This window comes from Povalibacter uvarum (genome assembly GCF_014202975.1).
Taxonomy (GTDB): Bacteria; Pseudomonadota; Gammaproteobacteria; order Steroidobacterales; family Steroidobacteraceae; genus Steroidobacter; species Steroidobacter uvarum.
In genome coordinates this window covers 1,209,292-1,322,906 of record NZ_JACHHZ010000001.1, presented here as the reverse complement: position 1 = coordinate 1,322,906, position 113,615 = coordinate 1,209,292, and the positions used below count along the sequence as shown (strand labels likewise).

Sequence of the window (113,615 nt, the reverse complement as noted above, 5' to 3'; positions counted from 1 at the left end):
CAACAGGTCATCGCCGCAATCGCGGCGACGCGCCATCCCAACGCACGCCCGGTGCTGAGTGCACTGCTCGAAGGCAATCTGCATACGCGCGATGCCGATCAACGGATCTTCATCGTTACGGAGGGGGAGGAGGGTCTCGCGCTGACAGATCCGCTGATGTTGCAAGCCGCCGGATCGGCTCCGGCCGATGAATTCACGAAGATCACGACGAACAATCAGCTTCGCAAGGCGCTCAGGGGACTGATCGCCGGGTTCGACCTGTCGGATCCGGACGCGGAGGTACGACTCGCGGCGGTGAGCGAGATGCTTCGGACCCTGGATGAGGATGGTGTCCTGATTCTGCGGCAGCGAGTCGCGGAAGAATCGGACAGCAAGGTGCGGAGTGCCATCGAGACGGGTCTCGCGCTGGCGGATCTCGACAATGAGGACGCGGCAGTTCGTCTTGCAGCGGCTGTGCGGCTCGAAGACAGCCTGAGTCCCGATGTCTACAACCGCCTGAAGGAACTCACCGGTCGCGGCGACGATGGGGCATTCAACGAACCCGACGACCAGGTGCGAGCAGCCGCCGCCGCGACCGTGCGCAATATCGACAACTGGCGAAGCATCTATGGCGGGGTCGAGACGCTGTTCTTCGGGCTGAGCCTGGGATCGGTGCTCGTCCTTGCCGCGATCGGACTCGCAATCACGTTCGGAGTGATGGGTGTCATCAACATGGCGCATGGCGAGCTGATCATGCTCGGCGCCTACACCACCTACGTCATGCAACTGCTGATGCCTTCGCACATCGGCGCTTCGGTGGTGGTCGCGATCCCGATGGCGTTTCTCGTGGCGGGTACGGTGGGGATACTCATCGAGCGCGGCGTCGTCCGGTTCCTTTATGGTCGGCCGCTCGAGACGCTCCTTGCAACGTTCGGCGTCAGCCTGATTCTCCAGCAGATCGTCCGCGACATCTTCACGGCCAACAATCGCCCGGTGGAGACGCCCGCATGGATGGCCGGTTCGTGGCAGATCAATGAAGCGCTTTCGATTACCTACAATCGCCTGTACGTGATCCTCTTCACCGCAGTCGTCTTCACAGTGCTGCTGATCGTGCTGAAGAAGACGACGCTTGGACTGAAGGTCCGCGCCGTGGCTCAGAACCGTGCGATGGCCAAATCCATGGGCGTTCGCACTGAGTGGGTCGATGCGCTGACGTTCGGTCTCGGCTCCGGCATCGCCGGCGTGGCGGGCGTCGCGCTGAGTCAATTGACGAACGTCGGTCCAAACCTCGGCCAGCAGTACATCATCGATTCCTTCATGGTCGTCGTCTTCGGCGGCGTCGCGAATCTCTGGGGCACGCTCATCGGCGGCATGTCGCTCGGCGTCATCAACAAGGTACTGGAACCGTTCGCCGGCGCAGTGCTTGCGAAGATCCTGGTTCTGATTGCATTGATCCTGTTCATTCAACGACGGCCGCGCGGACTGTTCCCGCAGAAGGGCCGCGCCGCCGAGGGATGATGAAGCCAAGTACACCACTGATGGAGTCGTTGCTGGGAGAGCGCGGAACCAGGATCTTCCTGTCGGTGCTGGTTGCGACGGCTGTTCTCGTTCCAGTGCTGCATCTGACATTCGACGCCGGCTCGCCGCTGCACCTGTCGTCGTACACGATGACGCTGATCGGCAAGTACATGACGTACGCGCTGCTCGCGGTGGCGGTCGATCTGGTCTGGGGCTACTGCGGCATCCTCAGTCTCGGTCATGCGGCGTTCTTCGCGCTCGGCGGCTACGCGATGGGCATGTACCTGATGCGTCAGATCGGCACGCGCGGTGTCTATGCCGATCCGATCCTGCCCGATTTCATGGTCTTCCTGAACTGGAAGGAACTGCCCTGGTTCTGGCAAGGCTTCGACATGTTCTGGTTCGCCGCGCTCATGGTGATTCTCGTGCCGGGCCTGCTTGCGTTGCTGTTCGGCTGGCTCGCCTTCCGCTCGCGCGTGACGGGTGTCTATCTCTCGATCATCACGCAGGCGCTGACGTATGCGCTGATGCTGGCGTTCTTCCGCAATGACATGGGCTTTGGCGGCAACAACGGGCTCACCGATTTCAAGGACATTCTCGGGTTCGGCATCAACCAGCCGGGGACACGCGTCGGACTGTTCGTTGCTTCGGCGATCGCTCTGGGCCTGGGCTATCTGGCCTGCCGCTACATCACGCTGTCGCGAGCGGGCCGGGTTGTGCAGGCGATTCGCGATGCGGAGAGCCGGACGCGCTTCATCGGCTATCGTGTGGAGTCGTACAAACTTTGGGTGTTCACCTTCTCCGCAGTGCTGGCGGGAATCGCCGGAGCGTTGTATGTGCCGCAAGTCGGCATCATCAATCCGAGCGAGTTCCAGCCGATCAACTCCATTGAAGTGGTGATCTGGGTGGCGGTAGGCGGTCGTGGGACGCTTTACGGCGCAGTCGCCGGCGCGGTCATCGTCAACTACGCGAAGAGCTACTTCACTGCCGCTGTGCCGGAGTTCTGGCTGTACGCGCTCGGAGCGCTGTTCGTGCTGGTCACGCTTTTCCTGCCGCGCGGAGTCGTCGGCCTTGCGGACCGCTTTACTCCCGGAAGCCGGGAACCCGTGCCGGAGGCGGCGAAAGCATGAACGCATCGACGGCATTGCGGCAGGGATGGCAGAAGGTCTTCGGAACGGGCGCACGCAGCGAGCGACCGATAGCACCTGATACGACGCACGGGACGATCCTCTATCTCGAGGACATCACCGTCAGCTTCGATGGCTTCAAGGCGCTGAACGCGTTGACGCTCTATGTCGACGCTGGAGAACTGCGCTGCATTATCGGCCCCAATGGCGCCGGCAAGACGACCATGATGGACGTGATCACCGGCAAGACGCGTCCTGACGCCGGATCGGCCTGGTTCGGCCAGACCATCGATCTGCTGACGCTCACGGAACCGCAGATCGCGGAAGCAGGCATCGGCCGCAAGTTTCAGAAGCCCACCGTCTTCGAGCAGCACACTGTGCTGGAGAATCTCGAGCTGGCGGCGGCCGGCAACAAGTCGATCTGGGCCACGCTGTTCAGTCCGCTGACGGCAGTGCAGCGCGATCGGATCGATCACGTTCTCGAGACAGTGCGGTTGCAGGACCGCCGTGACACACGCGCCGGTGTGTTGTCCCACGGCCAGAAGCAGTGGCTGGAGATCGGCATGCTCCTGATGCAGGACGCGCAGATGCTTCTCGTCGACGAACCTGTCGCGGGCATGACGCCGCAAGAAGTGGAGCGAACCGCCGAGCTGCTGCTGTCGCTGGAGGGTCAGCACTCCGTTGTCGTCGTCGAGCACGATATGAACTTCGTACGCTCGATCGCGCGCAAGGTCACCGTCCTGCACGAAGGTCACGTTCTCGCGGAGGGGACGATGGACCAGGTGCAGAACGACGCGAAGGTCGTCGAGGTCTACCTGGGCGAATGAGGAGCCATTGCACTAGCTGTCATGCTGACCATCAAATCTCTCAATCAGTTTTACGGCGGCAGCCACATCCTCTGGGATGTGGACATGACCGTGCCGACGGGTTCCTGCACATGCCTGATGGGACGCAATGGCATGGGGAAGACCACGCTGCTGAAATGCATCATGGGGCTGCTGCCGACGGTGTCGGGCGAGTTGCTGTACGACGACACGGACCTGCGAAAGATTTCGGCTGACCGGCGGGCGAGGCTGGGCGTCGGCTACGTTCCCCAGGGCCGCGAGATCTTTTCGCAGCTGACGGTCGAAGAGAACCTGCGCATCGGGTTGTCCGCGAGCCGCGGCAAGCTGAAGGAGATCCCGGAGCAGATCTTCACGATGTTTCCCGTACTGAAGAAGATGCTGCGGCGCCGTGGCGGCGACCTGTCGGGCGGCCAGCAGCAGCAACTGGCGATCGGGCGGGCGATGGTACTGGAGCCGAAGCTCCTCATTCTCGATGAACCCACCGAGGGCATTCAGCCCAACATCGTCCATGAGATCGGGGATATCATCCTGCGACTCAACAAGGAGGCGAACCTGACTGTGCTGCTCGTCGAACAGAAGCTGCCTTTCGCCCGTCGCGTCGCCAGCGAGTTCCGGATCATCGACAAGGGGCGCATCGTTGCCGCGGACCGCATCGCAGGGCTAACGGACGATCTCGTGCGGCATCATCTGACGGTCTAGCGCATGGCCAGCATCCCGGCAGCAACGGCGGCGCAAGGGTGGTGCGCGCATCTGAAGCTCCGGTTCACAGAGCGTGGCGGGCAGACGTATCTGTCCGAGCGACAGCATCATGGACCGCTCGTCGTGCAGCGCGCCTTCCATCCTGAAGGCGGCCCTTGCCACACCTATCTCGTGCATCCGCCGGGCGGCGTCGTTGGTGGCGATCACCTCGGACTCGAGATGAACGTTGAACGCGGAGCGCACTCGCTGATTACGACACCAGCCGCAACGAAGTTCTATCGCAGCGACGGTCGCTTCGCGATGCAGTCCCAGCACCTGGTGCTGAGTGCTTCGACGCTGGAGTGGCTGCCACAGGAGACCATCTTCTATCGCGGCGCCCGCGTGCGCAGCGAGACGCGTGTTCAGCTGGATGCCCAATCGCGATTCATTGGCTGGGAGATTCCATGTCTGGGATTGCCTGCCCGCCAGGAGGCATTCGATGCAGGCGAGCTGCGGCTGAATCTCGAGCTGTGGCGAGATGAGCTGCCGCTCTTCATCGATCGCATGCGTCTCGATGGAACGGGCCCCGAGCGAACTGCGCGCTGGGGATTGGCAGGCTTCGATGCCGTCGGGACATTGCTTGCGTATCCGGCCACTACATCGATGCGAGAGGCGGCACGCAGCGCCTCAGCGCACGACGTTGAAAGCGCCGTGACCCTGGTCGATGGAGTGCTAGTGTGTCGCGCGCTCGGCGCACAGGCTGAACCTGTGCGGCGCCTGTTCATTGCGATGTGGCGGATGCTGAGGCCGGAGCTGATCGGAAGGCCGGCGGTGTTGCCGCGGATATGGGCGACGTGAGAGGAAGCCGGTTAGCAGGCTGGCTACTAGCTGGTAGCCAGAGGAAGAGTGGGATGATCGAATTCTGGGGAGCATTGTGGATCTGACGCCGAGAGAGAAGGATAAGCTGCTCATCTTCACCGCGGCACTCGTCGCCGAGCGACGCAAGGCGCGTGGCTTGAAGCTCAACTACCCTGAAGCCGTGGCGTTGATTTCCGCAGCGATCATGGAAGGCGCCCGCGACGGCCGGTCAGTCGCCGAGCTCATGAGCTACGGCACGACAATCCTCAGCCGCGACGACGTAATGGAAGGCGTCCCCGAAATGATCCCCGACGTCCAGGTCGAAGCCACTTTCCCCGATGGCACGAAGCTCGTCACCGTTCACCACCCGATCCCATGACTCTATGCCCGTCTTCTCTCACTAACCGCCAACCGCTAACCGCTAACCGCTTCTCCTTATGATTCCAGGCGAATTCTTCACCGAGTCCGGCGACATCGAGATCAACGTCGGTCGCCCCACGGTTCGCGTCAAGGTCGCGAACACCGGCGATCGTCCGATCCAGGTCGGCTCGCATTACCACTTTCACGAAACGAACAGCGCACTGCAGTTCGACCGCGATGCCGCGCGTGGTTTCCGGCTGAACATCGCCGCAGGCACCGCCGTTCGCTTCGAGCCCGGACAGATTCGCGAAGTCGAACTCGTGGCTTATGGCGGTGACCGCGTCGTCTACGGGTTCAACCAGAGAATCATGGGGAAACTGTGAGCACCCGCATCGATCGACGCGCTTATGCAGAGATGTACGGCCCGACTGTCGGCGATCGCGTGCGACTGGCGGACACGGACCTCATCATTGAAGTCGAGCGTGATTTCACGATCCATGGCGAAGAGGTCAAGTTCGGCGGCGGCAAAGTCATTCGGGATGGAATGGGGCAGAGCCAGCGCGTCTCGGCCGAGGTCGTCGATACCATCATCACGAATGCGTTGATCGTCGACCACTGGGGCATCGTCAAAGCGGACATCGGCATCAAGGACGGGCGGATTGTCGGCATCGGCAAGGGCGGGAATCCCGATGTGCAACCGGGCGTCACGATCGTCGTTGGTGCCGGTACCGAAGTCATCGCGGGAGAAGGGTTGATCGCGACGCCGGGTGCGATCGACGCGCACATTCACTTCATCTGCCCTCAGCAGGTGGAAGAAGCGATGATGGCCGGGATCACGACGATGATCGGCGGTGGGACCGGGCCGGCCGCCGGTACGAGCGCAACTACCTGTACACCGGGTCCGTGGTTCATCGATCGCATGTACGAGGCGATCGAGGAATTGCCCATCAACTTCGGCTTGCTCGGAAAGGGCAACGCGAGCCTCGTTGCGCCGATTGCGGAACAGGTCGAAGCGGGTGTGATGGGGCTGAAGCTCCACGAGGACTGGGGCACGACACCCGCCGCGATCGACGCATGCCTGTCGGTTGCGGAGAAGTACGACGTTCAGGTCGCGATTCACACCGACACGCTGAACGAATCAGGTTTCGTGGAAGACACATTCGCCGCATTCAAGGGCCGCACGATTCACACGTATCACACGGAGGGCGCCGGCGGTGGCCATGCTCCGGACATCATTCGGGCCTGCGGCGAGCCGAACGTTCTTCCATCGTCCACCAACCCGACACGTCCGTACACCATCAACACCGTCGATGAGCATCTCGACATGCTGATGGTCTGTCACCACCTCGATCCGGGAATCGCGGAGGACGTCGCGTTTGCGGAATCGCGCATCCGTCGCGAGACCATTGCCGCGGAAGACATTCTTCACGACCTGGGCGCGTTCTCGATGATCTCGTCGGACTCGCAGGCCATGGGCCGCATCGGCGAGGTCATTACGCGAACCTGGCAGACAGCGCACAAGATGAAGATGCAGCGCGGTTCTCTGCCGCAGGACAATGCGCGGAACGACAATTTCCGTGTCCGTCGCTACATCGCGAAGTACGCGATCAATCCGGCGCTGACGCACGGCATCGCGCACGAAGTCGGGTCGATCGAAGTCGGCAAGCTTGCGGACATCGTGCTGTGGAAGCCGGCCTTCTTCGGCGCGAAGACTGCATTGATCATCAAGGGCGGGATGATTCTCGCAGCGCCGATGGGCGATCCGAACGCTTCGATTCCGACGCCGCAACCGGTGCACTACCGGCCGATGTTCGGTGCATTGGGCGGCGCTCGCGCTGCGACGTCGGTCAGCTTCGTGTCGCAAGCGGGTCTCGATCGCGGCATGGGCGAGCGGCTCAAGCTACGCAAGCGGCTGGTGGCGGTGAAGGGGACGCGCAGTCTCGGCAAGTCTGATCTCGTTCTCAATGACTACCAGCCGCGCATCGAAGTGGACTCGCAGACCTATCAGGTTCGTGCGGATGGACAGTTACTCACCTGCGAGCCGGCGACGAAACTGCCGCTGGCGCAGCGATACTTCCTCTTCTGATTGTCAGATCGGGTTCAATGCTCAACGTTTCCAGAAAACTTCCCGACCGGCCGCCGGCGACACTGCAGTTGATTCTCCCGTTCCAGGAACGCAGCAAGAGCCGATTGCGCGCGACGCTGTCGAGCGGTGAGGAAGCAGGCCTGTTCCTCGAACGCGGCTCGGTCTTGCGCGGCGGCGATCGGCTGCTGAGCGATGATGGCCGGGTCATCGAAGTCGTTGCGGCGGAAGAGGCCGTTTCGACAGTTCGTTCCTCAGACGCATTGCAGCTTGCGCGCGCGGCTTATCACCTGGGGAATCGTCACGTCGCATTGCAGATCGGGTTCGGATGGCTGCGTTATCAGCAAGACCATGTGCTCGATGAAATGGTCCGAGGTCTCGGGCTGGCGGTAGAGGCCGAACGAGCTCCATTCGAACCGGAGGGCGGCGCTTACGGCGGGCACTCGCACGGCCACGCGGACGACCATTCGATCATTCGCGGCGTCGGGATGAAGTAATTCAGCCGCCGCGGCGTCCATCCGATGCATCAACTTCTGCGCATCCTGCATCTGGCGAGCCCGGCACTGCCGATCGGCGCGTTTCATTTTTCTCAAGGGCTCGAGTACGCGATCGAAGCAGGCTGGGTGCGCGATGAAGCGACAGCTCATGACTGGATGGGCGGTCTCGCGCGAGGTGTGCTTGGAACGCTGGACCTGCCGATCCTGGCAAGGCTTCATGACGCGGCGGCGAAGGACGATCACACAGCAACGCAACGCTGGAATGCATTGCTGATCGCTTCGCGTGAGACGGAAGAACTGCGAGCGGAAGACAGGCATCTGGGACAGGCCCTCATCAGAGTTCTGCGGGAGCTTCATGCAGACATCGACCTTCGTAAGCCCGAGACGCTCGGCTATGCGGCTGTGTTTGCGAAAGCCTGCGTGCAGTCCGGCGTCGGCAAGGTCGAAACACTGCACGCATATTCGTGGGCGTGGACGGAGAACCAGGTGCTGGCGGCGGTGAAGCTCGTGCCCCTCGGGCAAAGCGCGGGACAGCGCATCCTCCACAAGCTCATTCCCTCATTGGAGGCTGCGGCGGCGAGTGCCCTGGAACTGGCGGATGAGGACATCGGTTACTGCTCGGTCATGCAGTCCGTCGCCAGCGCACGACATGAAACCCAGTACACGCGTCTGTTCCGCTCATGAGCTGAGGAAAACAGGTTCCCGGCCACAGCCGGCCGTCTGAAACCGACGGCGGTCAACCCGCTTTGTTATGATCGGCCGATGAATAGCGATCTCGAGAAGCTCCGCCGCCGTCCCTTCTTTTTCCCGCTGCTGTTTCCGGTCCTGGTCTTTATTGCCGTTGTTGCCGCGGCCGCGTGGCTGTTCGATGCGCGTGCGACGACAGTTGTCGTTGTAGTTCGGCATGCAGAGACGGAGGTCGGAACAGACCCGGATCCGGGTCTGAGCGTCGATGGCCGGGAGCGTGCTGCGCGTCTCGCAAAGATGCTGTCGCAAGCGCGGCCTGTCCGCGGCATCGACGCGATCTTCGCATCTGAGCTGAAGCGAACGCAGCAGACAGTCACGCCGCTGTCCGAGACGCTCGCATTGCCGTTGAACGTCATACCCGCGGCGACGTGGAACGATCTGCCGCGCAAGATCCTGCGTTCGCATCGCGGTGAGTACGTGCTCGTCTCGGGCAATTCGACGACCGTGCCCGCGCTCATCGAAGCGCTGAGCGGGGAGAAGGTCGAGTTGCGCGAGGATGAGTACGACGCCATGTTCATCCTGTTCCTGCCGCAGATCTCGAAGAAGAAGGTCATGCGACTGCGGTACTGAACGCCGATGGTGTTTCGCGAGCTCCTCCGGATCCAGACGCGCGGTCGCGGTTTCGAATCCCTGACCGAACGGGTCGCGAACGTCGTCAGCACCGCGCGCATCGACAACGGCTTGTGCAACGTCTTCGTACGTCACACCAGCGCGTCGCTGCTGATTTCAGAGAACGCCGACCCGGCGGTCGGCCGGGATCTCGAGAGTTTCATGCAGCGCATCGCCCCGGACGGCAGCCCGGACTACGAGCACGACGCCGAGGGTCCGGATGACATGCCGGCCCATATCCGCAGTGTCCTGACGAACACTACTTTGTCCGTCCCGATCGCCGATGGCCGCCTGATGCTGGGCACCTGGCAGGGGATCTATCTGTGGGAACACCGGCACCGCGGGCATTCCCGTGAGGTCATCGTGACGGTGGTAGGCGAGCGCTGAAACCAGGACCTGCGGGAGCCCCAGGCATTTCAGCGGGTTAGCGGGATTTCCCGGAATGGTGCCCCCGGCAGGAGTTGAACCTGCGACCTACCGCTTAGGAGGCGGTCGCTCTATCCACTGAGCTACGGGGGCAATCGGGAAGTGGGATAGCGGATGGTGACTGGTCAGGAAAGCCAAGAATCACGGGCGCGGCGCGATAGCACCTTGTTCGGCCCTAGTCACCATCCGCTATCCGCCATCCGCTTCTTTAAGAAGTTGGTGGAGCTGAGGGGGATCGAACCCCTGACCTCCTCATTGCGAACGAGGCGCTCTCCCAGCTGAGCTACAGCCCCACCGATGCTGAAGAGGGCGCAAATTGTAGCATCGGAGTATCGACTGACAAGCAGACGACCGACGGGCCGTGGAATCCGCTCAGGGATTGACGGTTTTGCGCAGGCAATGGTCGGCAACTGGTAGGCTTGCTCACGGGTCGATCAGGAGAAAATCTCAGCTACCCGCCAAGGCCGACCAAACCGTGAAGCTCACCAAACTGCTGGTTCTGCTGACCCTCATGGGTTCGTTGATCAGTTGCGGCAAGCCAGTCCCTCCCGACAAGGCGTCCTACGTCGGTGAATGGCAGTCGAAGACGATGTATCTGCTCATCACGCAGGATGGGTCCGTCAGGTACAAGCGACTGAAGGCCGGCGCCACTACATCCGTCGAAGGGCCGCTCAAGGGATTCACCGGCCACGACTTCGAAGTGGGAGTCGGCCCCATGGCAACGACGTTCGTCGTCGCAAAGCCACCCTATCAGGATGGCAACGACTGGAAGATGGTTGTCGACGAAGTGGAGCTCGTGAGAACCGCCAACTGAGCGACCAGGGCGCTCAATCCCGATCCGGCGCTCCCAACGGAAACAGCGGTCGATACTGCCGCGCTTCATCCACGGCACGAGCGAACGAGGGACGCGCGAGCAGGCGTGCCCGATAGGCTTGCAGCAATGGATACGTGTCCGAGATCCGGTGCGTCCAGTCGGCATAGAACAAAGACGGTGCGGCGGCACAGTCGGCGAGCGTGAAGCTCGCGCCGGTAGCCCAGGTCTTGTCGACCAGCTGAGTTTCGATCCATGCGTAGGCTCGTTCGAGTCTCTCGCGGGCCTGCGCCAATCCTTCCTCGGGCTTCAATGGAATTCGCTGCAGAACGCCGGCCACGGCAAACTGCACAGGGTCCATGATGTGGAGATCGAAGAAGCGATCGAAGAAACGCACGTCGAGTGCGGCCATCGGATCTGCCGGCAACAGGCGTACCGGGCCCGGGTGCTGCAGTTGCAGGTACTCGATGATGATACTGGTCTCGACCACGCTATGGCCGTCGTCCACCAGCAGAGGAAACTTCTGCAAGGGCCAGCGCTGCAGCCACTCCGCCGCATTCTGCGGCGTGTCGGGTCCGAGAGAGCGGAACTCGAAGGGCGTGCCGTTCTCGTACAGCGCGATGAGCACCTTCTGCGTGTACGACGAGAACGGATGGCCATAGAGGACTAGTGACACGGTGCGTGATCTCCCAACAAACTGGTCAGCGATTGGCGGCGGAAAGTAGCACATCGACAGGAGCCCGAATGCCGAAGGTCGATCTCAAGAAAGAGCTCAGGCACCTGTATCTGCCACCGTCCAAGGACGTGGTTCAGGTCGACGTTCCGACATTCCGATTCCTGATGATCGATGGCGAAGGCGATCCGAACACATCGCCGGCCTATTCGGCTGCGGTCGAGGCGCTGTTCTCCGTTTCTTACACCGCGAAATTCATGGTGAAGAAGAGCACCCAGGCGCTCGACTATGCCGTCATGCCTCTCGAAGGTCTCTGGTGGTCGGACGACATGTCCGCTTTCGTCGCGAACGACCGGTCGAAGTGGCAGTGGACGATGATGATCATGCAGCCCGACTTCGTGGAGGCGGCCGTGCTCCAGTCGGCCATGCTGGAAGTGAAGCGAAAGAAGGCACTCGCTGCCGTGGATGCGCTCAGGCTCGAGGATTTCACCGAAGGGTCATGTGCTCAGATACTGCATGTGGGCCCGTTCACTGAAGAAGGGCCCACGATTCAGCGGGTCCATGCCTTCATCGAGCAACGTTCCGGGCTGACCGGCAAGCACCATGAAATTTATCTGAGCGACATCCGCCGGGCGGATCCAGCGAAGTGGAAGACCGTCATACGGCAGCCGATGAAGTGACCCGCGTTCGCGGTGTGACGGAGGGCGGGGCGGAAGTTACAGGTCCATCGCGTCGTACACGACCACCTTCTGCCACAAGTGCGAGCACTGCTCGACGAACTTCTGGTGGATGGGATGCGACTGATAGGCGCTTTGCGCGGCTTCGTCGTCGAAGAACATCACTTCCGAGACGTCGAAGCTCGAGTCGACGACTTCCCGCTTTTCCGTGCTGGCGGGGACACCGATATGCAGGGCGCGGATGACTTCGATCTGTCGCAGCGTTTTCAGGCCCTCGATCAGGCGCGCCCGGTCTTTCTCCGAGCCCGGATTTTTCAGCCAGAACAGAGCGTGATGCACCAGGTAGCGCTTGCCGCTCGCTGCATTGCCGGTCGTTGCAGCGCCTGCAACTCCCGACGCGAGAAGGGCGGTGCTGGCAATCACGTTGCGTCGCGTCAGTTTGCTCATCTTCAGAACCGCTGGACCTGTTCAGTTGCGAAGGTCTTGCCATTGCCTGCTTCCTTCAGCGGCACGCAACCGCGGAACGGACCGGGCATCGGGTTGTATTGCAGGACCTGAGTTGCACCAGGCTGCGACAGGAAGAAGCCGAGGAGGGTCATCTCGCGCGTCATGAGCACAAATGGCCGTGGCAGGGCGGCAGGGCCAGTGTTTGCGGCCTCAGCAGCGAGAGCCGCTTCGGTTGCGCCTCGGACCAGCGCGACTCGCTGCTCGGGTTCCAGTTGCATGAAGCCACGGTTGTGCTGCTGGCGCGCCTGCGAGTCGAATGCTTCGAGCCCGGCAAGGTAGCGATCCTGATCGGCCTTCGGATAGACATCCTTGAGCATCAGGTCGATGAAGGCCGGTATGCCGACGTCCTTTGCGCCTGGTGTGTCGGTGCGCGGGATCGTAATCTCCGCGACCTCGCCAACCAGCGACAGCTGTTCGCCCGAGAGGAACAGCGACTTTGCTTCCGCTGCCTTCTTTGGAGTGCATCCGTTGAGGACGCCCAGAAGCGCGGGACCGGAGATCGCGCCGCCCATCAGCAAGGCGACGCGTTGGATTGCTTCGCGACGATTCATGCGGGTTGCGCCATCAGATGTTCATGCGTTTCAGTTCTTGGACCGCGTGATCGACAGCGCGCGCGGTCAAGGCCATGTAGGTCAGTGACGGGTTCTGGCACGCGGCCGAAGTCATGCACGAACCGTCGGTAACGTAGACGTTCGTACAGGCGTGCACCTGGTTCCACGAGTTGAGCACCGAGGTTTTTGGATCGCGGCCCATGCGCGCCGTGCCCATCTCGTGAATTCCCAGGCCCATGCTGTACCCGCGATCGAGTGCGCGGACGTTCTTGTAGCCCGCGGCTTCGAGCATCGTTGCGGCCTCGTTCGCCATGTCGATGCGCATCAGTCGTTCGTTCTCGCCGATTTCGCAGTCGAAGGTGAGCGTCGGCAGGCCGTGCTTGTCCTTGCGGTCGCGATTCAGCGTGACGCGATTGTGGTGATAGGGAAGGATCTCGCCGAAGCCGCCGAGGCCCATGGTCCACGGACCGGGCTCGGACGCTTTCTGCTTGAGTTCCTCGCCCAGCACCGGGTCATTCATCAGTCGTGTCCAGTTGCGTCGCGAAGCGCCGCCCTGATAACCGAAGCCGCGAATGTACGAACGCTTGTCTTTGCCGATGTTGACGAATCGCGGCACGTAGACGCCGTTGGGACGCGTGCCGACGTAGTACTGATCGTCGAAGCCCTCCACGAGAGCGGAGGCGCCGACCTGCAGATGATGATCCATGATGTTGCAGCCCAGCTCGCCGCTGTCGTTGCCGAAGCCGTTGGGGAAGCGACTGGACGTCGAGTTCATCAGGATGTGCGCGGTGCCGAACGTAGAAGCGCAGAGGAAGATCACGCGTGCTTTGAACTCGAGCTGCTCGCCGGTCTCCGCGTCGAGGACGCGCACGCCGCTGGCACGCCCGTTCGCTTCGTCGTAAATGAGCTCAGACACGACGCTGTTCGGACGCAGCGTCATGTTGCCTGTCTTCTCCGCAGCGGGCAGGGTGCTTGAGTTGCTGCTGAAGTAAGCGCCCAGCGGGCAGCCGCGAATGCACAAGTTGCGGGTCTGGCAAGTGCCGCGTTGCGGACTATGCGCATGGGTGAGCGGTGCGGTGAGATGCGCCGTGCGACCGATCGTCATCGTGCGACGGAAGTTCGTCGACATCGACTGCTTGAAGTGCTTTTCGACGCAGTTCATTTCCATCGGGGGCAGGAACGTACTGTCCGGCAGCTGGGCGAGCCCCTCGGACTGGCCGCTGACGCCGATGAAGCGTTCGACATGGTCATACCAGGGTTCGAGGTCGGCGTACCGGATCGGCCAGTCGACGGCGATGCCGTCTTTCGCGTTGGCCTCGAAATCCATCGGACTCCAGCGATACGACTGGCGTCCCCACAGCAGCGAACGACCGCCCACGTGATAGCCGCGGACCCAGTCGAAGCGCTTGGTTTCCCCGTAAGGATGTTCGTTGTCGTCGACCCACCAGTGCTTCGTGGCCTGCGTCACGACGTAGTTGGTGCGCGCCGCCGTTGCGTGGCGCTGCAGATCTTCCTGGGTGGCGCGACCGCCGTAGGGCAGTTCCCACACCTCTTTCGTGGCGGTGGGATATTCGCCATGACGCACCATCCGTCCGCGGTCGAGGACCAGCGTTTTCAGGCCTTTTTCAGTCAGTTCCTTGGCGGCCCATCCGCCGCTGATGCCGGTACCGACGACGATCGCGTCGTACGTGTCATTTTTGTCTGGCGCCACTGCCGGTGCTCGTTCTGACCCCTGAGAGCGGCGACTGTAACGCGAAGCGAATCCCACATTGAAGCCCCGCAAATTACGTCGGGCGCCGAACTATTGACGACGCAATTGAGGGGCGGGTGTTCCGGTGCGCAATGTTGGCTATGCTGTAGGAGCGCCAGCGTCGGCGTTCCGCGAGACAGCTCCAGTGATCGTTGCGCGAACCCTGCCCGCAGTCCTCGTCCTGTTATCCCTGTGCGTCGGCAGCGAAGCCGCCCCGAACGACGAAGAATGGATTCGGCTCTTCAACGGACGCGATCTGACCGGCTGGACGCCGAAACTCACCCATCACAAACTGGGCGACAACTACGCGAATACGTTTCGGGTCGCCGATGGCGCATTGCAGGTCAGCTATGACGGCTACAAGGCGTTCGAAGGTCAGTTCGGCCACCTGTTCTACGAGAAGCCGTTCAACTACTACCGCCTCGTCATCGAGTATCGGTTCATCGGCGAACAGGCACCGCAGGGTCCCGGCGCCTGGGCACTGCGCAACAGCGGAGTGATGGTGCATTCGCAGGATCCGAAAACCATGACGGTGGCGCAGAACTTCCCGATTTCGATCGAAGCCCAGTTCCTTGGCGGGCTCAGCGACGGCAAGGCGCGCCCGACGCTCAATGTCTGCACGCCGGGGACCGAAGTCATCCACAATGGCGCTCTCTTGCCGACGCACTGTTTGAACTCTGCTTCCGCGACGTACGATGGCGATCAGTGGGTGCGAGCCGAATTGCTGGTCCTCGGCAGCGAGCGAATCGCCCACATCATCGACGGCAAGACGGTGCTCGAGTATTCCAAGCCCCAGTATGGCGGCGGTGCCGTGAACGAGTTCGAGCCCGCGGCGAAGCCTGATGGTCAGCTGATCGAAGGCGGATACATCGCCCTGCAGAGCGAGTCGCACCCGATCGAGTTCCGCAAAGTCGAGCTGCTCAACCTCGCGGGCTGCATGGATCGCAAGGCGTCGAACTACAAGAGTTATTACGTGAAGTCAGTGCCGGCGCAGTGCGCGTACGCTGGGAAGTAACCGTCATTCCCGCGTAAGCGGGAATCCATGCTTCGATGCGAACCCATAAGGTGGATCCCCGCCTGCGCGGGGATGACGATCCCCTCTGCCTGCGTGGGGACGACGACTGCGTTCTCACTCCGTCGTCGGCATCATCGACCGCAATCCTTGCGGCGACAGCACATGCTCGACGCCGAGGACAACCGCACCGATGATGCCGGCGCGGTTGCCAAGCGTAGACAGTTCGACGGAAAGCTTGCGCGTCGCGAGCGGCAAGGCACGGCGATAGACAACGGACCGCACGCCGGCCAGCATCTCATCGCCGAATTGCGTCATCCGGCCACCGAGTACGATCACGGCCGGATTGAAGAAATGCACGAGCATCGCGATTACTTCGCCGATCTCACCTGCGGCGGTTCTCACCAGCGCTGAGAGTTGTGCTTCACCGGGATCGCCGCCGACATCGCCACCCACCTTACGCAGGATTGCGCCGTACGAGGCGAACGCCTCGATGCAGCCGTACGCGCCGCAACGACAGGGTTCTTCATGCCCTGGCACGCGAACGTGGCCGATATCACCTGCCGCGCCGTCGGCACCGCGATGCAATTGGCCATCGTGCGTCACGATGCCGCAGCCGATGCCGGTCGACGCTTTGACGTACAGCAGCGGACATTGTGTAGCGGGGCGGCAGCGCGCTTCGCCGAGCGCCATCAGGTTCACGTCGTTGTCGACGAGCACCGGCGCGGAGAATTCCTGTTGGAAAGAGGCGGGAACGGGATAGTTGTCCCAGCCCGGCATGATCGGCGGCCGGACTGGCATGCCGCTCGCGAAATCGACCGGGGCAGGAAGGCCGACTACGATCAGTCGCACATTGCGCGCATCGATCTGACGTTCTGCGAGCATTTGCAGGAATGCCGTGCGAACTTCGGCGAGCACCGTATCGGGACCGCGTGCCACGTCCGTCTGGATCGATCGCTCGACGATGAAGTGCTGACCGAAGTCCGCAATCGCGAGTCGCCCTTTTGCAGCGCCAATGTCGGCGGCCAGAATGACGCCTGCCTGAGGATTCAGCGTAAGGACTGAAGGCGGTCTGCCTCGTGCGCCGGCTTCGGCCTCGTGCTCGGCGATAAGGCCGATCCGCAGCAGGGGCAGCAGATGTTCGGAGACGGTGGAGCGGGCGAGACCGGTGACGCGGGCCAGCTCCGAACGGGACGTGGCCTGGCCCGAAGCGACCAGCCGCGCCAGGTAGCTGCTCAGATTGAGCGCATGATTGGTCTGCGCGGGCGACGTTGTCCGCGGCAGGCCCAGGTTGAGCCAGGGAAGCATGTCTGCCTCTTTTCGTCGATGTCCGAACTAAACGTGTCGATATACAGACCCGGCTGTACGGATTTATTCTGGCAGAAAGAACACCGATGAGTCCGACCGAGGGGGCGCTATGTGGACGCGACGCCGTTTTTTGCAGAGTTCTTCCATGGCAATGGCAGCGATGACCTGCCTGCCCGCGGGCGCTTCAGCGTCCAGTTCCGCCAAGGGCCCCCTGGGATTGCCCATCGGCCTGCAGATCTACACCGTACGCGAGGCCGCCGCTAAGGATTTTCCCGGCACGGTCAGAGCGATCGCGGACGCCGGGTATCGAGAGCTCGAGCTGGCAGGCCCGCCGCCGCTGTCGGCCGCCGAGATGCGCAAGCTGGCCGCTGAGTGCGGCATTGCCGTCCCCAGCATGCACACGAACATGCGCGACCTGCAGACGAAGGCGCAGGAGCGAATCGACTATGCGAAAGCGGTCGGCGCGGAGTACCTCGTCTGTTCCTTCCCGTCGACCGCGGATGCGCGATCGATCCCCACCGGATCGCTGGCTGCTGGCATGACGCTCGATGACTGGAAGTGGAACGCCGATCAGCTGAATCGCTTCGGCGAGCTCGCGCACAAGGCGGGACTGCGTTTCGGCTATCACAATCACAACATCGAATTCCGTTCGTACGACGGCGTCGTCGCAATGGACGAGATGATTCGCATCACCGATCCGAAGCTGGTCACGATCGAGCTCGACATCGCGTGGGTCGCAACCGCCGGCGTGGATCCGGTGAAGTATCTGAAGAAGCATTCGGACCGCATCTCGCTGCTGCACGTGAAAGACATCCGCAAGGACGCAAAGGAGACGATCGAGCTGAATGCGCAGACGACCGAAGTCGGCAGCGGCAGGATCGACTGGAAAGCATTCTTCGGCGCGGCGAAGCCGGGCCAGATCAAGCACTACTTCGTCGAGCAGGAGAACTTCGAGCGCAGCCCGCTCGAGGCCATCAAGCTCAGCTTCGACTATCTGAGCAAGCTCGCCTGATCCGGGGGCGCCACATGGCCATGATCAAAGGGCCGGGAATCTTCCTGGCGCAGTTCGCGGGTGCCGAACCTCCATTCAACGACCTGCGCAGCATCGGGCGCTGGGCGGCGGGGCTCGGCTACAAGGGCGTGCAGATTCCGACGTGGGAAGCTCGTCTGTTCGATCTGGATCGCGCGGCTGAAAGCGACACGTACTGCGATGAGATCAAAGGCACGCTCGCCGAGGAAGGACTTGCGATCACGGAGCTGTCGACGCATCTGCAAGGCCAGCTGGTCGCCGTACATCCGGCTTATGACGAAGCGTTCGGCGGTTTCGCGCCAGCGTCGCTTCGCGGCAATCCGCGCGGTCGGCAGGAATGGGCTGTCGGCCAGTTGCTCAAAGCAGCTCGCGCGTCGCAGCGACTCGGATTGAAGGCGCATGCGACTTTCTCAGGCGCATTGGCGTGGCCGTATCTGTATCCGTGGCCGCAGCGTCCGGCGGGACTGATCGAAGCTGCGTTCGAAGAGCTGGCGCGTCGCTGGCGACCGATTCTCGATGCCTTCGACACCGCGGGCGTCGATGTGTGTTACGAGATTCATCCGGGCGAGGACCTCTTCGACGGCGCCACGTTCGAGCGCTTCCTCGAGAACGTCGGCAATCACCCGCGCTGCCATCTTCTCTACGATCCGAGCCACTTCGTGCTGCAGCAGCTCGACTATCTCGGCTTCATCGATGTCTATCATCCGCACATCAAGATCTTCCATGTGAAGGACGCCGAGTTCCGGCCGAATGCGCGGCAGGGCGTGTATGGCGGTTATGAATCATGGATCGACCGCGCGGGCCGGTTCCGTTCACTGGGTGATGGGCAGGTCGATTTCACCGGCATCTTCTCGAAGCTCACGCAGTACGGCTATGACGGCTGGGCGGTGCTGGAATGGGAATGCTGCATCAAGCATCCGGAGCAGGGCGCGGCCGAAGGTGCGCCGTTCATTCAGCGCCATCTGATTCGCACGGCCGACAAAGCGTTCGACGACTTCGCAAGCGCCGGCACGGATGCGGCCGCAAACCGTCGGATGCTGGGGCTCGAGTAGTGGCTGCATCGAGATTGAGACTTGCGATGATCGGCGGTGGTCGCGGCGCCTTCATCGGTGCCGTGCATCGCATGGCTGCGCGCCTGGATGATCGCTACGAGCTGGTCGGGGGCGTGTTTTCGTCCGATCCTCAACGTTCACGCGACAGCGGTGCTGACCTGCGCCTCGCGCCAGAGCGTTGTTACGCGACGCTCGATGACATGTTGCGGACGGAGCGGAATCGCCCGGATCGCGTCGACGTCGTCGCTGTCGTAACGCCCAACCACCTGCACTACGACCCGGCGAAGCGCTGCCTTGAAGCCGGCTTTCACGTGATCTGCGACAAGCCGCTGACCACGACGCTTGCACATGCAGAAGAGCTTTCGCACCTCGTCGGGCAGACGAAGCGAGTATTCGCCGTGACGTACAACTACAGCGGCTATCCGCTGGTGCGCCAGGCGAAGGAGATGATCGCGAGCGGCGAGCTGGGCGATATCCGAGTCGTGCAGACAGAGTACGCGCAGGACTGGCTCGCGACGCCCGTCGAGGCTACCGGCAACAAGCAGGCAACTTGGCGCGTCGATCCCGAGCGCAGCGGCATGGCCGGTGCGATCGGCGATATCGGGACTCACGCGTTTCATCTGACAGAGTTCATGACGGGCATGCGTGTCACGCAACTGGCAGCGGATCTTTCGATCGCAGTGCCGGGGCGCCGGCTCGATGACAACGGCCAGATGCTGATGCGCTTCGCGAACGGCGCACGGGCTTCGCTCTGGGCCAGCCAGGTCGCGCCCGGCAACGAGAACGGCTTGCGCATTCGCGTGTACGGTGCGAAGGCGGGTCTCGAATGGTCACAGGAAACTCCGAACCAGTTGCGGTTCGCACCCGTCGGCGAACAGCCGAGAATTCTCACGCGCGGCGGCCCGGGTCTGGGCGCCTGGGCCAAGGCGGCGGTTCGTGTGCCGTCGGGCCATCCCGAGGGCTACATCGAAGCGTTCGCGCAGATTTATTCCGACGCAGCTGACCTCATCGTCGCGTCGAAGGAAGGCAGGGCCGCGAGCGGCGGTGCGTTGCTCGTGCCCACTGTCGCTGACGGTGTGCGCGGTGTTCAGTTCATTCAGGCAGCCGTTTCGTCCAGCCAGCGAAATGCGGCTTGGGTCTCTTTGTAGTTGCGCAAGGAGTTCGACTTGAACATGTTCCCGCGCTGCGCGTTGGTGGTTGTTCTCATCATGGGATCCGCCATGACTTCATCCGCACACGATACGGGCCAATGGCGCCCGCTCTTCAATGGCAAGGATCTCGAGGGCTGGACGCACGTGGGGCCGGGCCGCTTCGTCATCGAAGACGGCACGCTCCGGACCGAAGGCGGCATGGGGCTGCTTTGGTTCACGCGTGAGAAGTTCGGCGATACGACATTGCGCATCGTCTACCGTGCCCAGGCTCAGGGAGGCGGGAACGCGGGTGTGTTCATCCGCATCCCGACGGAACCGGGTGAGCCGTGGATGCCGGTGAACAAGGGTTACGAAGTCCAGATCGACGACAGCGAGGACGATTTCCACCGCACGGGCGTCCTGTACTCCTTCACCAAAGCGAAGGCGAAACCGCAAGTGCGTGAGTGGAACACGATGGAGATCAAGCTCGACGGCGATCGAACCGTCGTGACGGTCAACGGCGCGGTCGTGACGGATTTTCGCGAAGGCGATGCGGTACCGGAGCGCACCAAACCCTACGAGCCGGAGCGCGGTCCGCGTCAGAAGTCAGGGTACATCGGCCTGCAGAATCACGGCGACAAAGACGTCGTCTGGTTCAGGGAAGTCAGCGTACGGCGTTGATTCGGGAGAACGAGAACAATGAACGCGAATACACGGTTTCGCCTGTCGCTGATGATGTTCGTGCAGTACTTCGTCTGGGGCGCCTGGTGGGTGCCGCTGGGCACGCTGCTGGCGACCAACGGCTTCGACGACATCATCGGTCAGGTATATGCGACGCAGGGCTATGCCGCGATCCTCGCGCCCCTGTTCATCGGGGTGATCGCCGATCGCTATTTCTCGGCGGAGAAAGTCATGGGAGTGCTGCATCTCTGCGGCGCGGCCTGCCTCTTCTACGTGTCGACGCTGGGGCCAGGCTCGGATCCGCAGCAGGTCGTGCTCGCGGTGCTCGTCTACATGATCTTCTACATGCCGACGCTGCCGCTCTCGACGACGATCGCCTTCAACGCCTCCAGTGACACGACGAAGGAATTTCCGACGATTCGTGTCTTCGGCACCCTGGGCTGGATCGTGGCGGGTCTTGGCATTGGCTTCGCGCGGCTCGAACAGACCAATATCCCGATCCTGATCTCGGCGGGCGCGTCGCTGTTCTACGGGCTCTACAGTTTCACTCTGCCGAGCACTCCGCCGCGTGCGGTGTGGGAGCCGATCAATCCCGTCCGATTGCTCGGCCTCGACGCGCTGAAAGGCGGCGGCAGGCTGTTCGTGATCTTCATCGTCGCCTCGCTGATGACGACGATTCCGCTGTCGTTCTACTACGCGTACACCAACACCTACCTCGTCGAATCGGGTGTCGATCGTGCGGCAGCGATTCAGACGCTGGGCCAGATGTCAGAGATGGCATTCTTGCTCCTGCTGCCGCTCCTGCTTCTGCGCCTGGGCATCAAATGGGTGATGGTCATCGGTATGATCGCCTGGGCGGTTCGTTACGTGATGTTTGCGTACGGCGTGACGAGTCTCGGCCCGGTGATGCCCGTGCTGCTCGTCGGCATCCTGCTGCATGGCATCTGCTATGACTTCTTCTTCGTCGCCGGCCAGATCTATGTCGATCGTACGTTCGGACCGGAAACCAGGGCCCGGGCGCAATCGTTCCTGGCGCTGATCACGCTGGGAGTCGGCATGGCGATCGGCGCGCTGTTCGCGAATTCCGTTTACGTCGCGAACACGCTGGCCGCCGGTGCGCACGACTGGAAGACGATCTGGCTCATTCCTGCCGGGCTCGCTTTCGCGACTGCCGTCATCTTCGCGGTGGTGTTCAGGGAGAGGAAAGCCTCCCCGATCGAAGCGACTGCCCCGCTTTCGCGGGGATGACGGACGTGCAGGTGGGACGAGTGCTGTCACGCACCCGTCCCACTGACCAGGGACTACAGAGTCTTCATGTACTCGACGAGCGCCTTGCGCTCGTTGTCGGTGAGCACCGAATTGAAGGTGTGGCCACCGTTCCCCTGGCCGAACATGTAGCTGTTGTAGATCTTGCGGTTCTCGATGTCCGTATTCGTGATCGTCGGCGGGAACAGCACGTTCCAGGCAAGGATCACGTTGCCATAGAGATCCGTAAGCAGCCTGTCGTACCACGACAGCAGCAGATCGTCGTTCGGATCGCAGCGCAGGTACGGTGACGGCAGGGGATCCAGGAGCGAGGGGTTCCTGCACTGGATGACGTCATACTTCCAGCCCAGCTTTCCTGTGTCGTATGCCGCCATGCTCGTGTCGTATCCCATGATCGCCCGGCCGGTCTGATCCCAGCGCGGCGCTTTGGACTTGCGCTTCCACAGCGGCTTGCGATCCGACGGCTTCAGGATTTCCCACACGTTCGGCACCGAGCCGTTGTGCATGTACGGCGCAGTTGCCCATACACCATAGAGCGGCGGGGCGAGATAGCCCAGCTCGCGATTGCCGCGCAGATCCGCGCGATTCTGCGGGCCGCAATCGTTCGCGGTACCGGCGGTGGTCGGATATCCAAAGAAGTTGTTCGCACCAGCAATCTGCACTGCCTCGTTGTTCGTCCGCTGTCGCACGATGTCGGTCTGGATGATCCGCTGCGGAGTGATGTATGAGGCCATTCCCTCGAGCGCCGGTGATGCGAGGAACGTGGGATCATTCACGTATCGCGGTGCGTAGGCTCCGTGGCAGCTTGCGCACGAACCATTGCCTTCGTTCGGCTTGGGCACGGGATTGTTGCGGCCCGACGCCCAGAGATTGAGCGTATGGAACAGCACAGCTCCTTGTTCCGCGAGCGCCGTATCGATCGTTCCCGGATACACCGGCGACTTCAGAGACTCGACCCATGTATTCGCGTCCGGACCGTGCGCGCGCATCCAGTCCTGACCGGCTTCTGACAATGGCCCGCCGAGCGAGCCGAAGAGGCCGAACGCCGGTGTGTAGAAGACCATGTCGACGCGCGGCGCATCCATCGGAAAGACGCCATCGACGAACTTCACCGGACGATGGCCCATGTTCCACCAGGCTGGTGTGTCCATGGAGGCTGTCGAACCCGATGCGACCACGCCGAGCGCAACATCGAGCGGGATCAGGCCTTCGTCGGGAAACAGGAAAGCGAGGTTGATGTCGCTCGCGTTGTTCGTGCCGCGAGTGCGCGTCAGGTTCGCGAGTGACGCGAGCGATGGCAGATAGCCGAGCGGTACAGCATCGCGCAGGAGCATGTGAAGATCCTGGAGACTGCTGCCGCTGCCCGGGGTCTGCGTTCCGTTCGCCGCGCCGCTGTGACACGCGTGACAGGTAACGCCGATTCGCCCGCTCCACGATCCGTCAGGATTGCGAAGCTGAGTGAACATCTCCGGCAAGCGACCGGTGCCGCCGTTCGTACGGTTCGGATCTTCGAAGGGTTTGGGATACGGATTGCGTCCCGGTCCGAAGACGGAGCCGTACCGCTCCGCGACGAGATCATCGAAGTTGTCGGGACGAAGCAGGAAGCCGTCCCAGCTGCGCCACAACGAGTTGTACTGCGCGGCTGTCAGCGTAGCTGCGCCGAACAGTGAAGAGGCTGTCGTCGGATCGTTTCCTGTGAAGAGCGCGGCGACAGTGCGGGAACCCGTGTCGAGCAGGCCGTCACCGCGATAGAAGCGCTGACGTAGCTCGCCGCACGTCTTCGGGTGCCCCGCTTCCTGCACTGCCACCGGATCGGTGTGGCAATCCTTCCAGAACGCGTTGAAAGCGACCGCGCGGCCGGTGCTGATACCGGCCTTCACGAGCGTTCGCGGATCCGCGGGCAATACGGTGGCGTCGGTCTTACCTGCGCAGTAGTCCCAGAGTTGAGAGCCGCCACGGCTGCTCTTGATGAGGTCCGGTGCGCCCTGCGCACTGACCTCGAGACTGGCTGCAAGTCCCAGGACGATGAAAGCTGAAGCGCGTTGCAGTCTGTAACGCGCTCGATGGTCCTTCGAGCTCATCTGATACCCCCTTGGTTGTGCTTTGGTGATGAAACATTGTTGTTGTTGTTCGAAACGGTGCGGATCGCGAAGCTCGCGCTCACGCTTGCTGCAGTGCTGCCGCGGCACGCTTGATCGCGGCCCGGATGCGCACATAAGTGCCGCAGCGGCAGACGTTCTCGGACATGGCGGCGTCGATGTCCGCATCCGTCGGATTCGCGATCTGCGCGAGCAGGGCGACAGCCGTCATGATCTGGCCGGGCTGACAGAAGCCGCATTGCGCGACATCCTCATCGATCCATGCCTGCTGGACTGGATGGAGCACGTCACCCGTTGCGAGTCCTTCGATGGTGGTGACTTCCTGCGCGCCGACGCTGTCGATGCGAACGATGCAGGGCCGGGCGACACTGTTGCCTACATGGCTCGTGCAGGCGCCGCAGATGCCGACACCGCAACCGTACTTCGGCCCTGTGATTCCAAGGCGGTCACGCAGCACGTACAGGAGCGGCATGTCGTTAGGTGCGTCGATGACATGCTCGTCGCCGTTCACCTTCAACACGTACTGGGGCATCAGTCGTACTCCTGGACCGGAAACCGGCGTGGCTGTGTTTTCGTCGCACGCGCATACGCGTTCACGCATGCGGCGGCGGCAGCCGTGATACCTAGCTCGCCGGCGCCACCGGGTTCCGCGTTGCTGCCTTCAGCGGGGAATACGTGTACTTGTGTCGTGACGGGCGCGTGACGCATGCGCGCCCAGTGGAAATCGCCGAAACTGCCTTCGCGAATCCGGCCATCGTCGACGTGATTGCCGGCCCGAAACATCACCGACCACCCGTCGATCAATGACCCTTGCATCTGCGCCTGCAGTCCGCTGACGTTGACTGGGACACCAACGTCGACGGCGCAGTACGCCTTCAGCAGGCGCGGCTCCGGGCCTGTGGTGTCGATCTCAACGAGGTATGCGACTGCCGAGCGATACTCCGCGTGGACGGCGACGCCCTGTGCCTGTCCGCGCGGCATCGTGCGTCCCCACGCACCTGCAGCAGCGACATACCGCAGGCAACGCTCCGCAGCCGCTGAGTCCAGATGGCGCAGGCGGAAGTCGACTTCATCGTATCGTCGGATGCGCGCCATCTCATCGATGAAGATTTCATTGGCGACCGTCATGACGCCCGAGTACACGGAGCGCCAGCTGGCGGTAGGAACACCGAGTTCCTTCTCGACGAGCTTGCTGCTCGTGTTCCCGAAGCGATAGGGCAATGAGATCATCGTGATGAAGCCGACCTGGTTGAACAGGTCCGGAACGACGTTGACGCCGGCGGCAGTCAGGGCGTCGCCGAGGCCATGCCTGAAGTCGTTGCGTGCGGCCGCGATGTGGTGTTCGTACGAAAGCGTCGCGCCGGCGAGCCAGGATGCACGGATGTCGCAACGGGATAGCGGGCGGAAGCGGCCGTGTCGCATGTCATCGTTGCGCGTCCACATCAGCTTCACCGGCATGCGCAACGCCTTCGAGACGAGTGCGGCTTCGACAGCCGCTTCGCCGAACAAGCGCCGCCCGAAAGATCCGCCCGCGAAGGGAATGTGGATCTTCACTTTGGATGCGGGGATGCCAGTCGACTGAGCGACCTGTGCAGCGACAAAGTTCGGTGACTGCGACGCGTACCAGATCTCCGCGGACTGATCGCGCACATCGGCGACCGCCGACATCACTTCCATCATTGCGTGGGCGAGATACGGAAACTCGAACGTCGCGCTGAGTGAGCCGACGAGCGGCAGTACTGGCGTCAGAGGCGTGTTGATCTGCCGTAGTGTGTTGCGCATGCCCGCGTCGGACTGGCCGCGAACTGGTCCAGGGCGCCAGCTGATCTGAAGCGCATCGCGCGCATCGAATGCCTGTTTGAACGTTTGTGCCGTGACGGCAATACCGTTTGGAATCGGTACGATGCCGATGACACCTGGCATGGAGGCAGCGACAGCACCATTCCAGGAGAGCACAGATCCACCGATGTCCGGCGCTCGCGCAACGACCGTTGGCATCGCACCCGCGACACTGGTGTCCAGCGTGTACTTTTCCGTGCCTGTAACGATCGCGCGAGCGTTCTTGCGTGCCCGCTTCGTGCCGACGATTTTGTACTGGCTGACGGGCTTCGGCGTGACCGGGATCAGCGGAATCGCTACTCGCGCAGCTTCCGCACTGAGTTCGCCGTACGTCGCGATGCGGCCGTCGGTCGCGATGACGCTTGATTGCGATGTTCGCAGGCTGCTTGCTCTGACACTCCAGCGGAGCGCTGCTGCCGTCACGAGGCGTGCTCGCGCATGGGCACAGAGACTGCGGACGGGGTCCCACAGCGCACGGATTGCGGCCGAGTTACCGGTGATGGAGAAAGGGCGATCCGCGCGACGATCGCTCAGTGTGACGTCGGTACGCTCGTAGTCGGAATCGAGTTCGTCCGCGATCAGCATCGCGAACGCCGTGGCGATTCCCTGGCCCTTGTCGAGCCGGGGCAGCTCGAAGCGCACGCGGTTGCCTGTGGTGATTTCGAGCAGGAGATTGCTGGCGTAAGGAGCCTCGGCAAGCGCGATCACGTCGGGGAAGTCGAGAATCTCACCGAGTTCCGGCAACGAGATCGAAGCAGCGGCTTCGTCGCCAACGAAGGTGCTGCCCATCACCAGTGTTGCGGAGCCCGCCAGCGAGTATTGAAGAAACGACCGTCGGCTGGGGCTTGTTATCGTCGCGACGCTCTCGTCGTCGGTCGTGACTGCGGTTCGATCCGAGCGTCCTGCCATGAGCCCTCCGGAATCCCATCGCGCGGGCCGGATCCTAGCGACACATCAGCGCTCTGACTGCTATCAAGATCAACAGCTGTGCGTCGCGTCCGGAAGGTGCGACCGTGGTAACAGCGACACGAATAGAATGCTTTGGTCGAACGCGCCGACTACTGCAGCCGCATGCTGACGAAGCCGAGGGCCGCTGCGTGATGAACGATGCGCATGCGGCCATTCTCGCCGAGCTTGCAGCCGGCTTTCTTGAGATGGAACCGCACCGTCGGGATGGAGACATCCAGGATGATCGAGATTTCCTCGTCGGTCTTGCCCGCGGCAGCGAGCTTCAGGCACTGAACTTCGCGTCGCGTCAGCCGGTAGGAACGGATGCTGGGTTCACCGTACATCGCAGCGTTGCAAGCCGATATGAACCGCAACGCAAGTACATGCAGTCTTGCCGCGTGCTTGTCGAAGATGTCGGGTACCCGGCCATGAGGTTCGTCTGTCGCCCACACGACGCCGCCGACGACGCCTCCCGGCAGATGAATGGGGGCGACGATCGCGCCGCGAATGCTCAGCGTCATCCGGTCCTTTTCGCGCTCGAGCTCCGGGGCAATGCGCAAGGGTCGCCAGCCGCCGATAGTGCCGCGATCGTAGTAGAACGGCTCGGCGGTCCAGCGAATGATCGTGATGATGGCGTTCCCGAGCGCGAGGTCGCTCTGCAGCCAGTACTCATGCGCATCGTTGGCAAACTCGAACAGCGTGGCGACGGGCGTGTTGTCGCCGATGGTCACGGGTCGTGCGCTGCTGATGTCGGCACATGTCGCAATCATGGGCAGGCCGATCGTTCTGCCTATGGCAGTGATCTCCTGTGCGATCTCGATGATTCCCAGCTCGCACGAGCTTTGTGGCAGCGCGCTCATTGCACGTCCCCCGACGCGATGCAGTCCCAAACTGGGTCGGACCCCCGGCCCGGCTGTGCACCTGGCGGAGTCTCTCTATATTGAAGGTCAGCCTAACAGTCAGGCCGGGCGGAACGTCGTCCGTTCGGACGAATTCCAGGCGGGTCGCTGAAAATCCCTACCCCTATCTGATCCGATAGCTTGCAAGGGCCGGTGGGGGCGCAAAGGATGGCTCCACGACGAGAAGCAGCGCGAGAAGCCATGTCCAAACGCCCCTTGCCCAAAGTGGATTTCCTGCACCCCCAGGGCGCGCCGGCCCTGTACAGCCAGGACTCGCTGCACTGGCACGTCTTCAAGAATCCCGTCGCGCTCTTCGTTGGCGGGATTACCGCCGTATTGCTGGAGCTGGCGGAGGAGCGGGTGCGCACGGGTGTCTGGGAGCACTCGATATTCCCGACAGATCCGCTGACCCGCATGGAGCGGACGGGGCTCATGGCACACGTGAGCGTTTACGCGCCCGTCGAGGTGGCGGAGAAGCTCATCCGTGGAGTCGTTGCCATGCATGCGCGCGTCGAAGGGAAAACACCGAAAGGGACACCGTACCGGGCGAACGATCCAGAACTTCTGGACTGGGTGCAGTGCACGGTGAGCTACGGTTTCATGGAGGCGTATGCGGCGTATTGCCGGCCACTGACGGACGTACAGCGAGACCGCTTCTACAAGGAGTCCGTTGCCTCGGCCAGGCTGTTTCTCGCCCATGGGGCGCCGCAATCGCAGGCTGAGCAGCGCCAGCTGTTCGAGAAGTTGCAGCCGCATCTCGAGGCGCATCCGATCGTTCAACAGTTCCTGGGTATCGTGAAGCGGACTCCGGCCGTGCCATGGTTCCTGCGGCCGCTCCAATCGATGATGCTGCGCGCTGGCGTCGATCTCCTGCCTGAATGGCTGAGGGAGCGCCTGGCGCTGCACGGCGCGGCATGGAAGCTGCGGCGATGGGAGCGGAGCCTGTTGAAGAATCTGGGCGCCGCGCTGGAGCGGCTGCCGATCCCCAACTTCCCACCGACGCTGGCGAGCCGGCGAATGGGATTGCCCGCCAACCATCTCTACCGGGGTCCCGGCGCTTCAGGCGATCTGCCTACGGGAGCGACGCGGCACTATCAGAACTAACAGCTATTCAGCCCGACTCGGGCTGTGCAATCGTGCAAACGGATACTCACAAAACAAGGGCTTGCCGGCACTGACCCGGTCAGAGCCCAGGTCCGCCTCGATCATCGGACGACGCACTTCCTGGGGGGGAACATGGTTTCAAAGAGATTCTCATCGACCGCTGTGTCACTGGCAGTGCCACTGGCCTGTGTCGCTGCAATCGGCGGCATCGTGACTGCCCACGCTCAAGAGGTCGAAAATACGGGTGGTCTGGAGGAAGTGATCGTCACTGCGCAGCGTCGCGCGGAATCGATCAATGATGTCGGGCTATCAATCCAGGCATTCGGTGCCGCGGCACTCGAGGCGCTGCGTGTCGATGATGTCAAAGACCTGACGACGGTCGTGCCGAGCTTCACGGTGTCGCAGAGTTATCAGGGCGTGCCCACGTACACGCTGCGCGGCATCGGATTCAACACCATCAATCTTTCCGCGACCTCGACTGTCGGCACGTATGTCGACGAAGTCGCGTATGCGTATCCGATCATGAACACCGGGCCGCTCATGGATCTCGAGCGGGTCGAGGTACTGAAGGGCCCGCAGGGCACGCTGTACGGTCGCAACACGACCGCTGGACTCATCAACTTCGTGACCGCGAAGCCAACGTCCGAATTTCAGGCGGGTGTTACCGCGGACGTCGGCAACTACGAGACCGTCAACGCCGGCGGATACGTCTCTGGGCCGCTTTCAGAGCGGGTGCAGATGCGCATCGCTGTGCGCGGCGAGCAGAGCGGCGAGGGATGGCAGGAGAGCAATAGCCGTGACGAGACGCTTGGCGAAATCAAACGCTACGGCGTGCGGGGCTCGCTGGCGATGCAGCCCACCGACAGCACGCACATCGATCTGTCGGCGACGTGGTGGAAGAACGAAGCAGACACGGTAGCAGGGCAGGGAATCGGCTTCACGCCGGCAACTGCCAGCAGCCCATTCAATGCGCCGGGCCTCGTCAGCTACATCGCTGCGAATCAGCCCAGCGACGCGACAGATGCGGACTGGGCGCCGGAGTCGAGACGAGCTTCGGATATCGGTACGGGACTCGGGCTCAGCGGACCGCTGCGCGAAGACAATCCGTTCACCGCGGTCAAGCTGCGGCTCGACCAGGAGCTGACGGACAGCATGAAGCTGGTCTCGCTGACGAGCTACAACGAGTTCGAACGCAATGCGCTGTCGGACTGGAGCGGAGCGCCGTACGAGATCCTGCTGCAGAACACCGTCGGCAAGATCGAATCGCTCGCCGAGGACTTCCATCTTGAAGGCGAGACCGAACGCATGAACTGGCTCGTCGGCGCGTATTACGCCAACGACAAGATCCTCGACAGCAACCGGACGTTGCTGGGCCAGAACGCCAATGTCTCGCTCATTCGCACAGTCGGGCAGCCGCTGCTGGCGACGCCCTTCAACTGCTGCGGCTATACGTCGGCTCAGCTGTCACAGGCTTTCCGGACGTATGTCGATGAAGGTCACATCGAAACGACGACTTGGAGCGTCTTCGCCAATGCGGACTGGCGGCTGACCGATGCGCTGAAGCTCACCACCGGCGTTCGCTACACCGAGGACAAGCAGGAGTACCGCGGCTGCTCGCGCGACTTCAACGGCAACATGCTTCCCAACGTGAATGTCGTCAACCGTGCGCTGTACTTCCAGGCGTACGGCGTGTTTGCGGCGCCCATCACGGAAGGGCAGTGCAATACGTTCGATCCCGTCGCCGGTTCATTCGGTGAGATCGTTTCGACGCTCGACGAGGACAACGTGTCCTGGCGGGTCGCGCTCGACTGGGCGCCGGTCGACGGCACACTTCTGTACACGTCTGTTTCTCGCGGAGCGAAAGCGGGGACGACGCCCATCAATGCGGCGAATCTCGCGAGGCAGAATGCACCCGTGAGGCAGGAGTTGCTCACGGCCTACGAGATCGGGACCAAGTCGACGTTGGCGAATCAGACCGTGCAGGCCAATCTGTCCGTCTTCTTCTATGACTATGAAGACAAACAGATCAGCACCTACTTCGCGGATCCGATCTACACGGCATTGACGCGACTCGACAACTTGCCGGAATCGAACGCGTACGGAGTGGATGCCGATCTCACGTGGCAGCCCGTCGACGGCTTCACGATAGCAGGCGCCGTACTGTGGCTGCAGACCGAAGTCGAGGACTACGTCGGGACCAACGCGGCGGGACAGCCCCAGAACTACGACGGCGCCGAGTTCATCTACAGCCCGGAATGGCAGGGCAGCCTTTCCTTCATCTACGACCGTCCTGTGACCAGCGGCTTGGCGCTGCAGATGACCCTGAACGGCCGCTACCAGACCGAGTCGAACACCATCTTCGAAGACATCGATCTCTACAAGATCCCGTCGTACGCAACGGTGAACGCGAGCATCGGATTGCGCAGCGTCGACGATCGCTGGTCGTTCACGCTCTGGTCCCGCAACGCGCTCGACGAGTACTATTGGAGCGCCGTCGCGAGCAACGCCAACGTCGTCGTGCGCTTTCCGAGCCCGCCGCGTACGTATGGTGCGACCTTTGGAATCAACTTCTAGCAGTGAGCAGCACAACCACCGTCCGGGGCGAGCCTCTGATCCTCGACTTCGATGCCATGCCGACGATCGGCGACATCGTGCGCTATCACGCGCGCCGCTGTCCCGACGCGGTCGCCATGTCCTTCGAGGGTCGTGAGACGTCCTGGGCGGCGCTCGACGCCGGGAGCGACAGGGTTGCCAGCGCGCTCGCAGCCGCTGGATGCAAAGCGGGGGATCGCGTTGCGTTCGTCGGCAAGGGCACCGACGAAGTCTTCGAGCTGATGTTCGGTGTCGCCAAGATCGGGGCCGTACTCGTTCCCGTCCAATGGCGCCTCGCCTTCGATGAGGTGCAGCAGATCCTCGACGATGCGCAGGTGACGTCGCTCTTCGTCGGTTCGGATCAGTTCGACAAGCTCGATCGATTGCGCCGCGTCGTTCCTCGCACCGGCCAGCTGATCACGATGGAATCTCGTGACGGCTGGACCGATTACCGGCGATGGCGAGACGCCGCTTCCGCGGGTGTAGTCGCAAACAGGGTCGATCCCGCGGCCGTTGCCCTGCAGCTCTACACCTCAGGCACGACAGGTCATCCCAAGGGAGCGATGCTCAGTCATCGCAACCTCCTGAGCGGTCGCCGCGAAGGCATGCGCGCACGCATGGATTGGAACGAATGGCTCGAAGGCGACGTGAATCTCGTGGCCCTGCCGGTCGGGCACATCGGGGGAATCGGCTGGGCAATCGTCGGATTCTTCAATGGCGCCCGCTCGATCATCCAGCGTGAGTTCATTCCGTCGCAGGTGCTCGACGCCATTGAGCATCAGGGTGTCTCCAGACTGTTCGTCGTTCCCACGGCGCTGCAGATGCTGCTGCTTCAGCCTCGCGTTCGCCAGATCGACTACAGCGGCTTGCGGCACATCCTGTATGGAGCGTCGCCGATTGCGCTCGACTTGCTGCGCGAAGCGACCGAAGTCTTCGGTTGCGGTTTCTGTCAGCAGTATGGAATGACGGAGACCTGCGGCACCATCGTCTACCTGCCGCCTCAGGATCACGATCCAGCCGGCAATGCGCGGATGCGCGCTGCGGGTATTCCCATGCCCGGCGTGGAAATCCGCATCGTCGATGCGGAGACGCGTGAGCCGCTGCCCAACGGACAGGTCGGTGAAGTCGAAACCCGTTCGGTGGCCAACATGGTCGGCTACTGGAACAACTCTTATGCGACCGCGCACACCGTCAGCGCGGATGGCTGGTTGCGCACCGGCGATGCGGGCTACCTGGATGATGATGGCTATCTCTACATCCACGACCGGTTCAAGGACATGATCGTGTCGGGTGCCGAGAACATTTATCCCGCCGAAGTCGAGAATGCGATCTACGGTCATCCAGCCGTGCAGGAAGTCGCGGTCATCGGCGTGCCCGACGGGAAGTGGGGCGAGGCCGTCAAGGCGATCGTCGTGCCCAGACCGGGGATGAGCCCGGATCCGCAGGACATCATCGCTTTCGCGCGAACGCGGATTGCCGCGTTCAAGGCACCCAAGTCGATCGAGTTCGTAAAGGAACTGCCGCGTGGGCCTTCAGGAAAGATACTGCGCCGCGTGCTGCGGGAGCCGTACTGGGCGGGACGGGAGCGTCGGGTCAACTGAAGCGAGCTCGAAGAGTCGCTATTCCTTCCACTCGGACGCCGTCCGGGAAACGAGCGTCGCCGCGGCGACGTTCAAAGCCTTCGACAGTTTGAACAATGTCTCGAGCGTCGGCTGGCGCTGACCGCGCTCGAGCATCCCGATGAACGTGCGGTCGCAGCCTGCTTCATCGGCGAGGCCTTCCTGCGAAAAGCCGGCCTTCAGCCGGTACTCGCGCAACACTTTTCCGAATGCATTCTGCAGCGGTTGTGTAGCCATATAGCCACACCATATCTGCCTTGCAGACTAATGGTCGACGGACTATAGTCATCATTCATTGCCGTGCGTGTTGCGACGATGCGAAGGAACGCAGGCAGAAGAGTTCTGGGTTAGTTCGGTGCTTTGAGACGGCAACCGGCGGTGATAACAGCACCGCCGGCGCCTAACCACAGCCCTACCTAGCAAGAGGTAAGACGATGGCTAAGCCACAGTCTACGACGGGCACGCGCGCCCGCAAGGTTCGACGGAACGGAAACGGACAGACAGTGGTCGCCGACGCGATCGGGACAGGCGCACAGCCGGAAGCTGTCGAGCCTGTTTCGCTGCAGGAAGCGATCGACACCGAGCGAGGACGGCTGAGCCAGGCCGAGTCCATGCTCGGTTGTCTGCACGCAGCGCTCATGTCAGCAGAGCAGGAGAACCGGCATCAACCGGGATCCGCCGATGTGCTGGCGATGGCGCTGAGACTGATCAAGGACGCGATTCATCGTCTTGACGCGGCCTGTCTCGAACCCCTGATCCGCGCGTTGCGGTCCGGTGCGTTGCCGCGGCGTCGGCGATCGGCCGGTGTTCGTCGGTAGCTCGCCCATGCAGACGTCTGGAGAGGCAGGCCAGGAAGCGGGTCACGGGTTGCCCGGCGCCAATGCAGTGGTGCTCGAGCACTACGCGGCGATCCGCCGCTTCCTCGGGCGTCGACTCTATCTGCGGTCGTCGGATGCCGAAGATCTCACTCAGGAAGTCTGTGCGCGCTTCCTGAGTGCGTACAGAGGCCAGGTGCTGGAGCATCCCCGTCGCTATCTCTTCGCGATTGCAAATCACGTCCTGGCCGACTTCTTTGCCAGGGCGCGGCGCGAAGTGGCGGTCGATCCCGACAGCGTCGAGGACTTGCTGAGTCCCGATGCATCCGACCAGGCAATCGAGCACGTTGCGATCGAGGATGACCTCGAGCGATTCCTGAGTCAGCTGCCGCGGACTCACCGCGCCGTTCTCGTCGCGCACAAGATCGAGGGCTACTCGTACGCCGAAGCTGCGCAGCGATTGCGCCTGAGCGAGCTCACGATCGAGAAGTATCTCACTCAGGCGAGATCCCATCTCCGGTCATGCCGACTTGCTTGCGAGCTGCGCTTCAAGAAAGCCATTCCACGTTGCTCGACCTAGCGCTCCTGTGGCCCGCCACTCAGGCCCGCGCGGTCCCTGTTCTTACTGTTGATCGCGCTCGCGAGCATCAGCGACGGTGAGCAGATGCGTATCGAGGTCGTTGTACACCGACCGCAGCAGATTCAGTCCATGGACCAGGCAGACGAACTCGGGTCCTGCGTACGAGCCCGCGTCTCGGGCGCTCAATGAGTGAACGGCGCATTCGAGGAAGCAGCGTGCATCGCTGAACCGCTCGAGGAGTTCCTCCATGGAGGGTGTCGTGGATTCCTGAACGGTCCATCCACGTGTTGTCGAGGCAAGGTACGGGGCGGAGTGGGGGAGCGGGGGTCGGGCGGCGGCCTTGCGCGAATCCATTGGGCGTGCTTCGCCACAATCCATTGCAGCCATGAGATGCCTCCGGGAGAGGTGACAACCGATCGATTCGCAGCAGTCGTCGGACCGACGCGTGCTGTCCGGATGATTTTTAGCAGATCCCACGCAGAGGGAGTGACTGAGTTTCGCGGGTGATTACCATCGAATGCAGAGAACCAATGGGCCCGCGGCGTGGTCTACAGCGCGAGCCCGGGCGTCTCGAATGACGGAGCGCTCGCGTTGATCGAAGCGAGCCGAAGGTTCGTCACGACGACGTCATCGGTCTATCAGACTGCCATCCAGGTGAGCACAGATGGTGACGGCAGTCTTGTCGTGAGCTGGGGAACGCCCGAAGGGTCCCAGGAGCTGCTGATGCGAGCCCACCTGCGAGCGGGCGCGGACCAGGCGCAGCCGGAAAGCTGGCGGATCAGCCCATTCGAACCCATCGACGCCGTCGAACCCGGGACGCTCTGAGTCCGGATTCAGGCGGGTTGCTCAGGCCCGCCCTCGAGATCTTCGAAGCGGAAACGGAATGCCAGCGCGTGCCGCAGATCATCGCCGAACGCGTGCGTTCCATCTTCGGACAGGAAGCCGCTCTCCATCCATTCGTAGATCGTACGGCGTGCAAAGGCGGATGCTTGAGCCGCGGACACTCCACGCATGTACGCATACACGCGAGCGACACGCATCGCGTTGTCGCGGGTCAGTGATTTCGCCTGCATTGCGTCAATCCACCGATCGATCTTTGCCTTCACGAAGGCCGCGAACTGCGGTTCCGCCGCGTCCGCTGCATCGAAGATGATCGATTCCATGAGGCCGGCCGCTGCTTCGCGCGCAGTCGCATTGTCCCGTCGAGCTTCCGCTGCGGACTTTCTCAGCAGATGACGCTGAGAAGGCTGGATGCGGTGATCGAAGAACTTCTTCAGCGCCGTCTCGATGCGATGTGTGTGGAGCCACAAACAAACCACGATGCCTTGCCTCGCGTTTGTGATACGCAACGTTGGGCAAGCGTTTCGCTGACAGGTTCATTCGCACGCGCAAAGTTGTGATGTGCGTCGTGACGTTGGCGATCACAGATTGCGATCGATCAGGCGTTTGCTCAAGCCGCTCGCGCGAATACAGTGTTGGTCGCAGGGCGGACTTCCGGGATTGCCGAATCAGTTCTGGAACAGAATCGCCTGGAAGTTCTGTCTGAACTCCTGCGCGGTGATACTGAAGGTCTTGGTTTTCGCCGGATCGTACAGTTTGACCTTGCCGCTCTCGACGCCGAGCACCGCGAAGCCATGGAACTCGGTGATGATTCGCGTGTCCGTGCCGCTGTCCTTCGATGCACCGATCGTTGCGGTTCCCGTCGCGGCCTTGGCTGTCTTGAGAATCTGATTGAGGTCAGTGTCCTTGGTGATCGCAAAGCCGCCGGGCTTCTTGCCGACGAGCTTTTCCCAGAAGTCGTTTGCGGACAGGTTCGAAGCATCGAACTGTTCGTAGCTGCCGAGCTGCACCGCGAGTGCTTTCTCGATCACGGCGCTCCAGATGGCGCCTTCATGCGGGTCAGTCATATAGATGGGCGACCAGCCCTTGTCGTGATCGGTCGTGTAGAGCACATCGCTGACTTCTCGCGTGCCGCCGGGCAGCTTGACGGTGAAGTAGCGCGCTGAAGTCACCTGGCCGCCTGCGGGCGGGCTCGCGAGTGCGTCGGCGTCCAGTCCGGAAACGTCGGTGATCGTGGCTGTCTGCGTCTCACTCACCATCGCTTGCAGCAATGTTCTGCCGTTCTGGGTGAACGCCAGCGCGGCGAGGATCGATGCGACGGGGCAGTTCGCTAGATGGGGCGACTGCTTCACGTCGGTGTGAATCGGCGTCTTCTTCGAGCCGTACAGAGGCCATGTGATCGCGTGAACGTTCTTGCCCGTATTGTCGTTCGCGGGTCCCGGCATGACGGTTCGCTTGCCGGATGCTTTGACCTGATTGGGCGGATTCTGCGGTGTTTTCTTCTGCCACAGCGTGCCGATGGGTCCGGGTGTGTGTCCGGAGCCGCCATTCGAGAGAACGCCGAGCGGACCTGGCACGCGAGCGGTGCCGCGATACGGGATCGTCATGTGCGAATGTCCCCGGCGATGTCCCTGGGTGGATCGTTTGGGCGGATCGCCGCGATTCTTCGGGTCCGTGCGTGAAGCGCACAATTGGTCGTTCGGCCAGTCGGAACCTTCAACGTCACAGCGGATGCCGGCCGTCGGTAATTTCTGTCATCCGAAATCGTCATCGCGCGTTACTCGGGAATCCTCGTGATACCTGGACACCTCGCATGCTGCCCATCGGTCGCCGACTCCCCGATCCCGCGATTCCGGTCTTGTTGATGATGTTCAGCCTGCTCGCAGGCTGCTCGGGCGGCGGTTCTGGTGATTCGCCCGATGAGCCAGAACCGCAACCGCCCGCGAGCGCATTTGCACAGGTCGATGCAGCGGCGAACGCGGCATTCGTGACCCAGGGCATGAGCGGGATGGGGCTCGCAATCTACGATGCGTCCGGCGCGAAGGTCTTCGAGCGCATGTACGGCACGTTCAGTGCCGATCAGCGCGTGGCGATTGCTTCCGCATCAAAGATGGTGGCGGGCACGACGATCTTCCGGCTGATCGACAAGGGCTATCTCTCGCTCGATTCGACTACGGGCGAAGTGCTCGGCTGGACGGGCGAGAAGGGCACGATCACGGTGCGGCACCTGCTCTCATTCACCTCCGGTCTTGGTCCCGAGAATCTCTGCACCGTCGTCGCGAACCTGACCCTGGCGCAATGCGTCGATACCATCGAGCAACAGGATCTCGTGGCGACGCCGGGCACGCGATTCGACTACGGCAGCACACACCTGCAGGTCGCTGCGCGCATGGCGGAGGTTCGAGTGGGATCTGCGTGGAACGACATCTTCGCCGCGGAACTGCTTCAGCCGCTCGCCTTGCCGGCCGACATCCGTTTCTACAGTCAGCCGCTCCAGGCCGACGGCACGACGAATCCGCTGATCGCCGGCGGTCTGCGCATGTCGATGAACGAATACGGTCGGATCCTGCAGTTCATATTCGATAAAGGTCGCTGGCAGGGCAGTGCCTTGATGCAGCCAACGCTGTTCGATCTGCAGAACCGCGAACCCTATCCCGATGTGGTGATCGGGCAGTCGCCCGCGGTCGGCAATGGTTTCGCGTTTCGTTATGGCCTCACGGCGTGGCTCGAATGCTCGACGCCCGCGACGGGCTGCGCGGATTTCTCATCGCCCGGTGCATTCGGTTTCACGCCCTGGATCGATCGCCAGTCAGGCTACTTCGCGATCCTCGGGATGGAGCTCAGGAACAACAGCTCGGGGATCGTGAGCTTCGCGGTGAGCCTGGAACAGCAGTTGAAGCCGTTGATCGCGGAGGCGGTGCGTTGACACATCTATAAGGAGTCCGAACGACACTCCTCGCTACACTGTGACCGCTTGAGGGAAAACCGACCATGGTGGGGGATCGATGGCGAAGCGGCTCACGCAAAGTCTCGCGATCGCGGCAGCGGCCAGTCTGTTCGTGGCGTCAGTGCCGGCTCAAGACATTCCGAGAACGAGTGGCGGCCGGCCCAGTTTCGAAGGCAACTGGAGCAACGCCTCGATTACTTCCCTGCAGCGCGCATCGCGCTACAAGAGCCTGGTCCTCGCGCCTGAAGAAGTGGAGGAGGCGACGAACACTCATCCGCAGGTGGTCAGGCAGCGCGATGACGACGCGCAGTCGCAGAGCACTTCCTTCGATGGCTCGGACCTTCGCCGCGGCCGCGGCTACAACGCGTTCTGGATCGATCCGGGCATGAAGTTCAGTGTCGTCAAGGGCACGCATCGGACGTCGTGGATCGTGGATCCCACCGACGGGCAGATTCCGTACAAAGAAGCCCGCAGTCTCGAAGGCCGGGCCAATTTCGATGGGCCGGAAGCACGGCCGCTGGGCGAGCGCTGCGTCATCAACAGCGGCAATGCCGGCCCGCCGATGACGAACTATCTCTACAACAACAACTACGAGATCGTTCAGTCAGGCGACGTGCTTCTGATCCGCGCGGAGATGAACAACTACGCGCGCATCGTCCGCATAGGCGGCAAACACGTCGACTCGAGAATCGGGCTGCTTCACGGCGATTCGATCGGCCGGTGGGATGGGGAGACGCTGGTCGTCGAGACCACGAACTTTCATCCATTGCATGCGAACGGAATGATCAGCCTCTCGCGGCAGGCCGTCGTCGTCGAGCGTTTTACGCGGGAATCCCTGGGGCAGATCCTGTACGAGTACTCGGTTACCGACCCGGAGAACTACAAGCAGCCCTGGCGCGGAGAGATGAGCCTCGATGCGACGACTGATCGCGTGTTCGAGTACGCATGCCACGAAGGCAACTACGCGTTGCCAGGCATCCTGGCGGGGGCGAGGGAGGAGGAGAAGCGGAAGTAGTGGCCTCTGGTTGTGGGTCCGGCTTTCCCCGAGGGGATTTCCGTTGGTCACAGCCGGACGTCATGCCGAAGGCATGCTTCGCATAACGTCCGACTAAAGTCGGACCCACAACAGGACTACAGAGGCCTCTCAGCCCGCCGGCGTCGCAATGAACCGCTGCGTATGGAAGTCCGTGTCGCCGAGCGTCAGATCGATCGCGGTGAGGCGCTTGAAATGATGGCTGACCATGAGCTCATCCGTCATGCCCATGCCGCCGTGCAACTGGATCGCCTGCTGGCCCACGAAGCGCGCCGATTGGCCAACGACGACTTTCGCTGCTGAAAGACTGCGCACGCGCTCGTTGCGATCCGGATCCGTGCACTTGATGGCGGCCAGGTAGCTCATCGACAGTGCCTGCTCGCTGTGCAGGAACATGTCGGCCATCCGGTGCTGCAGCACCTGGAACTTCGCGATCGGCACACCGAACTGCTTGCGCGACTTCGTGTACTCGAGCGTCGTCGCGTTCACGGCCTTCATGATGCCGACCGCTTCCGCGCACAGCGCGCTGATTGCGACTTCGTACGTGCCTTCGATCGCCGAGTGCGCCTTGCCAGCCGCACCGACGAGACTCGACGCAGGCACCTTCACGCCCTTGAGTTCGACATCCGCCGCCGTCTGGCCGTCGATCGTCTTGTACGTCTTTACTGCCACGCCAGTTGCCTTCGGGTCCACGCGGAAGATGGAGATTCCATCCGCGTCGGTCGGCTTGCCGCTGGTACGTGCGCTGACGAGGAGTTCATCGGCAGCGCCACCATGCGATACGACGTTCTTGTAGCCGTCGATCACGTAGCCGTCGCCGCTTTTCTCGGCGCGGGTCGTGACGTGGCTCGTTTCGCCACGAGTGCCTGGTTCCTGGTGCGCAAAAATCACGATGCGCTCGCCAGTGGCGATGCCGGGGAAAAGGTCCGCTGCAGCCTTCTCGTCGTTGAGACGGGAAAGGAGCGCAGGCGTAACCACCGCGGCTGCCAGGAACGGTTCAACCACGAGACCTTCGCCGAGCGCGTTCATGACGAGCATGGTGTCCACGGGGCCGGCATTCAGCCCGCCGTGGGCTTCGGGCACGTTGAGTGCCGTGAGGCCGAGTCCGGCCAGTTCGTTCCACGAGTCGCGGCTCCAGCCGTCCGCCGACTTGAGGATCTCGCGGCGATGTTCGAACGAATAGCCCTCGCGCACGAAACGCCGCACGGTGTCGGCGAGCAGTTGCTGTTCTTCGGTGAAATTGAAATCCATGATGCTCTCTTCGGCTGTTCGCGAACGGTTCGTTAAAGACCCAGGATCATCTGGGAAATGATGTTGCGCTGAATTTCGTTCGAGCCGCCGTAGATCGTCACCTTGCGGAAGTTGCAGTAGGTGGCGGCCAGCGGTCCCGCATAGTCAGGCCCCGCGACTGTGCGCAGGTCGCCTTCCTCACTCGACGCGCGGCCGAAGGGAAGGGCATATGGACCGACGGCGTACATCATCAGCTCGGTCAGTGCCTGCTGGATTTCCGTTCCCTTGATCTTCAGCACTGACGCTTCTGGCCCCGGCGCGTGCTTCTCCGCTTCCTGCGCCAATGCGCGCAGGTTGGTGATCTCCAGGGCGATGAGATCGATCTCGACCTGCGCGACGCGCGAAGCGAAGAGCGGATCCTCGATGAGCGGCTTGCCGTTCTTGAGTTCCTTCGACGCAATCGCCTTCAACCGTTCCAGTTCGCGCTTCGATGCGCCGACGCCAGCGATGTTCGTGCGCTCGTGGCCGAGCAGGAACTTCGCGTAGGTCCACCCTTTGTTCTCCTCGCCGACGCGATTCTCCACGGGGACCTTCACGTTCTCGAACCAGACTTCGTTCACTTCATGCGCGCCGTCCATCGTGATGATCGGCCGCACGGTGATGCCGGGCGTCTTCATGTCGATGAGCAGGAAGGAGATGCCCTGCTGCTGCTTCGGCGCATTCGGATCGCTGCGAACGAGGCAGAAGATCCAGTCGGCATGCTGGCCGAGCGTGTTCCAGGTCTTCTGGCCGTTGACGATGTAGTGATCGCCCTGTCGCTCCGCGCGCGTCTTGAGCGAGGCCAGGTCGGAACCGGCGCCTGGCTCGGAGTAGCCCTGGCACCACCAGTCTTCGCCGCTCAGGATGCGGGGCAGGAAACGTTGCTGCTGCGCCGGATTGCCGAATGCCATGATGACGGGAGCGACCATTTTGAGGCCGAACGGAATCGTGCGCGGCGCACCGGCAGCGGCGGCTTCTTCGTCGTAGATGTGCAGTTGCACCGGACCCCATCCCGTGCCGCCGAACTGCTTCGGCCAACTCGGTGCGCCCCAGCCGCGCTCATGAAGAATTTTCTGCCAGCGCGTGTAGTCCTGCGCCCGGATCGGCAGGCCCGACTTGATCTGCTTGGCGATGTCGGCCGGCAGCTTTTCGCGCAGGAAGGTGCGGACTTCCTCGCGGAAGGCCAGTTCTTCGGCATTGAAATTCAGGTCCATTAGGTGCGCTCTGTAGAGTGGAACGACGCTGCTATGCGGAATGTTAATTTCCCTAGCGGGCGGGAATCATAGGGACGCGCGTGAAGCGCCGCAACCGGGCAAAGATTCGAAAAGGCCTCCACGGGGGCTCGGGGAAACGCTATACACGGCCCGCTTTGCCATAACGTCGCGATTCCCATTTTTCGAAGCGGCGACTCTTGGTGAGTGCCGAGGAGGTGTGATAGCTTCCCGCGCGCAGAATGTTCGCCCGCAGCGTGGAATATTATTCCAGTAACGCGTGCGGCACGGATTCCGGACCGATTTTTCGTACGGGGGAAAGGGGAGCATGTCCCGCAAGCATTTCGAATTCTGGCCCAAATCGCTGCCACAGAACATCACGCCGCCAGCGACCAACATCTATTACAACGCCGAAGTCTCCGCGGCCCGGTATCCGGACAAGCCGTTCCTGATCTTCTATGGCACGGCACTCACGTTCTCGCAGTTCAAGGACCAGACCGAGCGCCTCGCGGGTTTCCTCGAACAGAAGTGTGGTGTGAAAAAGGGCGACCGCGTCCTGCTGGTGATGCAGAACAGCCCGCAGTTCATCGTTGCGTACTACGCGATCGTTCGCGCCAATGCGGTCGTGGTGCCCGTCAGCCCGATGAGCGTGACCGGCGAGCTCGAACACTATCTGGAAGACAGCGGCGCACGCACCGCGCTCGTGGCGCAGGAAGTCTTCCCGCAGTTGCAGCCGCTCATCGGCAAGCATGTCGATCACGCGGTCGTGGCGGCTTATGCCGATTACGTGACTGAGCCCACGACCATCCGTTTGCCGGAAGCGGTATCCACTCCGCGCCAGCAGATCTCGGCGTCGAACACGACATTGTGGGTCGAAGCGCTCGCCAGGAATCTGAGCCCGGGACCGCTCACCGCGGGTCCCGACGATCTTTGCGTCATTCCATACAGCTCCGGCACCACGGGCCGGCCGAAGGGCTGCATGCTTTCGCACGCGAATGTCATGCACACGCTCGTGACGAATCGTCTCTGGTTCGGTGGTACGCCCGACACGACGCAGCTCGTCGTGCTGCCGTTCTTCCATGTGACGAGCATGCAGGGCGGCATGAACGGTCCGCTCTATCACGGCAGCAGCATCGTGCTGATGTGCCGCTGGGATCGCGAAACGGCGGCTGAGCTGATCGAGCGCTACAAGCTCATGTCGTGGACCGCGATCGCGACGATGGTCATCGACTTCCTAGCGAATCCGAAGCTCGCTGAATACGACCTGTCATCGCTGATCCAGGTTTCCGGCGGCGGCGCGGCGATGCCGGCCGCGGTCGGTGAGCGGCTGCAGCAGATGATCGGTTCGCCCTACGTCGAGGGCTACGGCCTGACGGAAACGATTGCGCCTTCGCATATCAACCCGGTCGATCGGCCCAAACGGCAGTGCCTCGGCATTCCCGTGTTCAACACGGATTCGAAGATCATCGATCCGGAGACCTTCCAGGAACTGCCGCCGAACAAGGTGGGCGAGATCGTCACGAACGGTCCGCAGGTATTCCAGGGCTACTGGCGCAACGAGGAAGCGACGAAAGCAGCGTTCGTCGATATCGGCGGCAAGCCCTTCTTCCGCACGGGCGACCTCGGCTATGTCGACGACGACGGCTATTTCTTCCTGGTCGATCGCCTCAAACGCATGATCAACGCGTCGGGCTTCAAAGTGTGGCCGGCCGAGATCGAGGCGCAGATGTATCAGCATCCCGCGATCCAGGAAGCGTGCGTGATCGCGGCGAAGGATGCGCATCGCGGCGAAACGGTGAAAGCCGTCGTCGTGCTGCGCGCTACGCATCGCGGCGCTGTCAGCGAGAACGAGATCATCGAGTGGACGCGCCAGAACATGGCGACCTACAAGCACCCGCGCATCGTCGAGTTCGTCGACGCGTTGCCCAAGTCGGCAACCGGCAAGGTGCAGTGGCGCGTGTTGCAGGAAGCCGAGATGGCGCGGGGTTGACCGTTTTTTTTCGAATCAGTACGACGGTTTCAGGATCAACGGCATAGAACTCAAGGCGGATACACCTATGGCGACGGGAGCATCGGAAATGACCAAGCTGGCGCAGACCAGTGCCCAACCTGCGGCAGTCAAGCCGCACGTCGGCAAGCAGGATCGGCACTTCGTGACGGCACTGTCACGCGGACTCGACGTACTGTCGTGTTTCCGCAGCGGCAGCCGGCTGCTGGGCAACCAGGATATTTCGGAGCGCTGCAGGCTGCCGAAATCGACGGTGTCGCGGCTCACTTATACGCTGACGAAGCTCGGCTACCTCCACTACGTGAAGGAATCGGGCAAGTACCGACTCGGCACGGCAACCCTCGCGCTGGGAAGCGCAGTGCTCGGCCGATTCGAAGTACGCGATCTCGCGCGTCCGCTGATGCAGGAACTCGCGGACCTGACCGGTACCTCGGTATCTCTGGGTGCACGCCAGCGGCTCAGCATGGTTTACGTCGAAGTCTGCAAGGGCAACGCGGTGCTCTCGCTCAACAGCGAAGTCGGCATGCGCTTGCCGCTGGCCACCTCTGCGATCGGTCGCGCCTACCTGGCCGTGTGCTCGGACACTGAGCGCGCAGACCTGCTCGAGCAGATCCGCGAGCTCGATCATCTCGCGTGGCCGGGGATCAAGCAGGGCATCGAAAAGTCGCTCACGATGTGGAGCGAATCGGGCGTGTGCGGCTCGTTCGGCGAGTGGCAGCCCGACGTGAACGGCATTGCCTGCGGATTCCGGCCGGGCAATGGCCTGCCGCCGATGGCGATCAACTGCGGTGCACCCGCGTTCAAGGTCTCCGAGGAGTACCTCATGACCGAGGTGCGGCCACGACTCATCGACATCGTGCGCCGGATCGAAGAGGGCCTCGGACAGGCTCGCTGATCCTGTCTCGCGCAGTGGGTCCGGCTGAAGTCGGACCCCCAGAAAGCGACGGCGCGCATCGAAAGGTGCGCGCCGTTCGTCTTTGTGCGTACTTGAAACGGTCGGCATCGAAACCAATCAGGTCGGTATGTGAACCAATCAGCAACTCACCGACCCACAGCATTCTCATCTGCAGCACTGTTCGGCTACACTACGCGCCCTTTTGCGGCCGTGTAAGCCGCCGGTTCGATTCAGCTTTCTTCAGTCGGAACAGGAACTTGCGAGCGCAATGAGCGACTCTAAGATCGACTCCGGTCGAGCTTCCCCCCAGAACTCACTTCTGGGTGCGGAAAATGCCCCCTACATCGAATCCCTTTACGAAGACTATCTCTCGGATCCCTCGTCCGTAGCGCCGAAATGGCGCGAGTACTTCGCGGGCCTCAAGGCCAGCGGCGATACGGCACACGTTCCGATCCGCGAAGCACTCGCCCAGCGAGCGCGCGAAGTACGACCCGGCGCGGCCCCGGCCAGCGCTGGTGCGTCGACTCCCGACGCTTCCGTCAAACAGGCGGCCGTCGCGAGACTCGTCCAGGTCTATTCCAACCGCGGGCATCTGGTTGCGGATATCGATCCGCTCGGCCTCATGCGCCGGCCGGTGCCTGAAGTGCTCGAGCTGAAGCACTTCGGTCTGTCGAACGCGGATCTGGACACCGAGTTCTATACGGGCAGCCGCACCGAAGCGATTCCGAAGCGCATGAAGCTGCGAGACATCATTGCTCAGCTCAAGCAGATTTACTGCGGCACCATCGGCGCCGAATTCGCCCACGTGTCGAACTCCGCGGAGCGCCTGTGGCTGCAGGACCGCTTCCAGGCGGGGCGCATCCGCAGCGGCTTCAGCACCGACGAGAAGAAGACGTTCCTCCAGCAGCTCACCGCCGCCGAAGGCCTCGAGCTCTATTTCGCAACCAAATACCCGGCGCAGAAGCGTTTCTCGCTGGAAGGCGGCGAAGCGCTGATCCCGATGCTCGACGACCTGATCCAGCAGGGCGGTCAGAACGGCGTCGAAGAAATGATCATCGGCATGGCCCACCGCGGCCGCCTCAACGTTCTCGTGAACGTCGTGGGCAAGTCGCCGCAGGTGATGTTCTCCGAATTCGAAGGCACGTACGACACGAACCACATGCAGGGTTCGGGCGACGTGAAGTATCACAAGGGCTTCTCGACCGACATCCGTACGCCCGGCGGCAATGTCCACGTGGCGCTGGCGTTCAATCCGTCGCATCTCGAAGTCGTGAGCCCCGTGGTCGAAGGCTCGGTGCGCTCGCGCCAACTGCGTCGCAATGACGAGCAAGGCGACAAGGTCATCCCGATCCTGCTGCACGGCGATGCGGCGTTCGCGGGGCAGGGCGTCGTGATGGAAACGCTGCAGCTCTCGCAGGCACGCGGTTTCTACACCGGCGGCAGCGTGCACATCATCATCAACAACCAGGTCGGCTTCACGATCTCCAAGCCCGAGGACGCGCGTTCGACGCTCTACTGCTCGGACGTCGCGAAGATCATCGAAGCGCCGATCTTCCACGTGAACGGCGACGATCCGGAAGCCGTGCTGTTCGTGACGCGGCTCGCGCTCGACTACCGCATGAAGTTCCACAAGGACGTCGTGATCGATCTCGTGTGCTACCGCCGCCGCGGTCACAACGAAGCGGATGAGCCGGCAGCGACTCAGCCTGTGATGTATCAGCAGATCCGCCAGCAGTCGACTACTCGTCAGCGCTATGCGGAGAAGCTCGTCGGCGAAGGCGTCATCAAGATGAGCGACGCGGATGCGATGGTCGAGTCATATCGCCGCACGCTCGATGAAGGCAAGTCGACCGTCAAGCACGCGCTCGGCATGATCGGCAACAAGCACACGGTGGACTGGACCAAGTTTCATCGCGCCGACTGGAGCGAACAGGTTCCGACCGGCGTGCGCATCGAAAAGCTGCGCGAGCTGGGCGAGAAGCTCACGACGTTCCCGTCGAACTTCATGCTGCACCGTCAGGTCGCGAACATCGTCCAGACGCGCGAGAAGATGAATGCCGGTCAGGCGCCGCTCGACTGGGGCTACGCGGAGACCCTGGCCTACGCATCGCTGCTGACCGAGGGCTACGAAGTCCGCATCACAGGCCAGGACAGCGGCCGTGGCACGTTCTTCCACCGCCATGCGGTGTGGCACGACCAGAACACGGGCGACTCTTATATTCCGCTCGAGAACCTGGCTTCCAGCCAGCCGCGATTCACAGTCATCGACTCGCTGCTCTCGGAAGAAGCCGTGATGGGCTTCGAGTACGGCTTCTCGACCACTGAACCCAACTGCCTAACGATCTGGGAAGGTCAGTTCGGCGACTTCGCCAATGGTGCCCAGGTCATCATCGACCAGTTCATCAGCTCGGGTGAGGCGAAGTGGGGCCGCCTCTGCGGACTCACGTTATTCCTACCGCACGGCTACGAAGGCCAGGGTCCGGAACATTCCTCGGCTCGTCTCGAGCGCTTCCTGCAGCTGTGCGCCGAGCACAACATGCAGGTCGTCGTTCCCTCGACACCGGCCCAGATGTTCCACATGCTGCGCCGGCAGATGCTGCAGAACTTCCGCAAGCCGCTCATCGTCATGACGCCGAAGAGCCTGCTGCGCCACAAGCTGTCGGTGTCCTCGCTCGAAGACCTGACGCGCGGCAGCTTCCGCAACATCATCGACGAAGTCGACGACATCCAGCCGTCGAAGATCACGCGGGTCGTGTTCTGTTCCGGCAAGGTCTACTTCGACCTGCTCGACTCGCGTCGCTCGGACGCGATCCACAACGTCGCGATCGTCCGTGTCGAGCAGCTGTATCCGTTTCCTGCGGAGGAGTACGCAGCGATCGTCCGTAAGTACTCCAACGCGCGCGAGATCGTGTGGTGCCAGGAAGAGCCGCAGAACCAGGGCGGCTGGTACCAGATCCGGCATCGCCTGCACGAACCGCTCTCGGCGGATCATCAGTTGTTGTACGCGGGTCGTGCACCGGCAGCGGCGCCGGCGACCGGCATCTTCAAGGTGCACGTCGAACAGCAGCAGGGCCTCGTGGACGCAGCGCTGCGTTCGACCAGCACCGAAGAATCATTGCGGCAGACAACTCGCTTGAAGGCCGCCGCCAACAGGAAGAACTAGTTCAATGAGCATCGAAGTCAAAGTTCCGCAACTGCCCGAGTCCGTCACCGACGCGACGCTTGTGTCGTGGCACAAGAAGCCGGGCGACAAGATCACGCGCGATGAGAATCTCGTCGATCTCGAAACCGACAAGGTCGTGCTGGAAGTGCCGGCGCCGTCGGGCGGCGTGCTGAAGGAAATCAAGGTTCAGAACGGAACGACAGTGCAGGCGGGCCAGGTGCTCGCGATCCTCGAAGCCGCTGAAGGCGGCGCCGTCGAAGTGAAGGCGGCACCGGCTGCGGAAGCAAAGTCCGCTGCTGCTGAAACGAAGGCCGCGGCTGCAACCGGTGGCAAGCTCGCACCGTCCGCCAAGCGCCTCGTGGAAGAGAACAAGCTCGATGCATCGCAGATCGCCGGCAGTGGCCGCGATGGCCGGGTGAGCAAAGGCGATGTGATTCAGCATCTCGCCGGCAAGGAATCCGGTTCTGCTGCTCCGGCCAAGGCCGCACCGGCAGCCAAGCTGCCGGCTGCCGTGGGCTCGCGCAACGAACAGCGTGTACCGATGACCCGTCTGCGCGCTCGCATCGCCGAGCGTCTGCTGCAGGCGCAGTCGACCGCGGCGCTGCTGACGACGTTCAATGAAGTCGACCTGACCGAAGTGAACGCGATCCGCGCCCGTTACAAGGACAAATTCGAGAAGACCCACGGCGTGAAGCTCGGCTTCTCGTCGTTCTTCATCAAGGCAGCGATCGAAGCGCTGCGCAAGTTCCCGGCGGTCAACGCATCGATCGACGGCAACGACATCATCTATCACGAGTACTACGACATCGGCGTCGCGGTCTCCACCGAACGCGGCCTGATGGTGCCGGTGCTGCGCAATGCCGAAGCGATGAGCTACGCCGAAATCGAGAAGGGCGTCGGTGCGTACGCAACTCGCGCGCGCGAAGGCTCGATCACGCTCGAAGAGCTGACCGGCGGCACGTTCACGATCACCAACGGCGGCGTGTTCGGTTCGCTGATGTCGACGCCGATCCTGAACCCTCCGCAGGTCGCGATCCTCGGCATGCACAAGGTCCAGGACCGCCCGATGGTCATCAACGGCGAGATCAAGATCCGCCCGATGATGTACCTCGCGCTGACCTACGATCACCGGATCGTCGACGGCAAGGACTCGGTGCAGTTCCTGGTCGCGATCAAGGAAGCGCTGGAAGACCCGGCGCGGCTGTTGCTTCAGCTATAACAGGCTATGAGCTGCGAGCGACGAGCTATCAGCCAGAATCAGAGTGGCCTTGAATTTGGATTTCCGGCTAGCAGCTAACGCTTAGTTGTTAGCCGCTTCTTTTGGAGCCCCCATGTCTCAGTACGACGTCATCGTGATCGGCGGCGGTCCCGCCGGATATCCGGCTGCAATCCGTGCCGCGCAGAACAAGCTCAAGGTCGCGTGCATCGACGAGTGGCAGAACAAGGATGGCAGCTATGCCTTCGGCGGTACGTGCTTGAACGCCGGCTGTATTCCGTCCAAGGCGCTGCTCGAGTCTTCGGAGCTCTTCCATCGCACGCAGCATGAGTTCGCGGTGCACGGCATCAAGGTCGCCAACGTCGAAGTCGACGTTCCGACCATGCAGAAGCGTCGTGCGACCATCGTGAAGCAGTCGACCGCCGGCATCAGCTCGCTGTTCAAAGCAGCCGGCGTGACGCCGCTGCAGGGGCACGGCAAGCTGCTCTCCGGCAATCGCGTCGAGTTCACGGGCAAGGATGGCAAGAAGGAAGAGCTCACCGCGAAGCACATCATTCTCGCGGCAGGCTCGATCCCGACGGAACTGAAGAGCCTGCCGTTCGATGGTGAGCAGGTCATCGATTCCTGGGGTGCTCTCGAGCTTCAGGCTGTGCCGAAGCGCCTCGGCGTCATCGGCGCCGGTGTCATCGGACTGGAGCTCGGCAGCGTGTGGAAGCGCCTCGGCGCTGAAGTCGTCGTTCTCGAAGCGCTCGATACCTTCCTGCCGATGGCTGACGGCGCGGTATCGAAGGAAGCGCTCAAGCAGTTCAAGAAGCAGGGTCTCGACATCCGTCTCGGCGCGAAAGTGAGCGGCGCGGACAAGTCGAAGGGCGGCGTGAAGCTCAAGTACTCCGACGCGAACGGCGAACAGACGCTCGAAGTCGACAAGGTCATCGTGGCCATCGGCCGCCGTCCGTACACCAAGGATCTCCTCGGTGAAGGCACGGGCGTCGAAGTCGATGAGCGTGGCTTCGTGAAGGTCGATCATGAATGCCGCACCAGTGCAGCAAACGTGTGGGCGGTGGGCGATCTCGTTCGCGGCCCGATGCTCGCGCACAAGGGCAAGGAAGAGGGCGTGGTGGTCGCCGATCTCATCGCTGGCAAGTACGGCGAGGTGAACTACAAAGTCATCCCGTCGGTGATCTACACAGCTCCGGAGATCGCGTGGGTCGGCCAGACCGAAGAAGAGGTCAAGAAGAGCGGCCGCGCCTACAAGGTGGGTTCATTCCCATTCGCTGCGGCAGGCCGTGCTCGCGCGATGGAAGCGACCGCGGGCTTCGTGAAGGTCGTTTCCGCGACGGATGACGACGAGATCCTCGGCATCCACATCATCGGACCGATGGCGGGCGAGCTGATCGCCGAGGCGGTCCTGGCGATGGAATACTCGGCCAGCACGGAAGACCTGCAGCGTACGATTCACGCTCACCCGACGTTGTCGGAAGCGCTGCACGAAGCAGCCCTGGCCGCCGACAAGATCGCCATCGACTTCCCGAACCGCTGACGCGAGGCCCGATGACATCGGAAGACTGGCAGACCGTGGCCATGCCGACCAGCGAGGCGTCGGCGCAGGTCCTGATCGGTCTGCTGCAATCCGAAGGCATTCCGGCCCGTCTCAAGGCGAACGTACCGGTTCCTGGGCTCTCGCTGTCGTTCAGGGTCCAGGTCCCCGGCGACCAGGTGCGCAGGGCCGAGGATGTTCTTCGCGGCAGCCAGGTCACGGAAGAAGAGCTGACGCAGCTCGCCGTCGGGACGAATCCGCCCGACGGAGGCTGACGCCGGGCCAGCCGGCTAGCCGGCTTCCTTCTGTGCTACTTTCCCCCGGATCTTCACAAGAAGAACGAGGGCGCAGCAACGCATGACGACACCCGCACCCGGCACCGGCAATCCCGATGCCTTGCTGTCACGAGAGCTCGGCGTCCGCCAGCTCGCGGCGAATATCTTCAACTACACCGTCGGCAGCGGCATTTTCCTTCTGCCAGCAACCGCTGTGCTCGCACTTGGTACGGCTGCGCCGCTCGCTTACGTTGCGTGTGCGATCGTCATCGGCCTGGTCGTCCTGTGCTTTGCGGAGAACGGCAGCCGCGTCTCCGCAACAGGCGGCGCCTACGCGTATGTCGAGACGGCGATGGGGCCGTTCTTCGGGTTTGTCGCAGGGTGCCTGGTCTTCACGACAGGAATGTTTGCGGCTTCCGCGATCTTCAACGGCTTCGTGCGCTCACTGTTCGCGCTCGTGGATGTTTCGCCGCCAGTGTGGGTGTCCAAAGTATTGATCGTGGTCATCGTCGGCGCGCTCGTGGCGATCAACGTGCGCGGTGTGCGCAACAGTGCACGTGTGCTCGAAGGCATCACTTTGTTGAAGCTGTTGCCGCTGCTGCTGTTCGTGATCATCGGCGCCTTCTTCGTGAAGGGCGACAATCTGGCCTGGACCACCGTGCCCGATATGAGCACGGTGCTGGGGTCGGCCGGCATCATGATCTTTGCGTTCTCGGGCATCGAAGGCGCGACCATCCCCAGCGGAGAAGTCCGAAACAACTCACGCACAGTGCCGGTGGCGATTCTTCTCGCGCTCGGTGCAGCGACAGTGTTGTACCTGGCCATCCAGTTCGTGGCGCTCGGCATCATGGGCCTCGATCTCGCGAACACTGGCCGCACGCCGCTTGCGGAAGCAGCAGGTGTTGCGCTTGGACCGACGGCACGGACGATGATGATTGCAGCGGCACTCGTTTCGATGTTCGGCTACCTCACCGCGAACGTACTGTCGGAACCTCGTGGCTTGTTCGCGATGAGCCGCGATGGCTTTCTGCCATCGGTGCTGACGCGCGTCGATCCGCACTATCGGACGCCGAACACCGCGATCGTCATCTACGGCGGCATGGTGACGGTCATCGCGATCGTGGGGCGTTTCGAGTGGCTGACGATCTTTGCCAATCTCGCGGCGCTGGCGTTGTACTTCCTGTGCTCGGCATCGACGCTGATTCTGCGCCGGCGTGATGTTCGCAGCGACGGTGATCCCTTCGTCATTCCCGGCGGTCCGACCGTGCCTGTGCTCTCGTGCGCGGCGATCTCCTGGCTGTTCTACGAGACTGTGAACAACGAAGCAGAGGGCGGGATCACTCAGCTGTATGCGCTGCTCGTGACGCTTGCAATCATCGTGGCGCTGTATGGTCTGCGCCAGGTGCGCCGCCGGGCGAGCGCACCGACAGGGCAATGATGAGAGCGTCTCTCCAGCCACTGCTGCTCAGCCTTTGGCTGAGCGTGCGGAATCGCTGGGAACGGCACGTCGATAAGCGAGTTGTCGCCGGCTGCGTGGTTGCGGCTCTGCTCGTGGCGGCGCTCGGATGGATGACGGCTGACGTGTTCAGCAATCCTGTCCGGCGGCTTCTGTCGGGTCTCGCAACCTACGGTTTCATGGCCGGCGTGCTGGTCGCGGGGCACGCTGTGCTCGTTGTCTCCGCCTTGCGCGCGCAGGGCGGCAATGCGCTCGAAGAAGCGGTCGGCGCGTAGCCCTATCCACGCGCCGGACAGCGCAACGCGTCAATAAAGGCAGGATCCTGGAAGAGCTTGTGCAGCAGGTCGGCCACCAGTTGCCCGTGCTGAATGCGAGCCTGATCGACCGCGGTTACACCGAAGAACGACGAAGGCCACTCGCGTCGCGCGTCGACAGATTTCGAGAACACCGGATCGCTGCCTGCACTGCTCACAGTGAACGTGGCCGCCATTCGGCCCATTCCCGTCCCAGTGGAGGGATCGATCCGATTCTCGGTCAGTGCGACGTCGATCCTGCGGGTCGAAGCCGAATCGTAAAGCCCGGCGTGCCCCAGTTCCTCCTCGAGCGCGGAACCCACGAACGCACCGAACGAGTTCTCGACCGGAGAGACGAGCGTTGCCCCGCGCAGCCCGATTTCATTCAGCGAGGGGCTTGCCACGCTCGTCTTGCCGATCGCTGCGGCACACAGCGACTGACCGGCAAGAAGGTTGTAGTTCGCGTAACGGGGCCGATAGTTCACCGGCTGGAGGGAAATGCATCCCCCCAGCGCGATGACCAGTGCGACGACGCAGGCGCGTTTGCCTGCGAGGGCCGGTTTCACAGATAGAGTCCGATGACCTGCGTCGTCCAGACCGATTCCTTGTCGCCGGACTGCAGTTCGAGGCGCTTCATCTCCGCAACGAGGAAGTCGCGCGATTCGACCGTGTTCAGATCGCCGATGGCCTTGATTGCCATCGCACGGTCCTGCCACAAGCCGTCCTTGTTGGCGTACAGCGTCTTCAGGAGCGGCAGTTGATCCGCTGCGCTGAGATTGCCGAGCGATGAGATCGCAGCCAGGCGGACATATTCATCTTCGTCCTTCGTCAGTTTTGCCAGCGTCTCCACGGCACGGGGATTGTTCGTGAAGCCGAGGGAATAGACATCGAGAAAGCTGTCGGGCGTGCGCGTGGCCAGCTTGGTGACGAGGCCGTCGACGGCCGCGTCGCTTGCGCGGTAGTCGAACAGCGAGTTCGCGATCTTGGTGGAGAACTCCTTGACCGCCACCGAAAGCGGCTGATTGAAGGTCGGCTCGACGATCTCGTCGAACGACCAGACGGGTACCTTGCCGCGCTTGACGAAGACGCCGATGCGCCGTCTGTCGGTTCCGGTATCGAGCTCCGCGCTGATCAGCGTGAACGTGACGAAGGGCGAATAGGCGTTCACACGATGATTCTGGATGCGGAACGTGCGCACGTTCACTCGCGAGAGGCCGTTGTCGCCGACACTGACCGCAACTGGAATGCCCCGGGAAGCGAGCTCCTCCTTGACGCTCAGCGACAGGAACTGGGGCCCGTCGAGAGGAGCATCACCGACGTTCAGAGTGGCCGCGAGTACGCCGCCGTGGAAGATTCTCTCATCGCCCTTGCGATCGTCGATGAATGAAAGCTGAGCCTGGCTCGGGCGTACCGCTTCGTACTTCATGCCCGAAGGCGTAGGCGCCTTGACGCGATAGGAAGAGGGTGCGCAGCCGGCCAATGCCATGAACGCGCACGCGATGATGCCGCCGCGCAGGGCGGATGAATATGAAAGCATGGAACCTCCCAGTTCGTTTCGTTTATCTCACCGGAGATCGTCGTCTCCTTGCGGGCACAGAATAGCTCTCGGCGGCGGGTTGTTGAACAACCAACGCAGGTATTTCCGCCGGCAGTGTGACCGGGGTCAGGCTTTGCGACGGGCGCTCAGGATGTTCGGCAGGCCCTGAACCCTGCCGAGGACGCGCGACAGCTCTTCCAGGTCCTGCACAGTGATGCGCAGGTTGATGTCCGCGATGCCGTCCGCTTCGTCGGTGACGGTATTCATGCCCTGGATGTTGATCTTGGAATCCGCGAGCACGCCGGTGATGTCGCGCACCAGGCCGCGCCGGTCGAATGCACGGACGTTGATCTCGACGGGGAATGAGCGGTCGCTGCCCGAGCCCCATTCGACCGCGATGAGCCGCTCCGGGTGCTCCTGCTGCAGGCGCTTGAGGCTCACGCAGTCCTGGCGATGGATGCTCACACCGCGTCCGAGCGTGATGTAGCCCATGATGGATTCCGGCGGGACGGGGCCGCAGCAGCGGGCGAAGTGCGACAACAAGTCGCCGACGCCTTCGATGGTGATGCCTTCGGGCGCTTTGGTCGCAATCGTCGGCTTGCGGGGAATGGGAGACGGCAACTCCTGCGGCCGGGCACGGCGCAGGATGGCGCCGGTGATCTGGGCCGCGGTGACGTCGCCTTCGCCGATTGCCTGGTACAGCTGTTCCGGCGTGTCGAACTTGAACTCCGTCACCAGTTCCGCGAGCGACAGGCTGTGAATCGCGAGTCGTTGCAGTTCACGTTCGAGGATCTGCCGCCCCTGCTGCCGGTTCTGTTCCTCGTCCAGCTTGCGGAACCAGGAGCGCACCTTGCTGCGATTGCGCTGGGACACGAGGTAGCCGAGCGACGGCACCAGCCAGTCGCGGCTTGGATTCGGCTGCTTCGCGGTGATGATTTCCACCTGGTCGCCGTTCGCGAGGGGCTGGTTCAACGGCACCATGCGGCCATTCACCTTCGCGCCGCGGCACCGGTGACCCAGATCGGTGTGCACGTGATACGCGAAGTCCAGCGGCGTCGCGCCCTTGGGCAGTTCGATCACCTCACCGCGAGGAGAAAGCGCATAGACGCGATCCTCGAATACTTCGGAGCGCACGCGATCGAGGAAGTCGTCGTTCGTTTCCTGGCCTTCGCGGTCCGCGGGCTCGAGGATCTGGCGCAGCCAGACGATCTTCTGTTCATACGCTGCGTTGCGCTTGCCGCCTTCCTTGTATTTCCAGTGGGCTGCAACGCCGAGCTCCGCATGCTCGTGCATCTCGCGGGTGCGGATCTGGATCTCGACCGGCAGCTTGCCCGGGCCGATGACGGCGGTGTGAAGCGAGCGATAGAGGTTGTCCTTCGGCGTGGCGATGTAGTCGTCGAACTCACCCGGGATGTACGGCCACAGGCTGTGCACGACACCGAGCGCCGCATAGCAGTCCGCAATCGAGTCGACGAGGATTCGCACTGCGCGGATGTCGTAGAGCTGATCGAACGAAAGGCCCTTGCGCTGCATCTTCCGCCAGATGCTGAAGATGTGCTTCGGGCGGCCGGCGACTTCACCCTTGATGTGAACCCGCGCCAGCTCCGTGCGCAGCTGTGAGATGACTTCCTCGATATAGCGCTCGCGGTCCGCTCGTTTGGCCGCGAGCCAGCCCGCGACCAGCTTGTAGTTGGCCGGGTCGAGATAGCGGAAGCTCAGGTCCTCAAGCTCCCACTTGATCTGCCACACGCCGAGACGATTGGCGAGCGGCGCATAGATGTCGCGCGTCTCCCGTGCAATCCGCTCCCGTTCGGCAACGGGCGCGTCCTTGCTTTCGCGAAGAAGCGTCAGTTGCGCCGCCAGCTTGATGAGGACGAGACGCGGGTCGGTGACGATCGCCAGCAGCATCTTGCGCAGCGCTTCCGCCTGATTCGCGGTCAGCGCACTGTCCGCCTGGCGCGGGCCGGAGAGTCCGAGGGAACCGATCCTGACGAGCTCGGTCGCTATGCGGGCCGCCGTGTCGCCGAAAACAGCCGGCGCGCGCTCCTCGGCAATGAGTCCAGTCTCGAGCAGAGGCAGCAGCGCCGCTCCATTGCGCATGTCCTGGTCGTCGGTGAAACCGGCAACGACATCGGCAATTGCCTGAGCGCGCCGGACTGCAATCCGCCCCGTATCGCTCGTTGCGATCTGCTCGAGGTAGTCCCGTGCCTCGCGCGAGAGAACGGGCGTGCTTGCGGAGGATTGTGGAAGCGGGTCGGCGGGCTGCATCACGATCACATGCCGCATCGTCAGGGGCGCGGCCTTTGCCGTATCATACCGGCTTCAAAACTCGAGGATGGGAGCGGAGATTCCTTGCGCAGGCTCAGGCGACCGCGAAGTCTTGCCGAACTGGGTCTTGCCGAGCCGGATGCCTCGGGCCGTGTCAGTGTCCCCGCACGGGCGGGAACCGGCATGCAACCGGTCCGTAACCGTGTGCTGCCGCCCCAGGTCCGCATTCTCGGTCTCGATCCCGGTTCGCTGCGTACGGGTTATGCCGTGGTCGAAACGAATGCCGGGCGCATTTCGTATCTCGTGAGCGGCACGATCAAGACGGAAGGCAGCTCGCTCGCGCAGCGCCTGCAGGAGATCTTCCTCGCCGTCGAGCGCCTGACGCAGGACTTTCGCCCCGATGAGGTAGCGATCGAAGGCGTGTTCATGCACCGCAATGCCGACAGCGCACTCAAGCTGGGGCAGGCACGAGGCGCCGCGTTGAGCGCGACGTTTGCCGCCCGGCCCCGCGTTTACGAGTACGCCCCTCGCGCCGTGAAGCTCGCGGTCGTCGGCACCGGCAGCGCACAGAAGGAACAGGTCCAGTTGATGGTGAAGAAGTTGCTCAACATTTCCGGCCCCCTCGGGGCTGATGCGGCTGACGCGCTGGCGATCGCGCTGTGCCATGCGCATTCGCGCAAGGTGCACAGCCTCATCACGGCGGGCGGCTGATGATCGGATTCCTGCGCGGCCGGTTGACGGCAAAACATCCCCCGCAGCTGCTGATCGACGTGGGCGGGGTGGGCTATGAAGTCGAAGCGCCGATGTCGACGTTCTATGTACTGCCGCCGGTCGGATCGGACGTCAGCCTGTTCACGCATCTCGTCGTTCGCGAAGACGCCCACGTGCTCTTCGGCTTCGGCAGCGAACGCGAGCGCCGGCTGTTTCGCGAGCTGATCAAGGTATCGAACGTCGGGCCGAAGCTGGCCCTGGCGCTGCTGTCGGGCATGACAGTCGACAGCTTCCTGCTTTGCATCGAGGCGCAGGATGCGGACACGCTGGTGAAGATTCCGGGCGTCGGTCGCAAGACCGCGGAGCGGCTGCTCATCGAGATGCGCGATCGCATCAAGAATCTGACGGGACTGGATACGGCGGTACCGATTGCCGCAGGCGCCGTGGCGACCGCGGGCAACGGTGCGCAAGCCGAGGCGTTCAGCGCGCTCGTGGCACTCGGCTACAAGCCGGCGGAAGTGACGCGACTGCTCAAGGCAGTCGATCCGGGGGCCCGGACGACGGAAGAACTGATTCGAGGCGCGCTGCAGGTTGCAGCGGCGAAGTAGCATGACACCAGCGGACATGACACTGACGGACAAGAGCCCATGACGGATCGCGTCATTTCAGCGACCCCGCAGGGCGACGAGGACGTCTTCGATCGGGCAGTGCGCCCGAAGCGGCTGGCGGACTACGTCGGGCAGTCGAGCGTCAAGACGCAGATGGAGATCTTCATCGAGGCTGCCCGCAAGCGCCGTGAAGCGCTCGATCACGTCCTGATCTTCGGGCCGCCCGGGCTCGGCAAGACGACGCTCGCGAACATCATCGCGAATGAACTGCAGGTCAATCTCAAGCAGACGTCCGGTCCGGTGATCGAGCGGCCGGGAGATCTCGCGGCCCTGCTCACGAACCTGCAGCCGAACGACGTGCTGTTCGTCGATGAGATCCATCGCCTGAGCCCCATCGTCGAGGAGATCCTCTATCCCGCGATGGAAGACTTTCAGCTCGACATCATGATCGGCGAAGGTCCCGGTGCCCGTTCGATCAAGCTCGATCTGCAGCCCTTCACGCTGGTGGGCGCGACCACGCGGGCGGGCCTGCTGACGTCGCCATTGCGCGACCGGTTCGGGATCGTGCAGCGGCTGGAGTTCTACGATCAGCAGGAACTGCAGCGGATCGTCGAACGCTCGGCCTCGATTCTCGGGGTGCACACGGACGCCGGCGGCGCGATGCGCATCGCCCAGCGCTCGAGAGGAACCCCGCGTATCGCGAATCGGTTGTTACGTCGCGTAAGAGACTACGCGGAGGTTAAGGCGGGCGGACACGTGACGGACGAAGTGGCCCAGGCGGCGCTGAACATGCTCGATGTCGATCCGCTCGGTTTCGACGTGATGGACCGCAAGCTCCTGCTGACCATCATCGAGAAATTCGACGGCGGCCCGGTCGGCGTCGAGAGCCTCGCGGCCGCGCTCGGCGAGGAACGCGGCACCATCGAAGATGTGATCGAGCCGTTCCTGATCCAGCAGGGATTCGTCATGCGGACGGCGCGGGGTCGAGTGGCCACCAGAAACGCCTACTTGCATTTCGGGCTCAAGGTGCCGGATCGCGGCGGCGTGACTGGAGACCTTTTTTGAGCGGCCCCGTGGCGAACTTCTTCAGCTGGCCAGTGAGGGTCTACTGGGAAGATACAGATGCCGGCGGCATCGTCTACTACGCGAACTATCTGAAGTTCATGGAACGTGCGCGGTCGGAATGGCTGCGCGCGCTCGGTATCGAGCAGGGGCCTCTGCAGCGCGATCACGGGCTGATGTTCGTCGTCGTGGATGCCGCGAGCCATTTCCAGCGGCCGGCGCGCTACGGAGATCTGCTGCATGTGAGCTGCGAGATCGAGAAATGGACGAAGGTCAGCCTGACGTTCCGGCAGGAAATTACGCGCACCACTGAAGCATCCGATCGGGAACTGCTGGTCACCGGAACGGTCCGTGTGGCATGCCTGGACGCAACGAAGTTCCGGCCGCGGGCGCTGCCGGACAGCCTTGTTCAACAGATGACAGTGTCGGGAGAGTCGTAATGGCAGGTGATTTGTCGCCCCTTGAGCTGGTCCTGAATGCCAGCTTCATCGTGCAAATCGTGATGGCACTGCTGCTGCTGGCATCGGTCGTGTCATGGTCGATCATGCTGCGCAAGCGCTCGGAGCTGCGCCGCGCACGGGCCGACGCGGACCGGTTCGAGGAAGTGTTCTGGTCGGGCGGCGATCTGTCGGCCATGTTCAAGGCCATCGATCAGAGCCGGCGCGTAACGAAGGGCATGGAGAGCATCTTCGAGCAGGGCTTCCGCGAGTTCTCGCGATTGCGCCAGCAGGGCGTTACGCAAGGCCCGCTCCTCGAAGGTGCGCGCCGCGGCATGAAGGTCGCGCTGCTGAAGGAGAGCGATCGCCTCGAGCACAGCCTGTCGATGCTGGCGACGATCGGCTCGACCAGCCCGTACGTCGGCCTGTTCGGCACGGTGTGGGGCATCATGAATGCCTTCCACGGGCTGGGTAACGTGCAGCAGGCCACGCTGGCGATGGTCGCGCCCGGCATCGCGGAAGCGCTGATCGCGACCGCCATGGGTCTGTTTGCCGCGATCCCGGCCGTGATTGCGTACAACCGGTACGCCGACCAGGTGACGCGCATCGAAACGCGCTACGACACCTTCGTCGAAGAGCTGTCCTCGATCCTGCAGCGCCATGCGTCGGGCCGGGGCACGCCCGCTGCAGCCGCTTCCGAGGCACACGCATGACCCCGGCGCGCCGCGGCAAGCGTTTGATGGCAGAGATCAACGTCGTTCCGTACATCGACGTGATGCTGGTGCTGCTGATCATTTTCATGATCACTGCGCCGATGCTCACGCAGGGTATCAAGGTCGAGCTGCCCAAAGCGGGGGCGGAGCCGTTGCCGCAGGACATGAGCGAGCAGCAGCTGCTGATTCTCGGCGTCGACAAGTCGGGCAACTTCTACCTGAACATCGGCAAGGACGAGGAGACGCCCATCGACGATGCGGCAGTAGTGGATCGCGTATCGGCTGTGCTCAGACGCGATCCAAAGACGGGAGTGCTGGTGAAAGCCGACCGCAGTGTGCCGTACGGACGCGTCGTGGAGGGAATGGTGTTGCTGCAGCAGGCGGGTGCGGAGAAGGTGGGCTTCGTCACTGACCCCGCGGACGCCAAACGGGCGCAGCAGAAGAAGCAATGAGGGCACGGGCGAAGCGATTTGCGCTCTGACGATGGCTGATTACTTCAAAACCAACTGGCGATTCCTGCTCGGCGCAGCGCTGCTGCACGCCGTGTTCGCCGGCATCTTCGGATTGACGATGATCCAGATGTCACGCAATGCGCCGCCGCCGCAGCTTGCGATCCAGGCGGTCGTGATCGATGCGTCGCAGATCGGTGCTGCCAGCAGGCGCCAGGAACAGGAACGCGAGCGTCAGCGGGCTCAGCAGCGCGAGCGCGAAGAGGAACAGCGTCGCCAGCAGGAACAGACGGCGCAGCGCGAAGCGGAACAACGGGCCGAGCAGGAGCGTCAGGTTGAAACCCAGCGCCGGCAAGAGGAAGAGCAGAAGCGCGTCGCCGAAGAGCAGATGATGGTCCAGCGCCAGGAGGCGGAACGCAAACGCCAGGCCGAGGCCGAGCAACAGAAGAAAGCGCAAGCCGACCGCCAGAAGAAGGCAGAGGCGGAGCGCCAGCGTGTTGCGGAGATCGAGCGCAAACAGAAGGAAGAAGCGCAGCGTCGCAAGGCGGCGGAAGACGCGAAACTGCAGGCGTCCCGCGAAGCCGAACTGCAGCGTCAGTTGGCGGAAGAAGAGGGCGTCATGCAGGCGCGCGGCTCGACCGCCTTCAATCAGTATGTGGCCATGATCCAACAGCAGATCGAGCGGAACTGGAACCGCCCCCCGTCGGCCCGGCAGGGCCTCGAGTGCACCATTCGGGTGGCGCAATCTCCGAACGGAGTCGTGCTGTCGGCCAAGGTTGAGCAGTGCAATGGCGATTCAGCGGTGAGGCAGTCGATCGAACAGGCCGTGCTGCGCGCTTCGCCGCTGCCGCCGCCGTCCGATCCGCGCCTGTTCGAGCGCAATCTGATTCTGATTTTCAAACCCGCCGAGTGACCCTTGTCCGCGGCGGGAGAGCGACTGGAAGGAGACTCTTGATGGCACATCTTTTCTCGCGAGCGGTATTGGGTTTCGCGCTGGCGCTTGCCGCTGTCGCAGCCCAGGCCCAACTCGTAGTCGAAATCACCCGCGGCCAGGAGAATGCGGTCCCGATCGCGATCGTGCCGTTCGGCTGGGAATCGCAGGGCGCAGCCCCTTTCGACGTGGCTGAAGTCGTCGCGGCCGATCTGCAGCGCAGCGGCCGCTTCGCACCGCTCGACCGGCGCGACATGGTCGATCGTCCCACGGCCGGCGACCAGATCCGTTTCCAGGACTGGCGCTACCTCAAGTCGGACTTCATCGCTGTGGGCAAGGTGACGCCGGACGGCGCCGATCGCTACGCCGCGCAGTTCGAGCTCTACAACGTTCTCACCGGTCAGAGACTGACTGGTCAGCGTCTCACCGCGAACACGCGCGGGATGCGTGCGATGGCTCACCGCATCTCGGACATCATCTTCGAGCAGCTCACCGGCATTCCGGGCGCGTTCTCGACCCGTGTCGCGTTCATCAGCGCCGAAGGGACGCCGCCGCAGCAGCGCTACAAACTCATCGTTTCGGACGCGGACGGTGAGAATCAGCAGATCATCGCGAATTCGACCGAACCCTTGATGTCACCGGCCTGGTCGCCCGACGGCGCGAGCCTCGCTTACGTCTCCTTCGAGAGCAAAGCATCCGCGATCTACGTGCAGACTCTCGCAACGGGCGAACGCCGCCGTGTTTCGGCTCGCGCCGGTATCAATGGCGCTCCCGCCTGGTCGCCCGATGGTCGCAAGCTTGCGTTGACCCTCTCGCGCAAGGATGGCGACGTCGATGTCTACACGCTCGATCTGGCAAGCCAGGTTCTGACGCGCATGACCTTCGATCCGGGCATCGATACCGAGCCCGAGTGGTCGACTGACGGCCGCAAGCTGTATTTCAACTCGGACCGGGCCGGCAGTCCTCAGATCTATGAGGTCGATCCGGATCTGCCGAACAAGGCGACGCGGGTGACCTTCGACGGCTCGTACAACGCGCGCCCCCGGATGTCGCCGGACGGCAAGCAGATGTCCGTCGTGTATCTGGATCGGGGCAACTACCGGATCGCGACGATCGATCTTGCAACCAAAGCGGTGCAGGTGTTGTCACAAGGGCGGCAGGACGAGAGTCCGAGCTTCGCGCCTAATGGTGCGACGATCATCTATGCGACTCAGGATCGCGGCAGAGGCGTGCTCGCGACTGTGTCGATCGACGGTCGCGTGCAGCAGAAGCTGGCGGCGAGCACCGGGGATGTGCGTGAGCCCGTGTGGGGCCCGTTCCCGAAGAAGAAATGACGGGCAAATCCAGCGTAAACGTGGTCGTGCTCGAGCGCTTGTGGCAGAATTTCGCGCAAATTTGCGGCTCGGATGCGGGAAATCCCGCGAATCCCGGCCTGCGACAACGGATCGACCGGGACTTTTCCCGCAGGAGAGCTTGATGCGAGCAGTGCAGTTGGTTGCGATTCTCGTGAGTGCAGTGGCGTTGAGCGGCTGTCCGAAGAAGCCCGAAACGCTGCCGGATTCCGGCCCGACCCCGACCGATACCGGCGCCAGCACGGGCACGTCGACGGGCAACGATGTGGGCACCTCGGCACTCGGTGCCGAACAGCAGGCGATCGAAGCACTCAAGCGCACGGGCACCGTGATCTTCTTCGACTACGACCGTGCTGATATCAAGCCGGAGTACGTGGCCATCGTTACCGCGCATGCCCAGTTCCTGAACGGCAGCGCCTCCCGGAAGCTGCGTCTGGAAGGGCACTCCGACGAGCGCGGCTCGCGCGAATACAACATCGGTCTGGGTGAGCGTCGTGCACAGTCCGTGCGTCGTGCGCTGCTGCTCCAGGGCGTGAATGAGGCGCAGCTCACCACCGTGAGCTACGGCGAAGAGCGTCCGGCCGTGTCGGGCAGCGACGAGGCAGCGTACGCGAAGAACCGTCGCGTGGAGCTGGTGCCGACCCGATGATCCGCGTTCGTAACCGTTCGGTCCTGCTCATTGCAGCGCTCGGCGCGCTGGGCGGCTGTGCTTCGACACCACCGGAAGCTGATCCGGTGGTGCAGAAGCTGAGCGATCTGGACAGCCGTCTGCTGCGAATCGAGCGTGTGCTGGCGAATCAGAGCCTGCTGGACCTGTCGCAGCGGATCGAGGCCTCGCAGAACGAAGTGCGCATCCTGCGCGGACAGCTCGAAGAGCTGCAGCACAACGCGACGCGGACCCAGGACCAGCAGCGCGACATGTACGGCGATCTCGATCGTCGGCTCGCATCCGTTGAAGGTGGAGCGGCGGCCGGCGCAGCCCTCGGCGCCGCGCCGACGAGCAGCTTGCCCGTGCCGCAGGGCGACGATCGCGCGAACTATCAGGCTGCGTTCGACCTGCTGAAGGACGGCAAGTACACGGAAGCCGCCGCGGCCTTCAAGGAATTTCTCGTGAAGTTCCCGGGAAGCGGTCTCTCCGACAATGCGCAGTACTGGCTCGGCGAAGCTCACTACGTCACGAAGCAGTATCCGGATGCGTTGCGTGCGTTCCGCACGGTGCTCGAGAAGTATCCTGATTCGCGCAAGACGCCGGACGCCTTGCTGAAGATCGGCTACTGCAACTACGAGCTGAAGAACTGGGGCGAAGCTCGCACCGCTCTCGATCAGGTCGTGAAGCAATACGCCGACACGACGGCCGCGCGATTGGCCAGCCAGCGTCTGGCCAAGATGGAGAGCGAAGGACGATAGAGAAAGAGTGACGAGTGACGGGTGCTGGGCGTCGCTGCCCGTGCCCGTCACGTTCTTCGTCGCCTCTCGTCACTGGTCACCCGTCACCCGTCACCGTCTTCATGTCCGTCCGTCTCAAGCTCACTGAAATCTTCCTGTCCATCCAGGGCGAAGCTGACGCCGTTGGCTGGCCGACCGTGTTCGTGCGCCTGACGGGATGTCCGCTTCGCTGCCAGTACTGCGATACGGCTTATGCGTTCCATGGCGGCGAATGGTTCACGCTGGAGCAAGTGCTGGAACGCGTGGCGTCTTACGGTGCGCGTCACGTATGCGTGACGGGCGGCGAGCCACTTGCACAGAAGGCATGTATTCCGCTCCTCACCGCGCTGTGTGACGCCGGCTATCGGGTGTCCATTGAAACCAGCGGCGCCATCGATGTGAGCCCGGTGGATCCGCGTGTCACGCGCGTCGTCGATATGAAGACGCCGGACAGCGGCGAGGAAGCGCGCAATCGAACCGACAATCTGGCGCTGCTGCGAGCCGATGAACAGGTGAAATTCGTGATCTGCAGCCGCGGCGATTTCGAATGGGCGCGCGATTTCGTGCGACGCGAGGCATTGCCGGACCGCTGCACGGTGCTGTTCAGCCCGAGCTATCAGCAGGTCGAGGGGCGCGACCTCGCGCAATGGATCATCGACGAGCGTTTGCCCGTGCGTTTCCAGGTGCAGCTGCACAAGTATCTGTGGGGCGATACGCCGGGGCGCTGAAGCCGCGGGCTGGCCTGCTACGTGCAGCGCCTTCGGCCCCGATCCCGTAACGAAGTGACATCATGAAGCGGACCGTTGTTCTCGTCTCAGGCGGACTCGATTCCACCACCGCGTTGGCGATTGCCCGCGCCGAGGGCTTCGAGTGCTATGCGCTCAGCGTCGACTACGGTCAGCGTCATCACGCCGAATTGAATGCCGCAGCCCGCGTCGCGAAAGCGCTGGGTGCCGCGGAACACCGGGTGATGCGCGTCGATCTCGGCGGCATCGGCGGTTCGGCGCTGACGGATGCGAGCATCGCGGTTCCCGAAACACCGCAGTCCGGCATTCCTGTCACCTATGTGCCGGCCCGCAACACGGTGATGTTGTCGCTTGCGCTCGCGTGGGCCGAAGTCCTCGACGCGGAGCAGATCTGCATCGGCGTGAACGCCGTCGATTACTCGGGCTATCCCGACTGCCGACCTGCCTTCGTCGATGCCTACGAACGCCTGGCGAACCTGGCGACGCGCAGCGGAGTCGAAGGCACTGTGCATTTCCGGATCAGCGCGCCGCTGATCGACATGACAAAGGCCCAGATCATCCGCAAAGGCCTTGAACTGGGCGTCGATTATGGAATGACGGTGTCCTGTTACCAGGCAGACGACGACGGTCGCGCATGCGGGCGTTGCGATGCCTGCCGGTTGCGGCGTGAGGGATTTGCTGCAGCAGGCGCCGCCGATCCAACCCGCTACGTACGATGAACTCGCGGGCATGTTCCGGTATCATGCGCGCCCCCAAGGGGACGGGTGGCAGCGACTGGCTGCCGGTACCGCATCGAAATGCGGGTCTGGCCTCTTTGTTCTGGCTAGCTGGCTCATGGCTAGCCGGCTAACAAGCTTCCTCCGGGTTGGTAGCTCAGTCGGTAGAGCATCGGACTTTTAATCCGCTGGTCGAGGGTTCGATTCCCTCCCAACCCACCATTTCCCGTTCGGGCAATCGCGGTCGTTACGCGGAATCCGCGAATATGAAATTACCGACAAGTGCCGGAGACTTTTGCCGTTTCTCTTGTACTGGTCACATTGAGCGTTTATTGTCGACTCAATGAACGTTCGGTGATTCCCCTATAAGAGAATTGCTCCGAACAATCAAAGAGTTATCGCCACTCTTTCAGGACGATCAGCAGCCGACTCCGGATCAGCGGACCTCGCACGGAGCGACTTGCCGTGGCACCAGTCTCCCGAGCTGTCCTCGGGTCGTCGATTGAGTTCAGTTCAGGCCACCAGCTCCGATTCATGACCACGCAGCCACAGCCCACCGCGCTTTCCACTGAACTGCCATTAGGGCTGAGCAGCGCGCCGTTTGCTGACTGCGTGGACGACGCTTTCTTCTTTCCGAGCGATCAGCATCTGCGTGCGCTGGAGTTCATGGGCCAGCTGCTGTGGACGCGAGCACGTCTCGGTGTCGTCACTGCCAGCCACGGCTGCGGCAAGAGCCTGCTGATCAGCCGACTGCTGCATAGCCTCGACGAACGCATCGTCGCCGCGGCCGTCAGCAAGGAAAGTCTCAGTCCGCGCGATTTCCTGCTCGAGGTGCTGCGCCAGTACGGCTTCGCGCTCGAAGACAGCGACAAGACGGATCGTCGTCGCCTGCTCGAACGCTTCCTGCATCACCAGGCGTCGATGAGCCGCGTCTGCCTGCTCGTGGTCGAGAACCCGCAGGAAATGCATCCATCGGTGCTCGAGGAGCTGCGCTATCTCGCGGCTGTCGAGGTCGAAGGGCGTCGTGTGCTGAAGGTATTGCTGCTCGGCCAGCCGGCGCTCAATCGCGTGATCGAGTCGCCCAAGATGATCGAGTTGCTGGCGGGCGGCATCAATCGGTTCACGCTCGGAGCGCTGACCGAAGACCAGGCGGCGGCATATATCGCTCACCGACTGCGTGCTGCAGGCGCAGCGAATCCCGACGTTCTGATGCCGCATACGCTGATGTCCCGTATCCACGCCTGTACAGGAGGCATCCCCCGGCAGATCAACCGGCTCGGTGCACGCGCTCTCGCGTGCGCGGCAGAAGATGGTGCCGACTCGGTCACTCCCGAGGCGCTGAATCGGGCGATCGCTGAACTCGGCTGGCAGAGCAGGGTGCCGGCAGCTCCGGTGGAATCGAATCGCCACAAGGGCGAGGCCGCGCAGATCTGCGGCAAGCTCATTCTTTCGATGCAAGGCGCACCGGATCGTGAGCTCATCCTCGATCACGACCGCATGCTGGTAGGGCGGGGCGAGGAAGCCGACATCCGGATCGACTCGGTTTTCGTCAGCCGGTATCACGCTCTGATCGTCCGGCACGATCACCAGGACCTGCTGCTCGATCTCGGCAGCACCAACGGCGTCCTGCTGAGCTCGCGGCGCATCCTGCGTCGGGTTCTCAAGGATGGGGACGTCATCCAGATCGGTCCGGCGCGGGTGATCTATCTCAACCCGCTGGCTCTGCCCGCGGCGCAGCCCGATCCGGCGGAGACCATCTGCTTCGCCCGGCCCGGGTTCCCACCGATGCCCGGTGAGGACGACACGAACGGCACCGTCATTGCCTTCGGCCAGCCGGATGGCCTGATCTCGGGCGGACGCTGAATTTACGGGCTGTGCGGCCCGTGCTTGCCGCCCGAAAGGGCTGTCAGTAGAGTGTCGGCCTCCCAACGTCCGCGCATTCCCGGAATGTGATTTCCTGGCTCCTGTGTAGATCGCGATGCACGGGCCGGGTCTCTGCGCGGCGGGGATGCACGGCAGGGCGTTGGGACCGGCCGGCTATACGAGATTGACAAGAAGTGGATCGGTGGCGAGTTCATAAATTCGGCGGTTCGAGCGTCGCCGATGCAGTGTGCATGGAGCGCGTGGCCAGGATTCTCGAAGAGGATCCGAATCCACGCCTGGGCGTCGTGCTTTCCGCGTGCCGCGGCATTACCGACGCGCTGCTCAATGTGGTCGCGGCTGCCGAGCGGCAGGATGACGGCGTCGACCGCCGCATCGACGAGATCCGCAAACGCCATCACGTCATTGCCGAGACGCTGCTGTCCGGCGATCCCCGCGCCCAGTTTCTGACGAGCTTCGAGCAGGACCTGCGCGATATCGCGAGCATCCTGCACACCGTGCGGCTCATTCGCGCGGCCTCGCAGACCGTTCGCGACCTCATCGCGGGCTACGGCGAAATCTGGTCCACCCGGCTTTTCTCCGCCTATCTCCGGGCGCGGGGCAAGCGCCCGGGTCGTGTCGAATGGCTCGATGCGCGCGAGATCGTTTCTGTCGAATGGGGCCCGCTCGGACCCGCCGTTCGCTGGGACGTATCGGAGGCCAACATCGCCAAGGCCGTGCCGCGCGACCAGCCCGTCACCCTGATCATCACGGGATTCATTGCCAGGGACGCTCGCGGTCTGCAGACCACGCTCGGTCGCAACGGCAGCGATTTCTCCGGTTCGATCTTCGGCGCACTGCTCGATGCGGGTGAAATCGTGATCTGGACGGACGTCGATGGCGTCCTGAGCGCCGATCCGCGACTCGTCCCCGATGCGAAAGTCATCGACTCGCTCTCTTATAACGAGGCGATGGAGCTCGCGTACTTCGGCGCGAAAGTCATCCATCCGCAGACGATGGCGCCCGCCGTACTCAAGGGCATCCCGATCTGGATCCGCAACACGTTTGCGCCAGAGAAGCTGGGAACCCTCATCTGTGCGAATCCGACATCGCAGCTGGCGGTCAAAGGCATCACGTCGATCGATCGTTGCGCGCTCGTGAATCTGGAAGGCGCTGGCATGATCGGCGTTCCCGGGACGGCGCATCGCCTGTTCGGTGCGCTGCGCGATCACGGCATTTCCGTCATCCTGATCTCGCAGGGCAGCTCGGAGCATTCAATCTGCTTCGCCATCCCCGAAAGCGAAGCGACGCGCGCCGAAGCCGTGGTTCGCGAAGCGTTCGACAGCGAACTGCGCCAGGGTCAGATCCAGAGCGTCGAAGTCACGACGGCCTGCAGCATCCTCGCGGTCGTTGGCGACGGCATGGCGGGATCGCACGGCGTCGCTGCGAAGGTGTTCAGCGCGCTGGGCAGCGCGGCGGTCAGCGTTCGAGCTATCGCGCAAGGCGCATCGGAGCGCAACATCTCCGTCGTGATCGACGGCAAGCATTCGTCGCGCGCGTTGCGATCGGTGCATTCGAGTTTCTATCTTTCGCCGCACACGGTTTCGATCGGCCTCATCGGCCCGGGGCTCGTCGGCGGCGTGTTGCTGGATCAGATGGCGTCGCAGATCGAACGTCTGTCGCGCGACCTAAAGGTGGACCTGCGCGTCCGCGGCATCATGTCGTCGAAGCGCATGCATCTTTCCAACGTCGAAGTCCCCCTCGGCCGTTGGCGCGAGGCGGTGAGCGCGACGGGTGAACCTGCGGATCTCACGCGGTTCGCGGAGCACATTCATGCGGATCACATGCCGCACGCGATCATCATCGATTGCTCGTCCAGCGCGGACATCGCGGCGCGCTATCCGGAATGGCTTGCGGCAGGCATTCACGTCGTTACTCCCAACAAGAAGGGCAACAGCGGCGATCTCGAGCTGTACGCGCGTTTCCAGGAAGCCCGCAAGCAGGGCAGTTCGCACTATCTCTACGAAGCGACCGTGGGCGCGGGCCTGCCGATCATCCAGACGCTGCGCGACCTTCGTGACACCGGCGACGAAATCCGCCGCATCGAAGGCATCCTCTCGGGCACGCTGGCGTATCTCTTCAATGTGTGGGACGGCTCCGAGCCGTTCTCGTCGATCGTCCGGGCGGCGAAAGCCAAGGGCTATACCGAGCCGGATCCGCGCGATGACCTTTCCGGTGTCGACTTTGCCCGCAAGCTGATCATCCTCGGACGCGAGATGGGGCTGCGCCTCGAACTCGCGGACGTGCAGCTCGAAGGCCTGGTGCCGCCGGCCCTCAAGGCATGCGGTCCGGAAGAATTCCTCGAGCGGCTGCCTGAGTTCGACGCTCCGATGGCGCAGCGCCTGAAGGCCGCGCGCGAGCGTGATCGTGTGTTGCGATACGTCGGTTCACTCGATGCAGCCACGGGCAAGGCCTCTGTCGGCCTCGTCGAGCTCGAGCGCTCGCACACGTTCGCCAACATCAATCTCACTGACAACGTCGTGCGGTTCCTGACGCGGCGCTACAACGAGAATCCGCTGGTGGTGCAGGGGCCGGGCGCCGGTCCTGAGGTCACCGCTGGTGGCATCTTCGGCGACCTCCTGCGCGTGTGCGCGTACCTGGGCGCCAAACTCTGATGAAGAACTCCGCAACCGCATTCGCACCCGCGAGTATCGGCAACGTCGCTGTCGGCTTCGATGTGCTCGGGCACAGCTTCCAGACGATCGGTGATCGCGTCACTGCTCGCCGTATCGCCGAGCCCGGCGTTCGCATCGCGTCGATCGGGGGACTGGTCTGCGATCTGCCGCGCGAGCCCGAGAAGAACACGGCCGGCATGGCGGTGCTCAGCATGGTCCGCGACCTGAAGCTCGATTTCGGTATCGAGCTCGAGATCGAGAAGGGCATTCCGCTGGGCTCGGGTCTCGGCGGTTCGGCCGCGTCCGCGGTGGCAGGTGTCGTTGCCGCGAATGCCTTGCTGCCGAAGTCGCTCACGAAGCTCGAGCTGCTCAAGTTCGCCATGAAGGGCGAGGAAGTGGCGAGCGGCTCCGTGCACGTCGACAACATCGCGCCGTCGCTGTTCGGTGGGCTGGTGCTGACTGTCGGTATCGACAATCCGAACGTGAAGCAGATTCCCGTGCCTCCTTCGGTGCGCTGCGTGCTGGTTCATCCGCACATGACGCTGTCGACGCGCGCCGCTCGCGAGATCCTGAATCGCTCCATCGATCTGTCGAACGTGATCTGGCAGTCGGCGAACCTCGCCGGGTTCCTCACCGGATGCTTCACCGGCGACCTGAGACTGATCCGCGAATCGCTCGAAGACGTCATCATCGAACCGCAGCGCAAGGTGCTGATCCCCGGCTTCCAGGCCGTGAAGGATGCGGCACTGAAGCATGGGGCACTGGGATGCTCGATCTCCGGCGCCGGCCCGACCGTTTTTGCCTGGTGCGAAGAGCCGCAGGCGACCGCGATCCGCGACGCGATGGTCGCTGCTTTCGCCGCGTACAAGCTCGATTCAGACGCCTGGATTTCGACGCTCGATCCGTCGGGAGCACGGATAGTGGATGGCGGATAGGCGGAGCGCGATTGCCACCCGTCTGCCACCCATTCCGCGATCAGCGAGCCTTCACGCGACAACCTCTGACTATCCGCCATTCACTTCTTCATGCAGTACCTCAGTACCCGCAGTCCGCAACACCGCGTGTTGCTCGGTGAAGCCATTGCGCAGGGCATTGCGCCGGACGGCGGCTTGTTCGTGCCCGAATCGTTTCCGCATTTCGTTCCGCATCAGTTCGACGGCCTGACGGCGCTGCCGGACATTGCCGAGCGATTGATTGCGCCGTTCGCGGCGGGCGATCCAATGATCGCCGGCGAGCTGAAATCGATCTGCAAAGCGGCTTTCGACTTCCCGGTGCCCATCGCGCCGGTTTCAGACGCGCCCGCGCCGATGTGGGTACTCGAGCTCTTCCACGGTCCGACGTCCGCGTTCAAGGATTTCGGCGCACGATTCCTTGCCGAAACGCTGGAACGGATTCGTCGCGGCGCACCACGCAAACTTACAATCCTCGTTGCAACGTCGGGAGACACTGGCGGGGCGGTAGCCGCGGCATTCCACAATCGTCCCTGGGTCGACGTCGTCGTTCTCTATCCGAAGGGTCTCGTGTCGGAACGCCAGGCGCAGCAGCTCGCATGCTGGGGAGGCAACGTCCGGACATTCGCGGTGCACGGTACGTTCGACGACTGCCAGCGCATGGTCAAAGAGGCATTCCTCGATCCCGCGATCGCCGAGACCCACCAGCTGTCTTCGGCAAACAGCATCAACGTCGGGCGGCTGCTGCCGCAGATGGTCTACTACGCGTACGCAGGGCTCGAGTTGTGGCGCCAGAACGGTCGGCGCGCGAACTTCATCATTCCCGCCGGCAACCTTGGCAACTCTCTGGCCTGCATCTGGGCACGGCATGCCGGCTTGCCGATCGGTGAGATCGTGCTGGCCACGAACGCCAATCAGACGGTGACCGAGTATCTGCGGACCGGCGAATGGGAGCCGCGTCCGAGCGTCCCGACCCTGGCCTCCGCCATGGACGTCGGAAATCCGAGCAACATGGAGCGCCTGCGCGCCCTGCACCCGGATTTCGAGGAACTGCAGAGCCAGATCGGCGCATCGAGCGTCGACGACATCGAGATCCGTTCGACCATCCGCCGTGACTCGCACGAACTGGGGCAGGTGTGGTGTCCGCACACAGCGACTTCTGCCAAAGTATTCCGCCGGCTCCTGGCGCGCGGCGTGCGGGGCGACTGGGTTATCGTATCGACGGCCCATCCGGCGAAGTTCAACGATATCGTCGAGCCGCAGATCGGCCGCAAGGTCGAGATACCGGAGAGCCTGGCGCGGCTGTTGTCGCTGCCGCGGCAGGAAAAGGAACTGGAACCTACACTTCAGGCGTTACGGGCGCAGTTGCAGAACCCTTGAGCATGCCATTGCCGACCGAAATTCCCCCCTGGGCCTGGCCGGTTGCCGGCGCGCTGCTCGTCATCGCGCTGCTCGTCTGGATCTTCCTGAAGATCCAGGCGTACCGTGAGCGCCGTGCGATCGACGCCACGATCGCGAGCGTCGGCTACGAGATGCTGAAGAACGTCCTGCTGCCGAACGGCAACGGCGGGCAGATCCACGTCAACTACGTGCTGCTCACGCAGCGCGGCGTCCTCGTGGCCGATCTGCTGGACCTGCCGGGCGCGGTGTTCGGCGGCGAGCAGATGCTCGAGTGGACTGCGATCGGCAAGAAGCGCCGCTACACCTTTGCGAATCCGCAGCATGCCCTCTACGACCGCATGGCCGCGGTAAAACTCCTGATCGGCGATGTGCCGGTCGAAGGCCGCGTGATCTTCACCCAGCGCGGCAACTTCCCGAAAGGCAAACCCCGCAACGTGCTTCGCATCGACGACCTCGCCGATGAATTCCCCGTCGTCGACAAAGTCCGCGGCAACATCACGGCCGCGTTCGGCAATGTCTGGGAGAATGTGAAGAAGCACGCGGAGCCGAATCCGCTGGCGGCGTGAGAAGGAAGCTGCTGCCTCGCTCATCGTCTCCGTTTCCCATGCTCCTCCACCACCTGCGCCACACAGGCCGTTACTCTCTTCCCCGTCTCGATATCGAGAAACTCATTCGGTCCGTGTGCATTCGAATGCGGGCCTAGTACTCCGGTCACCAGGAACTGCGTCCGCGGAAATTTCTCGCTCAGCATTCCCATGAACGGGATGCTGCCGCCGGTTCCCATGTACATCGCGTCGTGGCCGAAGAAATTCTTCGATGCCGACTGGATCGCCGCTTCGAGCCAGGGTTCGGTCGATGGAGCATTCCAGCCGCCCATGCTGGATTCGATCTCGAATGTGACGTGCGCGCCGTAAGGCGGGTCGCGCTCGATCGTCTCTTTCACCGCGATCGCGGCCTTCTGCGGATCGACGCCCGGGGGCAGGCGGAACGACAGCACGAACTCCGTTTTCGGTCGCAGCACGTTGCCCGCGCTGCTGATGGGCGGAATGCCGCCGACGCCGGTAACGGACAGCGTCGGTCGCCACGTGCTGTTGAGCAGCAGCTCGGACGGATCGTCCGACATCGGCCGCATGCCATCGACGAACGGAATCTTCTGGTGGACGACGGCGCCGAGGGTTTTGCCCGCTGCGAGGGCTTGCTTCTGTCGATCAGGAGGAATCGAGCCGTGCAGCGCATCGATGAGGATCTTGCCCGTCGCGGCATCCTCGACGCGGGCGAGAAGCTGTCGAGCGATGCGGAAGCTGGAAGCAGCAATGCCGCTCGCCATGCCCGAGTGGACGCCCTCGCGAAGGACTTCCACTCGCAGTGTGCCGATGAGATTGCCGCGAAGCGAAGTCGTACACCAGAACTGATCGTAGTTGCTGCACTCGGCATCGAGGCAGACGACGAGCGAGGGTTCGCCGACGCGATCCGCAAGCGCATCGATGTACGCGGGCAGGTCAGGGCTGCCGCTTTCTTCGCCGGCTTCGATGAGGATCACGCTGCGTGCGAACGGGATGTTCTGATCGGCCAGCGCACGCAACGCGAGCAGCGAGCCGAACACTGCGTAGCCATCGTCGGCTCCGCCGCGACCGTACAGTCGCCCGTTGCGAATGACTGGCGTCCACGGATCGAGGCCTTCCATCCAGCCGGTGAACTCCGGTTGCTTGTCCATGTGACCGTACATGAGGACGGTGTCTTCGACCGTGCCCGGTACTTCGATGAGCAGCACGGGCGTGCGGCCGGGAAGCCGCAGGACCTCGACCTTCATGCCGGGCAGGGCATTCGCTTCGCACCACTTGCGCATCAGTTCGGCAGCGCGGTCCATGTGACCGTGCTCGGCCCACTGGGGATCAAAGTTCTGCGACTTGTTGGGAATGCGGATGTAGTCGCAGAGCGTCGGCACGATGGAATCGTCCCAGACTTTGTCGATGTACTGCTTCAGACGTTGAGTGTTCATCCCGGTGTCTCCGCCTTCCAGTCAAAGAGGGTCAGTGCGTTGCGCGTCGTCGCTTCCGCAAGCGATGCGACGGATTCGCCGCGTGCTCGTGCAATCGTTTCGAGCACGTGCGGCAGGTAAACAGGTTCGTTGCGACGGCTCTTGGGCTTCGGATCCAGATCGCGCGGCAGCAGGTACGGTGCGTCGGTCTCGATCAGCAGGCGATTCGCCGGAATATGCCGTACGACTTCGCGCAGGTGCAGGCCGCGTCGCTCGTCGCAGATCCAGCCCGTGATACCGACGTACAGATCGAGATCGAGGTAAGCCCTGGCCTGGTCGACGGTGCCCGTGAAGCAATGGGCGACGCCGCCCGTGAGTCGCGGACGGAACTTGCGCAGGATCGTGACGAAGTCTTCATGCGCATCGCGTTCGTGCAGGAAGACTGGCTTGCGCGCAGCTGTGGCGAGTTCCAGTTGCTGCTCGAAGGCACGGCGTTGCGCGTCACGCGGCGAGAAGTCGCGGAAGTAGTCGAGTCCGCATTCACCGACCGCGACGATCTCGGGCTGCGCGGCCAGTGTCGAAAATTGCGCCAATTGCTCCGGTGTCAGATCGGTCGCGTGATGCGGATGAACGCCGGCCGTTCCCCGCATGTGCGTCGGATAGCGGCGCACCAGGTCGATGGCCGCATGGGTGCTGGCCAGCGAACTGCCGGTGATCACCATTCGTGTCACGCCGGCGGCGATTGCGTTCTCGATCACCGCCCCCCGGTCCGCATCGAAACTGTCGTGAGCGAGATTCAGTCCGATGTCGACGAGCTCGGGAGGCCGGCTGGCTACTTCACTGGCTGCATTCACTGGCTACATTCACTGGCTACATTCACCGGGGGCAAAAGCCGCGTATGTTATCGTCGGCGAAATCGGCGGCAGATTGTAGTGGAAAGCATTCAGCGGAGTTCGTGCATGCAGGTCTTGCGCGCAATCGGGTTCATGTTCGTCGGGCTATGTATACCGACGCTGCAGGCCCATGCCGACGAGGCGTCCGAGCTCGACGATGCCGCCGCCCGTCTTCACTACGCCTTCTACACGGCGGACGTTCGCGCGCTCGAGCAGGCGATCGGATTGATCTCGCAGCTTCAGCCGCCCTCGAACCAGCCGGGGCTCAAGGAGTACTACGCGGCGTACGGCTACTGGAAACTCGCACAAACCAGTGCGGAAGAAGCCGCGGCAGGGCGCGCATCGAGCCGAAGCAGTGTTTCGAAGGCCGCCCAGGCATGCGACCGTCAGGCCGATCTCGCCGTCGAAAAGGACCGGCGAATGGCGGAAGCGTATGCAATCGACGCTGTCTGCGCCTCCTTCGGGTCGGCCCTCATGTCCAGCAGTTGCGCGGGCAAGTCGCTGCGTACTGCAAAGGAACTCGACCCGCAAAATCCCCGCATCCTGCTGATCGAAACGCTGTGCGCGCAGAAGGATGCCGCGAGTCCCGCTGCCCACACGGAGAAGCTGCGCGCCTTGGTCGCGGCCTTCGAGCATGCGCCGCCCACGCGTCCGGGTAAGCCGGACTGGGGGCAAGCAGAAGCGCTCGTCATGCTGGGCGAGAACTATCTGCAGCGCGGCGATTCTCTGGCAGCCCGGGACGCGATCGAGCGGGCGCTGGTCATCGCTCCGGACTACCGCAAGGCGCAGGAGCTGCTGCAGACCGCTGCCGCGAGACCGAAATAGGCGATCGATCTATACTCCCGCCATGAGTCGATTGGCGCCGCCCTCGGCACAACTGCAACTGTTCGACGCACGGGATCTCGGAGATCGCTGGCAAGTCCGTGTGAGCCGTCGCGCGCGACGCCTGTCCGTACGGGTCTATCCCGGCGGCCGCGTCGAGGTGGTCGTTCCGCCGGGCGCTTCGCCGATGACGATCGAACGATTCGTCGGCATGCATCGACGCTGGATCGACGACCGCGTTGCCGATCTTTCGACGGTCAGCGGCGTTGCCGCCGAAACGACGCCTTCGCGGATTCACCTGGCCGCCATCGATCGGACGTTGATCGTGGACTATCGCCGAACGGCGAGTTCGGAGATCCGTGCCGTTGCCGTCGACGCGAACAAGCTGATCGTGGCCGGCGTGCTCGACAATGAACAGCGCGTCGCCAGGGCGATCCAGCGCTGGCTGATGGACCTTGCCCACGTCGAGCTGGGACGCGTACTCGGTGAAATCGCCGACCGGCATGGATTCCGGTTCGAACGGATACAGATCCGCAGGCAGCGAACCCGCTGGGGCAGTTGCTCCGCCAGCGGCACGATCAGCCTGAATGTCTGCGCGATGTTCCAGGACCCGGCGGTGATGCGGTATCTCCTGATCCATGAATTGAGCCACACACGCCACATGAATCACTCGCGCCGTTTCTGGTCGCAGGTCGAGGCGCTCGAGCCGGACTATCGCCGGCTGGATCGCGAACTGCTCCAGGGCTGGCAGCGGGTGCCCGGATGGATGTTCACATGACGGAAAAATCGCACGACAGCGGCTCGATGAAGCCCGTCGATCTCTCGGACGAGCAGGTCTACTGGGATCTCGGCGAATCGAAGAGCTACGGGCAGTACCTGCAGCTCGACAAGATCCTGAGCGCGCAGCAGCCGAACTCATACGAACACGATGAGATGCTCTTCATCGTCATCCACCAGGCGTCGGAGCTGTGGATGAAGCTGTGCCTGCATGAGCTGACTGGCGCACTCGATCACATCCGCCGGGACGACCTGGGGCCGTCATTCAAGATGCTGTCGCGTGTCGCGCGGATCCAGGCGCAGCTGACGCAGTCGTGGGACGTGCTTGCGACGATGACGCCGGCGGAATACTCCGCGTTCCGCAATCAGCTCGGTCGCGCCTCGGGCTTTCAGTCGTACCAGTACCGCATGCTCGAGTTCATCATCGGCAACAAGAACGCGGACATGGTCGAAGTGCACAAGCGGGATCCGCAGGCCTATGAAGCACTGACCCGCACGTTGCGCAGCCCAAGTCTCTACGACGAATCACTGCGGCTGCTCAGCCGTCGCGGCTTCGAGATCCCGCAGGAGTACCTCGATCGCGACTGGTCGCAGCCGTATCAGCCGAGCAAGCAAGTGACGGCTGCGTGGCTTGCCGTGTATCACAGCATCGACGATCACTGGGACCTGTACGAGCTGGCCGAGAAGCTCGTCGACCTCGACATGAAGTTCCAGCTGTGGCGCTTCAGTCACATGAAGACGGTCGAGCGGATCATCGGCTACAAGCGAGGCACGGGAGGCACGGGCGGGGTGTCGTATCTCGCGAAGGCGCTGGAGTTGAGGTTCTTTCCGGAGCTGTGGACGGTGCGGACGTCGATGTGAGGGAGAAGCCGGCTAGCCCGTAGCCCAGAGATTCCGTCACTCCCGCGCAGGCGGGAGTCCATCCGGCGGATCAGAAGGGACTCCCGCGTGCGCGGGAGTGACGGACCGTCGGCGCTTTGCTTTCCAGAATCGCCATCCCAGCAGCACTGCCACGATCGCCGCGTAGATCAGCGGCTCGCGAATATCCGCCTTCACCTGCCACCAGTAGTGCCACACGCCCAGGGGCACGATGATGTAGATCAGTCGGTGCAGTGATTTCCAGCGCTTGCCGAGGCGGCGCATCATCGCATTCGTCGAAGTGACCGCGAGCGGGATGAGAAGCAGCAGCGCCGCGAAGCCGATCGTGATGAAAGGGCGCTTCGCGATGTCCGGCAGAATGCCGGGCCAGTAGAGCCCCTGATCGAGGATCAGCCACGTCAGGAAGTGCAGCAGCACGTAGGCGAATGCGAACACGCCGAGCATGCGGCGCAGAAGGATCAGCCACGGCGCGTTGAACCAGTCACGAAGCGGCGTGACGGCAAGCGTGATCACGAGCAACCGCAATCCCCACTCACCGAGCGTGTCCTGGATCTCTTCGACGGGATTGGCGCCGAGCGAACCGGCGACACCGAACGCTCGCAGCGCCAGCCATGCGAGCGGCAACGAGCACAGCACAAAAATCGCTGGTTTGATGACTCGCTTGACGATCGTCGCGGACGGCATGCCTGTTCTTCTTCTGGCTACCAGCTAGTGGCTAGCCAGCTGGCGGGCTTCTTCAGTAGTTCTTCGCCAGATCCATCCCCCGATACAAGCCCGCCACTTCCTTCTCGTAGCCGTTGAACATCTGGGTCGGAATTCTTGCGTTGAACAGGCCGGCACCGATTCGTCGCTCGCGGGCCTGGCTCCAGCGTGGATGATCGACGTTCGGATTCACGTTTGCGTAGAAACCGTACTCGTGCGATGCGGAGATATTCCAGGAGGTCGGCGGTTCCTTCTCCGTGAAACTGATCTCGACGATCGACTTGATGCCCTTGAAACCGTACTTCCAGGGCGTCACGAGCCGCAGCGGCGCGCCGTTCTGGTTTGGAAGCGTCTTGCCGTAAACGCCGACTGCGAGCAATGACAACGGATTCATCGCTTCGTCGATTCGCAGCCCCTCCACGTACGGCCAATCCAGTACGGCGTAGCGCTGCCCTGGCATTTCGCTCGGACGCATCACCGTCTTGAATGCGACGTACTTTGCCTTCGACGTCGGCTTGAAGCGTTTCAGCACGTCGCCCAGAGGCACGCCGACCCACGGGATGACCATCGACCAGGCTTCGACGCACCGCAGGCGGTAGACGCGTTCTTCGAGCGCGTGCGGCTTCAGGAAATCTTCGAGCGTGAACTTGCCTGTCGTCTCTGCCTCGCCGGAGATGGTCACTGTCCAGGGTGTTGGCTTGAAGCGGCCGGAGTTGGCGGCAGGGTCCGACTTGCCCGTGCCGAACTCATAGAAATTGTTGTAGCCGGTGACGTCCTCGTAGGAATTTGGCGCCTCCGTCGTACTGAATGCCTCGTTGCGCTTGAACGTCAGATCCGTCGTGGCGGAGGCGGGCTCCGGCCACGCGGCTCCGATGCCTGTGACTCCAGCTGCGAGCGCCGCCTGCAGCAGCGTCCTGCGGCTGAGGTACGTGCCTTCCGCAGTGATTTGCGAGGGCAGGATGCCTGCTGAATCGCCGGGACGGGGACGTTTGATCAACATTCTCGAACTCCTGCAGAGGATCTCTTACACCTGAAGAGACCTGCGCCGGGTGCAAATTATCACGCCCGGAGAACACTCTCACTCCTCGCGATTCCCCTGCAGTTACGGAATGCGCGCGGCCTGCCCCTAGTTCGCCCGAATTCGCTCCCGGGAATGCCCGATTGGCGGGTCACGCTGATGGCGGTGTCAAGAATCGTCATAAGGGGAGTTCATCATGGCAATCGGGTTTCGAGCCTCGGGCTCAGTGGGGTGGAAAGCGTTCGTGATCGGCGCAATTGTCCTGTTGCTGCTGGTGCCGCTGATGATGCTGCGCGGTCTCGTTACCGAGCGTTCGATGTCGCGTGAGCAGGCGTATTCGAAGGTTGCGGAGGGCTGGGGCGGAGACCTGACGGTCGGCGGTCCGATCTTCGTGCTTCCGACGGAAAGGTCAGTGACGGAAGACGGCAAGACGAGGATCGTACCGAGCGATCTGTATCTGCTGCCGGCCTCGCTCGATGTGGATGTCGACCTCAATCTCGAAAGCGAGCCGCGCTACGTCGGTATCTATGCCGTGCCAGTCTACCTGGCGAGTGTCCGCATCAACGGGCATTTCGATCCGCAAGCGCTGAAGCCGTTGCTCGATCAGCCTGGAGTGACGTATCGATGGGATCAGGCGCGACTGCGTTTGCCGCTGTCGGACGTACGCAGCCTGCGCGAAGTGGGGCTCGCGCGATTTGCCGGGACTGACGTGAAGTTCGGTCCGGCGGGGCAGGGGTTGTATCGGGGAGTAGAAGCCACGATCGATCCTGGGACTATCTCCGGCGGCACCAACCCGGTGAAGTTCGCATTCAACACCGTCATCGCCGGCAGCCGCGCTCTCTCCGTACTGCCGCTGGGAAGCACTACGACAGTCGCGCTGCAATCCGATTGGCCTCATCCGTCGTTCCAGGGCGCGTTCCTGCCGGTCGAGCGGTCGATCAGCGACCAGGGATTCAGTGCGCGCTGGCAGGTGCTGGAGCTGAACCGCTCGTATCGGCAGGCCTTCACGCGCTACGAAGTCGCGGACGAAACCGTGGTGGGGTCCGCGCTCGGCGTGGGGCTGTATCAGGCGGTCGATGCCTACCAGCGCGGCGAACGTGCGATCAAGTACGCGCTGCTGTTCATTGCGCTCACGTTTCTGACCTTCTTTGCATGGGAGCAGGTGAGCCGCATGCGCATTCATCCATTGCAGTATCTGCTGGTCGGCCTTGCGCTCAGCGTGTTCTATCTGCTGCTGATCGCGCTGTCCGAGCACCTGAGCTTCTGGCTGGCGTATCTCATTGCTGCCTGCGCGTTGGTTGCCCTGATCGGCGTCTACATCGCGGGTGTTCTGAGAAGCAGGGTACGCGGGACTGTCGCAGGCACCGCGATGGCGATCGTGTACGGTCTGCTCTACATGCTCGTGCTGTCCGAGGACTACGCACTGCTGATGGGCGCAATCATTCTCTTCGTCGCACTGGCTGGCGTGATGATCGCGACGCGGCGCTTGAACTGGTATGGAGACGATGACGCGGTGGAAGCGGGATAGCCCGATTCACGGAGACGGCGTGTTCACGCCGTCTCCGATCTGCGGCAGCGCGACATCACTTGCTGTGTTTCTGAAGCAGGAATGTCTCGATGTGACTTACGCTCCGTTCCGGGTGCTGATGCTGCGGTGCATGTCCGGTCTGGGAGTACATGATGAGCTGCACGTTGCGCAGCTGGCGCATCAACGGGAACCAGTTCTGGCCGGGCGTGCTGGTGTCGTTGTCTCCAGTGATCAGCAGCTTTGGAACCGATGAGGAACTGAAACGACCACGCAGATCCGCCTTGTCTGCTCTGAACGATTGCGCCGCGACGAAATAGGGCTGGAATTGCTCCATGCGCGACGGAATGTGTTCGGTGACGCCGGAGCGGGCATGGATTCTCTCGTGCGAGCGCTTCGCCGCGGCGCGACTGTCGGCGTCGGCAGGTTCGAAGAACAGCACCTCTTCGTCCGCCAGATCATTGACTGGCTTCATCGCCCGATCCAGGAACGCTTTGCTGGCAGGGTAGGGCACTTCGCCGGGCGGGTTGGTGGCGATCAATATGACGGCATCGATCAGCTGCGGATGCTCGACGGCAAGCGTCTGCGCGACCAGTCCGCCCCATGACCATCCAACGATCGTGAAGGATTTCAGCTTCAGCTCCGCGGCCAGACTGGCGACTGTCGATGCCACGGCGCCGAGATCGTCAGGCATCGATCCTTCGGAGTAACCGATCCCCGGATAGTCGAACGTGATGACGCGGTGCTTCCGGGCCAGCAGATCGAGAAAGAGCGGATCCCAGGTGTCGATCGTCCCGCGGAGCCGGGTGGCGAGAAGGAGGGGAGCGCCGTCTCCGATCGACCGGTACGCGATGCGTACACCCTTGACGGAAACGTACTCGGTGCTCGCGCTTGCAGCATCGCTCGCGGATGAGGTGCTGTGTGCGACAGCGCAGAGGATGAGAACGCACAAACTGGCCAGCCACTTCATATCGCGCTCCGATGATCGAGTCGAGGCGATAGTCGCAAGCCGATGGACGCATGACTTGTACACGCGTGCGCAGAGCGCGGTTGAGGCTACGGGAATCAATGGGTTGGGCCGATTCGTCGATGATGCTTTCATATGTAATTCGATAAGGTTATAGTTAATATACTATGACGGCTCAAACCGACATCAAGACCGTCCACGCGCTGCGTACCGATGTGGCGTTGCAGCTCGCACGCCATCTGGGCAGGCAGCAGCTCAATCAGACTGTGGCTGCGAAACGGTTGCGTATTCCCCAGCCAACGCTGAGCAAGATCTTGAATGGCCGGGTGGCCGGTGTGTCACTCGAGCTGCTGATTCGCGTTGCAGTTCGAGCGGGTTTGCCGATGACGCTGCAGATCGGAGAGGCGCCTGAGGAGGCGGGAGCGTTCGTGGGTAATGTCGAGAGTACACGCACGAGTTCTCGCTCCAGGCTTGCTGACGAGGCGCGCGATGCATTGCTCGAGAGCGCGCGGCAGATGACACCAGAGGAGCGTCTGAACGCTCATTTGAAGCACAGTCAGCTTGTCGGCGCGCTGCATCGCGCTGGTAAACGATCCTCATGAAAGCTGACGGGCCCGGCCAATCGCCGCTGCTCCTCATGGACGTTGCGGTCGTACTGGTCGAGCAGGAAATCGAATACGCCGTCGTGGGTGCCATGGCAGCAGCGGTGCACGGTTCAGTCCGCGCAACGCTGGACGCCGATGCCCTCATCGCCGTCAGCATAGGGAAGCTTGCTCAGCTGGAACGCGTGTTCAGGAAGGCGGGATTCGACACCGATCTGCGCCGTGGGGACGCGGACGATCCTATTCCGGCTTTGCTTGCACTGAGCGATCGGCACCGTAACCGGGTGGATCTGCTTGCCGGGCTTCGCGGCCTGGACAAGCAAGCCTTTGCGCGCTCCATCGACGTACCGTTTGCAGGCAGCTCGGTTCGCGTGATCGGCCTCGAAGACTTCATTGCCATGAAGTGCTTCGCTGGAGGACCCCAGGATGTCGCCGATGCGCGTTATGCGCTCAGGAGCGCGACGGTGCCCGTCAACATCGATCTGGTGAGGCGACTCGCACGGCGATTCGGCAGGCCCGCCGCGGATGTTCTCGAACAACTGCTGGGCCGATGATCGTCGTGGCGGCTCACTGTCAGGGCATCGCCTCCGCGAACTGAGGCAGGTCGTCGGTGATGCGGAACCAGTTCGCGCCTGACTTCACGAAGATGTGAGCTTGCGGGCGTAGGCCAGGATCGCAGTCCAGCGAACCGGCGGGGATGAGGGCGATACCCCGTTCTGCTGAGACATGAGGTGCGGCTCCTCCGCAGCGGCGGCAGAAGCCGACGGTGAAAAATCGCGCGTCCGGAACTTTGTAGCGCACGACGTTGCCTTCGCCACGCACAAGCCGCAGATGGTCGATCTTGCACACGAGGTTCGTCGCGTGTGCGCTGCTTCGTCCGCGCCGGCAGCGTGTGCAATGACAGTTCACCATGCGCAGGAAGGGACCCGACACTTCGTAGGCCACATCGCCGCACAGGCAGCTGCCCGCGACTATTCCCGGCCTGGGTTCGACAGGTGTGCGCGTCACGCCTGTGATACCGAACTCTTCCGGATACTCTTCGTGCTGGGGCAACGAGTCCGTGATCGTGTGCCAGGGCGCCTTCGACGTCACGAACCAATGAGCGGATGGCTGGATGTCGGGACTTCCTTCGAGATTGCCGGCGGGGACGATTACCTGATCGAGCTCTTTCATCACCATCGGTGTGACGGAGCCGCAGGTCTTGCAGGAATATCGCCGGCCTTTCTCGGATGACTCATGCACGGTGATGTGGTCGGCTCCGCTGATCCAGCGAAATCCCATCAGCGGCGCGGCGGCAAAGGTGGCGAACGATCCGCCGTGATGCTTGCGGCACATTGAACAATGGCAATGCACCACCATTGTGAAGGGGCCGTCGATTTCGTAGCGAACGGCGCCGCAAAGGCACGTTCCCTGCGTAGGTGCGCGAGCAGCCGATGTCATGCGGCCTCCAGGTGCCGATGGGGTCATCGGCACGATACCAATGTGTGACGCGGTGCTCCACTGCAGCCGCGGTCGGGGCGAAAATTCGGGTTTTCATGGGTTCAACCCGCAACAAAGTCCGTGGTACAACTAAGTGATGAACACGGTTGCGGACATTCCACAGCGGCAGAGCCTGCGTGAGCAGGTGGAGCAGCTGCTGCCGACCTGGCAGAGCTGGTATCCGAGCCTCTTCCATGCCGCTGAAGACCTCGGTCTGATCCGCGCTCGCGTGTGCGCTCCGTCGTCCCTGATGCTGTCCAGCCGGCATGCCGGAGTTCAGGAAGAGGCGATGCGCGCGTTCAAGGAACAGTGGAGTGTCGAGGACGAGCCGGAGTTGCCGCCGCCTCAGCATCTGCAGTTGATGAAGCGGATCCAGCAGCAGGCACGCTTCGGGAAGAACACCAAGAGCACGGGCCGGCCGCCGATGAAGCGGCAGGGACGCTGAAGCGTAGTGTCCGTCTTCCCGCGAGCGTAGCCTTCGTCATTCCCGCGAAAGCGGGAATCCATGCCTCATATCCGGATGGATTCCCGCTTTCGCGGGAATGACAGGGGCTCAGAGCCGCGCCAGATCCGCGGCGTAGTTCGCGTACGAATCCTTCAGTGACGCCGAGTTCAGCAGCATCGCTGCGACGACCTCATCTGTTCCCGGACGCATGACGCGCGTGCGAATCCACATGCTCTCCGTTCGCCGGCTGCCGCTCAGGGCCACGACCTCGCGGTCGATCTCGTACTCTTCGCCGACGAACAGAGGTCCCTTGATGAGGCGGATTTCCTGATCGGCGAAGAGCCCGACAACGGGGCCATGGACGGGGAAGGGCTTCGTGTCGCGAGCGTGGTTCAACAGCACGCTGATCATCTCGACGGGAATGACTGGCTTCTTCCACGGCGAAGCTGTTGCTCCGTCCGCGGTGTACCACGGGGAAGTTTCCGTGATGACCCTGAGCTTGTCGGCGAGCGTGAACGGATAGAGATCGCCCATGTGCTGATCGAATCCCATGCGGACTCGCTGGCGGGCTGTTCGCATGCCGACGCGCACGTCGCGCAGGATGACGAGCTTCTCCGGTGGTTCGAGCTGAGAGATACGCTGCTCCAGCGCCGACGGCGGATTGCTCTCACCGACGGATGCCGTGCCGCGCAGAATCTCCGTGCCGTCCTCGCGCTGCATCCAGATCGTCGTCTGTGTGGCGCCATCCTTTGGTTTCGCAAGGAACGCGCGGACCTGCTCGCCCTCGAAGCAGGGATTGCGGTAGTGCGCTGACAGGCAGCCCTGTTCGAGCCAGCGAACGCCCCACGTCGCAACGCACAGCGGAACGAACTGGCTGAAGTGCGTCGGGCCTTCGATGGTCCCGCCTTTGAAGCCGAGCTTCTGCGCGGTCGCATCGTCGTGAATCGACGTGTGATTGTCGTACTGCTGTGCCGCGAGCATCTGGCGCGGCCCTCTGAGCGGTCCGACCAGGAGATCGCCGTTGTCCTGCAGTGGGGTAGCGAATGGTGTTTGCATGATCGTGATCGTCCCTGATCGCCTGGGTTGGTCAGCCTGAAACCTTGGAGAAGTCCGGTGCGCGACGTTCGGCAAAAGCGCGGAACGCTTCAGCAGCTTCCGCCGTCTGCAGTCGCTGACCGAAGATTTCGCCTTCGCGGCTCATGACTGCGGAGATCGCCGCAGCGTCACGCATGAGCTTCTTCGTCGCCTGCACTGCGCCCAGGGGCCGTGAAGCCAGAGCCTGCGCGGCGGCCCACGCTTTCGCGCGCACCTCGCTGACGGGTAGTGAAGCGTTGGCGATTCCGATCGAAGCCGCGGTGCGACCGTCGACAGGTTCACCGAGCGCGAACATGGCAAACGCCCGGGCATGTCCGATGCGGGCCGGGATGAGCCAGCTCGATGCTGCTTCGGGAACGAGCGCGAGATTGACGAAGGGAGTCGTCAGCTTCGCGTCGTCAGCGATGTAGACGAGATCGCAATGCATGAGCATCGTGACGCCGACGCCAACCGCGAAGCCCTGCACCGCGGCAACGTATGGTTTCTGGCCGCGCGCGAGTGCTTCGAGAAATACGTGTGCCTTCATTTCGCTGCGCGCCATCTTGCCGGCTGCAACAGCGGCAAAATCGGCGAGATCGTTGCCTGCGGTGAAGGCGTCGCCTTCGGCCTCGAACAGGACGGCACGGATCTGCGGATCGCTCTCGGCACGAGTCAGCGCTTCGCCCATGGCCACATACATCGCGTTGGTGATCGCGTTCTTTTTCTCTGGGCGATTGAACGCAATTCGCATGACGCGATCTTCGACGGTGACGCGGATGTGCTCGGTCATGGCGAACTCCGGAAAGAACCTGGACGGCGATTATCGGCTGGCCGTCATGCGCCGTTCAATGGCGGGGCCTTCGGCGAATGGCGACAGGGATACAAAAGAAAAGGGGGAGCAGAGCTCCCCCTTTTCGATCGTCGCTGGCCTTTTCCGTTGTGCGGATCAGGCTGCCTTGCCGGCGCCCGCCAGCTGGCGCAGCACGTAGTGCAGGATGCCGCCATGCTGGAAGTACTCGCGTTCCTTCGGCGTGTCGATGCGGACGCGAACTTCGAACTTGATCGGCGCACCGGAATCCGGCGTTGCCACGACGGTCACGACCTTCGCCGCGCCGCCGTTCAGTCCGATGATCTCGTAGCTTTCCTTGCCCGTGAGGCCGAGCGACTGAGCGTTCTGGCCTTCCTTGAACTGCAGCGGCAGCACGCCCATGCCGATCAGGTTCGAGCGATGGATGCGCTCGAAGCTCTCGGTGATGACCGCGCGAGCGCCCAGCAGCATCGTGCCCTTGGCGGCCCAGTCACGCGATGAGCCCGTGCCGTATTCCTTGCCGGCGATCACGATCAGCGGCGTGCCTTCCTGCTTGTAGCGCATCGCAGCGTCGAAGATGCTCATCTGCTCACCACTCGGCACGTGAACAGTCACGCCGCCCTCCGTGCCAGGCGCAAGCTGGTTGCGCAGACGGATGTTGGCGAAGGTGCCGCGCATCATGACTTCATGGTTGCCGCGGCGAGCGCCGTAGGAGTTGAAGTCCACCGGCTGCACACCCTGCGCGACGAGGTATTTCGCAGCCGGGCTCGACTTGGAGATGTCACCCGCGGGCGAAATATGATCTGTCGTTACCGAGTCTCCGAGCAGCGCGAGAACGCGTGCGGCGCGGATATCCGCGATGGAGTTCGGCTTCATCGTCATGCCGACGAAGTACGGCGGGTTCTTCACGTACGTGGACTTGTCGTTCCACGCGTAGATCTTGCCCGCCGGCAGGCGGATCGAATTCCAGTTCTCGTCACCCGTGAACACGCTGGCGTAGCCCTTGCGGAACATCGTCGAGTCGACGGACTTCGAGATGAACTCCTGGATCTCGGCTGGCGTCGGCCAGATGTCCTTGAGGTAGACCGGCTTGCCGTCGCTGCCGGTGCCCAGGGGTTCGGTCGTGAGATCGAGATTCAGCGTGCCGGCCAGCGCGTAGGCCACGACCAGCGGCGGTGATGCGAGGAAGTTCATCTTTACTTCCGGATGCACGCGGCCTTCGAAGTTGCGGTTGCCCGAGAGCACGGAGCAGGCGACGACATCTCCAGTCTTCACCGCAGTCGAGATCTCAGGACGCAGCGGGCCGGAGTTGCCGATGCAGGTCGTGCAGCCGTAGCCGACGGTGTAGAAGCCGAGTGCTTCGAGATCCGGCGCGAGGCCGGCCTTCGCCAGATAGTCCGTCACGACGCGCGAGCCGGGCGCGAGGCTGGTCTTCACCCAGGGCTTCGACGTCAGGCCGCGCTTGCGCGCCGCGCGAGCCAGCAAGCCGGCAGCGATGAGCACAGCGGGATTCGACGTGTTGGTGCAGCTCGTGATCGCCGCGATCAGCACGGCGCCGTCGGTCACGTCGAAAGACTTGCCATCCATCGTCGTCGAGCCCGTGCCCGTTGCCGTCGGATTCTTTTGTTTGCGCTCTTCGCCCATCTTGACGAAAGCGGACTGGTACACCTGCTTTGCGGTGCGCAGCGGCACGCGATCCTGCGGGCGCTTCGGACCGGCGAGCGAAGGCTCCACGGTGCCGAGATCGAGCTCGAGAACGTCGGTGTAGTCAGCAGGAGCCGCGCCGTCTTCACGCCACATGCCCTGATGCTTCGCGTACTGCTTCACGAGCTCGATCTGATCGGCATTGCGGCCGGTCAGTTCGAGGTAGCGCAGCGTTTCGTTGTCGATCGGGAAGATGCCGCAGGTGCTGCCGAATTCCGGCGCCATGTTCGCGATCGTCGCGCGATCGGCGAGCGGAAGATTGGCGAGGCCGTCGCCGTAGAACTCGACGAACTTGTCGACCACGCCCTTCTTGCGAAGCATTTCGGTGACCGTGAGCACGAGGTCGGTGGCTGTTGCACCCGCCGGCAGGTTGCCGATGAGCTTGAAGCCGATGACGTGCGGGATGAGCATCGTGACCGGCTGACCGAGCATTGCTGCTTCGGCTTCGATACCGCCGACGCCCCAGCCGAGCACGCCCAGGCCGTTGACCATCGTCGTGTGGGAGTCGGTGCCCACGAGCGTGTCCGGATACGCCCAGCGCACGCCGTCCTTCTCCGAGTCGAACACGACGCGTGCGAGGTGTTCGATGTTCACCTGGTGAACGATGCCGGTGTTCGGCGGGACGACCTTGAAGTTGCGGAACGCGGTCTGGCCCCAGCGCAGGAACTCATAACGTTCGGTGTTGCGACCGAACTCGATGGCCGTGTTCTTGGCGAGCGAGTCGGCGGTGCCGTAAGCGTCGACCTGCACCGAGTGGTCGATGACCAGTTCGGCCGGCGACAGCGGATTGATTTCATCGGCATTGCCGCCGAGCTTGATCATCGCCTCGCGCATCGCGGCGAGATCGACGACCGCGGGCACACCGGTGAAGTCCTGCATGATCACGCGGCTGGGCGTGAAGGAGATCTCGTAGGAAGGAGCAGCCTTCGGATCCCAGCTCACCAACGCATCGATGTCCGCGCGCGTGACGTTCACGCCGTCTTCGAAGCGAAGCAGGTTCTCGAGCAGGATCTTCAGGGAATAGGGCAGGCGTGCGACGTTGCGGTCCTTCAGCGCGGCCAGGCTGAAGATTTCGAAGTTGTTGCTGCCGCTAGCGAGCGTCGTGCGCGCCTTGAACGAGTCTTTCATGCGTCCTCCGGGAGGAAAAAGGGCGGGTGCCGAAGTGATTGGGGCCCCCGTTTAAATCGCGGCGGATTATAGCGGCTACAAGGGCAAAGGAGATCTCCGGCCGCATCGAAATGCGCGTTGCAATATCGAGAAAGTCTGGCAACCCGATGGGCCTCGTCTGACCCGCAAGGACAGTCAATACGCAGCCAAATCAGTCTTGTCGCGCGACGTCGATTCGGTGCCGGATTCGCGCTGGATCGACTCGATGACTCCGCCGCCCAGGCACTCCTCGCCGGCGTAGAAAACGGCGTACTGGCCGGGCGTAACGGCCCTCTGGGGCGTGGTGAATCGCACCTCGACGCTGCCGTCGGGGCGAACCGAGACGGCGCACGGCTGATCAGGCTGCCGATAACGCACCTTCGCTGTGCATTCGAACTGCTGAGCCGGCGGTGCGCCGGCCACCCAGGTCAGCTGCGATGCGATGAGTGAATCGCTCAGCAGCGCCTCATGGTCATGTCCCTGGACGGCAATCAGCACATTACGTGCGAGATCTTTGCGCGCGACGTACCAGGGCGCTTCCGTGGCATCAGCTTTTCCCCCAATGCGCAGGCCCTGGCGCTGTCCGAGCGTGTAGAACATCAGTCCCTGGTGGCGCCCGAGTTTCTCGCCCTGCGGCGTCTCGATATCGCCTGGCTGAGCGGGCAAGTAGTGCGACAGGAACTCCGCGAACGGACGCTCGCCGATGAAGCAGATGCCGGTGCTGTCCTTCTTGTCGAACACCGGCAGCGTCAGATCACGCGCGATCCGACGGATCTCGTCTTTGTGTCGATCGCCGATCGGAAAGAGCGTGCGCGACAGCGCCGACGCCGGCATCGCATGGAGGAAGTAGCTCTGGTCCTTCTCGCCGTCGACCGCTTTCAACAGCCGAGGTCGATCGCCATGCGTGACGCGTGCGTAGTGGCCTGTCGCAACCCATTCGGCCCCGAGCCGTCGCGCGTAGTCGAAGCAGACGCCGAACTTGATCTCGCGATTGCAGAGCACATCGGGATTCGGTGTGCGGCCCGCGCGATATTCATCGAGGAAGTACGCGAAGACGCGCTCGCGATACTCGCCCGCGAAGCTGACCTTGTGCAGCGGAATGCCGATGCTCTCGCAGACGCTGCGAGCATCCTGGTAGTCCTGTGCAGCGGTGCAGTATCCGTCCTCATCCTCGTCCCAGTTGCTCATGAAGAGCCCCTGCACCTCGTATCCCTGCTGCAGGAGCGACCAGGCAGCGACTGAAGAGTCGACGCCGCCAGACATGCCGACGATGACGAGAGGAGAGGCCATGGACTACGGAAGGAAGGGAACGCCACGGCAGGATGCCGCAGCAGCGGAACTTACGAAAGACGGTCGATGATCGGCAGCTCGTCGCCACGGGCACGGCGATCATCCACGCCGCCCGTGGTAATCGTCCGAAGCATGTGTTGCACGACTTCCATCGGATAGCGACGGCCTTCGAGATAGTCGTCGATACATCGCAGCACCATGGGGCTGCGAAGGCGGGACGAGCGCATCACGATCTGTGCGCGGCTCATCCACAACGCACGCTCGATGCCGCGATCGAGGCGGCGATGCGGGTCGTGGCTGGTCACCTGGCCGCAGAACGTGAAGCGCAGGAAGCTGCGCTGCTTTTCCGGCTGGTCCCAGAGGTAGATGCCGGTGAGTGCGTCCGGACGGAAAGTCCAGGCGGTCTCTTCCAGCGTTTCGCGAATCACGGCGGCGATGAGCTCTTCACCGCGCTCGACATGGCCGGCAGGCTGGTTGAACACCATGGCATTGCCCACCCGTTCTTCGACGAGCAGGAACTGGCCATCGTGTTCGATGACCGCAGCGACGGTAAGGTCGGGTCTCAAAGACATTTTGTGAGTATATCCGCGCCCTTACGACCAAATTGTGACGCGGCTCCACATTAGCATGCCACGGTCGGAAAGGGCACCCGGGCGAAAGTCAGACGTTCCTGGCCAGTTGGCCCGCGACCCCAGTGTAGGTGGCGGGGGTGAGCTCCAGCAGCAGGGCTTTTGCCTCTGGCGGAATGGCCAATCCTTCGATGAACTGCCGCATTGCGACGGCGTCGATCCGCTGTCCCCGCGTCAGGGATTTCAGCTGCTCATAGGCATTCTCGACCCCGAAGCGCCGCATGACAGTCTGGATCGGTTCGGCGAGCAGCTCCCAGTTTGCATCCAGGTCGGCAGCCAGCTGTCTGGCGTCCACATCCACGCGCTCCAGTCCACGCTCGATCGAGCGCCAGGCGATGAGCGAGTGACTGACGGCCACGCCGACGTTGCGCAGCACCGTCGAGTCGGTGAGATCGCGCTGCCAGCGGGACACCGGAAGCTTGTCGGCCAGGAACCGCAGCATCGCGTTTGCGAGCCCGAGGTTGCCCTCGCCATTCTCGAAATCGATCGGATTGACCTTGTGCGGCATCGTCGAGGAGCCGACTTCCCCCGCGACGACGCGCTGGCGGAAATACCCGAGCGAGATGTAGCCCCAGAAATCGCGGCACAAATCGACGAGGATCGTGTTGATGCGGGCGAGCGCGTCGAAGTACTCGGCGTTCCAGTCGTGCGGCTCGATCTGGGTCGTATAGGGATTCCAGGTCAGGCCCAGCGATTCGACGAATCGTGAGCCGAGGGACGGCCAGTCGACGTTCGGATACGCGACCAGGTGTGCATTGAAGTTGCCCACAGCGCCATTGATCTTGCCCTCGATCGTGACCGCGGCGAAGCGCAGTCGTTGGCGTTGCAAGCGGTAAACGAAATTCGCGACTTCCTTGCCAAGCGTCGTCGGTGTGGCGGGCTGGCCGTGGGTACGGGACATCATCGGTACTTCGGCATTGGCGTGCGCCAGCGTGCGCAGGCGCGAGATCAGAGTATCCAGACGCGGCAACAGCACCTGATCGCGGGCTTCCTTCAGCATCAGCGCGTAGCTGAGATTGTTGATGTCTTCGGAAGTGCAGGCGAAGTGCACGAACTCGCGGCGCGACCGCCAGGCCGGCACGCCATCGAGGCGGCTCTTCACGAAGTATTCGACCGCCTTCACGTCATGATTGGTCTCGCGCTCGATGCGTTTGACTTCGACCGCATCCGCATCAGTAAGCGCGGCGGCGAGCGTATCGAGGATCGTGATGGCTTCGGCCGGCAGACCGCGCAATTCGGGAATGGCGGCCTCGGCGGCCAGGGCCTTCAACCAGAGGGCTTCGACGCGGACACGCTGACGGATCAGGCCGCGCTCGCTGAAAAGCGGCCGCAGTTCGGCGCACTTGTCCGCATAGCGGCCATCGATGGGGGAGATGGCGTTCAGGAGGTGGATGTTCATTGTAGAATCATACCGCACGCTCCCGGCTGCGCGCTTCGCGCAAATCCCTGCGGGAACGTTCCTGGACAATGCGATTCGACGGAGTCCTTGTGACGCAAAGCGGTTTTCGGATCGAGCATGACAGTCTCGGCGAACTGAAGGTGCCCGCGGACGCCCTCTGGGGGCCGCAGACGCAACGCGCAGTCGAGAACTTCCCCATCAGCGGCCTGAGGATGCCGCGCGATTTCATTCGCGCGCTCGGCCTCATCAAGTGGGCCGCCGCAACGGCGAATCTCGAACTGGACGCGCTCGATCCGAAGCGGGCCGGCGCCATTCAGAAGGCGAGCCTCGAGGTCATCGAAGGCAAGCACGATTCGCAATTCCCCGTCGATGTGTTCCAGACGGGGTCGGGCACCAGCAGCAACATGAATGCGAACGAGGTGATCGCGCGCCTGGCGAGCCGCTTTGCGGGCCTCCCGGTGCATCCGAACGATCACGTCAACATGAGCCAGAGCTCGAACGACGTCATTCCGACGGCGATTCATCTGAGCGCATTGCTGGCGGTCGAGCAGCACCTGTTGCCGGCGCTGGCGTATCTGAACGCCGTGATCAGCCGGCGCATCGGCGAGATCGGCGACATCGTGAAGACCGGCCGCACGCATCTGATGGATGCGATGCCGGTGACGTTCGGCCAGGAAATGAGCGGCTGGCATGCGCAGATTGAGCACGGGACGGCGCGAGTCATGGATTGCCGGCCGCGCCTGCAGCAGATCGCGCTGGGCGGCACTGCGGTGGGAACCGGAATCAACGCCGATCCGAAGTTCGCGACATTGGCGGCGCGCTACCTGTCGGTGAAGAGTGGTCTCGAACTGCGCGCGAGCACGAACTACTTCGAATCGCTGTCATCGCAGGATGCAGCAGTAGAGCTCTCGGGACAGCTGAAGACACTCGCGGTGTCGCTGACGAAGATTGCGAACGACCTGCGCTGGATGAACAGCGGTCCGCTGGCGGGCCTCGGCGAGATCTCGCTGCCTGCGTTACAGCCGGGCAGCAGCATCATGCCGGGCAAGGTCAATCCGGTCATCCCGGAAGCCGTTGCGATGGTCGCGGCGCAGGTGATCGGCAACGACACGACGATCACGATCGCGGGCCAGTCCGGCAATTTCCAGCTCAACGTGATGCTCCCGGTGATCGCTCACAATCTGCTGCAGAGTGTCGATCTGCTGTCGAACGGGGCACGCGTTCTGGCGGACGCGGCGATTGGCGGGTTCACGGTGAATCAAACGGCGGTGGACGCGGCGCTCGAGCGCAATCCCATTCTCATCACGGCGCTGAACCCGGTGATCGGTTACGAACTGGGCGCGAAGATCGCGAAGCAGGCGTATGCGGAGAAACGTTCCGTGCGGGACGTCGCCGCGGAGAACACGAAGCTTTCCGAAGAAGAGCTGAACCGCTTGCTCGACCCGCGCGAACTGACACGAGGCGGCGTGAAGGCCGAGGGTGGCGGTTGATCGCTCAGGATCGCATCGCGCTTCGGGGTCTGATCGAGGAGAAGCTCAGAGGCTCTCGACCCCCTACGGATTTCAGCGCGGCGCTGCCCGGAGGCATGGCGCCCGAGGCGACTTCGATCGTGCGCCAGTTCTATCCGGCCTCGCCGGTCCCGGCGGCGGTCCTTGTGCCGATCATCGATCGCGAGGAAGGGCTTTCGGTGCTGCTCACGCAGCGATCGGCGCAGCTCAAGAATCATGCCGGCCAGATCAGTTTTCCCGGCGGCAAGGTCGAGCTCACGGACGACGGCCCGGGCGCGACAGCGTTGCGCGAAACGGAAGAAGAGATCGGCCTGTCCCGCGATTTCGTTCAGGTCGTGGGCTACATGGAGCCGCACGTCATTCTCACGGGATTCTGGGTGACGCCGGTCGTCGGGTTCGTGCGTCCGGGGTTTGCGCTCAAGCTCGATCAGCGCGAAGTCGATTCCGCCTTCGAAGTACCGCTGTCGCATGTGCTCGACGAAGCGAATCATCTCTCGCGCGAACGCAAGATCGGTGATGCTTCCGTCCAGGTCTATGACATCCCGTTCGGCAGCCATCGCATCTGGGGTGCGACCGCGGGCATGCTGATGGCGTTCTACCGGCTGCTTCGGCAAGCGTGAGCCAACGCGCGTCATTCACTCACACGGACCGATCCCATGCCCATCACGCGTCTTCTCGAGATCATGGCCCGGTTGCGGGATCCGCGGCGCGGCTGTCCGTGGGATCTGCAGCAGAATTTCTCCACCATCGCGCCGTATACCATCGAAGAAGCATACGAAGTCGCCGACGCGATCGAGCGCAACAATCTGCCGCAGTTGCGTGACGAACTCGGCGACCTGCTGTTCCAGATCGCCTTTCATTCGCAGCTTGCGAAAGAGCAGGGTGCCTTCGCATTCGATGACGTCGTCGCGGCGATCTGCGACAAGATGGAGCGACGTCACCCGCACGTGTTCGGCACGGCCACGATCGCGGACGCGGAGCAGCAGACGATCGCCTGGGAAGAACAGAAGCGGCGTGAGCGTGCGGCTTTGCATGACAGCGTTCTCGATGACGTCCCCGTCGGCTTGCCCGCACTTACTCGTGCGAACAAGCTCGGCAAGCGTGCCGCGCAGGTGGGTTTCGAATGGGCCGACGTTTCCGGCGCAATCGACAAGGTTCAGGAGGAAATCGGCGAGCTCCGACAAGAGATCGCGACAGGCGCGGACCCGAAGGAAGTCGAGCAGGAGCTCGGCGATCTCCTGTTCTGCCTGGTCAACGTCTGCAGATACCTGAAGATCGACCCCGAGAATGCCTTGCGACTCACGAACGCCAAGTTCGAGCGCCGCTTCCGCCATATTGAACGGCGCCTGAACGAGCAGGGGAAAACCCCGAAGGAATCGACGCTCGAGGAAATGGACAGCCTCTGGGACGAAGCAAAGCGCGAAGGCAAATGACGGCGTCACTTTTCGTCACCGGCGTCACACCGCCGGGTCCGCAGGGGATTCAGTCTCCATTCAGAGCCTGAACCCTATCGTGTCTCCCATGCCCGGCTCCATTTCCGCCGGGAGGGAGAGAAGAACATGGCGACTGTCGGGCGAGCCCTCGTGATTCTGGTTGGATTGAGCGTGACGACTGCCGCGCTGGCAGCGCCGCCGCCGTGGTCCAATTCGCGTCACAACCGCTCCTACGATGACGGCTACGACTACGCCCCGGTCGTGCGCTCGGAGCCGATCGTGCGCCAGGTGCGAGTCGAGACGCCGCGCCGTGAGTGCTGGGACGAGACCGTCGAATCGCGTCCGCACATTTCCGATCCCTCGGTGGGCGGCCGGACCCTGCTCGGCGGCATCATTGGCGGTGTGATCGGACACCAGTTCGGTAGCGGCCGTGGAAATGATGCGGCGACGATCGCCGGTGCCGCCATCGGTGCGGGCGTGGGTTATGACAGCGCGCGCCGCGCTCAGGGAAACTCGACTCAGGAAGTCGTACAGCGCTGCGAGGTCCGCTACGAGGACCAGTACGAGGAGCGCATCGAGGGTTACCGGGTGACGTACGAGTACAACGGCCGCGAGTACACCACCCGCATGGCTTACGATCCGGGCGCCAAGATCCGGGTCCGTGTGGCCGTCGCACCGGCCGAAGGCTGATTTGAGGGGTCGATGGGGTGTGAATCCGCACCCCATCGACCGTAAACTACCGCCCCCATGCGATCCCGCTTTTCGATTCTGGCTTTGTTTGCGGCGCTCGTCCTGGCCGTCGGGACGCCGGTTGCGAACGCGCAGAATCTCATCGAGAAACGACCGCGCAGCGACAGGCAGGCGGAGCGCCCCCGCGTGTCGCTCGACCAGGCCGTCAACATGGCTGAGAGTCGCTACCGCGCGAAGGCCGTCAAGACGCAGCAGTCCGTCAGCGGCGACCGCGTCGTCTACCACATCCGGCTGCTCAGCGGCGATGGCAGGGTCTGGACCGTGCAGGTCGATGCTCAGACCGGGCAGATGTACTGATGCGTGTACTGGTTGTCGAGGACGAAGCCGCGTTGCGTGAATCGCTCGCGGAGCAATTCAAGGAAGCCGGCTTCACCGTGGACCAGGCAGCCGACGGCGAGGAAGGCCTCTACTGTGGGCGCGAATACGCGCTCGATCTCGCCGTGGTCGATCTCGGGTTGCCGAAGCTCCCGGGCCTCGAGCTGATCCGCAAACTCCGCGCCGAGTCCAAGTCCTATCCGATCCTGATCCTGACGGCGCGTGATCGCTGGCAGGAAAAGGTCGAAGGCCTGCAGGCGGGTGCGGACGACTACGTTGCCAAACCCTTTCATTTCGAGGAGCTCCTCGCACGGGCCCAGGCGCTGTTGCGCCGGTCCGGCGGATGGGCACAACCGGTGCTGCGTTGCGGCCCCGTGGCGCTCGACCCGCGTACGCAGGAAGTGTCCGTCAACGGCAAGCGCGTCGAGCTGACCAGCTTCGAATACCGCATTCTCGAATACCTGATCCATCGCGCCGGCGAAGTCATTTCAAAAGCCGAGCTCACCGATCGTCTGTACGCGCAGGACTTCGACCGTGACAGCAACACGATCGAGGTCTTCATCGGCCGCCTGCGCCGCAAGCTCGATCCCGACGACACCATCAAGCCCATCGAGACGCTGCGGGGACGCGGATACCGCTTCGCGCTGCAGAGGGACAGCGCCTGAGGGCGTGCGGAATGCCGGAATGGAGATCTCCACGGGGGACACGGGGATCACAGGGTAAGAGCCAAAGAACAATTAGGGCGCGCTCAATCCAGAATCTTCATGGCGATTCCATTCTTCAGAAATTTTTTCTGCCCCGTGATCCCCGTGTCCCCCGTGGAGATTCCGGCTTCTGGCTCTAGATGCAGCCGCACTCGCTAAGCACCCGACTGCTGGCGTCCGTCAGCGTGCTGCTCGTCGTGTTCTTCGGCATCACGATCGTCGCGCTCGACCTGGTGTTTCGCGATCTCGCGGAGCGATCGGTGCGCGATCGGCTGGAGATCCAGCTCCTCGCGCTGATCACGGCGTCGGACGAAGATACCAACGGCGGCCTGCAGCCGGCGCCGCAACTCGCGGAAATCCGGTTCAACAATCCGGGATCGGGGCTCTACGGAGAGATCGTGCGCAGCGACGGTTATCGCAGCTGGCGTTCGCCTTCGCTCGCGGGCACCGGCCTTGATTTTGCGCCTGCGCTGAAAACGGGCGAGCGTCGTTTCGGAGAACTGCGCAGCGCTGATGGCACGGTCGTGCTCGCTTTGAGTCGCGGCATCGAATGGGAATTCAACAACCGCAAGAAGCGCTCATTCGTCTACAGCGTGGCAGAGAGCCGCGATCCCTACTACGCACAGCTGAACCGATTCCGCGTGCAGCTGTTCGGCTGGTTCAGCGTACTGATGCTGCTGTTGCTGGGCGGCCTTGCGATTCTGCTGCGCCGCCTGCTTGCACCGCTCAGGCGCGTCGAGCGCGAGATCGAAGCGATCGAAGTCGGAGAGATGACTGAGCTGGGAGGAGGTTATCCCCGCGAGCTGCTGGGCATCACCACCAATCTCAATACGCTGTTGCGCAGCGAGCGCGACCGGCTGCAGCGCTATCGCAATACGCTCGGGAATCTTGCCCACAGCTTCAAGACGCCGCTCGCCGTCATGCGAAACCTTCTCGGCGCCTCGGAGGCGAGCAAGTTGACCATCGCGCGCCAACTCGACGAGCAGGTCGGACGCATGGACGACATCGTGAAGTACCAGCTCAAGCGTGCAGCGGCGTCAGGCGGTACGGGATTGGGAACCGCACCCGTCGATGTAAGAGCAGCATTGGAAGCACTGCGAGGCGCGCTGCTCAAGGTGTACATGGATCGCGGCATCGTGTGCGATTTGAGTGTGGCTGAAGGCTGCATGTACTTCGGCGATCGGGAAGACCTGTCGGAGATGGCGGGCAACCTGCTCGACAACGCGTTCAAGTGGGCAAAGAGCCGGGTCCGGCTGACGGCGAATCGGCTGGCGAGCCCCGCGGCCCGTCGTGATGGCCTGCAGTTGATCGTCGAAGACGATGGGCCGGGTATTCCGGAGGCGGAGCGTGCCCGCGTCCTCGATCGAGGCGCGCGGCTCGACGAACGGGTCAGTGGGCAGGGAATCGGCCTCTCCGTCGTGCGCGAGGTCGCCAAACTCAATGGCGGCACCCTGCATATCGGCGAATCCGCTTTGGGCGGGGCTCTGATCGAGATACGTCTGCCGCCCATTTGAAATTACAATGCCGGCCCGTTTTGGCCGGTCAGTTTCGTTTCCCGTGTCCAGTTCGACGCCCGATTCACTTTCCCCGCGGTCCGTCAGCGAAAAGCTGCTGGCGCTGCGCGAGCAACTGCAGCTCACGCGGCACGCTGACCGTGCGCGGCTCTCACGCGAGCTCGATCGCCTGTTCGGACGCAAGAACGTCGGCGGCGATTTCGAGCGGGTGATTGCTGCGCTGAGCGAGTCGATCGCCAGGTCCGCGGCACAAGTCGAACGCTTGCGCGGACTCCCGCTGCGGCTCGACTTCGATCCTGAACTGCCCATCACCGCGCACCGCGAGGAAATCGCGCGAGCACTGTCGAGCCGTCAGGTGATCGTTGTCTGCGGCGCGACCGGTTCGGGAAAGACGACGCAGTTGCCGAAGATCTGCCTCGAAGCCGGACGGGGTGCGTTCGGCATGATTGGTCACACGCAGCCTCGGCGTATCGCTGCGCGAGCGATCGCGGATCGCCTCGCAGTGGAGCTCGCGACCACAGTCGGTGGTGCAGTGGGGTATCAAGTGCGCTTCACCGATCGCACCGGACCGGATTGCCGCGTGAAGCTGATGACGGACGGCATCCTGCTGCGTGAGATCGAAAACGATCGGCAGCTGCGGCGCTACGACACGCTGATCATCGACGAGGCGCATGAGCGCAACCTCAACATCGATTTCCTCCTGGGCGTCCTGAAGCGCCTGCTGCCGCAGCGACCCGACCTGCGAATCATCATCACGTCGGCGACTATCGATCCACAGCGGTTCGCGGATTTCTTCGGTGGCGCGCCGGTGATCGAGGTCTCTGGCCGCAGCTATCCGGTCGAAGTGCGATATCGGCCGCTGATCGGCGACGACGAAGAAACGGAACTGTCGTTGCCGGAAGGCGTCGTGAATGCGGTGCGGGAGCTCGATCGCGATTCGCGTGGCGATGTGCTCGTGTTCCTGCCGGGCGAGAAGCAGATTCGCGACGCCGCGGATGAGCTGGGCAAAGCGAAGCTTCACCACACGGAAATCCTGCCGTTGTATTCGCGCCTCTCGACACGCGATCAGGAACGCATCTTCGAGCGCCACACCCAGCGCCGGGTCGTGCTCGCGACCAACGTCGCGGAAACATCGCTCACGGTGCCAGGTATTCGCTATGTGATCGACTCAGGTCTCGCGCGCATCAGTCGGTACAGCGTACGCGGAAAAGTTCAGCGTCTGCCGATCGAGCCTGTTTCGCAGGCCAGCGCGGATCAACGCAAAGGACGCTGCGGCCGCGAAGCGGAGGGCATCTGCATTCGCCTGTTCGCCGAAGACGAGTTCCTGCAAAGGCCGGAGTTCACGCCGCCTGAAATCCTGCGAACGAACCTGGCGAGCGTCATCCTGCAGATGGCGACGCTCGGGCTGGGTGAGCCCGAGGATTTTCCGTTCGTCGATCCGCCGGATACGCGGTTGATCAATGACGGCTACCGACTCCTTCAGGAGCTGAAGGCAGTCGACGACGACCGTCGCGTGACCAGCCTCGGCAAGCAGATTGCGGCGCTGCCGGTCGATCCGCGACTGGCGCGCATGCTCATCGCGGCAGGCCATCACAACTGTGTGACGGAGATGCTGGTGCTGAGTGCATTCCTTGCCAGCCAGGATCCGCGCGAGCGCCCGTCAGATGCGCAGCAGCAGGCGGATCAGCGGCATGCGACTTACGCGGATCAGCGCTCGGACTTCGTCACGATCCTGAATCTGTGGAAGCTGTTCAACGACCAGAGCGCGGCGTTGTCCGGCAATCAACTGCGGAAATGGTGCCGCGAGAATTTCCTGTCATTCCTGAGGATGCGCGAATGGCAGGAGCTGCATCGTCAGCTCGGCGATATCGTCGAAGAGCTGAAGCTGCCGGCGAATCAGGTGGCCGCCGAGTACGGCGATCTGCACCAGGCGATCCTCACGGGTTTTCTAGGCGGCATCGGCATCCTCGATGAGCGGCGGGAGTATGAGGGTGCGCGCGGCACGCGCTTCGTAATTGCGCCAGGTACGCCGCTGTCGTCTAAACCGCCCAAGTGGGTAGTGGCGGCAAGCCTCATGGAAACGACGCGTCTCTACGCACGAATGGTCGCGGCCGTCGAGCCCCAGTGGATCGAAGCTGCCGGTCAGCACCTGGTCAAACGCAACTACAGCGAGCCGCACTGGGTGGAGGAGCGGGGATTCGTCGCGGCCTTTGAATCGACGTCGCTCTACGGCCTGACGCTCGCTGCTCGTCGGCGGGTGAACTACGGCAACGTGGCGCCGCGCGAAGCGCAGGAGATCTTCGTTCGTGAGGCATTGATTGAAGGCCGGTCGCGCCTGCGCGCGCCGTTCCTTGCGGAGAACCGTGCGTTGAAGGCACAGGTCGAGCGCATGGAAGCGAAGATCCGCCGCCGTGACATCCTGATCGATGAACAGGCGCAGAGCGATTTCTACCTGTCGCGCTTGCCGCCCGAGATCAACTCCATCGCGGCAATGGAACGATGGCTGAAGGACCCGGCAAGTCGGCATGGTGCCGCGTTGAAGATGACGCTGGCCGATCTCACCCGTCGCTCGGTCGAGGACGTGACGGCGAGCAACTTCCCGGACAAGCTCGATGTCGCCGGCAATCAGCTGCCGCTCGAGTATCGATTCGAGCCGTCGCTGCCCGACGATGGCGTAACGATCACCGTCCCCGAGCCGTTGATCGGTTCACTCGAGGCAGGTCAGCTCGCGTGGCTGATTCCAGGTTGGCGCGAGGAGAAGGTGACGGCTGTCTTTCGTTCGCTGCCCAAGCCGATCCGCAAGACACTCGTTCCGGTGCCCGAATACGCGGCAAGAGCGACCAAGGAACTTCAGCATCAGATCGACTTCAATGCAGCCGTCGCCGCGTGGATCACCCGTGCCAGCGGCGAAGCAATCTCGGGGCAGGAAGTAGCCTCGCTTCCGGTGCCCGACGCGCTCAGGTTCAACATTCGTGTCATGGATCTGCAGGGTAAGCGGATTGGTGAAGGCCGCGATCTGACTGAACTGAAGCGCAGCCTCCGTGCGAAGCATTCCGATACGCGCGCGGTTGCTCGTGAGCTTGCGGCGTCGAAACATCGCAGCTGGGATTTCGGCGAGCTGCCGGCGACCCAGGAGGTCGAGCGAAGCGGTTTGCGCTTCACCGTGTATCCGACGCTGCGCGATCGTGGCGACAGTGTCGAAGTGATCGAAGCAAAGAGCCCGCAGGAGGCGGAGTCATTGCTGTGGGAAGGCGTGCTGCGGCTCGCGGTGCTCGCGTTGCCCGAGCAATTCAAGTACGCGCGCAAACGATTTGCGGATCGGCGGGAGCTCGTTCTGCTCGGGCAGGGTCTTAACGCCGGTCGTCCGCTGCCAGATAGTCTTGCCGAGATGGCCTTCGCCGAGTGCTTCCTTTCCGAGGCCGCGCCGCTTCCGCGAACCGAGCCGGAGTTTCAGCAGTTGATCGATCGAAAGCGGGCACAATTCGGTGACCACGTCGATCGGCTCGCCACGCATGTCATCGAGCTGCTGACGCAGATGCGTGCGGCGCGCGAGAAGCTCTCGGGATTGAAGGGCCCGGCGTTCGCTGCCGTCGTCGACGATACGACCGCACAGCTGAACTCGCTGATTCCACCTGGCTTCCCCCGCGATGTGCCGCGCCTGCTGTGGTCTCATCTGCCGCGCTATCTGAAAGCGCTGACGCGTCGCCTGGACAAGGTCGGTGGCAATTTCAAGCGCGATGCCGAGCTCGCGAATCGGATCACACCGTTCGCGAAAGCGTCTCGCGATCTCGAAAAGATGTCTCACGCCCACGGGGCGCGAATCGAGCTCGATCGGCTGCAATGGATGATCGAAGAATTCCGCGTCTCGCTGTTTGCGCAGGATCTGCGAACGGCGACGCCGGTATCGGACAAGAGACTGGCGGATCAGCTGGAACTCGCGCGAGCGGAATCGCGACGAGTCTGAAAGAGAGTCACGGAGCCATGGCGGCTCCGTGACCTGGGGGAGCTACGTCAGGGAGCGACCTTGAAGTCGATGCCCTGGGCGAGCGGGAGTTCCGGGCTCCAGTTGATGGTGTTCGTCTGACGGCGCATGTACGCCTTCCACGAATCCGAACCGGACTCGCGACCGCCGCCGGTGTCCTTTTCGCCGCCGAACGCACCGCCGATTTCGGCGCCAGACGTACCGATGTTCACGTTCGCGATGCCGCAGTCGCTGCCCGTTGCCGCCAGGAAGCGCTCTGCGTGCTGCATGTTGTCCGTGAAGATCGCCGACGACAGGCCATGATCGACGCTGTTGTGCATGGCGATCGCATCATCGAGATTGCGGTACTCGATGAGGTACAGGATCGGTCCGAAGGTTTCGGTCCTGACGATGGGCGACTCGTGCTTCGTGCGGACGATCGTCGGCTCGACGTAGTTGCCGGGACCCGGGAGCACCTTGTCGCCGCAAAGCACGGTACCACCGTCGCGCTTCGCTGCCGCGATTGCCGACTGGTAGCGCTCGACCGCCGACTTGTCGATCAGCGGACCCATCAGGATGCCTTTCTCCATCGGGTTGCCGATACGGACCTGCGAATAGGCCCGCAGCAGGCGCTGTTCGAGATCACGCGCTTTCGATTCGTGCACGAAGACCCGGCGCGTGCTGGTGCAGCGCTGACCGGCAGTGCCGACGGCGCCGAAGACAATCGACGGAACGGCGAGATCGAGGTTCGCGAATTCGTCGACGATGATCGCGTTGTTGCCGCCAAGCTCGAGCAGGCTCTTGCCGAGGCGCGCGGAAACACGCTCGCCGACCTTGCGACCGACAGCCGTGGAACCCGTGAAGGAGACGAGATCGACGCGACGATCGTCCACGAACTTTTCGGCGAGGTCGTTACCCGCGCTGATGAACATCTGGAAGATGCCGGGGAAGCCGTGCTTCGACAGCACGCGGTTGACGAGGCGCTGCACGGCAATGGCCGTCAGCGGAGTCTTGGGCGATGGCTTCCAGATGGAGACGTCGCCGCAGATGGCAGCGAGGAAGGAATTCCATGACCAGACAGCGACAGGGAAGTTGAAGGCGCTGATGATTCCGACGACGCCGAGCGGATGCCACTGCTCGTACATCCGATGGCGGGGGCGCTCCGAATGCATCGTGCTGCCGTAGAGCATGCGCGACTGGCCGACCGCGAAGTCGGCGATGTCGATCATCTCCTGCACTTCGCCGTCACCTTCGGGCTTGATCTTGCCCATCTCGAGCGTGACGAGCGTGCCGAGCGCATCCTTGTTCGCGCGAAGCTCGTCGCCGACGAGACGAACCAGCTCACCGCGCTTCGGCGCCGGCACCATGCGCCACTTGTCGAATACCTCACGCGAGCTGCGAATGATGCGCTCGTAGTCGGCAGCCGATGCGGTCTGCACGCGGCCGAGGAGTTCGCCCGTTGCGGGATTGACCGACTCGATGATGGGAGCCGAAGCGTCCTTCGACCAGCCGCCGTCGGCTGACCATGACCCGGCATTGAGCTCGCCGAGTTCGAGAGCTTTGAAAACGTTCTGCATTATCGTGCCCGTGCTGTGCGCTGATGACCTGTGCGGCCGCTGACGACCATCTGTGCGGAGATTTCCTTGCCGGCGGCACCACTTGCATAGTGCTTCCCGAAGCGATTCTCAAGGACGTCGAGCAGTCGGAAGTCTTCCTGCCGCACGAAGCCCTTGTACTTGCCCTTGCCGTTCAGGACGAGATCGACGACCGCGGTGATGCCGGAGGCCGTCGTGACCTGGATCGCCGACCACAGTCGGCCCGCGATCATCTGCGGATAGACCTTGTTGACGTAGCTCTCTTCGCGCAGATCGCCGTCCTGTGTGCCCGTAACGGCGACGTAAACGATGACGACGTCCTGCAACGTCTGCGGCACGGCGTTTTCGAGGATGCGCTTCAAGGTGCCGCGATCGTGATTCAGCTTCAGATCGTTCATCAGAAGACGCATCTGCTCACAGTGGCCCGGGTAGCGCATGGTCTTGTAGTCCATGTTCTTCACGCGCGTGCCGTACGTTTCGCCGAGGGAGCCGAGGCCGCCGGAGGTGTTGAACGCTTCGTAGAGCGTGCCGTCGAGCTCGATCTCCTCGAGCCCTTCGAGCGGCGCTGCTTCGATGAGGCGACCGTCGACGATCGCTTCGCACGGATTGCCGTACTCGTTGATCAGACCTTCGGTGGACCAGGTCAGCGAGTACTTGAGGACGTTGTGCGGATGCTGCGGCAGTGCACCGACGCGCAGCTTCACCGTTCGCAGTTCGTCGAAGTGGCCGATCAGCTCATTGGCGGCGATCGAGATGAATCCGGGCGCCAGTCCACTCTGGGGAACGAACGCCTGTGCCGAGCCTTCCGCGATCTTGCGAACGGCGCGCGTGACTTCGACGTCTTCGGTGAGATCGAAGTAATGTATACCGGCGCGGCGCGCGGCTTCGGCAACTGCGACGTTGCAATAGAACGGCAGACCGGAGATGACTGCGTCGACCGGGTGATCGCGCAGTTGTGCATCGAGTGCTTTTGCGTCCGCGGCGTCGAGGGCGTGCGCCTGAAGGTTCTTCAGTCCGTGCGCTTTCACCACGGATTCCGCGGCTGCGCCGCTGACATCGGCGAGGTGGACGAAGTACGAGCCGGACTCCGCCAGCAGTCCTGAGATGAGCGCGCCGATCTTACCGGCGCCAAGAATGAGCACTTTGTGCATGAAAGCTCCGTCGCGGGGAGGGGTGAGGGCGGCCATTTAAGGCGCGCGACGGCGTTCTGTAAATCAAAGTCCGTTAGTGTATGCAAGTTGGGGCTCGCCGCCTTTTGCAGTGCGATGGCGGGTGCTAGCATCGCCCGACTCATTGATATGTAAGGCAACCGGTTTCCATGACGCGCAGTCCTCACCTGGTCGAGTGGCATCCCGCCAGCTGGCAGAGCAAGCCGGCGGCGCAGCAACCGACTTACGCCGACAAGGCGGTACTCGACGGTGTCGTCGCGGAGCTGTCGCGGCTGCCGCCCATCGTCGTGTCGTGGGAGATCGAGGCCCTGAAGGAGCACATTGCCGCCGCACAGCGCGGTGAGCGGTTCGTTCTCCAGGGCGGCGACTGCGCCGAGAGTTTTGACGATTGCGAATCGGACAAGATCGCCAAGAAGCTGAAGATCCTTCTGCAGATGAGCCTCGTGCTGCTGCACGGCCTCAAGAAGCCGATCGTTCGCGTCGGACGCATGGCCGGTCAGTACGCGAAGCCGCGTTCAGCGGATACCGAGACACGAGATGGCGTCACGCTGCCGTGTTATCGCGGCGCGAATGTGAACCGCCCCGGCTTCACGGCCGTGGAGCGCGAACCCGATCCGCAATTGTTGCTGCGGGGCTATGAGCGTGCCGGTCTCACGATCAATTTCGTTCGAGCTCTCGTCGATGGCGGATTTGCCGACCTGCATCACCCGGAGTACTGGGACCTCGATTTCGTGCGTCATTCGCCGCTCAAGGCCGCGTACGAGAAGATCGTCCATTCGATTTCCGATGCCCTCGATTTCTTCGAGGCGACGAGCCGGCGCCCGATCCATGAAATGAATCGCGTGGAGTTCTACACGAGCCACGAAGGCCTGCATCTGCACTACGAGCAGGCGCAGACACGATTCATCGAGCGGCAGCAGCGCTGGTACAACCTGTCGACCCACATGCCGTGGATCGGCATGCGTACGGCGGCTCTCGATGGCGCGCACGTCGAATTCTTCCGCGGTATCGCCAATCCACTCGGCATCAAAGTCGGGCCGTCGATGAGCGCCGAGTGGGTGCAGGGCCTGCTCGCGACGATCAATCCGAACAACGAGCCGGGCCGCATCGTGCTCATTCATCGCATGGGTGCGAAGGAGATCGACAAGCGACTGCCGCCGTTGATTCAGGCAGTGCGTGCGACGGGCAGCCCGGTGCTCTGGATGTGCGACCCGATGCATGGCAACACGGAGACGTCGAGCTCGGGTCTCAAGACCCGCCGCTTCGACAACATCGTGAACGAGCTGGAATCCTCGTTCCGGATCCATCGCGAGATGGGGACCTGGCTCGGCGGTGTGCATTTCGAGCTTACGGGCGAAGACGTCACCGAGTGCACGGGCGGCGCGCGTGGCCTGACGGACGCGGATCTGGCGCGTGCGTACAAGTCGCAGGTCGATCCGCGGCTCAACTACGAACAGGCACTTGAGCTCGCGATGCGTATCGCAGGGCTGCATCCGCCGACGAGGAAGTGAGGAAGAGGATTTTCCACGGGGTGCACGGGGACCACGGGGAAGAGTAAGGAACTCGATAGAAAAAGAAATCTGGCCCTTAACCCTGTGAACCCCGTGATCCCCGTGGAGATTTTCGACTCCGGTCCGTGCTCATGAACTCGAGCACTTCGGCCTGATCGACCCGCCGCGACTCACCTGGTGCCAGACCAGCCAGCGTCCAGGGGCCGGCAGACAAACGAATCAATCGCAACGTCGGCAGGTTGACCGCGGCTGTCATGCGTCGCACTTGCCGATTGCGGCCTTCGCGGATCGTGAGAGAAATCCAGCTCGTCGGAATCGCCTTGCGTTCGCGAATGGGCGGATTGCGAGGCCAGAGCCAGTCAGGCTCGGCGAGCAGCTCCGCTTCAGCCGGCATTGTCAGTCCATCGTTGAGTTGAACGCCGCGGCGCAGAGGTTCGAGCTGCGCATCGGTCGCGGTTCCTTCGACCTGCACGCAGTAAGTCTTCGACACCTTCCAGCGCGGATCGGCGAGTCGTGTCTGCAGCGCGTCCCAGTCGGTCAACAGTACCAATCCTTCACTGTCGTAGTCGAGACGGCCGGCCGGATACATGCCGGGTGCATCGACGAAGTCCTTGAGCGTGGCTTTGCCGTCGGTGCTCGTGAACTGGGTGAGCACCTGAAACGGCTTGTTGAGCAGCAGCAAGGACGGCACGGGTCAATTGTCGCTGGCTACGGATTCCGCGGGGCGTTGCACGAGATCGAGGAAGCGCTGCACGGCCGCGGAGTTTTCGCCTGGGCGGCAAGCAAGAATCAGCGGCGCCTTCAGCTCCGCGCTGCCTGACAGCCTTCGATACACGACGCCGTCCATTTGCAGTCGCCTGAGTGAAGCGGGCACGACGGACACGCCGAGGCCTGCGGCAACCAGATTCAGTGTCGAGATGATCCGGGGCGCTTCCTGACCGACTCGCGGGCTGAAGCCGGCGCCGCGACACGCCGTGATGATGGTGTCGTAGAGCCCAGGGCCGCCGGGCCGCTTATAGAGAATGAAGATCTCATTCGCCAACGCCGACAGCGGGAGGGCGCGATCCTCCGTCTCGCGGGCAAGAGCGTGGCCGGCGGGGAGGGCGACCAGCATGTCTTCTTCGAGCAGGGGCTTGACGACCAGCCCCACCACATCGGCCACTGGCGAGCGGATGAATGCGGCGTCGATGTCTTCGTTGTGCAGACCCTGCACGAGCTCGCTGCTGCCGCTTTCCTCCAGGACGAGCGATACGAGCGGATACATCTCGCGGAAGGCCCGGATGACACGTGGGACGAATGGATGAAACGGTGCCGAACCGGTGAATCCGACGACCACGCGACCCTGCTCTCCGCGGGCCGTACGACGGGCCGTGGCGAAGGCCCGGTCGACCTCTTCCAGGATCGAACGTGCCCGTTCGAGGAACGCGGTTCCAGCGTCCGTCAGCTCGACACCCCGTGGTTTGCGCCGAAAAAGCTGCACATCCAGCTCCCGTTCCAGCGCGCGGATCTGCTGGCTCAGGGGCGGTTGCTGCATGCCGAGCCGTTCAGCGGCCCGGGTGATGTGGCCTTCTTCAGCCACCGTAATGAAATAGCGCAGATGTCGTAGTTCCATACGAGGCATATCTATCAAATATCGATAGGTCTCGCGACATATATTTTACGTCGGAATCACGACGGGCTATGGTTCATCTCAATTCGCGCCACCTGTCAGAACCGACACCTGCATGTCGGACATGGCCTCGCCGGAATTCGTGATTCATCGATAGGAGTACGTTGTGTCGAACTATGCAAACACTGCCGATCAAGCCGGTGCGGTGATCGCCAAGAACGGCCCGAGCTGGAATGCGATCAGCCCCGAATACGTGGCCCGCATGCGCCTGCAGAACCGTTTCAAGACGGGGCTGGATATCGCGCGTTACACCGCGAAGATCATGCGCGAGGACATGGCTGCGTATGACAAGGACGCCGGCAAGTACACGCAGTCACTGGGCTGCTGGCACGGCTTCATCGGTCAGCAGAAGCTGATCTCCATCAAGAAGCATCACGGGTCGACCCAGCGTCGTTACCTGTACCTGTCGGGCTGGATGGTGGCGGCATTGCGCTCCGACTTTGGCCCGCTGCCCGATCAGTCCATGCACGAGAAGACGTCGGTTTCGGCGCTGATCGCGGAGCTCTACACGTTCCTGCGTCAGGCGGATGCTCGCGAGCTCGGTGGTCTGTTCCGCGATCTCGACGCGGCTCGTGACGCGAAAGATGCGGCGAAGGAAAAAGACCTGCTGAACCGCATCGACAATTTCCAGACGCACGTCGTGCCGATCATCGCCGACATCGATGCCGGCTTTGGTAACGCCGAGGCGACCTACCTGCTGGCCAAGCAGATGATCGAAGCCGGCGCCTGCTGCATCCAGATCGAAAACCAGGTCTCCGATGAGAAGCAGTGCGGTCACCAGGACGGCAAGGTCACCGTGCCGCATGAAGACTTTCTCGCGAAGATCCGCGCCGTGCGCTATGCGTTCATGGAGCTCGGCGTCGACGACGGCGTCATCGTTGCCCGCACCGACTCCCTGGGTGCCGGCCTGACCAAGCAGATCGCCTACACGCGCGAACCGGGCGATCTCGGCGATCAGTACAACAGCTTCCTGGATTGCGAAGAGGTGACGCCGGCCACGATGCAGAACGGCGACGTCATCATCAATCGCGGCGGCAAGCTGCTGCGTCCGAAGCGCCTGCCCAGCAACCTGTTCCAGTTCCGCAGCGGCACCGGTGAAGATCGTTGCGTGCTCGACTGCATCACGAGCCTGCAGAACGGCGCCGACATGCTGTGGATCGAAACCGAGAAGCCGCACATCGGCCAGATCAAGGGCATGGTGGATCGCATTCGCACGGTCGTGCCGAACGCGAAGCTGGTCTACAACAACAGCCCGTCGTTCAACTGGACGCTGAACTTCCGTCAGCAGGTGTTCGATGCCTGGAGCAAGGACGGCAAGGACGTGTCGGCCTACGATCGCGCCAAACTGATGAACGCAGACTACGACGCTTCCGAGCTGTCGAAGGAAGCGGATCGTCGCATTCAGAGCTTCCAGCGTGATGCGTCGCGCGACGCGGGTATCTTCCACCACTTGATCACCCTGCCGACGTATCACACTGCCGCGTTGTCCACCGACAACCTGGCGAAGGGATACTTCGGCGAAGAGGGCATGCTCGCGTACGTCGCAGGCGTGCAGCGCAAGGAGATCCGCGAGGGCATCGCCTGCGTCAAGCATCAGAACATGTCCGGCTCGGACATCGGCGACGATCACAAGGAGTACTTCGCCGGTGAAGCCGCGCTCAAGGCCGGTGGCAAGCACAACACGATGAATCAGTTCTGATCAGCGGTTGGTAGCCCGCCAGGGCAGCGGTTCACGAAAGGCCGGTTGGCGACAACCGGTCTTTTCGTTTGTGCGGATCAGAGCCGATAGACCCGCGCGGCCGTGTCGTGAAACAGCGCGGCGCGTTCGGACTTGGAAAGATCCCGCGTCATTCGCTTGAATGAATTCCACAGCACGACATACGGGTAGGACGCCTTGTCGACGGGGAAGTTGCTCTCGAACATGCACCGTTCGACGCCGAACTTCTCGATGCAGTACAGATAGTAAGGTGCGGTGACGGCGGCCAGTTCGCTCGAGGACGGAGGCTTCCCCACCCATCCCATGCCGCAAAGTGGCATGCCGAGACCACCGAGCTTGACCACGACATTCGGGCATTGAGCGAGCGTCGCGATGCTGTGCCGCCAGTCGGCGAACACTGCTTCGCGTTGACCCGCGAACCTGCCGATGCCGAGCGGCGCGCCGATGTGATCCAGGATGATCGTGGTGTCCGGGAATGCATTGGCCAGATCGGCCAGCTCCAGGATCTGCGGATGATAGATCCAGGCATCGAAACTCAAGCCATGCTTTCTCAGGCACGCGAAACCCTCGCGAAAGGTCGTGTCTTTCAGCATGTGGAGCGGCGGTTTGCGGTAGGAATCGGGATTGGCGGGATCGGACGCGGTGGGATGGCGAATGCCGCGCAACCGCTTGCTGGCCGCGACGTGGCTCGACAGCACCTCGTCGACATTCTTGCCGAGCATCAGATCGGCGAAGCTCACGATGCCCCGGATCTGCGTGGCATGGCCGTCGGAAGCACCGGCGTTCGCGATCTTTTCCACATACTCAGTCTCGCCTAGCGGGCGGAGGTGTGCGGGTCCGGTGGTTCGATATCCCGAATAGCATTCCACGAAGACCGACTGCGTCACCTTGTGTCCAGCGGTGTCGCGACGCAGATCGTCGAGCAGATAGCGATCGCCCGGACGATCCCACAGATGATGATGCGGATCGCAAATAACCAGTTCGGGCTCCAAGGCTGCTTCCACGGCAGGTTTCTCATTCTCGGTGTGAGTCGATGCAGCGCCGAGCGCTTCGGCGATGAACCCGCCGGCACCCAGAACCGCCCCCTTGATGAAGGCACGTTTTTTCATTGTTCAATCACTTGACTGAGGCGGCCACTTTCCGCTGGAGTTGCCCTACCCGGCGCGAGTGTACAGCGCCGACCGGGGGCGTATGCCCACCTTCAGAACAACGACCACCAGAGGAACAACCATGAAGATCATTCGAGCCTGCGCATTGACGGCATCGCTCACGGCGGGTCTCGCCATGGCCGATGCACCCGCGCCGGCCGCGCCTTCGGCAGAGAGCAAGTTCGCGGGAAACTGGATCGTCAAAGGCGAGTTCGGAGACCTGAAATACACGCTGAGCTGCTTTTTCATCGGCGACGACCAGACGCTCTCCGGACCCTGTCTCGGCATTCGAGAGCCGTTGCTGAGGGCCAACGGCAGACTCAACGAGAAGTCCATGCAGTTCAAATACAAGACCGAGTACCAGGGTACCGGACTCACCCTCGACTATCGGGGCCGCGTGCAGTCGGACGGTTCCTTCAAGGGCACCGTCATGGCCGATCAATCGGAAGGCAGGTTCGAAGCGACTCCGCAAAGCGTGCTGACCGTCGGTGAGATGACACCGTGGATACTCAACGTCGGCTTCACTTCATCGATGCAATACAGCGTGGTTTGCGGATTCAGGCAGAGCGGCGACAGGATCAAGGGGCCGTGCGCCATTTCCCAGGGCGCAACGCTGCAGGCGAGAGGCCGTATCGAAGGCGACAACGTGTCCTTTGAATATGACACCCAGTATGAAGGTCGCCCGATCCGCGTGGAGTACAGCGGGACTCTGCAGGCGGACGGAGCATTGCAGGGAACGATCAAGGAAGGCTCGTCGGCGGGTGTGTTCAGCGCCGAGCGGCCGTAAAGAATCCTCTGTGGGAGATCGCCATGCACCTTCAATACGTGAGCTTCAACGTGCCGGACGTCGAGCGCTCGTGCGATTTCTACATCGGCTTGCTGGGCATGAGCCGGCAAGGCTCCATCGATCTCGGCAACGGCATCACCGAGACACTGCTCGGCTGCGAGTCCGCGGTCAGCGCGCCTGGCGCGGGGATCATCCTCATGCACGACGCCAATCGCGACAAACCCTATGAGCGCGGCAATGCATTCAGCCGCATCATCTTCAACGTTCCAGACATCGCAGGAATGATCGAGCGGTTGCAGGCGGCTGGTGTTCGTGTCGTCAAGCCGCCCACGCAGGTCGAATCCCAGAATCTGGTGTATGCGCTCGTGAAGGATCCGGACGGATTTCTGGTCGAGCTGCTGGAGAGCCGCCGGCGCTGAGTCGCCGGCGACCGTCCGGCGGGGCCGTTCCTGTTTGGCGCGGGGTACACTGCCCGGCATGTCCAACCCAAAGAAGCGCGCGCCGCCGCGCCGTACTCTCGCTCAGGTTTCTGTCCCCAAATCGAATCCGCGGAGCGCGGAACTGTGGCCGTCGGACGGCGTGATATTCGATCGGAGCTGCACACTCTGCCCGCGGCTTGCGGAGTTCCTGGCGCAGGGGCGCGAGGAGTATCCGGACTACTACTGTCTTCCGGTGCCTCCGTTCGGCGATCCGAAAGCGCAATTCATCATCGTTGGACTTGCGCCGGGCTTTCACGGCGCGAATGCCACAGCTCGTCCATTCACGGGCGACCATGCGGGGTTGCTGCTCTATCGCACGCTGCACAAGTACGGATTCGCCAGCCGCCCGGAGTCGATCGCCGCTGACGACGGGTTGAAGCTCATCAATTGCCGCATCACCAACTCGGTGAAATGCGTGCCGCCGGAGAACAAGCCGCTACCCGCCGAGATCCGCAACTGCCTGCGTTACATCGAGGCCGAACTGGCCCAGGTCCCCGAGGGCTCGGTACTGCTGGCGCTGGGATCCATCGGGCACAACGCCGCGCTGCAGGCACTGGGGCTGAA

At 62.8% G+C, this 113,615-nt stretch carries 108 protein-coding genes and 3 tRNA genes (2 of these 111 only partly in view); 74 read left to right on the top strand and 37 right to left on the bottom strand.

Going from position 1 to position 113,615, the window contains the following annotated elements:
• From urtB to HNQ60_RS05680, 12 genes are all read left to right on the top strand, one after another.
• On the top strand, positions 1–1,497 hold the 3' portion of the coding sequence (gene urtB / locus HNQ60_RS05735; protein ID WP_407676436.1) for an urea ABC transporter permease subunit UrtB. 99 nt of this gene lie to the left of the window's left edge; 1,497 of the gene's 1,596 nt are visible here — the last part of the coding sequence; the start codon falls outside the window, past its left edge; its stop codon occupies positions 1,495–1,497.
• Entirely contained in the window at positions 1,497–2,627 is a 1,131-nt protein-coding gene (gene urtC, locus HNQ60_RS05730; protein ID WP_246433372.1) for an urea ABC transporter permease subunit UrtC, read from the top strand. The genes urtB and urtC overlap by 1 nt, the downstream gene beginning before the upstream one ends.
• On the top strand, positions 2,624–3,451 hold the full coding sequence (urtD, locus tag HNQ60_RS05725; RefSeq protein WP_184330015.1) for an urea ABC transporter ATP-binding protein UrtD: 828 nt from the start codon (positions 2,624–2,626) through the stop codon (positions 3,449–3,451). The genes urtC and urtD overlap by 4 nt, the downstream gene beginning before the upstream one ends.
• A 21-nt stretch (positions 3,452–3,472) precedes the next feature.
• On the top strand, positions 3,473–4,168 hold the full coding sequence (urtE, locus tag HNQ60_RS05720) for an urea ABC transporter ATP-binding subunit UrtE (RefSeq protein ID WP_184330014.1): 696 nt from the start codon (positions 3,473–3,475) through the stop codon (positions 4,166–4,168).
• Between the two features lie 3 nt (positions 4,169–4,171).
• Positions 4,172–5,005: an urease accessory protein UreD gene (locus HNQ60_RS05715; protein ID WP_184330013.1), complete on the top strand. Its 834-nt coding sequence runs from the start codon at positions 4,172–4,174 to the stop codon at positions 5,003–5,005.
• Between the two features lie 76 nt (positions 5,006–5,081).
• Positions 5,082–5,384 (top strand): urease subunit gamma, encoded by a 303-nt coding sequence (locus tag HNQ60_RS05710; RefSeq protein ID WP_184330012.1) that lies wholly within the window; start codon positions 5,082–5,084, stop codon positions 5,382–5,384.
• Positions 5,385–5,442: 58 nt separating this feature from the next.
• Positions 5,443–5,748, top strand: coding sequence for an urease subunit beta (locus HNQ60_RS05705; protein WP_184330011.1), 306 nt, complete (start codon positions 5,443–5,445; stop codon positions 5,746–5,748).
• Positions 5,745–7,451 (top strand): urease subunit alpha, encoded by a 1,707-nt coding sequence (gene ureC / locus HNQ60_RS05700; RefSeq protein WP_184330010.1) that lies wholly within the window; start codon positions 5,745–5,747, stop codon positions 7,449–7,451. Before HNQ60_RS05705 ends, ureC begins: the two co-directional genes overlap by 4 nt.
• Before the next feature lie 17 nt (positions 7,452–7,468).
• On the top strand, positions 7,469–7,945 hold the full coding sequence (gene ureE, locus HNQ60_RS05695; RefSeq protein WP_184330009.1) for an urease accessory protein UreE: 477 nt from the start codon (positions 7,469–7,471) through the stop codon (positions 7,943–7,945).
• Between the two features lie 24 nt (positions 7,946–7,969).
• On the top strand, positions 7,970–8,629 hold the full coding sequence (locus HNQ60_RS05690; RefSeq protein ID WP_184330008.1) for an urease accessory protein UreF: 660 nt from the start codon (positions 7,970–7,972) through the stop codon (positions 8,627–8,629).
• A 78-nt stretch (positions 8,630–8,707) separates the two neighbouring features.
• The gene (locus tag HNQ60_RS05685) at positions 8,708–9,262 is read left to right on the top strand and encodes a phosphoglycerate mutase family protein (RefSeq protein ID WP_184330007.1); all 555 of its coding nucleotides are present in this window, start codon (positions 8,708–8,710) and stop codon (positions 9,260–9,262) included.
• A 6-nt stretch (positions 9,263–9,268) separates the two neighbouring features.
• On the top strand, positions 9,269–9,688 hold the full coding sequence (locus tag HNQ60_RS05680; protein WP_184330006.1) for a secondary thiamine-phosphate synthase enzyme YjbQ: 420 nt from the start codon (positions 9,269–9,271) through the stop codon (positions 9,686–9,688).
• A 56-nt stretch (positions 9,689–9,744) separates the two neighbouring features.
• On the opposite strand, the gene HNQ60_RS05675 is transcribed toward HNQ60_RS05680, so the two are convergent.
• Both HNQ60_RS05675 and HNQ60_RS05670 read right to left on the bottom strand, forming a co-directional pair.
• A tRNA-Arg gene (locus HNQ60_RS05675) sits at positions 9,745–9,820 on the bottom strand.
• A gap of 124 nt (positions 9,821–9,944) precedes the next feature.
• A tRNA-Ala gene (locus HNQ60_RS05670) sits at positions 9,945–10,020 on the bottom strand.
• 182 nt (positions 10,021–10,202) lie between these two features.
• Here HNQ60_RS05670 and HNQ60_RS05665 point away from each other — a divergent pair.
• Entirely contained in the window at positions 10,203–10,541 is a 339-nt protein-coding gene (locus HNQ60_RS05665; RefSeq protein WP_221304031.1) for a hypothetical protein, read from the top strand.
• Between the two features lie 13 nt (positions 10,542–10,554).
• Here HNQ60_RS05665 and HNQ60_RS05660 read toward each other — a convergent pair whose 3' ends face one another.
• Positions 10,555–11,214 carry a glutathione S-transferase family protein gene (locus HNQ60_RS05660; RefSeq protein ID WP_184330005.1) on the bottom strand — a complete coding sequence of 220 codons (660 nt, stop codon included), beginning with the start codon at positions 11,212–11,214 and terminating at the stop codon, positions 10,555–10,557.
• Positions 11,215–11,282: 68 nt separating this feature from the next.
• Between HNQ60_RS05660 and HNQ60_RS05655 the strand changes: the two genes are divergently transcribed.
• Positions 11,283–11,891, top strand: coding sequence for a GyrI-like domain-containing protein (locus HNQ60_RS05655; RefSeq protein ID WP_184330004.1), 609 nt, complete (start codon positions 11,283–11,285; stop codon positions 11,889–11,891).
• A 36-nt stretch (positions 11,892–11,927) separates the two neighbouring features.
• Here the strand turns inward: HNQ60_RS05655 and HNQ60_RS05650 are convergent, their stop codons facing one another.
• From HNQ60_RS05650 to HNQ60_RS05640, 3 genes are read right to left on the bottom strand one after another with little or no spacing between them, the layout of a single operon-like run.
• Complete coding sequence (locus HNQ60_RS05650; RefSeq protein WP_184330003.1) at positions 11,928–12,335, bottom strand: Dabb family protein; 408 nt, start codon at positions 12,333–12,335, stop codon at positions 11,928–11,930.
• Between the two features lie 2 nt (positions 12,336–12,337).
• Positions 12,338–12,946, bottom strand: coding sequence for a gluconate 2-dehydrogenase subunit 3 family protein (locus HNQ60_RS05645; RefSeq protein WP_184330002.1), 609 nt, complete (start codon positions 12,944–12,946; stop codon positions 12,338–12,340).
• 13 nt (positions 12,947–12,959) lie between these two features.
• Positions 12,960–14,657 carry a GMC oxidoreductase gene (locus HNQ60_RS05640; protein ID WP_184330001.1) on the bottom strand — a complete coding sequence of 566 codons (1,698 nt, stop codon included), beginning with the start codon at positions 14,655–14,657 and terminating at the stop codon, positions 12,960–12,962.
• A gap of 184 nt (positions 14,658–14,841) precedes the next feature.
• On the opposite strand from HNQ60_RS05640, the gene HNQ60_RS05635 reads away from it, so the two are divergent.
• On the top strand, positions 14,842–15,711 hold the full coding sequence (locus HNQ60_RS05635) for a 3-keto-disaccharide hydrolase (protein ID WP_184330000.1): 870 nt from the start codon (positions 14,842–14,844) through the stop codon (positions 15,709–15,711).
• Between the two features lie 114 nt (positions 15,712–15,825).
• Here HNQ60_RS05635 and HNQ60_RS05630 read toward each other — a convergent pair whose 3' ends face one another.
• The gene (locus HNQ60_RS05630) at positions 15,826–17,016 is read right to left on the bottom strand and encodes an ROK family transcriptional regulator (protein ID WP_184329999.1); all 1,191 of its coding nucleotides are present in this window, start codon (positions 17,014–17,016) and stop codon (positions 15,826–15,828) included.
• Positions 17,017–17,161: 145 nt separating this feature from the next.
• On the opposite strand from HNQ60_RS05630, the gene HNQ60_RS05625 reads away from it, so the two are divergent.
• The 5 genes from HNQ60_RS05625 to HNQ60_RS05605 all read left to right on the top strand — a co-directional run bounded on the left by HNQ60_RS05625 (position 17,162) and on the right by HNQ60_RS05605 (position 22,157).
• Positions 17,162–18,028, top strand: a complete 867-nt coding sequence (locus tag HNQ60_RS05625) for a sugar phosphate isomerase/epimerase family protein (protein WP_184329998.1) — start codon at positions 17,162–17,164, stop codon at positions 18,026–18,028.
• 14 nt (positions 18,029–18,042) lie between these two features.
• On the top strand, positions 18,043–19,098 hold the full coding sequence (locus HNQ60_RS05620; RefSeq protein ID WP_184329997.1) for a sugar phosphate isomerase/epimerase family protein: 1,056 nt from the start codon (positions 18,043–18,045) through the stop codon (positions 19,096–19,098).
• 26 nt (positions 19,099–19,124) lie between these two features.
• Positions 19,125–20,246 carry a Gfo/Idh/MocA family protein gene (locus HNQ60_RS05615; protein WP_184330205.1) on the top strand — a complete coding sequence of 374 codons (1,122 nt, stop codon included), beginning with the start codon at positions 19,125–19,127 and terminating at the stop codon, positions 20,244–20,246.
• Positions 20,247–20,318: 72 nt separating this feature from the next.
• The gene (locus HNQ60_RS05610) at positions 20,319–20,909 is read left to right on the top strand and encodes a 3-keto-disaccharide hydrolase (RefSeq protein ID WP_221304028.1); all 591 of its coding nucleotides are present in this window, start codon (positions 20,319–20,321) and stop codon (positions 20,907–20,909) included.
• 18 nt (positions 20,910–20,927) lie between these two features.
• Positions 20,928–22,157, top strand: a complete 1,230-nt coding sequence (locus tag HNQ60_RS05605) for an MFS transporter (protein WP_184329996.1) — start codon at positions 20,928–20,930, stop codon at positions 22,155–22,157.
• Positions 22,158–22,210: 53 nt separating this feature from the next.
• Here the strand turns inward: HNQ60_RS05605 and roxB are convergent, their stop codons facing one another.
• The 4 genes from roxB to HNQ60_RS05585 form a co-directional block, all read right to left on the bottom strand.
• A complete protein-coding gene (gene roxB / locus HNQ60_RS05600) occupies positions 22,211–24,256 on the bottom strand; it encodes a rubber dioxygenase RoxB (RefSeq protein ID WP_184329995.1) in 2,046 nt (681 codons plus the stop codon).
• A gap of 79 nt (positions 24,257–24,335) precedes the next feature.
• Positions 24,336–24,806 carry a (2Fe-2S)-binding protein gene (locus tag HNQ60_RS05595; protein WP_184329994.1) on the bottom strand — a complete coding sequence of 157 codons (471 nt, stop codon included), beginning with the start codon at positions 24,804–24,806 and terminating at the stop codon, positions 24,336–24,338.
• Positions 24,806–27,022 (bottom strand): xanthine dehydrogenase family protein molybdopterin-binding subunit, encoded by a 2,217-nt coding sequence (locus HNQ60_RS05590; protein ID WP_184329993.1) that lies wholly within the window; start codon positions 27,020–27,022, stop codon positions 24,806–24,808. Before HNQ60_RS05590 ends, HNQ60_RS05595 begins: the two co-directional genes overlap by 1 nt.
• A 149-nt stretch (positions 27,023–27,171) precedes the next feature.
• Positions 27,172–27,921 carry a helix-turn-helix transcriptional regulator gene (locus HNQ60_RS05585; RefSeq protein ID WP_184329992.1) on the bottom strand — a complete coding sequence of 250 codons (750 nt, stop codon included), beginning with the start codon at positions 27,919–27,921 and terminating at the stop codon, positions 27,172–27,174.
• Positions 27,922–28,161: 240 nt separating this feature from the next.
• Between HNQ60_RS05585 and HNQ60_RS05580 the strand changes: the two genes are divergently transcribed.
• The 3 genes from HNQ60_RS05580 to HNQ60_RS05570 all read left to right on the top strand — a co-directional run bounded on the left by HNQ60_RS05580 (position 28,162) and on the right by HNQ60_RS05570 (position 33,257).
• On the top strand, positions 28,162–29,064 hold the full coding sequence (locus tag HNQ60_RS05580; RefSeq protein ID WP_221304027.1) for an oxygenase MpaB family protein: 903 nt from the start codon (positions 28,162–28,164) through the stop codon (positions 29,062–29,064).
• Positions 29,065–29,196: 132 nt separating this feature from the next.
• Complete coding sequence (locus tag HNQ60_RS05575; protein WP_184329990.1) at positions 29,197–31,638, top strand: TonB-dependent receptor; 2,442 nt, start codon at positions 29,197–29,199, stop codon at positions 31,636–31,638.
• Positions 31,639–31,694: 56 nt separating this feature from the next.
• Positions 31,695–33,257 (top strand): fatty acid--CoA ligase, encoded by a 1,563-nt coding sequence (locus tag HNQ60_RS05570; RefSeq protein WP_184330203.1) that lies wholly within the window; start codon positions 31,695–31,697, stop codon positions 33,255–33,257.
• 18 nt (positions 33,258–33,275) lie between these two features.
• Here the strand turns inward: HNQ60_RS05570 and HNQ60_RS05565 are convergent, their stop codons facing one another.
• Entirely contained in the window at positions 33,276–33,512 is a 237-nt protein-coding gene (locus HNQ60_RS05565) for a helix-turn-helix domain-containing protein (RefSeq protein WP_184329989.1), read from the bottom strand.
• A 197-nt stretch (positions 33,513–33,709) separates the two neighbouring features.
• Here HNQ60_RS05565 and HNQ60_RS05560 point away from each other — a divergent pair, with 197 nt between their 5' ends.
• Both HNQ60_RS05560 and HNQ60_RS05555 read left to right on the top strand, forming a co-directional pair.
• Positions 33,710–34,093, top strand: coding sequence for a hypothetical protein (locus tag HNQ60_RS05560; protein ID WP_184329988.1), 384 nt, complete (start codon positions 33,710–33,712; stop codon positions 34,091–34,093).
• 7 nt (positions 34,094–34,100) lie between these two features.
• The gene (locus HNQ60_RS05555) at positions 34,101–34,670 is read left to right on the top strand and encodes an RNA polymerase sigma factor (protein ID WP_184329987.1); all 570 of its coding nucleotides are present in this window, start codon (positions 34,101–34,103) and stop codon (positions 34,668–34,670) included.
• Between the two features lie 42 nt (positions 34,671–34,712).
• On the opposite strand, the gene HNQ60_RS05550 is transcribed toward HNQ60_RS05555, so the two are convergent.
• Positions 34,713–34,919: a hypothetical protein gene (locus tag HNQ60_RS05550; protein WP_184329986.1), complete on the bottom strand. Its 207-nt coding sequence runs from the start codon at positions 34,917–34,919 to the stop codon at positions 34,713–34,715.
• A gap of 294 nt (positions 34,920–35,213) precedes the next feature.
• On the opposite strand from HNQ60_RS05550, the gene HNQ60_RS05545 reads away from it, so the two are divergent.
• A complete protein-coding gene (locus HNQ60_RS05545; protein WP_184329985.1) occupies positions 35,214–35,495 on the top strand; it encodes a hypothetical protein in 282 nt (93 codons plus the stop codon).
• Positions 35,496–35,503: 8 nt separating this feature from the next.
• Here HNQ60_RS05545 and HNQ60_RS05540 read toward each other — a convergent pair whose 3' ends face one another.
• Both HNQ60_RS05540 and HNQ60_RS05535 read right to left on the bottom strand, forming a co-directional pair.
• Positions 35,504–35,989, bottom strand: coding sequence for a hypothetical protein (locus HNQ60_RS05540; RefSeq protein ID WP_184329984.1), 486 nt, complete (start codon positions 35,987–35,989; stop codon positions 35,504–35,506).
• A gap of 189 nt (positions 35,990–36,178) precedes the next feature.
• Entirely contained in the window at positions 36,179–37,117 is a 939-nt protein-coding gene (locus tag HNQ60_RS05535) for a C2 family cysteine protease (protein ID WP_184329983.1), read from the bottom strand.
• 206 nt (positions 37,118–37,323) lie between these two features.
• On the opposite strand from HNQ60_RS05535, the gene HNQ60_RS05530 reads away from it, so the two are divergent.
• Both HNQ60_RS05530 and HNQ60_RS05525 read left to right on the top strand, forming a co-directional pair.
• A complete protein-coding gene (locus tag HNQ60_RS05530; RefSeq protein WP_221304025.1) occupies positions 37,324–38,436 on the top strand; it encodes a serine hydrolase domain-containing protein in 1,113 nt (370 codons plus the stop codon).
• A 79-nt stretch (positions 38,437–38,515) separates the two neighbouring features.
• Positions 38,516–39,472 (top strand): hypothetical protein, encoded by a 957-nt coding sequence (locus HNQ60_RS05525; RefSeq protein WP_184329982.1) that lies wholly within the window; start codon positions 38,516–38,518, stop codon positions 39,470–39,472.
• Between the two features lie 129 nt (positions 39,473–39,601).
• Here HNQ60_RS05525 and HNQ60_RS05520 read toward each other — a convergent pair whose 3' ends face one another.
• Together HNQ60_RS05520 and HNQ60_RS05515 are read right to left on the bottom strand one after the other, a co-directional pair.
• Entirely contained in the window at positions 39,602–40,741 is a 1,140-nt protein-coding gene (locus HNQ60_RS05520; RefSeq protein ID WP_184329981.1) for an acyl-CoA dehydrogenase family protein, read from the bottom strand.
• Positions 40,742–40,773: 32 nt separating this feature from the next.
• Positions 40,774–41,973 (bottom strand): acyl-CoA dehydrogenase family protein, encoded by a 1,200-nt coding sequence (locus tag HNQ60_RS05515; RefSeq protein ID WP_184329980.1) that lies wholly within the window; start codon positions 41,971–41,973, stop codon positions 40,774–40,776.
• A gap of 325 nt (positions 41,974–42,298) precedes the next feature.
• Here HNQ60_RS05515 and HNQ60_RS05510 point away from each other — a divergent pair, with 325 nt between their 5' ends.
• The 8 genes from HNQ60_RS05510 (at position 42,299) to HNQ60_RS05475 (ending at position 52,795) form a co-directional block, all read left to right on the top strand.
• Positions 42,299–43,960 carry a long-chain fatty acid--CoA ligase gene (locus HNQ60_RS05510; protein ID WP_184329979.1) on the top strand — a complete coding sequence of 554 codons (1,662 nt, stop codon included), beginning with the start codon at positions 42,299–42,301 and terminating at the stop codon, positions 43,958–43,960.
• 88 nt (positions 43,961–44,048) lie between these two features.
• Entirely contained in the window at positions 44,049–44,873 is an 825-nt protein-coding gene (locus HNQ60_RS05505; RefSeq protein ID WP_184329978.1) for an IclR family transcriptional regulator, read from the top strand.
• Positions 44,874–45,141: 268 nt separating this feature from the next.
• A complete protein-coding gene (locus tag HNQ60_RS05500; RefSeq protein ID WP_184329977.1) occupies positions 45,142–48,036 on the top strand; it encodes a 2-oxoglutarate dehydrogenase E1 component in 2,895 nt (964 codons plus the stop codon).
• Positions 48,037–48,040: 4 nt separating this feature from the next.
• Complete coding sequence (odhB, locus tag HNQ60_RS05495; protein ID WP_184329976.1) at positions 48,041–49,255, top strand: 2-oxoglutarate dehydrogenase complex dihydrolipoyllysine-residue succinyltransferase; 1,215 nt, start codon at positions 48,041–48,043, stop codon at positions 49,253–49,255.
• A gap of 112 nt (positions 49,256–49,367) precedes the next feature.
• On the top strand, positions 49,368–50,792 hold the full coding sequence (lpdA, locus tag HNQ60_RS05490) for a dihydrolipoyl dehydrogenase (RefSeq protein ID WP_184329975.1): 1,425 nt from the start codon (positions 49,368–49,370) through the stop codon (positions 50,790–50,792).
• A gap of 11 nt (positions 50,793–50,803) precedes the next feature.
• Positions 50,804–51,064 carry a putative signal transducing protein gene (locus HNQ60_RS05485; protein ID WP_184329974.1) on the top strand — a complete coding sequence of 87 codons (261 nt, stop codon included), beginning with the start codon at positions 50,804–50,806 and terminating at the stop codon, positions 51,062–51,064.
• A gap of 82 nt (positions 51,065–51,146) precedes the next feature.
• Positions 51,147–52,502, top strand: a complete 1,356-nt coding sequence (locus HNQ60_RS05480; RefSeq protein WP_184329973.1) for an APC family permease — start codon at positions 51,147–51,149, stop codon at positions 52,500–52,502.
• Entirely contained in the window at positions 52,499–52,795 is a 297-nt protein-coding gene (locus tag HNQ60_RS05475; RefSeq protein ID WP_184329972.1) for a hypothetical protein, read from the top strand. Before HNQ60_RS05480 ends, HNQ60_RS05475 begins: the two co-directional genes overlap by 4 nt.
• Before the next feature lie 2 nt (positions 52,796–52,797).
• Here HNQ60_RS05475 and HNQ60_RS05470 read toward each other — a convergent pair whose 3' ends face one another.
• From HNQ60_RS05470 to relA, 3 genes are all read right to left on the bottom strand, one after another.
• Positions 52,798–53,379 carry a hypothetical protein gene (locus HNQ60_RS05470; protein ID WP_184329971.1) on the bottom strand — a complete coding sequence of 194 codons (582 nt, stop codon included), beginning with the start codon at positions 53,377–53,379 and terminating at the stop codon, positions 52,798–52,800.
• Entirely contained in the window at positions 53,376–54,350 is a 975-nt protein-coding gene (locus HNQ60_RS05465; protein ID WP_184329970.1) for a HEAT repeat domain-containing protein, read from the bottom strand. The genes HNQ60_RS05470 and HNQ60_RS05465 overlap by 4 nt, the downstream gene beginning before the upstream one ends.
• Positions 54,351–54,476: 126 nt before the next feature.
• Positions 54,477–56,618, bottom strand: a complete 2,142-nt coding sequence (relA, locus tag HNQ60_RS05460) for a GTP diphosphokinase (protein WP_184329969.1) — start codon at positions 56,616–56,618, stop codon at positions 54,477–54,479.
• Between the two features lie 183 nt (positions 56,619–56,801).
• Here relA and ruvC point away from each other — a divergent pair, with 183 nt between their 5' ends.
• The 18 genes from ruvC (at position 56,802) to HNQ60_RS05370 (ending at position 73,220) form a co-directional block, all read left to right on the top strand.
• The gene (ruvC, locus tag HNQ60_RS05455; RefSeq protein WP_184329968.1) at positions 56,802–57,329 is read left to right on the top strand and encodes a crossover junction endodeoxyribonuclease RuvC; all 528 of its coding nucleotides are present in this window, start codon (positions 56,802–56,804) and stop codon (positions 57,327–57,329) included.
• Positions 57,329–57,937, top strand: a complete 609-nt coding sequence (ruvA, locus tag HNQ60_RS05450; protein WP_184329967.1) for a Holliday junction branch migration protein RuvA — start codon at positions 57,329–57,331, stop codon at positions 57,935–57,937. The genes ruvC and ruvA overlap by 1 nt, the downstream gene beginning before the upstream one ends.
• Positions 57,938–57,976: 39 nt before the next feature.
• Positions 57,977–59,002, top strand: coding sequence for a Holliday junction branch migration DNA helicase RuvB (gene ruvB / locus HNQ60_RS05445; RefSeq protein WP_184329966.1), 1,026 nt, complete (start codon positions 57,977–57,979; stop codon positions 59,000–59,002).
• Positions 58,999–59,439 (top strand): tol-pal system-associated acyl-CoA thioesterase, encoded by a 441-nt coding sequence (gene ybgC / locus HNQ60_RS05440; RefSeq protein WP_221304024.1) that lies wholly within the window; start codon positions 58,999–59,001, stop codon positions 59,437–59,439. The genes ruvB and ybgC overlap by 4 nt, the downstream gene beginning before the upstream one ends.
• Complete coding sequence (tolQ, locus tag HNQ60_RS05435; RefSeq protein ID WP_184329965.1) at positions 59,439–60,149, top strand: protein TolQ; 711 nt, start codon at positions 59,439–59,441, stop codon at positions 60,147–60,149. Before ybgC ends, tolQ begins: the two co-directional genes overlap by 1 nt.
• Positions 60,146–60,601 (top strand): protein TolR, encoded by a 456-nt coding sequence (gene tolR, locus HNQ60_RS05430; protein ID WP_184329964.1) that lies wholly within the window; start codon positions 60,146–60,148, stop codon positions 60,599–60,601. Before tolQ ends, tolR begins: the two co-directional genes overlap by 4 nt.
• 31 nt (positions 60,602–60,632) lie before the next feature.
• Positions 60,633–61,511: a cell envelope integrity protein TolA gene (gene tolA, locus HNQ60_RS05425; RefSeq protein WP_184329963.1), complete on the top strand. Its 879-nt coding sequence runs from the start codon at positions 60,633–60,635 to the stop codon at positions 61,509–61,511.
• A 41-nt stretch (positions 61,512–61,552) separates the two neighbouring features.
• Complete coding sequence (gene tolB, locus HNQ60_RS05420; RefSeq protein WP_184329962.1) at positions 61,553–62,863, top strand: Tol-Pal system beta propeller repeat protein TolB; 1,311 nt, start codon at positions 61,553–61,555, stop codon at positions 62,861–62,863.
• 142 nt (positions 62,864–63,005) lie between these two features.
• On the top strand, positions 63,006–63,530 hold the full coding sequence (gene pal / locus HNQ60_RS05415) for a peptidoglycan-associated lipoprotein Pal (RefSeq protein ID WP_184329961.1): 525 nt from the start codon (positions 63,006–63,008) through the stop codon (positions 63,528–63,530).
• Complete coding sequence (gene ybgF, locus HNQ60_RS05410) at positions 63,527–64,288, top strand: tol-pal system protein YbgF (RefSeq protein ID WP_184329960.1); 762 nt, start codon at positions 63,527–63,529, stop codon at positions 64,286–64,288. Before pal ends, ybgF begins: the two co-directional genes overlap by 4 nt.
• 101 nt (positions 64,289–64,389) lie before the next feature.
• Positions 64,390–65,034, top strand: coding sequence for a 7-carboxy-7-deazaguanine synthase QueE (gene queE / locus HNQ60_RS05405; protein ID WP_184329959.1), 645 nt, complete (start codon positions 64,390–64,392; stop codon positions 65,032–65,034).
• Positions 65,035–65,096: 62 nt separating this feature from the next.
• Positions 65,097–65,771, top strand: a complete 675-nt coding sequence (queC, locus tag HNQ60_RS05400) for a 7-cyano-7-deazaguanine synthase QueC (protein WP_184329958.1) — start codon at positions 65,097–65,099, stop codon at positions 65,769–65,771.
• A gap of 143 nt (positions 65,772–65,914) precedes the next feature.
• Positions 65,915–65,990, top strand: a tRNA-Lys gene (locus HNQ60_RS05395).
• 312 nt (positions 65,991–66,302) lie between these two features.
• Positions 66,303–67,631 (top strand): AAA family ATPase, encoded by a 1,329-nt coding sequence (locus HNQ60_RS05390; protein ID WP_184329957.1) that lies wholly within the window; start codon positions 66,303–66,305, stop codon positions 67,629–67,631.
• A 194-nt stretch (positions 67,632–67,825) separates the two neighbouring features.
• A complete protein-coding gene (gene thrA, locus HNQ60_RS05385) occupies positions 67,826–70,303 on the top strand; it encodes a bifunctional aspartate kinase/homoserine dehydrogenase I (RefSeq protein WP_184329956.1) in 2,478 nt (825 codons plus the stop codon).
• Entirely contained in the window at positions 70,303–71,238 is a 936-nt protein-coding gene (locus HNQ60_RS05380) for a homoserine kinase (protein ID WP_184329955.1), read from the top strand. Before thrA ends, HNQ60_RS05380 begins: the two co-directional genes overlap by 1 nt.
• Positions 71,239–71,328: 90 nt before the next feature.
• A complete protein-coding gene (thrC, locus tag HNQ60_RS05375; protein ID WP_184329954.1) occupies positions 71,329–72,633 on the top strand; it encodes a threonine synthase in 1,305 nt (434 codons plus the stop codon).
• Positions 72,634–72,635: 2 nt separating this feature from the next.
• Positions 72,636–73,220: an NERD domain-containing protein gene (locus HNQ60_RS05370; protein ID WP_184329953.1), complete on the top strand. Its 585-nt coding sequence runs from the start codon at positions 72,636–72,638 to the stop codon at positions 73,218–73,220.
• A 20-nt stretch (positions 73,221–73,240) separates the two neighbouring features.
• On the opposite strand, the gene HNQ60_RS05365 is transcribed toward HNQ60_RS05370, so the two are convergent.
• Together HNQ60_RS05365 and HNQ60_RS05360 are read right to left on the bottom strand one after the other, a co-directional pair.
• Positions 73,241–74,653 (bottom strand): M20 family metallopeptidase, encoded by a 1,413-nt coding sequence (locus HNQ60_RS05365; protein ID WP_184329952.1) that lies wholly within the window; start codon positions 74,651–74,653, stop codon positions 73,241–73,243.
• Positions 74,650–75,486 (bottom strand): TatD family hydrolase, encoded by an 837-nt coding sequence (locus HNQ60_RS05360; protein WP_184329951.1) that lies wholly within the window; start codon positions 75,484–75,486, stop codon positions 74,650–74,652. Before HNQ60_RS05360 ends, HNQ60_RS05365 begins: the two co-directional genes overlap by 4 nt.
• Before the next feature lie 105 nt (positions 75,487–75,591).
• Between HNQ60_RS05360 and HNQ60_RS05355 the strand changes: the two genes are divergently transcribed.
• From HNQ60_RS05355 to kynA, 3 genes are read left to right on the top strand one after another with little or no spacing between them, the layout of a single operon-like run.
• Complete coding sequence (locus HNQ60_RS05355; RefSeq protein ID WP_184329950.1) at positions 75,592–76,350, top strand: tetratricopeptide repeat protein; 759 nt, start codon at positions 75,592–75,594, stop codon at positions 76,348–76,350.
• A 22-nt stretch (positions 76,351–76,372) separates the two neighbouring features.
• Complete coding sequence (locus tag HNQ60_RS05350) at positions 76,373–77,125, top strand: M48 family metallopeptidase (protein WP_184329949.1); 753 nt, start codon at positions 76,373–76,375, stop codon at positions 77,123–77,125.
• Positions 77,110–77,985, top strand: coding sequence for a tryptophan 2,3-dioxygenase (kynA, locus tag HNQ60_RS05345; protein WP_407676424.1), 876 nt, complete (start codon positions 77,110–77,112; stop codon positions 77,983–77,985). Before HNQ60_RS05350 ends, kynA begins: the two co-directional genes overlap by 16 nt.
• Positions 77,986–78,021: 36 nt before the next feature.
• Here the strand turns inward: kynA and HNQ60_RS05340 are convergent, their stop codons facing one another.
• Together HNQ60_RS05340 and msrP are read right to left on the bottom strand one after the other, a co-directional pair.
• Entirely contained in the window at positions 78,022–78,687 is a 666-nt protein-coding gene (locus tag HNQ60_RS05340; RefSeq protein WP_184329947.1) for a protein-methionine-sulfoxide reductase heme-binding subunit MsrQ, read from the bottom strand.
• Positions 78,688–78,739: 52 nt separating this feature from the next.
• Complete coding sequence (gene msrP / locus HNQ60_RS05335; RefSeq protein WP_184329946.1) at positions 78,740–79,705, bottom strand: protein-methionine-sulfoxide reductase catalytic subunit MsrP; 966 nt, start codon at positions 79,703–79,705, stop codon at positions 78,740–78,742.
• Between the two features lie 214 nt (positions 79,706–79,919).
• Here msrP and creD point away from each other — a divergent pair, with 214 nt between their 5' ends.
• A complete protein-coding gene (creD, locus tag HNQ60_RS05330; RefSeq protein WP_184329945.1) occupies positions 79,920–81,251 on the top strand; it encodes a cell envelope integrity protein CreD in 1,332 nt (443 codons plus the stop codon).
• Between the two features lie 55 nt (positions 81,252–81,306).
• On the opposite strand, the gene HNQ60_RS05325 is transcribed toward creD, so the two are convergent.
• Entirely contained in the window at positions 81,307–82,218 is a 912-nt protein-coding gene (locus tag HNQ60_RS05325) for an alpha/beta fold hydrolase (protein ID WP_184329944.1), read from the bottom strand.
• A 164-nt stretch (positions 82,219–82,382) separates the two neighbouring features.
• Here HNQ60_RS05325 and HNQ60_RS05320 point away from each other — a divergent pair, with 164 nt between their 5' ends.
• Together HNQ60_RS05320 and HNQ60_RS05315 are read left to right on the top strand one after the other, a co-directional pair.
• The gene (locus HNQ60_RS05320; protein ID WP_184329943.1) at positions 82,383–82,817 is read left to right on the top strand and encodes an XRE family transcriptional regulator; all 435 of its coding nucleotides are present in this window, start codon (positions 82,383–82,385) and stop codon (positions 82,815–82,817) included.
• Positions 82,814–83,371, top strand: a complete 558-nt coding sequence (locus tag HNQ60_RS05315) for a hypothetical protein (protein WP_184329942.1) — start codon at positions 82,814–82,816, stop codon at positions 83,369–83,371. The genes HNQ60_RS05320 and HNQ60_RS05315 overlap by 4 nt, the downstream gene beginning before the upstream one ends.
• A 19-nt stretch (positions 83,372–83,390) precedes the next feature.
• Here the strand turns inward: HNQ60_RS05315 and HNQ60_RS05310 are convergent, their stop codons facing one another.
• Positions 83,391–84,257 carry a GFA family protein gene (locus HNQ60_RS05310; protein WP_184329941.1) on the bottom strand — a complete coding sequence of 289 codons (867 nt, stop codon included), beginning with the start codon at positions 84,255–84,257 and terminating at the stop codon, positions 83,391–83,393.
• Positions 84,258–84,393: 136 nt separating this feature from the next.
• On the opposite strand from HNQ60_RS05310, the gene HNQ60_RS05305 reads away from it, so the two are divergent.
• On the top strand, positions 84,394–84,741 hold the full coding sequence (locus tag HNQ60_RS05305; protein WP_184329940.1) for a hypothetical protein: 348 nt from the start codon (positions 84,394–84,396) through the stop codon (positions 84,739–84,741).
• Positions 84,742–84,849: 108 nt separating this feature from the next.
• On the opposite strand, the gene HNQ60_RS05300 is transcribed toward HNQ60_RS05305, so the two are convergent.
• From HNQ60_RS05300 to purB, 6 genes are all read right to left on the bottom strand, one after another.
• Positions 84,850–85,800, bottom strand: a complete 951-nt coding sequence (locus HNQ60_RS05300; protein WP_407676435.1) for a hypothetical protein — start codon at positions 85,798–85,800, stop codon at positions 84,850–84,852.
• A 28-nt stretch (positions 85,801–85,828) separates the two neighbouring features.
• Positions 85,829–86,605, bottom strand: a complete 777-nt coding sequence (locus HNQ60_RS05295; protein ID WP_184329938.1) for an enoyl-CoA hydratase-related protein — start codon at positions 86,603–86,605, stop codon at positions 85,829–85,831.
• A 156-nt stretch (positions 86,606–86,761) separates the two neighbouring features.
• Positions 86,762–89,455 carry an aconitate hydratase AcnA gene (gene acnA, locus HNQ60_RS05290; RefSeq protein WP_184329937.1) on the bottom strand — a complete coding sequence of 898 codons (2,694 nt, stop codon included), beginning with the start codon at positions 89,453–89,455 and terminating at the stop codon, positions 86,762–86,764.
• A 174-nt stretch (positions 89,456–89,629) separates the two neighbouring features.
• Positions 89,630–90,763, bottom strand: coding sequence for a tRNA 2-thiouridine(34) synthase MnmA (gene mnmA / locus HNQ60_RS05285; protein WP_184329936.1), 1,134 nt, complete (start codon positions 90,761–90,763; stop codon positions 89,630–89,632).
• Positions 90,764–90,813: 50 nt separating this feature from the next.
• A complete protein-coding gene (locus tag HNQ60_RS05280) occupies positions 90,814–91,335 on the bottom strand; it encodes an NUDIX hydrolase (protein ID WP_184329935.1) in 522 nt (173 codons plus the stop codon).
• An 88-nt stretch (positions 91,336–91,423) separates the two neighbouring features.
• Complete coding sequence (gene purB / locus HNQ60_RS05275) at positions 91,424–92,791, bottom strand: adenylosuccinate lyase (RefSeq protein ID WP_184329934.1); 1,368 nt, start codon at positions 92,789–92,791, stop codon at positions 91,424–91,426.
• 68 nt (positions 92,792–92,859) lie between these two features.
• Between purB and HNQ60_RS05270 the strand changes: the two genes are divergently transcribed.
• From HNQ60_RS05270 to hrpA, 8 genes are all read left to right on the top strand, one after another.
• Positions 92,860–94,281: a class II fumarate hydratase gene (locus HNQ60_RS05270; protein ID WP_184329933.1), complete on the top strand. Its 1,422-nt coding sequence runs from the start codon at positions 92,860–92,862 to the stop codon at positions 94,279–94,281.
• The gene (locus tag HNQ60_RS05265) at positions 94,278–94,919 is read left to right on the top strand and encodes an NUDIX hydrolase (protein ID WP_184329932.1); all 642 of its coding nucleotides are present in this window, start codon (positions 94,278–94,280) and stop codon (positions 94,917–94,919) included. Before HNQ60_RS05270 ends, HNQ60_RS05265 begins: the two co-directional genes overlap by 4 nt.
• Positions 94,920–94,955: 36 nt before the next feature.
• Positions 94,956–95,732, top strand: coding sequence for a nucleoside triphosphate pyrophosphohydrolase (gene mazG, locus HNQ60_RS05260; RefSeq protein ID WP_184329931.1), 777 nt, complete (start codon positions 94,956–94,958; stop codon positions 95,730–95,732).
• A 126-nt stretch (positions 95,733–95,858) separates the two neighbouring features.
• A complete protein-coding gene (locus tag HNQ60_RS05255; protein ID WP_184329930.1) occupies positions 95,859–96,422 on the top strand; it encodes a glycine zipper 2TM domain-containing protein in 564 nt (187 codons plus the stop codon).
• Between the two features lie 57 nt (positions 96,423–96,479).
• On the top strand, positions 96,480–96,779 hold the full coding sequence (locus tag HNQ60_RS05250) for a PepSY domain-containing protein (protein ID WP_184329929.1): 300 nt from the start codon (positions 96,480–96,482) through the stop codon (positions 96,777–96,779).
• Positions 96,779–97,462, top strand: coding sequence for a response regulator transcription factor (locus HNQ60_RS05245; protein ID WP_184329928.1), 684 nt, complete (start codon positions 96,779–96,781; stop codon positions 97,460–97,462). The genes HNQ60_RS05250 and HNQ60_RS05245 overlap by 1 nt, the downstream gene beginning before the upstream one ends.
• A 179-nt stretch (positions 97,463–97,641) precedes the next feature.
• On the top strand, positions 97,642–99,015 hold the full coding sequence (locus HNQ60_RS05240) for an ATP-binding protein (RefSeq protein ID WP_184329927.1): 1,374 nt from the start codon (positions 97,642–97,644) through the stop codon (positions 99,013–99,015).
• A gap of 43 nt (positions 99,016–99,058) precedes the next feature.
• Positions 99,059–102,979: an ATP-dependent RNA helicase HrpA gene (gene hrpA, locus HNQ60_RS05235; protein WP_184329926.1), complete on the top strand. Its 3,921-nt coding sequence runs from the start codon at positions 99,059–99,061 to the stop codon at positions 102,977–102,979.
• Positions 102,980–103,026: 47 nt separating this feature from the next.
• On the opposite strand, the gene amaB is transcribed toward hrpA, so the two are convergent.
• Together amaB and HNQ60_RS05225 are read right to left on the bottom strand one after the other, a co-directional pair.
• Positions 103,027–104,556 carry an L-piperidine-6-carboxylate dehydrogenase gene (amaB, locus tag HNQ60_RS05230; RefSeq protein ID WP_407676434.1) on the bottom strand — a complete coding sequence of 510 codons (1,530 nt, stop codon included), beginning with the start codon at positions 104,554–104,556 and terminating at the stop codon, positions 103,027–103,029.
• Positions 104,553–105,722: a saccharopine dehydrogenase family protein gene (locus HNQ60_RS05225; protein WP_184329924.1), complete on the bottom strand. Its 1,170-nt coding sequence runs from the start codon at positions 105,720–105,722 to the stop codon at positions 104,553–104,555. Before HNQ60_RS05225 ends, amaB begins: the two co-directional genes overlap by 4 nt.
• Before the next feature lie 167 nt (positions 105,723–105,889).
• Between HNQ60_RS05225 and HNQ60_RS05220 the strand changes: the two genes are divergently transcribed.
• Positions 105,890–107,251, top strand: coding sequence for a class II 3-deoxy-7-phosphoheptulonate synthase (locus HNQ60_RS05220; protein ID WP_184329923.1), 1,362 nt, complete (start codon positions 105,890–105,892; stop codon positions 107,249–107,251).
• Positions 107,252–107,327: 76 nt separating this feature from the next.
• Here the strand turns inward: HNQ60_RS05220 and HNQ60_RS05215 are convergent, their stop codons facing one another.
• Positions 107,328–107,942 carry a pseudouridine synthase gene (locus HNQ60_RS05215; RefSeq protein ID WP_322096838.1) on the bottom strand — a complete coding sequence of 205 codons (615 nt, stop codon included), beginning with the start codon at positions 107,940–107,942 and terminating at the stop codon, positions 107,328–107,330.
• Between the two features lie 3 nt (positions 107,943–107,945).
• Complete coding sequence (locus HNQ60_RS05210) at positions 107,946–108,863, bottom strand: LysR family transcriptional regulator (RefSeq protein WP_221304023.1); 918 nt, start codon at positions 108,861–108,863, stop codon at positions 107,946–107,948.
• 163 nt (positions 108,864–109,026) lie between these two features.
• Between HNQ60_RS05210 and HNQ60_RS05205 the strand changes: the two genes are divergently transcribed.
• On the top strand, positions 109,027–110,619 hold the full coding sequence (locus tag HNQ60_RS05205; protein WP_184329921.1) for an isocitrate lyase: 1,593 nt from the start codon (positions 109,027–109,029) through the stop codon (positions 110,617–110,619).
• A 77-nt stretch (positions 110,620–110,696) separates the two neighbouring features.
• Here the strand turns inward: HNQ60_RS05205 and HNQ60_RS05200 are convergent, their stop codons facing one another.
• The gene (locus HNQ60_RS05200) at positions 110,697–111,746 is read right to left on the bottom strand and encodes an amidohydrolase family protein (RefSeq protein ID WP_184329920.1); all 1,050 of its coding nucleotides are present in this window, start codon (positions 111,744–111,746) and stop codon (positions 110,697–110,699) included.
• A gap of 121 nt (positions 111,747–111,867) precedes the next feature.
• Between HNQ60_RS05200 and HNQ60_RS05195 the strand changes: the two genes are divergently transcribed.
• The 3 genes in view from HNQ60_RS05195 to HNQ60_RS05185 are tightly spaced (at most 58 nt apart) and all read left to right on the top strand, a layout consistent with a single transcriptional unit that may run on beyond the window.
• Positions 111,868–112,572, top strand: a complete 705-nt coding sequence (locus tag HNQ60_RS05195; protein WP_184329919.1) for a hypothetical protein — start codon at positions 111,868–111,870, stop codon at positions 112,570–112,572.
• A 23-nt stretch (positions 112,573–112,595) separates the two neighbouring features.
• Entirely contained in the window at positions 112,596–112,991 is a 396-nt protein-coding gene (locus HNQ60_RS05190; RefSeq protein WP_184329918.1) for a VOC family protein, read from the top strand.
• A gap of 58 nt (positions 112,992–113,049) precedes the next feature.
• Positions 113,050–113,615 carry the 5' portion of a uracil-DNA glycosylase gene (locus HNQ60_RS05185; RefSeq protein ID WP_184329917.1) on the top strand. The gene runs 172 nt beyond the window's last position, so the window shows 566 of its 738 coding nt (coding positions 1–566); the start codon lies at positions 113,050–113,052; its stop codon lies off the right edge, out of view.

Excerpts from the sequence above, each read along its gene's own strand:
- urtC (WP_246433372.1), top strand. The coding sequence starts at position 1,497 with ATGAAGCCAAGTACACCACTGATGGAGTCGTTGCTGGGAGAGCGCGGA.
- urtD (WP_184330015.1), top strand. The coding sequence starts at position 2,624 with ATGAACGCATCGACGGCATTGCGGCAGGGATGGCAGAAGGTCTTCGGA.
- urtE (WP_184330014.1), top strand. The coding sequence starts at position 3,473 with ATGCTGACCATCAAATCTCTCAATCAGTTTTACGGCGGCAGCCACATC.
- HNQ60_RS05715 (WP_184330013.1), top strand. The coding sequence starts at position 4,172 with ATGGCCAGCATCCCGGCAGCAACGGCGGCGCAAGGGTGGTGCGCGCAT.
- HNQ60_RS05705 (WP_184330011.1), top strand. The coding sequence starts at position 5,443 with ATGATTCCAGGCGAATTCTTCACCGAGTCCGGCGACATCGAGATCAAC.
- ureE (WP_184330009.1), top strand. The coding sequence starts at position 7,469 with ATGCTCAACGTTTCCAGAAAACTTCCCGACCGGCCGCCGGCGACACTG.
- HNQ60_RS05690 (WP_184330008.1), top strand. The coding sequence starts at position 7,970 with ATGCATCAACTTCTGCGCATCCTGCATCTGGCGAGCCCGGCACTGCCG.
- HNQ60_RS05685 (WP_184330007.1), top strand. The coding sequence starts at position 8,708 with ATGAATAGCGATCTCGAGAAGCTCCGCCGCCGTCCCTTCTTTTTCCCG.
- HNQ60_RS05680 (WP_184330006.1), top strand. The coding sequence starts at position 9,269 with ATGGTGTTTCGCGAGCTCCTCCGGATCCAGACGCGCGGTCGCGGTTTC.
- HNQ60_RS05655 (WP_184330004.1), top strand. The coding sequence starts at position 11,283 with ATGCCGAAGGTCGATCTCAAGAAAGAGCTCAGGCACCTGTATCTGCCA.
- HNQ60_RS05650 (WP_184330003.1), bottom strand. The coding sequence starts at position 12,335 with ATGAGCAAACTGACGCGACGCAACGTGATTGCCAGCACCGCCCTTCTC.
- HNQ60_RS05645 (WP_184330002.1), bottom strand. The coding sequence starts at position 12,946 with ATGAATCGTCGCGAAGCAATCCAACGCGTCGCCTTGCTGATGGGCGGC.
- HNQ60_RS05630 (WP_184329999.1), bottom strand. The coding sequence starts at position 17,016 with ATGCTTCCCTGGCTCAACCTGGGCCTGCCGCGGACAACGTCGCCCGCG.
- HNQ60_RS05625 (WP_184329998.1), top strand. The coding sequence starts at position 17,162 with ATGGCAATGGCAGCGATGACCTGCCTGCCCGCGGGCGCTTCAGCGTCC.
- HNQ60_RS05620 (WP_184329997.1), top strand. The coding sequence starts at position 18,043 with ATGGCCATGATCAAAGGGCCGGGAATCTTCCTGGCGCAGTTCGCGGGT.
- HNQ60_RS05615 (WP_184330205.1), top strand. The coding sequence starts at position 19,125 with ATGATCGGCGGTGGTCGCGGCGCCTTCATCGGTGCCGTGCATCGCATG.
- HNQ60_RS05610 (WP_221304028.1), top strand. The coding sequence starts at position 20,319 with ATGACTTCATCCGCACACGATACGGGCCAATGGCGCCCGCTCTTCAAT.
- HNQ60_RS05605 (WP_184329996.1), top strand. The coding sequence starts at position 20,928 with ATGAACGCGAATACACGGTTTCGCCTGTCGCTGATGATGTTCGTGCAG.
- roxB (WP_184329995.1), bottom strand. The coding sequence starts at position 24,256 with ATGAGCTCGAAGGACCATCGAGCGCGTTACAGACTGCAACGCGCTTCA.
- HNQ60_RS05595 (WP_184329994.1), bottom strand. The coding sequence starts at position 24,806 with ATGCCCCAGTACGTGTTGAAGGTGAACGGCGACGAGCATGTCATCGAC.
- HNQ60_RS05590 (WP_184329993.1), bottom strand. The coding sequence starts at position 27,022 with ATGGCAGGACGCTCGGATCGAACCGCAGTCACGACCGACGACGAGAGC.
- HNQ60_RS05585 (WP_184329992.1), bottom strand. The coding sequence starts at position 27,921 with ATGAGCGCGCTGCCACAAAGCTCGTGCGAGCTGGGAATCATCGAGATC.
- HNQ60_RS05580 (WP_221304027.1), top strand. The coding sequence starts at position 28,162 with ATGTCCAAACGCCCCTTGCCCAAAGTGGATTTCCTGCACCCCCAGGGC.
- HNQ60_RS05575 (WP_184329990.1), top strand. The coding sequence starts at position 29,197 with ATGGTTTCAAAGAGATTCTCATCGACCGCTGTGTCACTGGCAGTGCCA.
- HNQ60_RS05570 (WP_184330203.1), top strand. The coding sequence starts at position 31,695 with ATGCCGACGATCGGCGACATCGTGCGCTATCACGCGCGCCGCTGTCCC.
- HNQ60_RS05565 (WP_184329989.1), bottom strand. The coding sequence starts at position 33,512 with ATGGCTACACAACCGCTGCAGAATGCATTCGGAAAAGTGTTGCGCGAG.
- HNQ60_RS05560 (WP_184329988.1), top strand. The coding sequence starts at position 33,710 with ATGGCTAAGCCACAGTCTACGACGGGCACGCGCGCCCGCAAGGTTCGA.
- HNQ60_RS05555 (WP_184329987.1), top strand. The coding sequence starts at position 34,101 with ATGCAGACGTCTGGAGAGGCAGGCCAGGAAGCGGGTCACGGGTTGCCC.
- HNQ60_RS05550 (WP_184329986.1), bottom strand. The coding sequence starts at position 34,919 with ATGGAGGAACTCCTCGAGCGGTTCAGCGATGCACGCTGCTTCCTCGAA.
- HNQ60_RS05535 (WP_184329983.1), bottom strand. The coding sequence starts at position 37,117 with ATGACGATCCCGTATCGCGGCACCGCTCGCGTGCCAGGTCCGCTCGGC.
- HNQ60_RS05530 (WP_221304025.1), top strand. The coding sequence starts at position 37,324 with ATGCTGCCCATCGGTCGCCGACTCCCCGATCCCGCGATTCCGGTCTTG.
- HNQ60_RS05525 (WP_184329982.1), top strand. The coding sequence starts at position 38,516 with ATGGCGAAGCGGCTCACGCAAAGTCTCGCGATCGCGGCAGCGGCCAGT.
- HNQ60_RS05520 (WP_184329981.1), bottom strand. The coding sequence starts at position 40,741 with ATGGATTTCAATTTCACCGAAGAACAGCAACTGCTCGCCGACACCGTG.
- HNQ60_RS05515 (WP_184329980.1), bottom strand. The coding sequence starts at position 41,973 with ATGGACCTGAATTTCAATGCCGAAGAACTGGCCTTCCGCGAGGAAGTC.
- HNQ60_RS05510 (WP_184329979.1), top strand. The coding sequence starts at position 42,299 with ATGTCCCGCAAGCATTTCGAATTCTGGCCCAAATCGCTGCCACAGAAC.
- HNQ60_RS05505 (WP_184329978.1), top strand. The coding sequence starts at position 44,049 with ATGACCAAGCTGGCGCAGACCAGTGCCCAACCTGCGGCAGTCAAGCCG.
- HNQ60_RS05500 (WP_184329977.1), top strand. The coding sequence starts at position 45,142 with ATGAGCGACTCTAAGATCGACTCCGGTCGAGCTTCCCCCCAGAACTCA.
- odhB (WP_184329976.1), top strand. The coding sequence starts at position 48,041 with ATGAGCATCGAAGTCAAAGTTCCGCAACTGCCCGAGTCCGTCACCGAC.
- lpdA (WP_184329975.1), top strand. The coding sequence starts at position 49,368 with ATGTCTCAGTACGACGTCATCGTGATCGGCGGCGGTCCCGCCGGATAT.
- HNQ60_RS05485 (WP_184329974.1), top strand. The coding sequence starts at position 50,804 with ATGACATCGGAAGACTGGCAGACCGTGGCCATGCCGACCAGCGAGGCG.
- HNQ60_RS05480 (WP_184329973.1), top strand. The coding sequence starts at position 51,147 with ATGACGACACCCGCACCCGGCACCGGCAATCCCGATGCCTTGCTGTCA.
- HNQ60_RS05475 (WP_184329972.1), top strand. The coding sequence starts at position 52,499 with ATGATGAGAGCGTCTCTCCAGCCACTGCTGCTCAGCCTTTGGCTGAGC.
- HNQ60_RS05465 (WP_184329970.1), bottom strand. The coding sequence starts at position 54,350 with ATGCTTTCATATTCATCCGCCCTGCGCGGCGGCATCATCGCGTGCGCG.
- relA (WP_184329969.1), bottom strand. The coding sequence starts at position 56,618 with ATGCAGCCCGCCGACCCGCTTCCACAATCCTCCGCAAGCACGCCCGTT.
- ruvC (WP_184329968.1), top strand. The coding sequence starts at position 56,802 with ATGCAACCGGTCCGTAACCGTGTGCTGCCGCCCCAGGTCCGCATTCTC.
- ruvA (WP_184329967.1), top strand. The coding sequence starts at position 57,329 with ATGATCGGATTCCTGCGCGGCCGGTTGACGGCAAAACATCCCCCGCAG.
- ruvB (WP_184329966.1), top strand. The coding sequence starts at position 57,977 with ATGACGGATCGCGTCATTTCAGCGACCCCGCAGGGCGACGAGGACGTC.
- tolQ (WP_184329965.1), top strand. The coding sequence starts at position 59,439 with ATGGCAGGTGATTTGTCGCCCCTTGAGCTGGTCCTGAATGCCAGCTTC.
- tolR (WP_184329964.1), top strand. The coding sequence starts at position 60,146 with ATGACCCCGGCGCGCCGCGGCAAGCGTTTGATGGCAGAGATCAACGTC.
- tolA (WP_184329963.1), top strand. The coding sequence starts at position 60,633 with ATGGCTGATTACTTCAAAACCAACTGGCGATTCCTGCTCGGCGCAGCG.
- tolB (WP_184329962.1), top strand. The coding sequence starts at position 61,553 with ATGGCACATCTTTTCTCGCGAGCGGTATTGGGTTTCGCGCTGGCGCTT.
- pal (WP_184329961.1), top strand. The coding sequence starts at position 63,006 with ATGCGAGCAGTGCAGTTGGTTGCGATTCTCGTGAGTGCAGTGGCGTTG.
- ybgF (WP_184329960.1), top strand. The coding sequence starts at position 63,527 with ATGATCCGCGTTCGTAACCGTTCGGTCCTGCTCATTGCAGCGCTCGGC.
- queE (WP_184329959.1), top strand. The coding sequence starts at position 64,390 with ATGTCCGTCCGTCTCAAGCTCACTGAAATCTTCCTGTCCATCCAGGGC.
- queC (WP_184329958.1), top strand. The coding sequence starts at position 65,097 with ATGAAGCGGACCGTTGTTCTCGTCTCAGGCGGACTCGATTCCACCACC.
- HNQ60_RS05390 (WP_184329957.1), top strand. The coding sequence starts at position 66,303 with ATGACCACGCAGCCACAGCCCACCGCGCTTTCCACTGAACTGCCATTA.
- HNQ60_RS05380 (WP_184329955.1), top strand. The coding sequence starts at position 70,303 with ATGAAGAACTCCGCAACCGCATTCGCACCCGCGAGTATCGGCAACGTC.
- thrC (WP_184329954.1), top strand. The coding sequence starts at position 71,329 with ATGCAGTACCTCAGTACCCGCAGTCCGCAACACCGCGTGTTGCTCGGT.
- HNQ60_RS05370 (WP_184329953.1), top strand. The coding sequence starts at position 72,636 with ATGCCATTGCCGACCGAAATTCCCCCCTGGGCCTGGCCGGTTGCCGGC.
- HNQ60_RS05365 (WP_184329952.1), bottom strand. The coding sequence starts at position 74,653 with ATGAACACTCAACGTCTGAAGCAGTACATCGACAAAGTCTGGGACGAT.
- HNQ60_RS05355 (WP_184329950.1), top strand. The coding sequence starts at position 75,592 with ATGCAGGTCTTGCGCGCAATCGGGTTCATGTTCGTCGGGCTATGTATA.
- HNQ60_RS05350 (WP_184329949.1), top strand. The coding sequence starts at position 76,373 with ATGAGTCGATTGGCGCCGCCCTCGGCACAACTGCAACTGTTCGACGCA.
- kynA (WP_407676424.1), top strand. The coding sequence starts at position 77,110 with ATGGATGTTCACATGACGGAAAAATCGCACGACAGCGGCTCGATGAAG.
- HNQ60_RS05340 (WP_184329947.1), bottom strand. The coding sequence starts at position 78,687 with ATGCCGTCCGCGACGATCGTCAAGCGAGTCATCAAACCAGCGATTTTT.
- msrP (WP_184329946.1), bottom strand. The coding sequence starts at position 79,705 with ATGTTGATCAAACGTCCCCGTCCCGGCGATTCAGCAGGCATCCTGCCC.
- creD (WP_184329945.1), top strand. The coding sequence starts at position 79,920 with ATGGCAATCGGGTTTCGAGCCTCGGGCTCAGTGGGGTGGAAAGCGTTC.
- HNQ60_RS05325 (WP_184329944.1), bottom strand. The coding sequence starts at position 82,218 with ATGAAGTGGCTGGCCAGTTTGTGCGTTCTCATCCTCTGCGCTGTCGCA.
- HNQ60_RS05320 (WP_184329943.1), top strand. The coding sequence starts at position 82,383 with ATGACGGCTCAAACCGACATCAAGACCGTCCACGCGCTGCGTACCGAT.
- HNQ60_RS05315 (WP_184329942.1), top strand. The coding sequence starts at position 82,814 with ATGAAAGCTGACGGGCCCGGCCAATCGCCGCTGCTCCTCATGGACGTT.
- HNQ60_RS05310 (WP_184329941.1), bottom strand. The coding sequence starts at position 84,257 with ATGACATCGGCTGCTCGCGCACCTACGCAGGGAACGTGCCTTTGCGGC.
- HNQ60_RS05305 (WP_184329940.1), top strand. The coding sequence starts at position 84,394 with ATGAACACGGTTGCGGACATTCCACAGCGGCAGAGCCTGCGTGAGCAG.
- HNQ60_RS05295 (WP_184329938.1), bottom strand. The coding sequence starts at position 86,605 with ATGACCGAGCACATCCGCGTCACCGTCGAAGATCGCGTCATGCGAATT.
- acnA (WP_184329937.1), bottom strand. The coding sequence starts at position 89,455 with ATGAAAGACTCGTTCAAGGCGCGCACGACGCTCGCTAGCGGCAGCAAC.
- mnmA (WP_184329936.1), bottom strand. The coding sequence starts at position 90,763 with ATGGCCTCTCCTCTCGTCATCGTCGGCATGTCTGGCGGCGTCGACTCT.
- HNQ60_RS05280 (WP_184329935.1), bottom strand. The coding sequence starts at position 91,335 with ATGTCTTTGAGACCCGACCTTACCGTCGCTGCGGTCATCGAACACGAT.
- purB (WP_184329934.1), bottom strand. The coding sequence starts at position 92,791 with ATGAACATCCACCTCCTGAACGCCATCTCCCCCATCGATGGCCGCTAT.
- HNQ60_RS05270 (WP_184329933.1), top strand. The coding sequence starts at position 92,860 with ATGCGATTCGACGGAGTCCTTGTGACGCAAAGCGGTTTTCGGATCGAG.
- mazG (WP_184329931.1), top strand. The coding sequence starts at position 94,956 with ATGCCCATCACGCGTCTTCTCGAGATCATGGCCCGGTTGCGGGATCCG.
- HNQ60_RS05255 (WP_184329930.1), top strand. The coding sequence starts at position 95,859 with ATGGCGACTGTCGGGCGAGCCCTCGTGATTCTGGTTGGATTGAGCGTG.
- HNQ60_RS05250 (WP_184329929.1), top strand. The coding sequence starts at position 96,480 with ATGCGATCCCGCTTTTCGATTCTGGCTTTGTTTGCGGCGCTCGTCCTG.
- HNQ60_RS05245 (WP_184329928.1), top strand. The coding sequence starts at position 96,779 with ATGCGTGTACTGGTTGTCGAGGACGAAGCCGCGTTGCGTGAATCGCTC.
- HNQ60_RS05240 (WP_184329927.1), top strand. The coding sequence starts at position 97,642 with ATGCAGCCGCACTCGCTAAGCACCCGACTGCTGGCGTCCGTCAGCGTG.
- HNQ60_RS05225 (WP_184329924.1), bottom strand. The coding sequence starts at position 105,722 with ATGCACAAAGTGCTCATTCTTGGCGCCGGTAAGATCGGCGCGCTCATC.
- HNQ60_RS05220 (WP_184329923.1), top strand. The coding sequence starts at position 105,890 with ATGACGCGCAGTCCTCACCTGGTCGAGTGGCATCCCGCCAGCTGGCAG.
- HNQ60_RS05210 (WP_221304023.1), bottom strand. The coding sequence starts at position 108,863 with ATGGAACTACGACATCTGCGCTATTTCATTACGGTGGCTGAAGAAGGC.
- HNQ60_RS05200 (WP_184329920.1), bottom strand. The coding sequence starts at position 111,746 with ATGAAAAAACGTGCCTTCATCAAGGGGGCGGTTCTGGGTGCCGGCGGG.
- HNQ60_RS05195 (WP_184329919.1), top strand. The coding sequence starts at position 111,868 with ATGAAGATCATTCGAGCCTGCGCATTGACGGCATCGCTCACGGCGGGT.
- HNQ60_RS05190 (WP_184329918.1), top strand. The coding sequence starts at position 112,596 with ATGCACCTTCAATACGTGAGCTTCAACGTGCCGGACGTCGAGCGCTCG.